Annotated in this window: 118 protein-coding genes (1 of these 118 running past the window's edge); 52 read left to right on the forward strand and 66 right to left on the reverse strand. The window is 67.7% G+C overall.

The window, feature by feature from the left end:
- Positions 1–96: 96 nt before the first annotated feature.
- The 6 genes from mltG to fabD all read right to left on the reverse strand — a co-directional run bounded on the left by mltG (position 97) and on the right by fabD (position 7,233).
- Positions 97–1,458 carry an endolytic transglycosylase MltG gene (mltG, locus tag AC3WLN_RS01145; RefSeq protein WP_492479031.1) on the reverse strand — a complete coding sequence of 454 codons (1,362 nt, stop codon included), beginning with the start codon at positions 1,456–1,458 and terminating at the stop codon, positions 97–99.
- 248 nt (positions 1,459–1,706) lie between these two features.
- On the reverse strand, positions 1,707–3,503 hold the full coding sequence (locus tag AC3WLN_RS01150; RefSeq protein WP_492479032.1) for a GmrSD restriction endonuclease domain-containing protein: 1,797 nt from the start codon (positions 3,501–3,503) through the stop codon (positions 1,707–1,709).
- A 62-nt stretch (positions 3,504–3,565) separates the two neighbouring features.
- Complete coding sequence (fabF, locus tag AC3WLN_RS01155; protein WP_492479034.1) at positions 3,566–4,825, reverse strand: beta-ketoacyl-ACP synthase II; 1,260 nt, start codon at positions 4,823–4,825, stop codon at positions 3,566–3,568.
- An 88-nt stretch (positions 4,826–4,913) separates the two neighbouring features.
- Positions 4,914–5,150 (reverse strand): acyl carrier protein, encoded by a 237-nt coding sequence (locus AC3WLN_RS01160; protein ID WP_018044468.1) that lies wholly within the window; start codon positions 5,148–5,150, stop codon positions 4,914–4,916.
- 385 nt (positions 5,151–5,535) lie between these two features.
- On the reverse strand, positions 5,536–6,276 hold the full coding sequence (fabG, locus tag AC3WLN_RS01165) for a 3-oxoacyl-[acyl-carrier-protein] reductase (RefSeq protein WP_492479036.1): 741 nt from the start codon (positions 6,274–6,276) through the stop codon (positions 5,536–5,538).
- Between the two features lie 15 nt (positions 6,277–6,291).
- Entirely contained in the window at positions 6,292–7,233 is a 942-nt protein-coding gene (gene fabD / locus AC3WLN_RS01170) for an ACP S-malonyltransferase (protein WP_492479037.1), read from the reverse strand.
- Between the two features lie 528 nt (positions 7,234–7,761).
- Here fabD and rpoZ point away from each other — a divergent pair.
- The 3 genes from rpoZ (at position 7,762) to AC3WLN_RS01185 (ending at position 11,685) form a co-directional block, all read left to right on the forward strand.
- Positions 7,762–8,172, forward strand: a complete 411-nt coding sequence (gene rpoZ / locus AC3WLN_RS01175; RefSeq protein ID WP_463769530.1) for a DNA-directed RNA polymerase subunit omega — start codon at positions 7,762–7,764, stop codon at positions 8,170–8,172.
- Between the two features lie 181 nt (positions 8,173–8,353).
- Positions 8,354–10,597 (forward strand): RelA/SpoT family protein, encoded by a 2,244-nt coding sequence (locus AC3WLN_RS01180; RefSeq protein ID WP_492479038.1) that lies wholly within the window; start codon positions 8,354–8,356, stop codon positions 10,595–10,597.
- Positions 10,598–11,010: 413 nt separating this feature from the next.
- A complete protein-coding gene (locus tag AC3WLN_RS01185; RefSeq protein WP_492479039.1) occupies positions 11,011–11,685 on the forward strand; it encodes a LabA-like NYN domain-containing protein in 675 nt (224 codons plus the stop codon).
- 314 nt (positions 11,686–11,999) lie between these two features.
- On the opposite strand, the gene smpB is transcribed toward AC3WLN_RS01185, so the two are convergent.
- Both smpB and dapA read right to left on the reverse strand, forming a co-directional pair.
- Positions 12,000–12,473 (reverse strand): SsrA-binding protein SmpB, encoded by a 474-nt coding sequence (gene smpB, locus AC3WLN_RS01190; protein WP_055957959.1) that lies wholly within the window; start codon positions 12,471–12,473, stop codon positions 12,000–12,002.
- An 82-nt stretch (positions 12,474–12,555) separates the two neighbouring features.
- Positions 12,556–13,455 (reverse strand): 4-hydroxy-tetrahydrodipicolinate synthase, encoded by a 900-nt coding sequence (gene dapA / locus AC3WLN_RS01195; RefSeq protein WP_492479040.1) that lies wholly within the window; start codon positions 13,453–13,455, stop codon positions 12,556–12,558.
- A gap of 187 nt (positions 13,456–13,642) precedes the next feature.
- Here dapA and AC3WLN_RS01200 point away from each other — a divergent pair, with 187 nt between their 5' ends.
- The gene (locus AC3WLN_RS01200; protein ID WP_492479042.1) at positions 13,643–15,913 is read left to right on the forward strand and encodes a lytic transglycosylase domain-containing protein; all 2,271 of its coding nucleotides are present in this window, start codon (positions 13,643–13,645) and stop codon (positions 15,911–15,913) included.
- A 71-nt stretch (positions 15,914–15,984) separates the two neighbouring features.
- Positions 15,985–16,743: a competence/damage-inducible protein A gene (locus AC3WLN_RS01205; protein WP_492479043.1), complete on the forward strand. Its 759-nt coding sequence runs from the start codon at positions 15,985–15,987 to the stop codon at positions 16,741–16,743.
- A 120-nt stretch (positions 16,744–16,863) separates the two neighbouring features.
- Here the strand turns inward: AC3WLN_RS01205 and AC3WLN_RS01210 are convergent, their stop codons facing one another.
- Together AC3WLN_RS01210 and AC3WLN_RS01215 are read right to left on the reverse strand one after the other, a co-directional pair.
- Positions 16,864–17,082 (reverse strand): hypothetical protein, encoded by a 219-nt coding sequence (locus AC3WLN_RS01210; protein ID WP_492479044.1) that lies wholly within the window; start codon positions 17,080–17,082, stop codon positions 16,864–16,866.
- A gap of 131 nt (positions 17,083–17,213) precedes the next feature.
- Entirely contained in the window at positions 17,214–17,393 is a 180-nt protein-coding gene (locus AC3WLN_RS01215; protein ID WP_056189372.1) for a hypothetical protein, read from the reverse strand.
- Positions 17,394–17,625: 232 nt separating this feature from the next.
- Between AC3WLN_RS01215 and AC3WLN_RS01220 the strand changes: the two genes are divergently transcribed.
- Complete coding sequence (locus tag AC3WLN_RS01220) at positions 17,626–18,510, forward strand: outer membrane protein (protein WP_492479045.1); 885 nt, start codon at positions 17,626–17,628, stop codon at positions 18,508–18,510.
- A gap of 107 nt (positions 18,511–18,617) precedes the next feature.
- Here the strand turns inward: AC3WLN_RS01220 and AC3WLN_RS01225 are convergent, their stop codons facing one another.
- From AC3WLN_RS01225 to AC3WLN_RS01265, 9 genes are all read right to left on the reverse strand, one after another.
- Positions 18,618–19,052 (reverse strand): GlcG/HbpS family heme-binding protein, encoded by a 435-nt coding sequence (locus tag AC3WLN_RS01225; protein ID WP_492479046.1) that lies wholly within the window; start codon positions 19,050–19,052, stop codon positions 18,618–18,620.
- Positions 19,053–19,272: 220 nt separating this feature from the next.
- Positions 19,273–20,247, reverse strand: coding sequence for an HpcH/HpaI aldolase/citrate lyase family protein (locus AC3WLN_RS01230; RefSeq protein ID WP_492479047.1), 975 nt, complete (start codon positions 20,245–20,247; stop codon positions 19,273–19,275).
- 130 nt (positions 20,248–20,377) lie between these two features.
- On the reverse strand, positions 20,378–23,137 hold the full coding sequence (locus AC3WLN_RS01235; protein WP_492479048.1) for a phosphoenolpyruvate carboxylase: 2,760 nt from the start codon (positions 23,135–23,137) through the stop codon (positions 20,378–20,380).
- Between the two features lie 224 nt (positions 23,138–23,361).
- A complete protein-coding gene (sucD, locus tag AC3WLN_RS01240; RefSeq protein WP_463769553.1) occupies positions 23,362–24,255 on the reverse strand; it encodes a succinate--CoA ligase subunit alpha in 894 nt (297 codons plus the stop codon).
- Positions 24,256–24,275: 20 nt separating this feature from the next.
- Positions 24,276–25,454, reverse strand: coding sequence for a malate--CoA ligase subunit beta (locus AC3WLN_RS01245; RefSeq protein ID WP_492479049.1), 1,179 nt, complete (start codon positions 25,452–25,454; stop codon positions 24,276–24,278).
- Positions 25,455–25,684: 230 nt separating this feature from the next.
- Complete coding sequence (fchA, locus tag AC3WLN_RS01250; RefSeq protein ID WP_492479050.1) at positions 25,685–26,326, reverse strand: methenyltetrahydrofolate cyclohydrolase; 642 nt, start codon at positions 26,324–26,326, stop codon at positions 25,685–25,687.
- Positions 26,327–26,331: 5 nt separating this feature from the next.
- Positions 26,332–27,192, reverse strand: coding sequence for an NADP-dependent methylenetetrahydromethanopterin/methylenetetrahydrofolate dehydrogenase (locus AC3WLN_RS01255; protein ID WP_492479051.1), 861 nt, complete (start codon positions 27,190–27,192; stop codon positions 26,332–26,334).
- A 114-nt stretch (positions 27,193–27,306) separates the two neighbouring features.
- On the reverse strand, positions 27,307–28,245 hold the full coding sequence (locus tag AC3WLN_RS01260) for a D-2-hydroxyacid dehydrogenase (protein ID WP_492479052.1): 939 nt from the start codon (positions 28,243–28,245) through the stop codon (positions 27,307–27,309).
- A gap of 84 nt (positions 28,246–28,329) precedes the next feature.
- Positions 28,330–29,538, reverse strand: coding sequence for an aminotransferase class V-fold PLP-dependent enzyme (locus tag AC3WLN_RS01265; RefSeq protein WP_492479054.1), 1,209 nt, complete (start codon positions 29,536–29,538; stop codon positions 28,330–28,332).
- 588 nt (positions 29,539–30,126) lie between these two features.
- On the opposite strand from AC3WLN_RS01265, the gene AC3WLN_RS01270 reads away from it, so the two are divergent.
- The 3 genes from AC3WLN_RS01270 (at position 30,127) to rnhB (ending at position 32,720) form a co-directional block, all read left to right on the forward strand.
- Complete coding sequence (locus AC3WLN_RS01270) at positions 30,127–30,948, forward strand: UDP-2,3-diacylglucosamine diphosphatase (protein WP_492479055.1); 822 nt, start codon at positions 30,127–30,129, stop codon at positions 30,946–30,948.
- Complete coding sequence (locus tag AC3WLN_RS01275; RefSeq protein ID WP_492479056.1) at positions 30,945–32,024, forward strand: glycosyltransferase family 4 protein; 1,080 nt, start codon at positions 30,945–30,947, stop codon at positions 32,022–32,024. The genes AC3WLN_RS01270 and AC3WLN_RS01275 overlap by 4 nt, the downstream gene beginning before the upstream one ends.
- 66 nt (positions 32,025–32,090) lie before the next feature.
- Entirely contained in the window at positions 32,091–32,720 is a 630-nt protein-coding gene (rnhB, locus tag AC3WLN_RS01280) for a ribonuclease HII (RefSeq protein ID WP_492479057.1), read from the forward strand.
- Here rnhB and AC3WLN_RS01285 read toward each other — a convergent pair.
- Positions 32,686–33,810: a PA0069 family radical SAM protein gene (locus tag AC3WLN_RS01285; RefSeq protein ID WP_492479058.1), complete on the reverse strand. Its 1,125-nt coding sequence runs from the start codon at positions 33,808–33,810 to the stop codon at positions 32,686–32,688. The two genes, rnhB and AC3WLN_RS01285, sit on opposite strands and share 35 nt — an antisense overlap.
- Positions 33,811–33,978: 168 nt before the next feature.
- On the opposite strand from AC3WLN_RS01285, the gene AC3WLN_RS01290 reads away from it, so the two are divergent.
- Positions 33,979–34,500, forward strand: a complete 522-nt coding sequence (locus tag AC3WLN_RS01290) for a glycosyltransferase family protein (RefSeq protein ID WP_492479059.1) — start codon at positions 33,979–33,981, stop codon at positions 34,498–34,500.
- A 27-nt stretch (positions 34,501–34,527) separates the two neighbouring features.
- Here AC3WLN_RS01290 and moaB read toward each other — a convergent pair whose 3' ends face one another.
- The 3 genes from moaB to AC3WLN_RS01305 all read right to left on the reverse strand — a co-directional run bounded on the left by moaB (position 34,528) and on the right by AC3WLN_RS01305 (position 37,073).
- Positions 34,528–35,085, reverse strand: coding sequence for a molybdenum cofactor biosynthesis protein B (gene moaB, locus AC3WLN_RS01295; RefSeq protein WP_492479060.1), 558 nt, complete (start codon positions 35,083–35,085; stop codon positions 34,528–34,530).
- An 85-nt stretch (positions 35,086–35,170) separates the two neighbouring features.
- Positions 35,171–36,079, reverse strand: a complete 909-nt coding sequence (gene ypfJ, locus AC3WLN_RS01300) for a KPN_02809 family neutral zinc metallopeptidase (protein WP_492479061.1) — start codon at positions 36,077–36,079, stop codon at positions 35,171–35,173.
- Positions 36,080–36,182: 103 nt separating this feature from the next.
- Positions 36,183–37,073 carry a uracil-DNA glycosylase gene (locus AC3WLN_RS01305; protein WP_492479063.1) on the reverse strand — a complete coding sequence of 297 codons (891 nt, stop codon included), beginning with the start codon at positions 37,071–37,073 and terminating at the stop codon, positions 36,183–36,185.
- A 214-nt stretch (positions 37,074–37,287) separates the two neighbouring features.
- Here AC3WLN_RS01305 and AC3WLN_RS01310 point away from each other — a divergent pair, with 214 nt between their 5' ends.
- From AC3WLN_RS01310 to AC3WLN_RS01320, 3 genes are all read left to right on the forward strand, one after another.
- Positions 37,288–38,949 (forward strand): electron transfer flavoprotein-ubiquinone oxidoreductase, encoded by a 1,662-nt coding sequence (locus tag AC3WLN_RS01310; RefSeq protein WP_492479064.1) that lies wholly within the window; start codon positions 37,288–37,290, stop codon positions 38,947–38,949.
- A 155-nt stretch (positions 38,950–39,104) separates the two neighbouring features.
- Complete coding sequence (locus AC3WLN_RS01315) at positions 39,105–40,958, forward strand: tetratricopeptide repeat protein (protein ID WP_492479065.1); 1,854 nt, start codon at positions 39,105–39,107, stop codon at positions 40,956–40,958.
- Between the two features lie 81 nt (positions 40,959–41,039).
- Positions 41,040–41,915 (forward strand): 4-(cytidine 5'-diphospho)-2-C-methyl-D-erythritol kinase, encoded by an 876-nt coding sequence (locus tag AC3WLN_RS01320; RefSeq protein WP_492479066.1) that lies wholly within the window; start codon positions 41,040–41,042, stop codon positions 41,913–41,915.
- A 63-nt stretch (positions 41,916–41,978) separates the two neighbouring features.
- On the opposite strand, the gene AC3WLN_RS01325 is transcribed toward AC3WLN_RS01320, so the two are convergent.
- Positions 41,979–42,458, reverse strand: a complete 480-nt coding sequence (locus AC3WLN_RS01325) for a hypothetical protein (protein WP_492479265.1) — start codon at positions 42,456–42,458, stop codon at positions 41,979–41,981.
- On the opposite strand from AC3WLN_RS01325, the gene AC3WLN_RS01330 reads away from it, so the two are divergent.
- Entirely contained in the window at positions 42,345–43,685 is a 1,341-nt protein-coding gene (locus AC3WLN_RS01330) for a putative bifunctional diguanylate cyclase/phosphodiesterase (protein ID WP_492479257.1), read from the forward strand. The genes AC3WLN_RS01325 and AC3WLN_RS01330 overlap by 114 nt on opposite strands.
- 24 nt (positions 43,686–43,709) lie before the next feature.
- Here AC3WLN_RS01330 and AC3WLN_RS01335 read toward each other — a convergent pair whose 3' ends face one another.
- Positions 43,710–44,729, reverse strand: a complete 1,020-nt coding sequence (locus AC3WLN_RS01335) for a polyprenyl synthetase family protein (RefSeq protein WP_492479067.1) — start codon at positions 44,727–44,729, stop codon at positions 43,710–43,712.
- A 157-nt stretch (positions 44,730–44,886) separates the two neighbouring features.
- Here AC3WLN_RS01335 and AC3WLN_RS01340 point away from each other — a divergent pair, with 157 nt between their 5' ends.
- A complete protein-coding gene (locus tag AC3WLN_RS01340) occupies positions 44,887–45,111 on the forward strand; it encodes a putative signal transducing protein (RefSeq protein ID WP_492479068.1) in 225 nt (74 codons plus the stop codon).
- On the forward strand, positions 45,104–45,874 hold the full coding sequence (locus tag AC3WLN_RS01345) for a tRNA1(Val) (adenine(37)-N6)-methyltransferase (RefSeq protein ID WP_492479070.1): 771 nt from the start codon (positions 45,104–45,106) through the stop codon (positions 45,872–45,874). The genes AC3WLN_RS01340 and AC3WLN_RS01345 overlap by 8 nt, the downstream gene beginning before the upstream one ends.
- An 8-nt stretch (positions 45,875–45,882) precedes the next feature.
- Here AC3WLN_RS01345 and AC3WLN_RS01350 read toward each other — a convergent pair whose 3' ends face one another.
- Positions 45,883–46,191 carry a hypothetical protein gene (locus AC3WLN_RS01350; RefSeq protein WP_492479071.1) on the reverse strand — a complete coding sequence of 103 codons (309 nt, stop codon included), beginning with the start codon at positions 46,189–46,191 and terminating at the stop codon, positions 45,883–45,885.
- Between the two features lie 211 nt (positions 46,192–46,402).
- Here AC3WLN_RS01350 and AC3WLN_RS01355 point away from each other — a divergent pair, with 211 nt between their 5' ends.
- Complete coding sequence (locus AC3WLN_RS01355) at positions 46,403–47,257, forward strand: S49 family peptidase (protein WP_492479072.1); 855 nt, start codon at positions 46,403–46,405, stop codon at positions 47,255–47,257.
- A 4-nt stretch (positions 47,258–47,261) separates the two neighbouring features.
- On the opposite strand, the gene AC3WLN_RS01360 is transcribed toward AC3WLN_RS01355, so the two are convergent.
- Positions 47,262–47,501, reverse strand: coding sequence for a hypothetical protein (locus AC3WLN_RS01360; protein ID WP_463769599.1), 240 nt, complete (start codon positions 47,499–47,501; stop codon positions 47,262–47,264).
- Positions 47,502–47,712: 211 nt separating this feature from the next.
- On the opposite strand from AC3WLN_RS01360, the gene AC3WLN_RS01365 reads away from it, so the two are divergent.
- Both AC3WLN_RS01365 and glyS read left to right on the forward strand, forming a co-directional pair.
- Complete coding sequence (locus AC3WLN_RS01365; protein WP_492479073.1) at positions 47,713–48,642, forward strand: glycine--tRNA ligase subunit alpha; 930 nt, start codon at positions 47,713–47,715, stop codon at positions 48,640–48,642.
- Between the two features lie 60 nt (positions 48,643–48,702).
- Positions 48,703–50,835 carry a glycine--tRNA ligase subunit beta gene (gene glyS / locus AC3WLN_RS01370; protein ID WP_492479074.1) on the forward strand — a complete coding sequence of 711 codons (2,133 nt, stop codon included), beginning with the start codon at positions 48,703–48,705 and terminating at the stop codon, positions 50,833–50,835.
- A gap of 19 nt (positions 50,836–50,854) precedes the next feature.
- Here glyS and AC3WLN_RS01375 read toward each other — a convergent pair whose 3' ends face one another.
- Complete coding sequence (locus AC3WLN_RS01375; RefSeq protein WP_492479076.1) at positions 50,855–51,271, reverse strand: winged helix-turn-helix transcriptional regulator; 417 nt, start codon at positions 51,269–51,271, stop codon at positions 50,855–50,857.
- A 108-nt stretch (positions 51,272–51,379) separates the two neighbouring features.
- Between AC3WLN_RS01375 and AC3WLN_RS01380 the strand changes: the two genes are divergently transcribed.
- Positions 51,380–52,258, forward strand: coding sequence for an SDR family oxidoreductase (locus tag AC3WLN_RS01380; RefSeq protein ID WP_492479077.1), 879 nt, complete (start codon positions 51,380–51,382; stop codon positions 52,256–52,258).
- A gap of 140 nt (positions 52,259–52,398) precedes the next feature.
- Positions 52,399–52,638, forward strand: coding sequence for a hypothetical protein (locus AC3WLN_RS01385; protein ID WP_492479078.1), 240 nt, complete (start codon positions 52,399–52,401; stop codon positions 52,636–52,638).
- A gap of 68 nt (positions 52,639–52,706) precedes the next feature.
- Here the strand turns inward: AC3WLN_RS01385 and AC3WLN_RS01390 are convergent, their stop codons facing one another.
- Positions 52,707–53,201: a GNAT family N-acetyltransferase gene (locus tag AC3WLN_RS01390; RefSeq protein WP_492479079.1), complete on the reverse strand. Its 495-nt coding sequence runs from the start codon at positions 53,199–53,201 to the stop codon at positions 52,707–52,709.
- Positions 53,198–54,772: an OpgD/OpgG family glucan biosynthesis protein gene (locus AC3WLN_RS01395; RefSeq protein ID WP_492479080.1), complete on the reverse strand. Its 1,575-nt coding sequence runs from the start codon at positions 54,770–54,772 to the stop codon at positions 53,198–53,200. Before AC3WLN_RS01395 ends, AC3WLN_RS01390 begins: the two co-directional genes overlap by 4 nt.
- Positions 54,773–55,448: 676 nt before the next feature.
- Between AC3WLN_RS01395 and AC3WLN_RS01400 the strand changes: the two genes are divergently transcribed.
- Together AC3WLN_RS01400 and AC3WLN_RS01405 are read left to right on the forward strand one after the other, a co-directional pair.
- A complete protein-coding gene (locus AC3WLN_RS01400) occupies positions 55,449–56,615 on the forward strand; it encodes a type III PLP-dependent enzyme (RefSeq protein WP_492479082.1) in 1,167 nt (388 codons plus the stop codon).
- A 135-nt stretch (positions 56,616–56,750) separates the two neighbouring features.
- Complete coding sequence (locus tag AC3WLN_RS01405; protein WP_492479084.1) at positions 56,751–57,323, forward strand: GNAT family N-acetyltransferase; 573 nt, start codon at positions 56,751–56,753, stop codon at positions 57,321–57,323.
- Positions 57,324–57,366: 43 nt separating this feature from the next.
- Here the strand turns inward: AC3WLN_RS01405 and AC3WLN_RS01410 are convergent, their stop codons facing one another.
- On the reverse strand, positions 57,367–57,543 hold the full coding sequence (locus tag AC3WLN_RS01410; RefSeq protein WP_292501913.1) for a hypothetical protein: 177 nt from the start codon (positions 57,541–57,543) through the stop codon (positions 57,367–57,369).
- Positions 57,544–57,862: 319 nt separating this feature from the next.
- Between AC3WLN_RS01410 and AC3WLN_RS01415 the strand changes: the two genes are divergently transcribed.
- The 4 genes from AC3WLN_RS01415 to AC3WLN_RS01430 all read left to right on the forward strand — a co-directional run bounded on the left by AC3WLN_RS01415 (position 57,863) and on the right by AC3WLN_RS01430 (position 61,124).
- Positions 57,863–59,308 (forward strand): homospermidine synthase, encoded by a 1,446-nt coding sequence (locus AC3WLN_RS01415; protein WP_492479085.1) that lies wholly within the window; start codon positions 57,863–57,865, stop codon positions 59,306–59,308.
- A gap of 158 nt (positions 59,309–59,466) precedes the next feature.
- Entirely contained in the window at positions 59,467–59,811 is a 345-nt protein-coding gene (locus AC3WLN_RS01420) for a hypothetical protein (RefSeq protein ID WP_103709738.1), read from the forward strand.
- A gap of 24 nt (positions 59,812–59,835) precedes the next feature.
- Positions 59,836–60,678: a DUF1206 domain-containing protein gene (locus AC3WLN_RS01425; protein WP_492479086.1), complete on the forward strand. Its 843-nt coding sequence runs from the start codon at positions 59,836–59,838 to the stop codon at positions 60,676–60,678.
- Between the two features lie 110 nt (positions 60,679–60,788).
- Positions 60,789–61,124, forward strand: coding sequence for a PepSY domain-containing protein (locus AC3WLN_RS01430; RefSeq protein ID WP_492479087.1), 336 nt, complete (start codon positions 60,789–60,791; stop codon positions 61,122–61,124).
- A 61-nt stretch (positions 61,125–61,185) separates the two neighbouring features.
- Here AC3WLN_RS01430 and AC3WLN_RS01435 read toward each other — a convergent pair whose 3' ends face one another.
- The 4 genes from AC3WLN_RS01435 to leuD form a co-directional block, all read right to left on the reverse strand.
- Positions 61,186–62,109, reverse strand: a complete 924-nt coding sequence (locus AC3WLN_RS01435) for an NAD-dependent epimerase/dehydratase family protein (protein WP_492479089.1) — start codon at positions 62,107–62,109, stop codon at positions 61,186–61,188.
- 14 nt (positions 62,110–62,123) lie between these two features.
- Positions 62,124–62,510, reverse strand: a complete 387-nt coding sequence (locus AC3WLN_RS01440; RefSeq protein WP_492479090.1) for a RidA family protein — start codon at positions 62,508–62,510, stop codon at positions 62,124–62,126.
- Complete coding sequence (locus tag AC3WLN_RS01445; RefSeq protein ID WP_492479091.1) at positions 62,507–63,712, reverse strand: lytic murein transglycosylase; 1,206 nt, start codon at positions 63,710–63,712, stop codon at positions 62,507–62,509. Before AC3WLN_RS01445 ends, AC3WLN_RS01440 begins: the two co-directional genes overlap by 4 nt.
- A gap of 174 nt (positions 63,713–63,886) precedes the next feature.
- Entirely contained in the window at positions 63,887–64,489 is a 603-nt protein-coding gene (leuD, locus tag AC3WLN_RS01450) for a 3-isopropylmalate dehydratase small subunit (RefSeq protein ID WP_492479092.1), read from the reverse strand.
- Positions 64,490–64,664: 175 nt separating this feature from the next.
- On the opposite strand from leuD, the gene AC3WLN_RS01455 reads away from it, so the two are divergent.
- Positions 64,665–64,832: a hypothetical protein gene (locus AC3WLN_RS01455; protein WP_181017318.1), complete on the forward strand. Its 168-nt coding sequence runs from the start codon at positions 64,665–64,667 to the stop codon at positions 64,830–64,832.
- A 66-nt stretch (positions 64,833–64,898) separates the two neighbouring features.
- Here the strand turns inward: AC3WLN_RS01455 and ccrA are convergent, their stop codons facing one another.
- Entirely contained in the window at positions 64,899–66,176 is a 1,278-nt protein-coding gene (ccrA, locus tag AC3WLN_RS01460) for a crotonyl-CoA carboxylase/reductase (RefSeq protein ID WP_108034181.1), read from the reverse strand.
- A gap of 594 nt (positions 66,177–66,770) precedes the next feature.
- Here ccrA and AC3WLN_RS01465 point away from each other — a divergent pair.
- Entirely contained in the window at positions 66,771–68,840 is a 2,070-nt protein-coding gene (locus AC3WLN_RS01465; protein WP_492479093.1) for a protein meaA, read from the forward strand.
- A gap of 104 nt (positions 68,841–68,944) precedes the next feature.
- Here AC3WLN_RS01465 and AC3WLN_RS01470 read toward each other — a convergent pair whose 3' ends face one another.
- A complete protein-coding gene (locus AC3WLN_RS01470) occupies positions 68,945–69,388 on the reverse strand; it encodes a PACE efflux transporter (RefSeq protein WP_492479094.1) in 444 nt (147 codons plus the stop codon).
- 89 nt (positions 69,389–69,477) lie between these two features.
- Between AC3WLN_RS01470 and AC3WLN_RS01475 the strand changes: the two genes are divergently transcribed.
- Positions 69,478–70,386: a LysR family transcriptional regulator gene (locus tag AC3WLN_RS01475; protein WP_492479096.1), complete on the forward strand. Its 909-nt coding sequence runs from the start codon at positions 69,478–69,480 to the stop codon at positions 70,384–70,386.
- A gap of 41 nt (positions 70,387–70,427) precedes the next feature.
- Here AC3WLN_RS01475 and AC3WLN_RS01480 read toward each other — a convergent pair whose 3' ends face one another.
- From AC3WLN_RS01480 to AC3WLN_RS01490, 3 genes are all read right to left on the reverse strand, one after another.
- Positions 70,428–72,767: a putative bifunctional diguanylate cyclase/phosphodiesterase gene (locus tag AC3WLN_RS01480; RefSeq protein WP_492479098.1), complete on the reverse strand. Its 2,340-nt coding sequence runs from the start codon at positions 72,765–72,767 to the stop codon at positions 70,428–70,430.
- A 61-nt stretch (positions 72,768–72,828) separates the two neighbouring features.
- A complete protein-coding gene (locus tag AC3WLN_RS01485; protein ID WP_492479099.1) occupies positions 72,829–73,572 on the reverse strand; it encodes an RNA methyltransferase in 744 nt (247 codons plus the stop codon).
- A gap of 118 nt (positions 73,573–73,690) precedes the next feature.
- Positions 73,691–74,239 carry a formaldehyde-activating enzyme gene (locus AC3WLN_RS01490; RefSeq protein WP_447675971.1) on the reverse strand — a complete coding sequence of 183 codons (549 nt, stop codon included), beginning with the start codon at positions 74,237–74,239 and terminating at the stop codon, positions 73,691–73,693.
- A 381-nt stretch (positions 74,240–74,620) separates the two neighbouring features.
- Between AC3WLN_RS01490 and AC3WLN_RS01495 the strand changes: the two genes are divergently transcribed.
- The 4 genes from AC3WLN_RS01495 to AC3WLN_RS01510 all read left to right on the forward strand — a co-directional run bounded on the left by AC3WLN_RS01495 (position 74,621) and on the right by AC3WLN_RS01510 (position 78,572).
- Positions 74,621–75,184 carry a TadE/TadG family type IV pilus assembly protein gene (locus AC3WLN_RS01495; protein WP_492479101.1) on the forward strand — a complete coding sequence of 188 codons (564 nt, stop codon included), beginning with the start codon at positions 74,621–74,623 and terminating at the stop codon, positions 75,182–75,184.
- Between the two features lie 8 nt (positions 75,185–75,192).
- Positions 75,193–75,858, forward strand: coding sequence for a TadE/TadG family type IV pilus assembly protein (locus AC3WLN_RS01500; RefSeq protein ID WP_492479102.1), 666 nt, complete (start codon positions 75,193–75,195; stop codon positions 75,856–75,858).
- A gap of 16 nt (positions 75,859–75,874) precedes the next feature.
- A complete protein-coding gene (locus AC3WLN_RS01505; protein ID WP_492479103.1) occupies positions 75,875–77,224 on the forward strand; it encodes a pilus assembly protein in 1,350 nt (449 codons plus the stop codon).
- A gap of 136 nt (positions 77,225–77,360) precedes the next feature.
- A complete protein-coding gene (locus AC3WLN_RS01510; protein ID WP_492479105.1) occupies positions 77,361–78,572 on the forward strand; it encodes an NADP-dependent isocitrate dehydrogenase in 1,212 nt (403 codons plus the stop codon).
- A 386-nt stretch (positions 78,573–78,958) separates the two neighbouring features.
- On the opposite strand, the gene AC3WLN_RS01515 is transcribed toward AC3WLN_RS01510, so the two are convergent.
- The 3 genes from AC3WLN_RS01515 to glgX form a co-directional block, all read right to left on the reverse strand.
- The gene (locus tag AC3WLN_RS01515) at positions 78,959–79,282 is read right to left on the reverse strand and encodes a plasmid stabilization protein (protein ID WP_492479106.1); all 324 of its coding nucleotides are present in this window, start codon (positions 79,280–79,282) and stop codon (positions 78,959–78,961) included.
- 38 nt (positions 79,283–79,320) lie between these two features.
- Entirely contained in the window at positions 79,321–80,937 is a 1,617-nt protein-coding gene (locus AC3WLN_RS01520; RefSeq protein ID WP_492479107.1) for a histidine kinase famiy protein, read from the reverse strand.
- Between the two features lie 178 nt (positions 80,938–81,115).
- Positions 81,116–83,392 (reverse strand): glycogen debranching protein GlgX, encoded by a 2,277-nt coding sequence (glgX, locus tag AC3WLN_RS01525; protein ID WP_492479108.1) that lies wholly within the window; start codon positions 83,390–83,392, stop codon positions 81,116–81,118.
- 240 nt (positions 83,393–83,632) lie between these two features.
- On the opposite strand from glgX, the gene AC3WLN_RS01530 reads away from it, so the two are divergent.
- The 3 genes from AC3WLN_RS01530 to AC3WLN_RS01540 all read left to right on the forward strand — a co-directional run bounded on the left by AC3WLN_RS01530 (position 83,633) and on the right by AC3WLN_RS01540 (position 87,028).
- A complete protein-coding gene (locus tag AC3WLN_RS01530; RefSeq protein WP_492479109.1) occupies positions 83,633–84,394 on the forward strand; it encodes an SHOCT domain-containing protein in 762 nt (253 codons plus the stop codon).
- A 93-nt stretch (positions 84,395–84,487) separates the two neighbouring features.
- The gene (locus AC3WLN_RS01535) at positions 84,488–85,555 is read left to right on the forward strand and encodes a spore photoproduct lyase family protein (protein WP_492479111.1); all 1,068 of its coding nucleotides are present in this window, start codon (positions 84,488–84,490) and stop codon (positions 85,553–85,555) included.
- A gap of 252 nt (positions 85,556–85,807) precedes the next feature.
- The gene (locus AC3WLN_RS01540) at positions 85,808–87,028 is read left to right on the forward strand and encodes a tyrosine-type recombinase/integrase (RefSeq protein WP_492479112.1); all 1,221 of its coding nucleotides are present in this window, start codon (positions 85,808–85,810) and stop codon (positions 87,026–87,028) included.
- Here AC3WLN_RS01540 and AC3WLN_RS01545 read toward each other — a convergent pair.
- The 3 genes from AC3WLN_RS01545 to AC3WLN_RS01555 are packed head-to-tail and all read right to left on the reverse strand — an operon-like array spanning position 86,950 to position 87,804.
- On the reverse strand, positions 86,950–87,171 hold the full coding sequence (locus tag AC3WLN_RS01545; protein WP_492479113.1) for a helix-turn-helix domain-containing protein: 222 nt from the start codon (positions 87,169–87,171) through the stop codon (positions 86,950–86,952). The two genes, AC3WLN_RS01540 and AC3WLN_RS01545, sit on opposite strands and share 79 nt — an antisense overlap.
- The gene (locus AC3WLN_RS01550) at positions 87,168–87,413 is read right to left on the reverse strand and encodes a hypothetical protein (RefSeq protein ID WP_492479114.1); all 246 of its coding nucleotides are present in this window, start codon (positions 87,411–87,413) and stop codon (positions 87,168–87,170) included. The genes AC3WLN_RS01545 and AC3WLN_RS01550 overlap by 4 nt, the downstream gene beginning before the upstream one ends.
- On the reverse strand, positions 87,406–87,804 hold the full coding sequence (locus AC3WLN_RS01555; protein ID WP_492479115.1) for a hypothetical protein: 399 nt from the start codon (positions 87,802–87,804) through the stop codon (positions 87,406–87,408). The genes AC3WLN_RS01550 and AC3WLN_RS01555 overlap by 8 nt, the downstream gene beginning before the upstream one ends.
- Before the next feature lie 374 nt (positions 87,805–88,178).
- Here AC3WLN_RS01555 and AC3WLN_RS01560 point away from each other — a divergent pair, with 374 nt between their 5' ends.
- A complete protein-coding gene (locus AC3WLN_RS01560; protein ID WP_492479258.1) occupies positions 88,179–89,372 on the forward strand; it encodes an RNA-guided endonuclease InsQ/TnpB family protein in 1,194 nt (397 codons plus the stop codon).
- On the opposite strand, the gene AC3WLN_RS01565 is transcribed toward AC3WLN_RS01560, so the two are convergent.
- The 17 genes from AC3WLN_RS01565 to AC3WLN_RS01645 form a co-directional block, all read right to left on the reverse strand.
- Positions 89,369–90,250 (reverse strand): hypothetical protein, encoded by an 882-nt coding sequence (locus AC3WLN_RS01565; RefSeq protein ID WP_492479116.1) that lies wholly within the window; start codon positions 90,248–90,250, stop codon positions 89,369–89,371. The two genes, AC3WLN_RS01560 and AC3WLN_RS01565, sit on opposite strands and share 4 nt — an antisense overlap.
- A complete protein-coding gene (locus AC3WLN_RS01570; protein ID WP_492479117.1) occupies positions 90,247–90,549 on the reverse strand; it encodes a hypothetical protein in 303 nt (100 codons plus the stop codon). Before AC3WLN_RS01570 ends, AC3WLN_RS01565 begins: the two co-directional genes overlap by 4 nt.
- Positions 90,546–90,971 carry an ASCH domain-containing protein gene (locus AC3WLN_RS01575; RefSeq protein ID WP_492479118.1) on the reverse strand — a complete coding sequence of 142 codons (426 nt, stop codon included), beginning with the start codon at positions 90,969–90,971 and terminating at the stop codon, positions 90,546–90,548. Before AC3WLN_RS01575 ends, AC3WLN_RS01570 begins: the two co-directional genes overlap by 4 nt.
- A complete protein-coding gene (locus AC3WLN_RS01580; RefSeq protein ID WP_492479119.1) occupies positions 90,968–91,252 on the reverse strand; it encodes a hypothetical protein in 285 nt (94 codons plus the stop codon). The genes AC3WLN_RS01575 and AC3WLN_RS01580 overlap by 4 nt, the downstream gene beginning before the upstream one ends.
- Positions 91,252–91,392, reverse strand: coding sequence for a hypothetical protein (locus AC3WLN_RS01585; protein WP_492479120.1), 141 nt, complete (start codon positions 91,390–91,392; stop codon positions 91,252–91,254). Before AC3WLN_RS01585 ends, AC3WLN_RS01580 begins: the two co-directional genes overlap by 1 nt.
- Positions 91,392–91,772 carry a helix-turn-helix domain-containing protein gene (locus AC3WLN_RS01590; RefSeq protein ID WP_492479121.1) on the reverse strand — a complete coding sequence of 127 codons (381 nt, stop codon included), beginning with the start codon at positions 91,770–91,772 and terminating at the stop codon, positions 91,392–91,394. Before AC3WLN_RS01590 ends, AC3WLN_RS01585 begins: the two co-directional genes overlap by 1 nt.
- Positions 91,750–92,595 (reverse strand): hypothetical protein, encoded by an 846-nt coding sequence (locus AC3WLN_RS01595; RefSeq protein WP_492479122.1) that lies wholly within the window; start codon positions 92,593–92,595, stop codon positions 91,750–91,752. Before AC3WLN_RS01595 ends, AC3WLN_RS01590 begins: the two co-directional genes overlap by 23 nt.
- Complete coding sequence (locus AC3WLN_RS01600) at positions 92,589–92,804, reverse strand: hypothetical protein (RefSeq protein ID WP_492479123.1); 216 nt, start codon at positions 92,802–92,804, stop codon at positions 92,589–92,591. The genes AC3WLN_RS01595 and AC3WLN_RS01600 overlap by 7 nt, the downstream gene beginning before the upstream one ends.
- Positions 92,804–93,919 carry a DEAD/DEAH box helicase family protein gene (locus tag AC3WLN_RS01605; protein WP_492479124.1) on the reverse strand — a complete coding sequence of 372 codons (1,116 nt, stop codon included), beginning with the start codon at positions 93,917–93,919 and terminating at the stop codon, positions 92,804–92,806. Before AC3WLN_RS01605 ends, AC3WLN_RS01600 begins: the two co-directional genes overlap by 1 nt.
- Positions 93,916–94,890, reverse strand: a complete 975-nt coding sequence (locus AC3WLN_RS01610; protein WP_492479125.1) for a PD-(D/E)XK nuclease family protein — start codon at positions 94,888–94,890, stop codon at positions 93,916–93,918. The genes AC3WLN_RS01605 and AC3WLN_RS01610 overlap by 4 nt, the downstream gene beginning before the upstream one ends.
- Positions 94,891–94,895: 5 nt before the next feature.
- A complete protein-coding gene (locus AC3WLN_RS01615; protein ID WP_492479126.1) occupies positions 94,896–96,188 on the reverse strand; it encodes an AAA family ATPase in 1,293 nt (430 codons plus the stop codon).
- An 8-nt stretch (positions 96,189–96,196) separates the two neighbouring features.
- A complete protein-coding gene (locus AC3WLN_RS01620) occupies positions 96,197–96,424 on the reverse strand; it encodes a hypothetical protein (protein WP_492479127.1) in 228 nt (75 codons plus the stop codon).
- A complete protein-coding gene (locus AC3WLN_RS01625) occupies positions 96,421–96,651 on the reverse strand; it encodes a hypothetical protein (RefSeq protein ID WP_492479128.1) in 231 nt (76 codons plus the stop codon). Before AC3WLN_RS01625 ends, AC3WLN_RS01620 begins: the two co-directional genes overlap by 4 nt.
- Positions 96,648–96,887: a hypothetical protein gene (locus tag AC3WLN_RS01630; protein WP_492479129.1), complete on the reverse strand. Its 240-nt coding sequence runs from the start codon at positions 96,885–96,887 to the stop codon at positions 96,648–96,650. Before AC3WLN_RS01630 ends, AC3WLN_RS01625 begins: the two co-directional genes overlap by 4 nt.
- Positions 96,888–96,952: 65 nt before the next feature.
- The gene (locus AC3WLN_RS01635) at positions 96,953–97,387 is read right to left on the reverse strand and encodes a hypothetical protein (RefSeq protein WP_492479130.1); all 435 of its coding nucleotides are present in this window, start codon (positions 97,385–97,387) and stop codon (positions 96,953–96,955) included.
- A gap of 55 nt (positions 97,388–97,442) precedes the next feature.
- Positions 97,443–97,682 (reverse strand): hypothetical protein, encoded by a 240-nt coding sequence (locus AC3WLN_RS01640; protein ID WP_492479131.1) that lies wholly within the window; start codon positions 97,680–97,682, stop codon positions 97,443–97,445.
- Complete coding sequence (locus tag AC3WLN_RS01645; RefSeq protein ID WP_492479132.1) at positions 97,682–98,173, reverse strand: hypothetical protein; 492 nt, start codon at positions 98,171–98,173, stop codon at positions 97,682–97,684. Before AC3WLN_RS01645 ends, AC3WLN_RS01640 begins: the two co-directional genes overlap by 1 nt.
- 170 nt (positions 98,174–98,343) lie before the next feature.
- Here AC3WLN_RS01645 and AC3WLN_RS01650 point away from each other — a divergent pair, with 170 nt between their 5' ends.
- On the forward strand, positions 98,344–98,601 hold the full coding sequence (locus AC3WLN_RS01650; RefSeq protein ID WP_492479134.1) for a hypothetical protein: 258 nt from the start codon (positions 98,344–98,346) through the stop codon (positions 98,599–98,601).
- Positions 98,602–98,635: 34 nt separating this feature from the next.
- Here the strand turns inward: AC3WLN_RS01650 and AC3WLN_RS01655 are convergent, their stop codons facing one another.
- The gene (locus AC3WLN_RS01655; protein WP_492479136.1) at positions 98,636–99,025 is read right to left on the reverse strand and encodes a hypothetical protein; all 390 of its coding nucleotides are present in this window, start codon (positions 99,023–99,025) and stop codon (positions 98,636–98,638) included.
- Positions 99,026–99,447: 422 nt separating this feature from the next.
- Positions 99,448–100,203, reverse strand: coding sequence for a LexA family protein (locus AC3WLN_RS01660; RefSeq protein WP_492479137.1), 756 nt, complete (start codon positions 100,201–100,203; stop codon positions 99,448–99,450).
- 159 nt (positions 100,204–100,362) lie between these two features.
- Here AC3WLN_RS01660 and AC3WLN_RS01665 point away from each other — a divergent pair, with 159 nt between their 5' ends.
- Positions 100,363–100,551 (forward strand): hypothetical protein, encoded by a 189-nt coding sequence (locus AC3WLN_RS01665; RefSeq protein WP_492479139.1) that lies wholly within the window; start codon positions 100,363–100,365, stop codon positions 100,549–100,551.
- A gap of 199 nt (positions 100,552–100,750) precedes the next feature.
- Here the strand turns inward: AC3WLN_RS01665 and AC3WLN_RS01670 are convergent, their stop codons facing one another.
- Positions 100,751–100,996 (reverse strand): hypothetical protein, encoded by a 246-nt coding sequence (locus AC3WLN_RS01670; protein ID WP_492479140.1) that lies wholly within the window; start codon positions 100,994–100,996, stop codon positions 100,751–100,753.
- Positions 100,997–101,103: 107 nt separating this feature from the next.
- On the opposite strand from AC3WLN_RS01670, the gene AC3WLN_RS01675 reads away from it, so the two are divergent.
- The 12 genes from AC3WLN_RS01675 to AC3WLN_RS01730 form a co-directional block, all read left to right on the forward strand.
- On the forward strand, positions 101,104–101,289 hold the full coding sequence (locus AC3WLN_RS01675; protein ID WP_492479141.1) for a hypothetical protein: 186 nt from the start codon (positions 101,104–101,106) through the stop codon (positions 101,287–101,289).
- A 418-nt stretch (positions 101,290–101,707) separates the two neighbouring features.
- Positions 101,708–102,193 (forward strand): hypothetical protein, encoded by a 486-nt coding sequence (locus AC3WLN_RS01680; RefSeq protein WP_492479259.1) that lies wholly within the window; start codon positions 101,708–101,710, stop codon positions 102,191–102,193.
- A gap of 3 nt (positions 102,194–102,196) precedes the next feature.
- The gene (locus AC3WLN_RS01685; protein WP_492479142.1) at positions 102,197–102,502 is read left to right on the forward strand and encodes a hypothetical protein; all 306 of its coding nucleotides are present in this window, start codon (positions 102,197–102,199) and stop codon (positions 102,500–102,502) included.
- A gap of 42 nt (positions 102,503–102,544) precedes the next feature.
- A complete protein-coding gene (locus AC3WLN_RS01690; protein WP_492479143.1) occupies positions 102,545–102,751 on the forward strand; it encodes a hypothetical protein in 207 nt (68 codons plus the stop codon).
- Between the two features lie 54 nt (positions 102,752–102,805).
- A complete protein-coding gene (locus AC3WLN_RS01695) occupies positions 102,806–103,456 on the forward strand; it encodes a DUF2829 domain-containing protein (RefSeq protein ID WP_492479144.1) in 651 nt (216 codons plus the stop codon).
- Between the two features lie 52 nt (positions 103,457–103,508).
- On the forward strand, positions 103,509–104,177 hold the full coding sequence (locus AC3WLN_RS01700; protein WP_492479145.1) for a Gp49 family protein: 669 nt from the start codon (positions 103,509–103,511) through the stop codon (positions 104,175–104,177).
- Positions 104,178–104,270: 93 nt separating this feature from the next.
- The gene (locus AC3WLN_RS01705) at positions 104,271–104,891 is read left to right on the forward strand and encodes a hypothetical protein (RefSeq protein ID WP_492479146.1); all 621 of its coding nucleotides are present in this window, start codon (positions 104,271–104,273) and stop codon (positions 104,889–104,891) included.
- 15 nt (positions 104,892–104,906) lie between these two features.
- The gene (locus tag AC3WLN_RS01710; protein ID WP_492479147.1) at positions 104,907–105,368 is read left to right on the forward strand and encodes a RusA family crossover junction endodeoxyribonuclease; all 462 of its coding nucleotides are present in this window, start codon (positions 104,907–104,909) and stop codon (positions 105,366–105,368) included.
- The gene (locus AC3WLN_RS01715) at positions 105,365–106,246 is read left to right on the forward strand and encodes a DNA adenine methylase (protein ID WP_492479148.1); all 882 of its coding nucleotides are present in this window, start codon (positions 105,365–105,367) and stop codon (positions 106,244–106,246) included. The genes AC3WLN_RS01710 and AC3WLN_RS01715 overlap by 4 nt, the downstream gene beginning before the upstream one ends.
- The gene (locus tag AC3WLN_RS01720) at positions 106,243–107,097 is read left to right on the forward strand and encodes an MT-A70 family methyltransferase (protein ID WP_492479149.1); all 855 of its coding nucleotides are present in this window, start codon (positions 106,243–106,245) and stop codon (positions 107,095–107,097) included. Before AC3WLN_RS01715 ends, AC3WLN_RS01720 begins: the two co-directional genes overlap by 4 nt.
- 4 nt (positions 107,098–107,101) lie before the next feature.
- Positions 107,102–107,293, forward strand: coding sequence for a hypothetical protein (locus tag AC3WLN_RS01725; protein ID WP_492479150.1), 192 nt, complete (start codon positions 107,102–107,104; stop codon positions 107,291–107,293).
- On the forward strand, positions 107,290–107,306 hold the 5' end (the start) of the coding sequence (locus AC3WLN_RS01730) for a replicative DNA helicase (RefSeq protein WP_492479152.1). Its footprint extends 1,450 nt past the window's final position; 17 of the gene's 1,467 nt are visible here — the first part of the coding sequence; its start codon is at positions 107,290–107,292; the stop codon falls past the right edge of the window. Before AC3WLN_RS01725 ends, AC3WLN_RS01730 begins: the two co-directional genes overlap by 4 nt.

A 107,306-nucleotide genomic window follows, 5' to 3' on the forward strand; every position in this document is an offset into this window, starting at 1 on the left:
GGTGCAAGGCCTTGCACCCCCTGCGGTTCCGGGTCCCGGGCTCCGCTGCGCGGCCCCGGGATGACGGGGTGGGTCATCCGGTTGCCTGGGCGGACGCTACGGCTGCTTCAGCACCGGCACGGTCTTGGGCGAGTTCAGGTCGAAGGTGCGGTTGCGCAGGGGGTCGAGACGCGTGCCCTCCGAGGCGTCGAAGGCCTTCGGCCGGTTGGCGCCGCCCTCCGGGGTCGCGGCCATGTTGGTGCCCTCGGGGGCGTAGGCCGAGGCGGTGCCGGGGACGGTGGGGGCGCCCGGCGGGTCGGCCTTGTCGACCGCCGCGTCCGGCGTCGGCGTCTGGCGGGCGCGCTCGACCTGGCGCCAGCGGGCGACGTTGCGGGAATGGCCCTCCAGCGTCTCGGCGAAGGCGTGGCCGCCGGTGCCGTCGGCCACGAAGAACAGGTCCTTGGTGCGCGAGGGGTTAGCCACCGCCTCCAGGGCCGCGCGGCCCGGATTGGCGATGGGGCCCGGGGGCAGGCCCTCGATCACGTAGGTGTTGTAGGGGGTGGCCCGGTCGATCTCGGCCCGCTGGATGCCGCGCCCGAGGGTGCCGCGCCCGCCCACCAGCCCGTACACGATGGTCGGGTCCGATTGCAGCTTCATGCGCTTGTTGAGGCGGTTGACGAACACCCCGGCGACGCGGGGCCGCTCGTCGGCCCGGCCGGTCTCCTTCTCCACGATGGAGGCCAGCGTCACCATCTCGGCCGGCGTCTTCACCGGGATCTCGGCCGAGCGCCGCAGCCAGATCTGGTTCAGCACCTCGCGCTGCTTGGCGCGCATCAGGTTGACGATCTGCTGGCGGGTGGCGCCGCGCTCGAACTTGTAGGTGTCGGGCAGGAGCGAGCCCTCGGGCGGGATCTCGTTGACGTCGCCGGTGAGCACATCGTTGTCGTTGAGGCGCATCACGATCTGCTCGGAGGTCAGCCCCTCCGGGAAGGTGATGGCGTGCTGCACCTGCCGGCCGGAGGCCAGGGTGTCGATGGCCTCGCCGATGCTGGCATGGGCCTTGAACGTGTACTCGCCGGCCTTCAGCGCCTTGCCCGAGAAGCGGGCGGCCCACTCGAACAGGGCGGTGTGGGTGATGACGCCCTCGCGGGCGAGCGCCTCGGCGATCTCGGTGGTGCCGCTGCGGGGCGGGATGACCACGACCTTGTCGGCGGGCAGCGGCCCCGGCTCCTTGGTCTGGCGCTCGAACAGGGTCACGCCGATCATCACGGCGATGGCCAGCACCACGGAGGCGGTGAGCAGGCCGGAGATGCGGGCGAGCAGCCCGCCGCGCTCACGGACCGGACGGTTGGGCGGCGGCGGCGCGGCGGTGGGCTTGATCGCCTCGCTGGGGCTTCGCGGCGACAGGCGGTTGGGCAGGGCCGGCTCGTCGGAGGGCGCCGGTGTCGGCGCCGGATCTGGGCGTTTGCGGAAGAACATGGACATCCTGTTCGGGCCTCAGGTCCCCGCCCGGCCGCCGCCGGATTTTTTAGGGGAGTCCGTGCGCCCGAGTCGAGGGGGGCGCACGGGACGGGCAGCTTGGCGCGCGAACTTGGTGGGTTTTGTGGCGAAAGCAGCTCATGTGGCCGCGATTGCTGATCGGCATTGAATCCAAGGAACAGCTACGATTCTTCCACATGAAGCTTTTGCGCTAAACAGTTTTTAGCAATGATATGGCCCTTTGCTATTTAATTAATCCGAGGATAATTTCTGATAAAAGCTATCAAATCCTTCGATTTTACAGTACTCAATGAACTTCCATTCCGTAGATAATAAGTCCCATCAAGATCGACTGGATCGTTTTGACCCTCGACTTCGATGATAAGAAGAACTTTTTCGTAATAATTGATCAGTTTCATGTTGCTTAAGATATAGTTAGATAGATTTCCTTCGATCCTAGACTTGAAAGCAGAGACTATTTTTCTAAAATATGTATCAATATCTATGCCTAAAGCTTTTGCCTCGTGTTCAATACCTGTAATGTAAAAATAGCGATGCTCTATTGGTTTGATTTTGTATAGCTGATTGACTCGATCGGAGTCCGTCTTTGTGTCAGCTACGCCGATTATAATGTATCCTCGCTTTTTTTCGCCAATATTTGCGATGCCTACAGCAGTTTGAATTACCTTTTCCAGGCTTTCTTCGTCAAATTTTGATGAACCGTCTAAACGAAGAAAGCCCTGCTTAAAATCGTATGCAGCTTGTTCGGTAAGCGATTGCGTAAGAATATTTTCAAGTTTGCTGATCCAGTTTGCACGCGCAGGATCGGGCTCATCAGTCTTAGAGAACGCTTTCGCAATCGTTGCGGACGTTCTTTTAACTTCGTCCGCTCGATCATTAGCTCCCCAACTGCCGCCTTCGGGAATGTTGATTTTCTCTCCAATCCCATTCAGAGCGCTAAGAAGCTTGACTCGATCCGTGAGGCGTTTGCGTCTGCGAACGATTTGATCAAATAACGCGAGGAATACGACTTGTAAGTATCGCGGTGCTCGGGTCGGTTTCTTCTTGAAGAGGACTTCTCCCAGGGTCTTGTTGCTACTTTCTAAAGTGAGCCTGAGTTCGTCGAGTACCGTATGGAAGTGCTGAGTTAAGACATCAGCATTGTATTTACGGACGTTGTCTTCGTTCTCTACAAAAGCATCAGCCGAACTGCCGGCGTCCTTGAAACCAAATATTGCATCGAGATACTCGCTGCGGGACGGCGGTGCCGTATCAGCCACCATAAACGCCATCATGTCTGCAACAATTTCTTCATCTCTGCTTTCGCGCACCTGATCTTTCGTCAATATTCCGTGCTTCACCCAGAAAACGGACTCTATATCAATCCCGTAATCGAGATCTCGTGAGGTAATACTAATATCTTTCATATTATTTAGAAATACTAGATCACTGTCAGAAGTATCGCTTCTGATCAGCGTTGAGATCTTTCGCACGGAGTTTGCAAAATCTCCAGTTGCTCCAGCGATGCGAAGTTCCTGACGGGACAATTTACGTCCGCCCGAGTTAATCCGTCGGAATACTTCTTCAATATTGTCTCGTTCGGCCGACTCAAATATTGAAAGAGGCAATTGATAGGATGCTATTTGAACACAGATTTTCCGATCCAAAATCGGAGTTTTTTGTTTCAGCTGGCCGTCATCCAATAGAGACTTAGTGACCGCTAAAGCATTCAAGTCAAAATAAGCATCGTTCCAATTAAATTCATTTTCGATGAACGAAATAACAGCGTTCATTCGCTGCATTCCATCGATAATTTCAACTTGATCGTGACCTTGAACCTTAGGGTCAGCCAACAGAATTATAGGAACAGGAAAATTGCTTGCGACGGAGTCGATAAAATTTCTTTTCTCTTCGAGGGTCCAGACTAGTTTGCGTTGATATCGGCGATTTACAATATACTTTTTCGCGCAAAAACCGGAGTATATTCGCTCAATCGTTTCGCCCTTTACAGTAAGATCAATTTGCCCACGGTGAAAGAGCGACATAATACTACCCGAGCAATAGAATAATAAAATTCACTTCGGAAATTCATTGTTCGCGCTGGCCGCTAGACCCGCCGCATCACCAAGCTCGCATTCGTCCCGCCAAACCCAAAAGAATTCGACAGCACCGTATCCACCCGCTTGCGCTTGGCCTCGTGCGGCACGAGGTCGATCGCGGTCTCGACGGAGGGATTGTCGAGGTTGAGGGTCGGCGGGAGGATGCCGTCGCGGATGGTCAGGATCGAGAAGATCGCCTCCACGGAGCCGGCGGCGCCGAGGAGGTGGCCGATGGAGGACTTGGTGGAGGACATCGAGGCCTTCGCGGCGTGGACGCCCAGCAGGCGCTCCACGGCCTTCAGCTCCAGCTCGTCGCCCATGGGCGTCGAGGTGCCGTGGGCGTTGATGTAGTCGAGGTCGCTGGCCTCAATGCCGGCGCGCTTCACGGCGGCGCTCATGCAGCGGAAGGCGCCGTCGCCGTCCGGGGCCGGCGAGGTGATGTGGTAGGCGTCGCCGGTGAGGCCGTAGCCGATCACCTCGGCGTAGATCCGGGCGCCGCGGGCCTTGGCGTGCTCGTACTCCTCGAGCACGACGACACCGGCACCCTCGCCCATCACGAAGCCGTCGCGGTCGCGGTCGTAGGGACGCGAGGCCTTGGTCGGGTCGTCGTTGAAGCCCGTGGAGAGGGCGCGGCAGGCGGCGAAGCCCGCGAGCGCCAGGCGGTTAACCGGCGATTCGGCGCCGCCCGCCACCATGACGTCGGCATCGCCGAACTGGATCAGCCGGGCCGCGTCGCCGATGGCGTGCGCGCCCGTCGAGCAGGCCGTCACCACCGCGTGGTTCGGGCCCTTCAGGCCGTGCGCGATCGAGATCTGGCCGGAGGCCAGGTTGATTATGCGGCCGGGAATGAAGAAGGGGGAGATCCGGCGCGGGCCCTTGTCGTGCAGGGTCACCGAGGCGTCGTAGATGCCGCCGATGCCGCCGATGCCGGAGCCGACCATGACGCCGGTGGCGCACTGGTCCTCGTAGCTCGTCGGGTGCCAGTCGGCGTCGTTCAGGGCCTCGCCGGCGGCCGCCATCGCGTAGACGATGAACGGATCGACCTTGCGCTGCTCCTTGGCCTCCATGAAGGCGTCGGGATCGAAGCTGCCGTCCGTGCCGTCGCCGAAGGGCACGGAACACGCGATGCGGCAGGCGAGGTCGTCGACGGGGAACGCCGTCACGACCTTGGCCGCCGACTCGCCGGCGATCAACCGGCTCCAGGTGGCTTCGACCCCGCTGGCCAGCGGCGTCACCATCCCCAAGCCCGTCACCACTACCCGACGCATCGCGCTATCCCGAACCGGTCCTGTCATCACAACGAATGGCGCGCGGGGTCCGTTTCAACGGACCCCGCTGGTGCGCGACCCGTGACGTTTAAGCGGAGTTCTTCTCGAGGAACTTCACCGCGTCGCCGACCGTCTGGATGGTCTCGGCGGCGTCGTCCGGGATCTCGACGTTGAACTCTTCCTCGAACGCCATCACGAGCTCGACGGTGTCGAGGCTGTCGGCGCCGAGATCATCGATGAAGTTCGCGCCCTCGACCACCTTCTCCGGCTCAACGCCGAGGTGCTCGACAACGATCTTCTTCACGCGCTCAGCGATATCGCTCATCGGTCTTGGTCCTTAGCTCTTCAAGGTCGTGATGGTGCAAGGATCTTGTGGGTGAAGAGTCTTGCTGGTGGAAGGTCGGTGAAGGTGCCGTGGCCGCCGTCCCGTCCCCGGGATCGACTGTTCGGATTGAGCGGCCGGTGTGTTCGATCGCGCGTTTCGGGCAAGTCACCGGACTTGTCCAGTCAGTGACCCACGTTTTTCAAACCTCCGCAACACGCTGAATCGGCACCCCCCTCGCACGGCAGCCGGGGTGTTAACACAGGGTTCCGACGCTGGCGAGAGGCTGTTCACAACCCGTTCATCGGTGTGGCCTTTTCGAGCCAATCGCCTGTTTTTCGATCAGTGCGCCGCAACGAATCCGCAGCGAAACCGCGGCGCCCGCGCCTCAGTACATCGCCATGCCGCCGTTCACGTGGAGGGTCTGGCCGGTGACGTAGGCGGCCTCGTCGGAGGCGAGGTAGATCGCGGCCGCCGCGATGTCGGCGCCGGTGCCGAGGCGGCCCATGGGGACGCGCCCGAGGATGCCCTCGCGCTGCTTGTCGTTCAGGGCATCGGTCATCGGCGAAGTGATGAAGCCCGGCGCGATGCAGTTGACCGTGAGGTTGCGGGTGGCGACCTCCGCGGCCAGCGCCTTGGTCATGCCCACGAGGCCGGCCTTGGCGGCGGCGTAGTTCACCTGGCCCGGGTTGCCGGTGGCGCCCACCACCGAGCCGATGTTCACGATGCGGCCGTGGCGGCGCTTCATCATGCCCTTCACGGCGGCCCGCGACAGGCGGAAGGCCGCCGAGAGGTTGACGGCGATCACCGCGTCCCACTCGTCGTCCTTCATGCGCAGCACGAGGTTGTCGCGGGTGATACCGGCGTTGTTGACCAGGATGTCGAGGCCGCCGAGCGCGGCCTCCGCCGCCGGCACCAGGGCCTCCACCGAGGCCTTGTCGGAGAGGTCGCCCGGCACGACGTGGACCCGCTCGCCCCCGAGCTCCGCCGCGAAGGCCTCCAGGGCCCCCTGGCGGGTGCCCGAGACGGCTAGGGTCGCCCCTCGCGCGTGCAGGCCCCGCGCGATGGCGCCGCCGAGGCCGCCGGTGGCGCCGGTGACGAGGGCCTTGCGGCCGGTCAGGTCGAACATGGGCTTTCCTGTGGTTCAGCCGAAGGCGGGAAAGGAGGCGATGTCGTCGGGGGTGCCGACCGCGCTCGCCGCGGCGCCCGGCGCAATTCGCTTGACGAGTCCGGTGAGCACCTTGCCGGTGCCGATCTCGCTGAACTGGTCGATTCCGGCGGCGGCCATGGCGGCGACGCATTCGCGCCAGCGCACGGTCCCGGTCACCTGGTCGACCAGCGCCTCGCGGATCGCGGCCGGATCAGTGAGGGGCGCGGCCAGCACGTTGGCGTAGACCGGGACGACGGGGCTGTGCATCGTGACCTCGACGAGTGCTCTCTGCATACGAGCGGCCGCCGGTGCCATCAGCGAGCAGTGGAACGGGGCCGAAACGTTGAGCATCACCGCGCGCTTGATCCCTCGCGCCTGCGCCAGGGCGACCGCCCGCTCGACCGCCGCCCGGTCGCCGGAGAGCACCACCTGGCCGCCGCCATTGTCGTTGGCGACCTCGCAGACCGCGCCCTCGGCGGCCTCCGCTGCGATCGTCCGCGCGGCCTCGGCCTCGGCCCCGATCAGCGCCGCCATGGCGCCGGCACCGGGCGCCACCGCGTCCTGCATGGCGGTGCCGCGGATGCGCAGCAGCCGGGCGGCATCCGCGATCGAGAAGGTGCCGGCGGCCGCCAGCGCCGTATATTCGCCCAGGGAATGGCCGGCGACGCAGGCGACGTCGCGCTTCAGGTCGAGGCCGCGCTCGGCCTCCAGCACCCGCAGGGTCGCGAGGCTCGCCGCCATCAGGGCGGGCTGGGCATTGGCGGTGAGGGTGAGTTCCTCCACCGGCCCCTCGAACATCAGGCGCGAGAGCGGCTGGCCCAGGGCCTCGTCGACCTCCGCGAACACGTCGCGGGCCTGGTGGAAGTGCTCGGCCAGCGCCCGCCCCATGCCGACGGCCTGGCTGCCCTGGCCGGGGAAGATGCAAGCGCGCGCCATGTGGTGTCCTCGTCGTCGGGCCGGGGTTCCCCAGGCTGGAAGGGCGGCGCAGTCGCACCGCCCGCCACCTGTGTCAACATGGCACCGCAGCGAGGCGGAGCGCTTTCATCCCTCGTTGAAGATGTCGACCGTGCCGGATCCAGGCGGTAGGAGGCCCCGACGATCCGCAGCTCACCCGCCTTCAGCGGGTCGAGCAGCGACGGCTCGGACGCGCTGCGCAGGCGCTCCACCACCCGGTCGACGTTGGCCCGCACGCAATTCTCGGTGACGTCGCCCGGCTTGTCGCGCTGGGACAGCACCGCGGGCACGATCGGCTCGCCGCGCAAGACTTTCGCGGCGCTTCGGGCCTACAGCCAGCCGCAATGGCGCGTCGCTGGGGCGTTATGCGGGAGCCTGGCCGCCGAATGCCGAGGGATCGTCGAACGTGGGCAACGGGATGGAGCCGCTGCAGCGCTTGTTGCGCAGCGTCAAGGGGTGTATGGAGCGGGCTCAGCCCAGAAATTCCGTCCGAGGAAGGAGCCGTCCGCCATGGCTCGCGTCACCGTTGAAGACTGCATCGACAAGGTCGAGAACCGCTTCGAGCTGGTTCTGCTGGCCAGCCACCGCGCCCGCCTGCTCGCTGCCGGCGCTCCCCTGACGATCGACCGCGACCGCGACAAGAACCCCGTCTGCGCCCTGCGCGAGATCGGCGACGAGACGATCACCGCGGACGACCTCAAGGAACAGCTCATCCACTCGATGCAGAAGTACGTCGAGGTCGACGAGCCCGAGGCCGAGACCGTGCCGCTGCTGTCGAGTTCTCCCGCCGCCGCCGCCGTCGCCCCGCCTTCGTCGAGCGACGACAGCGCGGTTCAGTTCGACCGCATGAGCGAGGAAGATCTCCTGCGCGGTCTCGAGAACCTCGCCCCCCCGACCGAGACGGACGACGAAGGCGAATAAGCCTTCGCCATCGCGACAATCCTGGAAGAACCCGGCCCCAGCGCCGGGTTTTTTCGTTTCCGGGGCCGGATTCACCGCCCATGCGACGCCGTGGGGCTGGCGTGCCCGCGTGCGATGCGGGACACATCGAGGCAGCGGGTTCGGTATCGGATTCGCGACGCGTGAAAGGGTCTACCGGCGGATGATGCGCCAATACGAACTTGTCGAGCGGGTGAAGCGCTACAACCCCGCCGCGAACGAGGCCCTGCTCAACCGCGCCTACGTCTACGCCATGCGCGCCCACGGCACGCAGAAGCGTGCCTCGGGCGATCCGTTCTTTGCCCATCCGCTCGAAGTCGCCGGCATCCTCACCGATCTCCGTCTCGACGATGCGACCATCGTGGCGGCAGTTCTGCACGACACCGTGGAGGATACGGCCGCCACCCTCGACGAAATTCGCGAACTCTTCAGCCCGGAAATCGGCGCCCTGGTGGATGGCCTGACCAAGCTGAAGCGCCTCGACCTCGTCTCGAAGCGCGCGGCGCAGGGTGAGAATTTCCGCAAGCTGCTCCTGGCGGTGGCGGCCGACGTCCGCGTGCTCCTCGTCAAGCTCGCCGACCGCCTGCACAACATGCGGACTCTCCACCACATGCGGGCGGACAAGCGCGAGCGCATCGCCGAGGAGACCCTCGACATCTACGCGCCGCTCGCCGGTCGCATGGGCATGCAGGAGCTGCGCGAGGAACTGGAGGATCTGGCCCTCCGCAATCTGAAGCCGGAGATCTACGCCACCATCGCGCAGCGCCTCGCCGACCTCTCGGCGAAGTCCGAGCGCCTCGTCGAGAGCATCGAGCACGACCTCACGGCGAAGCTCGCGGCGCAGGGCATCAAGGCCGTCGTCACAGGCCGGCAGAAGCGGCCCTACTCGATCTCGGCCAAGATGGAGCGCAAGTCGGTCGCCTTCGAACAATTGTCGGACATCTTCGGCTTCCGGGTCGTGGTCGAGACCCTGGCCGACTGCTACAGCGCCCTCGGCGTCGTTCACACGAGTTGGCCGATGGTGCCTGGGCGTTACAAGGACTACATCTCGACACCGAAGCAGAACGACTATCGTTCGATCCACACCACCGTGATCGGCCCCAAGAGCCAGCGTGTCGAGTTGCAGATCCGCACCGCCGCGATGGACGAGATCGCCGAGTACGGCATCGCGGCCCATGCTCACTACAAGGAAAGCGGCGGGAAGGACGAGATCGGCGGCGGGCATCCCCGCCTCGCAACGGAAAGCGGCGCCTACCAGTGGCTGCGCCGCACCATCGAACTGCTGGCCGAGGGCGACAGCCCCGAGGAATTTCTGGAGCACACGAAGCTCGAGCTCTTTCAGGATCAGGTGTTCTGTTTCACGCCGAAGGGTCGCCTGATCGCCCTCCCCCGCGGCGCGACCCCGATCGACTTCGCCTACGCCGTCCATACCGATGTCGGGAATACGGCGGTGGGCGCCAAGATCAACGGCCGCATGGCGCCGCTGCTGCACGAACTCGTCAACGGCGACGAGGTCGAGATCGCCCGCTCGGACGGCGCATCGCCGCCGGCGGCTTGGGAATCCCTGGTGGTGACCGGCAAGGCGCGCTCCGCGATCCGTCGGGCGACGCGCTCGGCCGTGCGGCGGCAATACGCCGGCCTCGGGCGGCAGATTCTCGACCGGGCCTTCGAGCGGGCGGCCAAGAGCTTCTCCGAGGACAAGCTGCGCGGTGCCCTGCCGCGCCTCGCCCGCCAGAGCACCGAAGACGTCTTCGCTGCTGTCGGACGCGGCGAGATGTTCTCCGGCGACGTGGTGCGGGCGGTCTATCCGGATCACAAGGACGAGCGCCGCACTGCCCCGGCGCCTCTTCCACAGCCGGCCTCCACGGACGGCGCCGGTCGCCTCAGCCTCGCCAAGGACCAGACCATGCGTCTGACCTTCCCGGACGGGCGGGGCGCGGAGCATGGTCGCTCGGACGGCATTCCGATCCGTGGGCTCGACAGCGACCTGCCGGTGAGCTTCGCCCCCGATGGCGGTGCGGTGCCCGGCGACCGGATCGTCGGCATCCTGACCCCCGGGGTCGGCGTCACGATCTACCCGATACAGTCGGCAGCCCTGGCGGCCTTCGACAACGAGCCCGATCGCTGGCTCGACGTCCGTTGGGACGTGGAGGCCGGGACCAGCGAACGCTTTCCGGCACGCCTCGCCCTGCAATCGATCAATGAGCCCGGCGTTCTCGCTCAGATCGCCCAGGTCATCGCGGATCATGACGGCAACATCGACAATGTCTCGATGAAGCGGAAGACGCAGGATTTCACACAGATCGTCATCGACCTCTCGGTCTGGGACCTGAAGCATCTGAACGCCATCGTCTCCGAACTTCGCGGCAAGCGGACGGTGAACAAGGTCGAGCGGGTGAACGGGTAGGCACGTTCGCCACGTCCGCGCACCCGGCGCCGGCTTGACGACGGTCTCCCATCAGCCAAGCCGTCCGACGTCATACACTGGTCATCCACCGTGTCCGGTCGCTACATCCGCAGCGCGCATGAGGGAAAGTGATACGATTTTTCGGTTGTATATTTCCCTTCGAGGGGACGATTGCTGCCTCATATTTCCCCTATCCGGCAAAATTTGACTTTTTATCGATCCCGGCATTAAATAAACAGAAGGTTTTTCTGTCGACACATTGTCGATGAGCGCTTTCTCCGACCGTTCTTGTTTCGCGCGGCTTTCGCGAGCCTGCGAAGAGGATGCGAATTGACCGGAGAAATACTCAATAAGCCCTGTATTTATTTCTGAGAATATTCGTTTTTCATTCTTCCTCTTAAGTGGATCAACGCATGAGCGCCCAACAGCGCAGCGCCTTGTTTATCGATGGCGCCAATCTCTACGCAGCAACCAAGGCCCTCGGCTTCGACATCGATTACCGGCGACTTCTGCGAGAGTTTCAGTCGAGAGACTCGCTTCTTCGAGCCTTCTATTACACGGCGATCGTCGAGGATCAGGAATATTCCTCCATCCGCCCGCTGATCGACTGGCTCGACTATAATGGATTCCGAGTCGTCACCAAGCCTGCTAAGGAATTCGTCGACTCGATGGGTCGACGCAAGGTGAAGGGCAACATGGACATCGAGCTCGCGATCGATGCGCTCGAGCTCGCTGCCCATATCGATCACATGGTTCTGTTCTCCGGCGATGGCGATTTCCGCTCCCTCGTGGAGGCGATGCAGCGCCGCGGTGTCCGGGTCACCGTCGTCAGCACGATCCAGACCCAGCCCGCGATGATCGCGGACGACCTGCGCCGCCAGGCGGACGAGTTCGTGGATCTGGCGCACCTGATCTCGCGGATCGGTCGCGATCCCGGCGAACGTGCCTCGCGCGGTCCGGACAACCGGAACAACGGGGATACCGGAACCCGTTCTCGCGGCGAGACGCCGGAACGTTCGGCGCGCCCGAGCCCGGCCCTCGAAAGCCGTTACGGCATCCGCCAGGACGACGAGCCGGTCGGCTCATAGTCGGTCGTGGGATGCGAATGAGTCTCGTACGTAAATCGGTTGCCCGGGCCATCGCATAGCCCGGGCAACACCCTGATGGTCGACGACTCGGGTGATTTCGACACCCGCGGCCCGTCCCTGTGACTCAGGGGTACATTTCGGGATTTGAGCCTCCGACAGGCACGAACTCGTCCTGCCGCGGGACCGTCCACGAATTGGCGATAATGGTCTGATCAGCCCGCTGGCGGACCTGGATGGCGACCGCGCCGCCGCGGAACGTCTGATCCCGGTGCGGCGACCAGGGCGCAGCCCCAATCCCTGTCCAGTTCCCGACATCAACCCTTGTCGCGCATGATGCGGGCGCGGTCGCGCTGCCAGTCACGTTCCTTCGAGGCTTCGCGCTTGTCGTGCAGCTTCTTGCCCCGGCCGAGCCCGAGCTCGATCTTGGCCCGTCCGCGCTCGTTGAAGTAGATTTTCAGAGGCACGACCGTGAACCCCTCGCGCTGGGTGGCACCGATCAGCTTGTTGATCTGCTTGCGATGGAGCAGCAATCGGCGCGGGCGCTTGGTCTCGTGGTTGAAGCGGTTCGCCTCGACGTATTCCGGGATATAGGCGTTGAACAGCATCAGGTCGGTGCCGGACGGACCGGCATAGGCCTCTCCGATGGTCGCCTTGCCCTTGCGCAGGGATTTGACCTCGGTCCCCGTCAGGGCGAGCCCGGCCTCCAGCGTATCGGTGATTTCATAGTGGTAGCGGGCGGCGCGGTTGTCGGCGACGACGCGGCGGTTCGATTCAGGTTTGGGAGCCATCACAACGTCGGGTCAGGCCGGTCGCGCCATCGCGACCGGGCCGAGGGATATGGTTCTGCGCGGGCGGCTTTGCCAGTCGGGCTCAGGCGTCGAGCAGGCCCGCGTGGCGCAGGGCGGCGTCGACCAGGGCCTTTGTCTCGGCGCTCACCGTGAGGAGCGGCAGGCGCACCTCGTCGGTCATCAGGCCGAGGCGCGCGAGGGCGTATTTCACCGGCGACGGATTCGGCTCAACGAACATGCTGGCATGGAGGGGCATCAGCCGGTCCTGGATCTGGAGCGCCTTGGCGTAGTCACCGCCGAGGGTTGCCTCCTGAAGGTCGGCACAGAGCCGTGGCGCGACGTTCGACACCACCGAGATGCAGCCTTGGCCGCCATGGGCGTTGAAGCCGAGCGCGGTCGCATCTTCGCCCGAAAGCTGGATGAAGTCTTCGCCCATGGCCTGGCGTTGCAGGCTCACCCGGTCGAGCTTAGCCGTGGCGTCCTTCACGCCGGCGATGTTCTTCAGCTCGTAAAGGCGCGCCATCGTCTCGACGCTCATGTCGACGATGGAGCGCCCTGGAATGTTGTAGAGGATGATCGGAATGCCGATGGCGTCGTTCACGGCCTTGAAATGCGCGTAGAGGCCGGCCTGGGTCGGCTTGTTGTAATACGGCGTGACGACGAGCACGGCGTCCGCTCCCGCCTTCTCGGCATGTCGGGCGCGCTCCACCGCCTCGGCGGTGGAATTGGAGCCGGCGCCGGCGATCACGGGCACCCGGCCGGCGGCTTCCTCGATGCAGATCTCGACCACGCGGTCGTGCTCGGCGTGGCTCAGGGTCGGGCTCTCGCCGGTGGTGCCGGTGGGAACGAGTCCGTGGATGCCCTGTCCGATCTGCCAGTTGACGAATTTGCGGAAGGCCGCCTCGTCGAAGGCACCGTCCTTGAACGGAGTCACGAGGGCGGACATCGCGCCCCTGAGGCGTCGTGTGGAGGTCTCGGTCATCCTGGCGTTCCCAGCCGTCGGTCTCGTCGTGCGCCGGTTGTCCGGCAGCGGCACCGCTTCGCGCGGACGGGCAGACATAGGCCCTCGCCTGCACCGGCGCAAACGCTGCTTTCATGGGGTTAATGCCTTCTTAATGCCCTTCGGGTGAGCTTGAAGGTCTGTCCACGGTGATGGGACTGGAAGAACCATGGTGTTCTCGACGCAACGCGCAGCCCTGATGCTGGCCTTGAGCCTGGTTTCGGCCGGCGCCCTCGCAGCTCCCTCCGGCCTGGAGGGGGACGCACCGAGCCTGCGCCCGGCCAGCGATGCGGTCGCCCCCTCCGCAGCCCTGCCCGAAGCCAAGGTCGCCGATCCGATTGCGGCGGATGCCTTAAAGATCGAGGCGAAGACGCCGGAAGCCGCTCCGAGCCAGGGTCTGCCAGCCGCTGCCAAAGCCTACGCTTCCGCCGATCCCGAGGCGGGCATCGCCTTCCCGATGCCCGACGCGACCCTTTCCCCGGCGGCGCCCGTTCCGGAGGTACCCGACCTGAGCCGCGCGGCGCAGGTGGCCCCCGATGTCGACCTGCCGGCCCTGCGCCAGGCGATCGATGCCTATCGCAAGGGGCGCGTCACCGACGGCGACCGACTGCGGGACGGCTTCAAGGATCCGGCCGCCCGCGCTCTCCTCGAATGGGTCGCGATCCGGGCTGGCGCTGGCATCGGGTTCGAGCGCACCGTTTCCTTCACCCGCAGCAATCCCGACTGGCCGGCGGGCCCCCTCCTCCGGCGCCGGGCCGAGGAGGCCTTGCTTACCGAACGCCGCAACTCCGCGACGGTCCGGGCCTTCTTCGCCGCTTCGCGGCCGGCGAGCGCCCCGGGCAAGTTCGCCCTGGCGCTCGCCTTCAAGGCCGACGGCCTGGACGAGGACGCCGCCGCTCTGGTGCGCGACCTGTGGCGCTCCGAGACCTTCGGGCGGAACCTCGAGACGAAGGTTCTGGACGCCTTTCCGACGGTCCTGTCCCGCATCGACCACCGCTATCGGATGGAGCGCGCGCTGCTGAAGGAGGATTACGACACCGCCGGGCGGGCGGCGAGCCTGGCCGGCGGCAGTTACGCGACGCTGGTGCGTGCGCGGCGGGCGGTCGAGGATAAGAGCTCGTCCGCGCCTGCGGCCCTCAACGCCGTGCCGCCTTCCCTGCGCAGCGATTCCTCCTACATCCTGTCGCGGGCGCAGTACCTGCGCCGGAACGACAAGTTCGCGGAAGCCGCCGCGTTGCTCGCCACCGCGCCTTCGAACCCCGAAGTGCTGGTCGACGGCGACGAGTGGTGGGTCGAGCGCCGGATCGTCGCCCGTAAGCTGATCGATTCGAATGATCCGGGCGCGGCCTACGCGGTGGCGCGCGCACCCTGCGCCCGCACCGTCGAGAAGCGGATCGAGGCCGAATTCCACGCCGGCTGGATCGCGCTGCGCTTCCAGGACGATGCCGCCAAGGCCGCGCAGCACTTCGCGGAGGCCGCCCGGATCGCCGAGACACCGATTTCGCTCGCCCGTACCGCCTACTGGCAGGGCCGTGCCGCCGAAGCGCTGGGTCAGGCCGATGCCGCCAAGGGCTTCTATGAACGCGCCGCTCTCCAGCCCATCGCCTATTACGGCCAGCTGGCGCGAACGAAGCTCGGACGCTCGAGCCTGTCGCTGCGCAGCATCCCCGGCCTCGACACCGCCCAGCAGGCGGCCTTCGATCAGCGCCTCTACGTCCGGGCCCTGAAGATGCTGGAGGCCGCCGCAATCCGCGATCTGGCGCTACCGCTCTACATCGACACCGCGAACCGCCTCACCGACGCGGCGGAGCTCGAAGCACTCGGAAACGTCGCCTCCGAGGTGCGAAATTCGCGCGCCCTGGTGGCCATCGGCAAGATCGCCGTCCAGCGCGGTCTGCCCCTCGACGCCCATGCCTACCCGACCATCGGTATCCCGAACTACGAGGCCTCTTCAGCAGTGCCCCTGGTCGAGAAGGCCATGGTCTTCGCCATCGCCCGGCAGGAGAGTCAGTTCGACCCGCAGGCCCAATCCAGCGTCGGCGCCCGCGGATTGATGCAGATGATGCCGGCCACCGCCCAGCGCACGGCGCGGCGGGTGAGCGCGAGCTTCGACCAGGACCGCCTGACCAGCGACCCCGCCTACAATGCCCGGCTCGGACAGGCCCATCTCGGCGAACTCATGGAGGATTGGCGCGGCTCGTACATCCTCGCCTTCGCCTCCTATAATGCCGGTGGCGGCAACGTGAAGAAATGGATCGATGCCTACGGCGATCCGCGCAAGGTCGGGGTCGATCCGATCGATTGGGTCGAGCGCATCCCCTTCACCGAGACCCGCAACTACGTTCAGCGGGTGATGGAGAACCTGCAGGTCTACCGAAACCGCCTGGATGGCAAAAGCGCCCTCCTCATCGATGGCGACCTCCAGCGCGGCGCCCGCTGAGAGCGCGTGGTCAGGCGGTTCCGGCCGCGCTACTTGGCGGGGGCTATTCCCCCCCCTGCCCCGGATCCGCCGTGCCCGAAAATCCCGAAGCCGCCGCCATCACCGCCGCCGTCCTGGTCATCGGGGATGAAATCCTGTCCGGACGGACCAAGGACAAGAATATCGGCACGATCGCCGATTACTGCTCCGCCATCGGTATCGACCTGAAGGAGGTGCGCATCGTACCCGACGAGGCCGACCGCATCGTCGCCGCCGTCAACGCGCTGCGCGCCGCCTACACCTACCTCTTCACCACCGGCGGAATCGGCCCGACCCACGACGACATCACCGCCGACTGCATCGCCGCCGCCTTCGGCGTGTCGATCGACGTCGATCCGCGCGCGAAGGCGATGCTGCTGGAGCGCCACAAACCCGAGGACCTGAACGAGGCGCGGCTTCGCATGGCGCGCATCCCGGCGGGGGCCGACCTCATCGCGAACCCGATCTCCAAGGCGCCGGGCTTCCGCATCGGCAACGTCATCGTCATGGCTGGCGTGCCGGGGATCATGCAGGCCATGCTCGACAATGTCGGGCCGACCCTGGTGACGGGCGCCAAGGTCCTGTCGGAGACGATCGAGGCCGGCAACCTGCCCGAGGGCACCTATGCGGGCGGCCTCGCCACCATCGCAAAGGCTCACGCCACGGTATCGATCGGTTCCTATCCGTCGATGACTCCGAACGGTATTGCCAATCGCATCGTCGTGCGCGGCCGCGACGCAACGGCACTGGCCGCCGCCCGAGCGGATATCGATACGCTCCTCGACGGATTGCGCGGCGGCACGCCTGCGTGAACCACCCCGACGGGTCGTCCTTTCCGGCGGACGCTCGTCGGCAAGCCCTTCGGCAAGGCTGTTCCGGTGGGATGCCGATCTCCCGGCTGGTCGCGGCGGAGGTCGGGTTATGAGCCGACTTTAATCGTCTCGGTCCGGCCGACCCCGAACGTAGCCGTGCGAGATGAGGCGGTCCCGGCGCAGGGTCCGTCGTTCTGCCTCGCACAGGTCCGTCAGGGCATCGGCCACCGCGCGGTGCAGCGCCAGGATCGCATCACCGCCGGCCTCTTCCAGGTAGGCGGCAGCGATGGTCTCCGCCGGCGCGGTCCAGGCGGGCGCTGGGATGGGACGGGGCTGCATCGGCGATCCTGATCGAGAACATATCAGGAACATGTGGCCGACAGGCTGAAATGGTCAACCGGGTTACGGAGCTTTTCCCCGATCGCGTGACAGCGATGGTACCGGCACACGAAGATGTGCCGGAAACGATATCAGGCCCGAACGAGTCCCTTGCCCTTCACGGCCGCGGCGAGAGCTTTCAAGTTACGGTTGAGGTCTGCGATTTCGTTCAGGGCAATCGTCTTGTGCCCATCCTTGACCGCGCGCTCGATGTCGCTGACCTGATCGGTCGCGATGCGCTTCAGTTCGGCGGCGAGTTGGTCCCTTGTCATCGGCGCTCCCGTCACGGCTGGAGGTTTGCCCAGTCTCGATAGCGTGACGTGCTTAACCGGCCGTTGTCGATCTTCGCACCGCACTACCCGATAGGCGGCGGACCTGCGCTCCGACGAAATTCGGTACGCCGCGTGACGCTTCCGGGAGGGGTGTGTCTTGCGGGGCATAGTGTGGGCGGACAACGGCGGGTAGCTTGAGGGCAATTCTTTGACCCTGGGACACAACACCCCGATGATCACAAAATTCTTCCTGGCCGGCGTCGCTTCGCTTGTCGCCCTCGGCGCGGCCCACGCCGCCGACCTTCCGCGCCGTCAGGCGCCGCCGCCGGTCTTCGTGCCGGTGCCGGTCTTCACCTGGACCGGCTTCTACCTGGGCACGCACAGCTCCTACACCTTCAGCGACAACCAGACCATTCGCACGGTCGGCAACAACAACGGCGCCGGTGGCATCACCAACACGCAAGGCAACGTTGCGTTGGGCCGTCGCCCTGCCAGCTTCAAGGCTGAGCAGGACGGCATCGGCAACATCGGCGGCGGCATCGGCTACAACTATCAGTTCACGCCCGGCTCCGGATTCGTCGTCGGCGCCGAGGCTGATGTGACCTGGACGGATATCGGCAAGCGCCGCGATTACTTCGGTCCGGCCCTCGCCGCCAACAACTTCATTCCGGACCCGAGCAGCTTCCGGAACCGTCTGAACTACCTCGGCACCGTGCAGGGCCGCCTCGGCTACGCCTTCGACCGGTTCCTGGTCTATGGAACCGGCGGCTTCGCCTACGGTGAAGTCAAGTATCAGGCCGACTTCTTCAATGGCGCCAACCAGCTCGCTTATCTCGGCCGCTTCAAGGGCATGGAGACGGGCTACGTCTACGGCGGTGGCATTGAGTACGCGATCCCCACCGACAGCTTCTTGAACCGGTTCAACTTCATTGGCGGACTTCTCGGTGCCAGCGCCATCACGCTGAAGGCCGAGTACCTGCGCTACGACCTCGGCAGCCGCAACGTTCTCGTGAACACGACTGGCCTCACCCCTGCGACCGGCTCGTACACCTCGCGTTTCAACACCGAGGGCAACCTGATCAAGGCCGGCTTCAACTACAAGTTCGGCACCCTGTAAGGTTCGGTTCGGCGGCCTTTCAAGGTCGCCGCCCTCGGGCCTTCACGGAAAAAGCCCCGCTCGCGAGAGCGGGGCTTTCTTTCGTTCGGTACCGGGATGCGCGTGGCTCAGGTCCGCCAGGGATGCGCCGGCAACTCGGTCGCGCCGATGCAGCTGGCGCCGGCGAGCGCAACCGCGTGGTCGTTCTCCACCGTCGAGCCGCTGACGCCGATGGCGCCGGACATCTCGCCGTCCTTGTCCACAATCGGGATGCCGCCCGGGAAGGTGATGAGGCCGTCATTGGAATGCTCGATGCCGTAGAGCGGGCCGCCGGGCTGCGAGAGCTGGCCGATCTGCCCCGTCATCATGCCGAAGAACACCGAGGTCTTGGCCTTCTTGTGCGAGATGTCGATGGAGCCGACCCAGGCCCCGTCCATCCGGTAGAAAGCCTTCAGGTTACCGCCGGAATCCACGACGGCGATGCACATCTGCGTGCCGAGCTCCACGGCCTTGGCACGGGCGGCCTCGATGGCCTTGTGCGCGTCTTCGATGGTCACATGCATGATGGGATCTCCCTGAATACCGTGTGAGGGCTTTGTATACGGCGAAAGCCAGCCAGCTTGATCTGATGGTTTTCCGACACTGGAGCCCACCGGGCGCCATCCTCAAACGGATGACCGCCGTCTTTGGTGCCGCGTGATCGGAACGACGGCCCCCAAACAAAAGGGCCGCCCCGAAGGGGCGGCCGAGTTGCGGGTTCTGGTCTCTCGGTGCGTCCGCCCTTCAGCGGCCGGACATGGCGTTGGCCTTCTCGATCAGCGCCTCGGCCATGCGGATCGAGGCGATATCGATGAGGCGGCCGTCGAGAGAGACGGCACCGCGACCGGCCTTCGCGGCTTCTTCCATGGCCTCGAGGATGCGGCGGGCCTTGGTGACCTCGGCCTCGGAGGGGGTGAACACCTCGTTGGCGAGGTCGATCTGCGAGGGGTGGATCGCCCACTTGCCCTCGAAGCCGAGGGCGGCGCAGCGGCGGGCGGCGGAGGTGTAGCCGTCCGGATCGGAGAAGTCGCCGAAGGGGCCGTCGATCGGGCGCAGGCCATAGGCGCGGCAGGCGATCAGCATGCGGTTCTGCGCGAACAGCCACGGGTCCTGCCAATGCGTCTCGCGGTTGCCGGCCTCGTCCTTGTCGGTCAGCACCGAGAAGTCCTTGTTCACGCCGCCGATCACGGTCGAGCGGGCGCGGGTCGAGGCGGCGTAGTCGGCGACGCCGAACGACATGGCTTCCAAGCGCTTCGAGGAGGTCGCGATGGCCTCGACGTTGGCCATGCCGAGCGCCGTCTCGATCAGCACCTCGAAGCCGATCTTCTTCTCGCGCTTCTTGGCCTGCTCGATCTGGGTCGTCAGCACGTCGATGGCGTAGACGTCCGCCGGCACGCCGACCTTGGGGATGAGGATCATGTCGAGACGCGGACAGGCTTCAACGATGTCGACCACGTCGCGGTACATGTAGTGGGTGTCGAGACCGTTGATGCGGATCATCATGGTCTTGTTGCCCCAATCCAGGTCGTTGAGCGCCTGAATGATGTTCTTGCGGGCCTGTTCCTTGTCGTCGGGGGCCACCGCATCCTCGAGGTCGAGGAAGATGACGTCGGCGTTGGAGGACGCCGACTTCTCCATGAAGGTCGGGTTGGAGCCCGGGACGGCGAGTTCCGAGCGGTGGAGGCGCGGCGTCGCCTGCTGGATCAGGGTGAAGCTCATTGGTTATCCTTCCTGTTCGACGTGTTCTGGACGTTCATGAGACCCGAAAGTCGGGCCAGCATACCGGGCGAGACGCGTTCGCGCGCTAGGCCGAAGGCCATGGCGCGCCCGCGGGATCCTGACAAAATCGTTAACCCGTCGCGCCGAAGCCGACGGCGATGCAGTTGATCGATAGCAGAAGGGCAGATTTCACCGCCTCGCGCTGATCCTCGTCCTCCTCCGAGCGGAAGCGGCGCAGCAACTCGACCTGCTCACGACTGACCTGATTGATGGTCGGCAGCCGGCCGTTCAGGCGGTCGCGGAAGAGAGGAAAGCGTTCGGCGAGTTCGCTGCCGCCGCTGACCCGCAGGGCCATCTCGCGGGTGAGCGCATACTCGGCCTCGATCAGCGGAAAGATGCTGTTGCGGGCGCCCTCGTCGGGGACGAGGCTCGCATAGTCGCGGGCGATCTCGAGATCGACCATCAGCAGCGTCTTCTCGACCTCGTCGAGGATGAGGCGGAACGGCTTCGATTCCGCGAAGAGCCGCTGCAGCTGCGCCTCGCCCTGCTGGCCCCGCACATCGAGGAAGCTCTTCAACCCCGATCCCACGCCATACCAGCCGGTGATGACGTGGCGATTCTGCGACCAGGCGAAGACCCAGGGGATCGCGCGCAGGTCGGAAAGAGAACGCGCACCGAAGCGACGGGCGGGCCGCGATCCGATATTGAGGAGCGCGATCTCGTCCAGGGGACTCGCCGCCCCGAAATAGGTGACGAGGTCCGGGTGCTGGATCAAGTTGACGTAGGCCGCCCGCGAGGCGCCCGACAGGGCCTCCAGGCAATCGTCGAACTCGCTGCGCGGCGTCCGGGACGCTTCGCGCTCCGATTTCAGGGCGTGCTGGAAGACCGAGGAGGCGAGAAGCTCCATCTGATAGGCGGCCGTCCCCCGGTTGGCGTACTTGAACGAGACGACCTCGCCCTGCTCCGTGGTGCGGAAACGACCGTTGATCGACCCGGGGGGCTGGGCCGCGATGGCGCGTGCCGTCGGAGCGCCGCCCCGGCTCACCGAGCCGCCCCGGCCGTGGAAGAACGCGATCGGCACGCCGGATTCTTTGCCGAGCCGGGTCAGCTTGTCCTGCGCCTTGTAGAGTTCCCAGTTCGACGCGACGAAGCCGCCGTCCTTGTTGGAATCCGAGTAGCCGATCATGACCTCCTGCACGCCGCCCTGCCAGCGCGTGGAGCGGCGGACGAGAGGGATCGAGAACAGCTCCTTCATGATCGCCGGCGCGGCGCGCAGGTCGTCGATGGTCTCGAACAGCGGCACGATCGGCAGGCAGCAGATCTCGGTGCCGGCGGCATCGAGGAAGTTGCCCGCTTCCTTGGCGAGCAGGTAGGCCCCGAGGATGTCCTGCACCGAACGGGTCATCGACAGGATGAACGAGCCGAACGCCTCCCGGTCGAGCTGCTCGCGCATCTCGCCGACCAGGGCGAAGGTCTCCAGGGTCTCCCGGGCGTCGTCCGGCAAATCCTCGAAGCTGCGTTCGCCGCTGCGCGGCCGGGCCAGCTCGTCGACGAGCCACTTCTTCCAATCGAGCGAGTCGACGTCCGGCGGGGTGCGGTTCTGCCCGTTGGTCTGGGTCCAGAGGGCCTGCAGGGTCTTCGTGGTACGGGTGGTGTTCTCGCGCAGGTCGAGGCGCACGGTCGAGAAGCGGAAGATCTCGACCATGCGGCGGACCGGGCGCACGAGGTCGATAGCCAAGGACGGGCATTTCGCGTCGGCGAGCCCCTGCTCCAGGGTGCGCAGGTCGCTGATCAGGCCGTCCGCGCTCGGATAGTCCGGCCCGGTCGAGCGCTGGCCCTTGTTGCGCAGGATGGTCGCCTCGAGCTTGCGCAGCACGCAGGTGAGGAACTGCCGGTAGGCCTCACCCGGATTGCGGTTGGCGATGGCGCGGCCGTCGCCGCTCTCCGTCAGCATCTGCGCCAGAGCGGCCTTGAACGTCTCCGGCACCGGCAGCGAGCGCTCGGTCAGGGAGAGCGTCCGGCCAAGGGCGGTGACGCCGTCGCGGTAGCGTCGCAGTGAGGCCAGCGCGTTGCGCTGCAGGGTCGCGCGGGTCACGGACGAGGTGACGTAGGGGTTTCCGTCGCGGTCGCCGCCGATCCAGGAACCAAACTGGAAGAATGGCGGCACCTCGAACTTCTCGTCCGGATAATACTGCGCCAGGCTTTCTTCCAGCGAGTAGAGCACCTCGGGCAGCATCTCGAACAGCGTCTCGTCGAAGAAATGCAGGCCCCAGGCGACCTCACGCTCGACGGTGGCCTTCTCCAGGTGCAACTCGCCCGTCATCCAGACGAGCTCGATCTGGTCGCGCAGCTCGTTCATCAGGCCGTTGCGCTCGCGCTCAGTCCAGCGCGGCAGTTCCAGCTCGCGCAGCACCAGATAGATGCGACGGAACTTCTCCAGCACGGTCACGCGCTTGCCCTCGGTGGGGTGAGCCGTGATCGTCGGACGAATCCGCAGGTCCTTGAGCAGGGCGTGGATCTCTGGGGCCTTGATGCCGCTCGCCGCCGCATCCGCCAGGACGGCGCTGAAGCTGCCGCTCAGTGCCTCGCGGCCCTTGGTACGCTCGACCTGCCGGCGCCGACGCATGGCTGCGTTCTGCTCGGCGATGGAAAGCAGCTGAAACCAGATCCCCTGGACCTGGAGGGCGCGCGCCAGGAGCTCGGGCGAGAATTCAGAGATGTTGGCCCGCCCGTGCAGCACGTCTTCGAGCTCGGGCTCGTGACGGCGCGCCACGGCGAGCAGGGCGTGGAACAGGATGTCGAGGGCTTCCTTCGAGGAGGTCCCCGTGATGACGGGGGGCGCGAAGGTGTGGTCGACGGCTCCGACCGGGGCGTGAAGAGTATCCGTCATCGAAGGCCACCTTGAAAAAGTTCTTCGCCGATGGACCGCGACGGAAGCGGTCTACGGATGGGTCCCGTGTGATGCGTCTTCCCACCGTGGAAGAGGCTGGCCCGTAAAGCGGGGCGGGCCGAAACAGCGTCCTTGCGGCGACGAGCACCGGCTCCGGAGCGTTCGCTCCCTCTCGGTCGCCCCGCGAGCCGCCCTCCCCCGCCGCCGGGGGAGGGTTTCGATGGTCAGGCCGCGAGCTTGCGCATCACCTGCGCCACGGTCGAGCCGAACTCACCGGGGCTCGGCGCCACGGTCAGGCCGTAAGAGCGCATGATCTCGGCCTTCTCGGCGGCCGAGTCGCCGGTGGCCGAGATGATCGCGCCGGCATGGCCCATCCGCCGCCCCTTCGGAGCGGTGAGGCCGGCGACGAAGCCGACCACGGGCTTCGACATGTTCTCCTTGATCCAGGCCGAGGCCTCGGCCTCCTGAGGACCGCCGATCTCGCCGATCATCAGCACGGCCCGGGTCTCCGGGTCCTGCTCGAAGAGTGCGAGGTGATCCAGGAAGGAAGAGCCGTTGATCGGATCGCCGCCGATGCCGACCGACGTCGAGATCCCGATGCCCTCGGCCTTCATCTGCGCGGCGGCCTCGTAGCCGAGGGTGCCCGAGCGCGAGATCACGCCGACATTGCCCTGAAGGTAGATGTGGCCGGGCATGATCCCGAGCATCGACTTGCCGGGCGAGATGATGCCGGCGCAGTTGGGGCCGACCACCATGGTCCGGCGCTCCTTGGGGTAGCGGCGCAGGTAGCGCTTCACCCGCATCATGTCCTGGGCCGGGATACCGTCCGTGATCGAACAGATCAGGCTCAATCCGGCGTCGGCCCCCTCCATGATGGCGTCGGCCGCGAAGGGGGGCGCCACGAAGGTGATCGAGGTGGTGGCGCCGGTGGCCTCGACGGCCTCCTTGACGGTGTTGAAGACCGGCACGCCGAGATGGGTCTTGCCGCCCTTCCCGGGCGTGACGCCGCCGACGACGTTGGAGCCGTACTCCATCATCTCCTTAGCGTGGAAGGTACCTTTGTCGCCCGTGATGCCCTGGACCAGGATCGGGGTCTTCTCGTCGATCAGAATGCTCATGACGTATCCTCCCCCGCGGCTCAGTGGCTTTTCTTGGCGGCTTCGCAGGCCTGGACCGCCTTGGCGGCCGCGTCCGACAGGCTGTCGGCGGTGATGAGGTCGAGACCGCTCTCGGCCAGGATCTTCTGACCCTCCTCCACATTCGTGCCGGCGAGCCGGACGACGAGCGGCACGTCGATCTTCACCTCGCGCGCGGCCTGGACGACGCCCTGAGCGACCCAGTCGCAGCGGTTGATGCCGGCGAAGATGTTGACGAGGATCGCCTTCACGTTGCGGTCGGAGAGGACGAGCCGGAAGGCCGTCGCGACCCGGTCCGGCGAGGCTCCGCCGCCGACGTCGAGGAAGTTCGCGGGCTCGCCGCCGGCATGCTTGATCATGTCCATGGTGGCCATGGCCAGGCCGGCGCCGTTGACGATGCAGCCGATCTCGCCCTCGAGACCGATATAGGAGAGGTTGTGCTCGGCGGCCTGGGCCTCGCGCGGATCGCCCTGCGAGGGATCATGCATGTCGGCGATGTTGCGCCGGCGGAACATGGCGTTGTCGTCGAAGGACATCTTGGCGTCCAGCGCCAGCACCCGGTCGTCCTTCGTCACGACGAGGGGGTTGATCTCCAGCATGGTGCCGTCGCAGTCGCGGAACGCCCGGTAGGCGTTCATGATCGTCTTCACGGCGGCCGCGACCTGCTTGATGTTCAGGCCGAGTTGGAAGGCGATCTCGCGGGCCTGGAACTGCTGAAGGCCCACCGCCGGCTCGACGACCACCTGAATGAGGGCGTCCGGCTCGTTGGCGGCGATCTCCTCGATGTCCATGCCGCCGCGCTGGGAGGCGATGACCCGAACCCGCTCGGCCTTCCGGTCGAGGACGTAGCCCAGGTAGAGTTCACGCTCGAAGGGGTCCGCGGTCTCAATATAGACGCGCTGGACGGGCTTGCCCTCGGGTCCGGTCTGGAGGGTCACCAATCGCTTGCCGAGAAGGTCCTTCGCGGCGTCGCGGACTTCGTTGTAGGTCCGGCACAGCTTGATGCCACCGGCCTTGCCGCGGGCGCCCGCATGGATCTGAGCCTTCACTGCCCAGAAGGAGCCGCCGAGCTCGGTCGCCGCATAGACCGCTTGATCGGCGCTGAAGGCGACGGCTCCCTTCGGAACGGCGACGCCGAAACCGGCAAGCAGTTCCTTGGCCTGGTACTCGTGCACGTCCATGGGCGTTCTCCTCGGCGTTTCTTCCTTGCCGCGACTGTCTCGTAAATTTCACTTCACGGAAAGTGCTTTGCGACTTATATTTTTTTACAGCCTCTTTCACTCTGCCTTGAAGGCAGCTCGACTGTATTCACTTTGCACAAGAGCTGCCCCGATGGCGTCGGGAGCAGCTCTTGGTATATCAGATCACGCGATTTGACTTCGCGTGAGGTGCCGGTGCCCGAGGCGGATGCTCAGTTCACCTTCGCCTTGACGATCTCGTAGATCGACTCGTTGAGGGGACCAGCCGATCCCATGAGGGTTTCGAGTTCGCGCAGGCGCTCCTCCGCGAACGCGCGGTCTTCCAGGCCCTTCGCGTTCACGTAGACGTTGAGAGCGGCACTGCGCAGGCCTGCATGGGCCGAGAGCACCGCGACGCCAGCATCAGAAATCACGTTGAGGTTGCCCTTGTCGGCGACGGTCTGGGCGAGGTCGATGACCTTGCGGCAGGCGCGGCAACAGGCGAGCGGTACGTCGGTGGCGACCTTGAGGGCGGCCTGGATCTTGTCCTGACGCGCCGCCTTCTCCTCGTCCGTCACCTTGGGAAGGCCGTATGCGCCCATCACCGCGTCGAACGCCTCGACGTCGTCGGCGATCATGCCGGTGAGTTCGGTGCGCAGGGCCTCGGACCGGCCGAGGATCTGCTTCAGCTCCTCCTCCACCTCGACGTACTTCTTCTTCCCGATGGTGAGATTGCACACCATGCTCAGGAGCGCGGCGCCCATGGCACCGGAGATGGCGGCGGCGCCGCCGCCGCCGGGCGTCGGGGCCGAGCTCGCCAGACCGTCGAGGAAGGTCTGGATGGTCTCGTTCGCGGCGTTCTCTTTCTCGGCCATGGCGGTCAGGCCATCTTCTTGGCGAGCGCGTAGATCGCTTCGGCGTCGAGAACCTGCTCGGTGTTGTCGAAGAGCTGGCCGACGCAGGCGCGATGCAGCTTGAGCTTGAGCCCGCCGATGCCGAGCGCACCGAAGACCTTCTTGCCGTGGCGGTCCTTGCCCTTGTCCATGGCCTCGATGCCGCCGAAACCGAGGGGCGGTTGAGCGTTGTAGTCGGCCACGAACTCGATGCTCGCCTCGTCCTTCCAGGCATCCTCGGGCAGCAGCTCGAGGCCGATCGCGCCGGCCGAGAACACCAGGTTCTGGCCCTTGACGATCTTGGCGCGCGAGGCGGCATCGGGCGTCTCGGCGGCCTTGATGTTGACCTTGAAGCGCGTGTTGATCTGGTTCGCGGCGGCCTGAGCCTTGTCGAGGGAGCGTCCGCAGAGGATCACCTCAGCGCCTTCCTGGGCGAGCAGGGCGGCCGAGCGCATGCCGACCGGACCGGTGCCGGCGAGGACGACGGCCTTCTTGCCCTCGAGCGACCCGGCGGCCTTCTGAACCAGGGCTACGCCGGCAGCGGCGGTGGTATTCGAGCCGTTGGAATCCAGCATGATCGAGACGCGGAACGGACCGAAGAAGCGCTTCTTGACCGCCTCGAACACCGCCTCGCCGGCCGCCATGCTGCCGCCGCCGACGAAGATCGCGGTCGACTTCTTCTCCGAGCCGCCGCGGGTGTAGATCGTGCCGTCGACCAGTGCGCCGACGTTGTCCGGGGTGACGTTGCCGTAGCCGGTGATGTGATCCGCGCCGCCATCGTAACCGACGACCACGTCGAACACGCTCGGGACGGCGTCGGTGTCGAATTGGAACAGCAGCTTCTTCATTTTCTTATGATCCCTGTGGGTCCCGCGCTCGGCGCGGCTGGCGTTTGATCTCGATGTGGTCGATCGCTTCGGCGATCACGATGCGCCCCGGCCTTTGGGGAGCGCGGACCCGCGTTACACCACGTTCTGCGGCTTGCCGGCGACGAAGGCCTCGACATTGTCGACGAGCTGGTCGGCCAGGATCTGCATCGCCTCCTTGCTCGCCCAGGCCACGTGGGGCGTGACGATGAGGTTGGGCAGGTCGAGTTCGCAGAGGATGTTGCCGTTCTTCGGGGGTTCGGTCATCACGACATCGAAGCCCGCTCCGCCGATGGTGCCGGCCTTGAGCGCTTCGGCGAGGGCTTCCTCGTCCACCAGGCCACCGCGGGCCGTGTTGATGAGGAGCGCGTGCTTCTTCATCTTCGCCAGTTGCTCGCGCCCGATCATGTTGCGGGTCTCGGGCGTCAGCGGCGCGTGCAGCGTGATGACGTCGGATTCGGTCAGGATCGTCTCGAAATCGACGAGCCCATCCTGGGGAAACACGTCGTAGGCGATGACCTTCATGCCGAGGGCTTCCGCGCGCTTGGCGATCGACTTGCCCAGCGCTCCGTAGCCGACGATGCCGAGGGTCGAACCGGCGATGTCGTGGATCGGGTAGTCGAAGTAGCAGAACTGTGTCGATTTCGCCCAATCGCCCCGACGCACCGAATTGGCATAGGGCACGATGGCCCGGCGCAGGGCGAACATCAGGCCGATCACGTGTTCGGGCACGGTGTTGAAGGCGTAGTTGCGGATGTTGACGACCGTGATGCCCTGGGCCTTGGCGGCCTCCTTGTCGACCACGTCGGTCCCGGTGGCGGCCACCGCGATCAGCTTCAGATCGGGCAGTCGCTTCAGAGTCTCGGCCCGCATCGGGACCTTGTTGATCAGCGCGATCTCGGCGCCCTCCAGGCGCTCGACGATCTCTTCCGGCGTCCAGGTCGACTCGTACTCGACGTATTCGTGCGGAAAGTTGAACTCACGGACCTTGGCGTCCAGGGACTCGCGGTCGAGGAACACGATCTTCTTCGTCATGGAATCCTCTGGCCGATCCGGCCGGGTCACGGATAGGGTGTTCGAGGGCGCCGGAGCAGGCGGACCCGCTCCGGCGCCGAGGGCTCAGGACTTCGACAGCGGGTTCTCGCGCAGGTAGCTCGATGCGGCGGCGACGCCGGAACCGGGCTGGACCTTCACGCCGTGGTCGAGCATCGCCATCTCGGCGCCCGCGATGGCGCCCAGGAGCGACAGCTCGTTCATGTCACCGACGTGACCGATGCGGAAGACCTTGCCGGCGACCTGGCTGAGGCCGGCGCCCAGCGCCAGGTTGTAGCGCACGTAGGCGTGCTTGATGATCGCGGCGGCATCGACGCCCTCCGGCACGAGGATCGCCGTGACGGTGTCCGAGTTCCACTTGGGCTCCTGGGCGCAGGTCTTGAGGCCCCAGGCGGCCACGGCCTGGCGGGTCGCCTCGCCGAGCACGTGGTGCCGGTGGTAGACGTTCTCCAAGCCCTCCTCGTTGAGGCAGGCGAGCGCCTCGCGCAGGCCGTAGAGCAGCGGCAGCGGCGGGGTGTAGGGGAAGTAGCCGGCCGGGTTCTGCTTCTGGTGGTCGGCCCAATCGAAATAGACATGCGCCAGGCGGTCGTTCTGGCCCGACGAGGTCTCGGCGGCCTTGAGCGCCTTCTGGCTGACGCAGATCACGCCGAGGCCGGCCGGGAGCATCAGACCCTTCTGCGAACCAGCGATGGCGCAGTCGACCTTCCACTCGTCCATCTTGAAGGGCAGCGAGCCGATGGACGAGACGCCGTCCACGAACAGCAGGGCCGGATGGCCCGCAGCGTCGATGGCCTTGCGCACGGCACCGACATCGCTGGTGACGCCGGTGGCGGTCTCGTTGTGGACCACCATGACGGCCTTGATCTCATGGTTCTTGTCGGCGCGCAGGGCCTCGCCGATCCGCTCCGGGTTCGCACCCGTACCCCAGGCCTCGTCCTGCACGACGACCTCGAGACCGAGGCGCTGGGCCATGTCGATCCAGAGATGGCTGAACTGGCCGAAGCGGGCAGCCAGCACCTTGTCGCCGCGCGACAGGGTGTTCGACAGAGCGGACTCCCAGATGCCCGTGCCCGAGGCCGGGAACAGGAAGATGGTGCCGTCCTTCGAGCCGTAGACGGCCTTGGTGTCCTCGAAGAGGGGCTTGGTCAGCGCCGGGAAATCCACCGAGCGGTGGTCCTCGGACTGCACCATCATCGCGCGCATCACGCGATCCGGGATGTTCGTCGGGCCCGGGACGAACAGGTGGTTCCGGCCGGGACGTCGCGTTGCCGCCATGGGATTTTCTCCGTTTCTTACGTTGCGCCGACACGCGCTCCGCGTGCGGCGACACAGATGCGCCGAGGGTTGAAGCGGACCGCGTCGGAGCGCCCGGGTCGAACCCGGACGTTCCTGGCAGCCGCTGGTTAGATGAATCGCGGGACGAACTCGTTCGCGCGCAACGTCCGCGTGGATGCCGGACCGATGTCCGTCGCCGCCGAAGGCTGACCTTCGACGCCCGTCGCCGCGCGCGCCACCGAATACCTCAAGCCTCTTCTCCATGGGCCGGGTCGCGCTCGAAACGCGTTCACCGCTGGGCCGTTGTCAGCGTCGTCGTCCCCGGGGACGGCACCCTTAGTTCGCCTCGATGGGCTCCGGTCATGCGTCCTCGGACGCGGCCCGGTGGGGCACCTTGAGCGGGACTATGCCCCGCTTCCCGCAGAAAGGAAAACCCGAAATACTTGGTCCCAAATCAAAATTTTTTTTGTGGAAGAAGAGCTTACGTCGCGGCGCAGAAGACGCGCCCTCCCCGACCCGCGACGTCATCAAACTGATACGGGAATCCGGTTTGGCTCCTGGCAACGGAAGGCAGTCCCGGAGGCGAGCGTGGGCGAAGACACCGAGACGACCCGCGTCCGGACATTGTTCCTGTCCGACATGCATCTCGGCACCAAGGGATGCCAAGCCGACCTTTTGCTGGAATTTCTGCGCGATTACGATGCGGACGAGATCTATCTCGTCGGCGACATCATCGACGGCTGGCAACTCAAATCCGGCTGGTACTGGCCCCAGAGCCACAACGACGTCGTGCAGAAGCTGATGCGCAAGGTGCGCAAGGGCTCGACGCTGGTCTATGTCCCGGGCAACCACGACGAATTCCTGCGCGACTATATCGGCATGACCTTCGGCGGCATCGAGATCGCCGACCAGCGCCTGCACGAGGCCGCCGACGGCAAGCGCTACCTCGTCATCCACGGCGACCAGTTCGACATGGTGGTGCGCCATGCCAAGTGGCTCGCCTTCCTGGGCGACGGCGCCTACGCCTTCGCGCTGTTCATCAACACCTACGTCAACACGGCGCGCCGTCGCCTCGGGCTCGCCTACTGGTCCCTCTCGGCCTGGGCCAAGCTCAAGGTGAAGAACGCGGTCAACTTCATCGGCAAGTTCGAGGAACTGCTGAGCGCCGAAGCCAAGCGCGTCGGCGCCGACGGGGTGATCTGCGGTCACATCCACCATGCGGCCAATCGCCAGATCAACGGGCTGACCTACCTCAACACCGGCGACTGGGTGGAATCCTGCACCGCCATCGTCGAGCATTACGACGGTACCATGGAGGTGCTGCACTATCCGAGCCTGGTGCGGGCACGCACCGCGCGGGCCGACCTCGTCGGACGCCAGCGTCCCGACGGAGCCCGGGCGGTCGCGTGAGGCTCCTCATCGCCACGGATGCCTGGCACCCGCAGGTGAACGGCGTCGTCCGCTCCCTGGAGAACATGGCGGCGGCCGGGGCCGCCTACGGCTTCGATCCGGTGTTCCTGACGCACCAGGACTTCGCGTCCGTGCCGCTGCCGGGCTACCCGGAGATCCGGCTGGCCTACGCGACCAAGCGGCACGTGTCGCAGCTCTGGAACGACCTTCGTCCGACCCACGTCCACATCTCGACGGAGGGAACGGTCGGCTACGCCACCCGGCGCTACTGCCTGGCCCATCGCCGGCCCTTCACGACGAGCTACCACACCCGGTTTCCGGAATACCTCTCGGCCCGGGCGCCGGTGCCGGAAGCCTGGAGCTACGCCTGGCTCCGCCGCTTCCACGGCGCGGCGAACGGCACGATGGTGTCGACACCCTCCCTGGAGCGCGACCTCGAAGCACGCGGCTTCACCAACCTGATGCGCTGGACCCGCGGGGTCGACACCGACCTGTTCCGGCCGCGCTCGCCGGTGATGCCGGAGCCGGCCGATCTCGCCGGCCTGCCCCGCCCGATCTTCCTGTCGGTGGGGCGGCTCGCGGTGGAGAAGAATCTCGAAGCGTTCCTGCGTCTCGACCTGCCCGGTACCAAGGTGGTCGTCGGAGACGGGCCGGACCGGGCCCGCCTCGCAGCGATCGCGCCCGAGGCGCATTTCCTCGGCACCCGGACCGGCGCCGACCTCGCCGCACTCTATGCCGGCGCCGACGCCTTCGTATTTCCGAGCCTGACCGATACCTTCGGGATCGTGCTCCTCGAAGCCCTCGCCTGCGGGGTGCCCGTGGCCGCCTATCCCGTCACCGGCCCCCTCGACGTGATCGGCCGGACGGGTGCCGGCGTGCTCGACCATGACCTGCGTACGGCCGCCCTCGGCGCCCTCGCGATCCCGCGCGCCCGCTGCCGGAGCGAAGCCCTGCGCTACACCTGGGCGGAGAGCGCGCGCCAGTTCTATGACAACATCGCCCGCGCCCACGGCACGGCACCGATGCGGCTCCGGGCCTCGGACGACGCTCCGCGCGGTGTCGTCGAACTCCGCTGAGGCGTGGACCGGCCGCGCGCTCCGCGTTAGGGGGGCGGGCCAGTCCCCCGCCCAGGAACATGCCCGATGCCGCCGTTCGACCCGCGCCTGGCAGAGACCTTCCCGGCCGTCATCGGCTGCGACGAGGTCGGACGCGGTGCCCTCTGCGGACCCGTGATCGTCGCGGCGGTCTGGTTCGACCCGGCCGCTCTCGCGCCCGCTCTGTTCGCCCGCCTCGACGACAGCAAGCGCCTGAAGGCAGCCGAGCGCGAGGCGCTGACCCCGCTGATCCGCGCGCAAGCCCGCGTCGCAATGGCGGCCGGCTCGCGCGCCCTGGTCGATCGGATCAACGTCCGTGCCGCCACCCTCGATGCCATGCGGCGGGCGGTGCTGGCCCTGGGGCTCGAAGCGCCCGTCTGGGTGGACGGTCGCGACCCCGTTCCCGGTCTTGCTTTGCCCGGCCGGGCCGTGATCGGCGGCGACCGGCTGGTGCCGCAAATCGCGGCCGCCTCCATCGTCGCCAAGACCCTGCGCGATGCGTTGATGCGGCGGCTCGCCCACCGCTATCCGGATTACGGTTGGGCGAGCAATGTCGGCTACGGCACGCGTACCCACCTCGCCGGGCTCGCACTCCGCGGCCGCTCTCCCCACCACCGCCTCAGTTTCACCCGTGCCTACGACCTCAGAACAGGCTCAACTGGTCCGTCGGGACTCTGAACAGGTCGGTGCGCAGACGCCGCCGCACCTCGGGATAGCCGAGACGCTGACGGGCGAGGCGCATGCGCTGGCGGATGAGGTCGGCATAGGCGCCGGTGCCCGTCATCCGCGTTCCGAAGGTCGCGTCGTAGGCGCGTCCGCCGCGGGCCGCGCGGACCAGCGACATGACGTGCCGCTGTCGGCCCGGGTAGTGCTCGGCAAACCAGTCGTTCACCAGGGCGTCGAGTTCGAGCGGCAGGCGCAGGAGCACGTGGCTCGCCTCCACGGCGCCGAGGTCGCGGGCCCGGGCCAGGATCGCCTCGACCTCGTGGTCGTTCAGCGACGGAATGATCGGCGCGGCGATGACCATCACGGGGATGCCAGCCGCACTCAACCGTCCGATCGCTTCCAGGCGCTTCGTCGGATGGGGTGCCCGCGGCTCCAGCCGGCGCGCCAGTTCCGGATCGAGGGTGGTCACCGAGACCGCCACCTTCACGAGCCCGTCCCGGGCGAGATCGGTCAGCAGGTCGATGTCGCGTACGACGAGATTCGATTTGGTCACGATCCCGACCGGGTGGCGGAAGCGTGCCAGAACTTCCAACACCGCGCGCGTGACGCGGTGCTCCCGCTCGATCGGCTGGTAGGGATCGGTGGCGGTGCCGAGTGCGATGGTGGCGGGGCTGTAGCCCGGTGCCGACAATTCCCGTTCGAGCAGGGCGCCGGCATCCACCTTCCGGAACAGCTTGGTCTCGAAATCGAGGCCCGGCGAGAGACCGACATAGGCGTGGTTCGGTCGGGCGAAGCAGTAGACGCAGCCATGCTCGCAGCCGCGGTAGGGATTGATCGACCGATCGAACGAGATGTCCGGCGAGGTGTTGCGGGTGATGAGCGTGCGGGCGTGCTCCGGCCTCACCTCGGTCCGCAGGGGCGCCCCCTCCCCGATGCCGTGCCAGCCGTCGTCGAAGGCTTCCCGCCGCGCCGCCTCGTAGCGTCCGCTCGGGTTGGCTGTCGCACCCCGTCCGCGCCGTCCCGCCGGCTGCGGCGTCGTATCGCCGAGGCGCCGTAAGGGCTCCAGGTCGGCCGTTGAAGAACGAGGCGCGTCTGGAGGCATCGGCACTGATCATCCGTCGGATCGACCAGGAACATAACACGAACACGCGCGGGGGAAACTGCCGATATTTCAGGCAGATCCCGTCTGCCTCGGCATTTCTACCCGCCTGTCGGCGATGCGTTTCCGTGGAATGGCTTTGCTCCACGCAAAAATGCGGTATGCGCGCGCATGCTCTCGGCTCTCATCTCAGTGACCCGGCCCAACGACCCCGATGCCGTCGATCAACTCGCCGATACGCTCGGCGCGCTGGTGGCGGGCGTCGCAGCGGGGCTCGTGGGCGATGCGGTGATCATCGTGTCCGCGGCGAACCCGGCGATCGAGACGGTGGCCGAGGCGACCGGCGCCAAGGTCGTGCTGCGCGGACGCGGGTCGTCGCCCTGGTCGGCGGGGGCGAAGGCGGCGCGGCGGGACTGGGTGCTCTGCCTCGAGGCCGGCGACGTTCCGGTGGAGGGCTGGATCCGCCTCGTCGACCGCTTCATCGGCACGGCCCGGCCGGAGGTCGCGTTGGCCCGTCTCCGGCGCTCGCATACCGGTCTGCCGGCACGCCTGGCTGCCCGTGGCGAGAGCGTCATCGGCGTCAACGCTCCGCGACCGGGTGATCTCGTCCGGCGTGAACGTCTCCTGGCCGGTCCGACCTTCGGCCGCCGCCTGAAGGTCCGTGCACTCTCGGCCCGTCTCGATCGAGCCTGATTCGAACGGCCGGTTTCCGGCAGAGCCTCAGACCGTGATCGAAGCGCCCCGCCGCAGGTGCTCGTCGAGCCGAGGCATGATCTCGACGAAGTTGCAGGGGCGGTGGCGATAATCGAGCTGCGCCGCCAGAATACCGTCCCAGGCGTCGCGACAGGCGCCGGGCGATCCGGGCAGGACGAAGATGTAGGTGGCATTGGCGACGCCGGCCGTGGCCCGCGACTGCAGGGTCGAGGTCCCGATCTTGTCGTAGGAGATCCGGTGGAAGACGGCCGAGAAGCCGTCCATCCGCTTCTCGAAGAGTGGCTCGATCGCTTCGGGGGTGACGTCGCGCCCGGTGAACCCGGTTCCGCCCGTGGTGATGACGACGTCGACCGCCGGGTCGCTGCTCCAGGCCTCCACCTGCCCGCGGATCGCCTCGACCTCGTCGGGGACGATGGCGCGGGCCGCCAGGGTGTGGCCCGCCGTTTTCAGGCGCTCCACGAGGGTGTCGCCGGAGCGGTCATCCTCCTCGACGCGGGTGTCCGAGACCGTGAGCACCGCGATGGCCAGCGGGATGAAGCTGCGGGTCTTGTCCGATGCGACCATCACGAAATGCCTTCAACCGAACCCGGGGGGTACCGGCACGATGGTATCCCAAAGCACGGGAGCCGGACAGCGCGTCCCCTGCACCTCAGTTGCGCGCTGCCCGGAACGTGTCGCAGGACTTGGTCTGCCCGCTGCGGTAGCCGGTCATGAACCAGCGCATCCGCTGCTCGGACGAACCGTGCGTGAACGAATCCGGCACGGCGTAGCCCTGGGACTGCTTCTGGAGCTTGTCGTCGCCGATGGCGCTCGCCGCCTGCATGGCCTCCTCGATGTCGCCCTGCTCAAGGGAATTGTACTTGTCGTTGGAGTTCTTGGCCCAGACGCCGGCGAGGCAATCGGCCATCAGCTCGATGCGCACGGAGAGCTGGTTCGCCTCCGTCTTGCTGGATGCGTTCTGCTGGCGGCTCTGGACCTTGCCCAGGATGCCGAGTTCGTCCTGGACGTGGTGGCCCACCTCGTGGGCGATGACGTAGGCGTAGGCGAAGTCACCCTTCACACCGAACTTCTGCTCCATCTCCTTGAAGAAGGAGGTGTCGAGATAGACCTTCTTGTCCAGCGGGCAGTAGAACGGCCCCATCGCAGCCTGGGCCGAGCCGCAGCCGCTGCGGGTGCCGCCGGTGTAGAGCACCATCGCGGTCGGTCGGTACTGGCGTCCCGTCTGGTTCGGCAGGACCTCTTTCCAGACATCCTCGGTGTTGCCGAGGATCGCCGCGGCGAAGCGTCCGCTCTCGTCGGTGGGCTTGGTCTTGCGCTGGGCCTGGGTCTGCGGGTCGACCTGCTCCTGGCGCGGTCGCCCGCCGCCGGACATCTGCTCGGCGCCCCCGATGAGGATCGCCGGGTTGATGCCCGTGACCCACCCGATGATGCACAGGATCACGATGGTGCCGATGCCGAGGCCGCCGGCACCGCCGCCGGGGAAGCCGAAACCGCCGCCGCCGCCCTCGCCGCGCCGATCCTCGACATTGTCCGAAGAGCGGAAGTCTTCCCAGCGCATGATCTCGTTACACCCTGTCCGGACACGCGAGCCCATACACGGCCGCGTAAAGTAAGTCGCGGGCGCGGGATACGGTTCCGCTTGCCCGCCGGGCCTACCCGGCTCAGGCCTTCCCGTCGAGGGCCGCGCGCAGGGTCCGGAAATCCCGCCAGGCGAGGCGTTTCTGCAGCGGCTGGCGCAGCAGGTAGGCTGGATGCAGCGTCGCCAGGGTGCGGATCTCGCGGGTCCCGACCCGGTACGGGTAGAAGCGGCCGCGCGCTTTCAGAATACCGTCCTTGGTACCGGTAATCGCCTGGGTGGCCGGGCTGCCAAGGCAGACGATGAGGTCGGGGTCGGCGAGTTCGATCTGCCGCTCGATGAAGGGCCTGCAGATCGAGACTTCCTGCGGGGTCGGGTTGCGATTGCCCGGCGGCCGCCACGGCACGATGTTGGTGACGTAGGCGTTGCTTCTGTCGAGGCCGATCGCCGCCATCATACGGTCGAGCAGCTTGCCCGAACGACCCATGAAGGGCTTGCCGATTCGATCCTCATCGGCGCCCGGCGCCTCGCCGATGAACATCAGCTTGGCGGTGGGATTGCCGTCGGCGAAGACGAGGTTCTTGGCGGTGAATTTCAGCGGGCAGCCGTCGAAGCCCGCCAGCAGCGCTTCCAACTCCTCGAGGGTCTGAACGTCCTTAGCGCGCGCGCGGGCGTCGCCGGCGGCATCGCCGGGCTTGGCCGAGGCCGATTGCCCGTAGGTCCGGGCCGGTGCGGGCGCGGGAACGTCGCGCGGGGGCAGTTCGGTGCGGAAGGTGTCGTCGAGGGGCGCGCGCGTCCGTTCGGGAGCCCGCCGCTCCGCCGCCGGCCGATCACGGGTGGGCCGCGACGGCTCCGGCGCGTCGGCTTCCGCGAAGCGATCATGCGGCGCCTCGTCCAGGAACAGGTCGAGGCCCGCCTCGACATGGAAGTCGAGGTTGGCGATCAGATCCCTATGTCGGTCTTCACCGTGACTCATGCCCGCTGATGTGGCGCCTGAAGGGGTTGTGGACAACTGGGCGTGCGACGTCACGCACCACCTTTTACCCCGTGCAACATCGTCACCACCCAGGGTGCCGCGCCGGCGGGACGCTTGCGTTCCCAGGTTGGAATGGGTTGAGAGTGAACCTCAAACATGGGATCGCACGACGAACGCGCCCGCGGAAAGCGGATGCACCACAGGAGGATGACGGATGGCGCTGCCCGAACGCGAGGCGATGGAGTTCGACGTGGTGATCGTGGGCGCCGGTCCGGCCGGGCTCGCGACCGCCATTCGCCTCAAGCAACTGGCGCCGGATGTGAGCATCGTGGTGGTGGAGAAGGGCTCCGAGGTCGGCGCGCACATCCTGTCGGGTGCGGTGATCGACCCGTCCGGGCTCGACGGCCTGCTTCCCGGCTGGCGCGAGGACGCCGCTCGGCCGCTGAAGACGGCGGTCGAGCGCGACGAGTTCATGTTCCTGACCAAGAACAGCGGCGTCACCATGCCGAACCTGTTCTTCCCCAAGCTGATGTCCAACCACGGCAATTTCGTCGGCTCGCTCTCCAACGTCACGAAGTATCTCGGCGCCAGGGCCGAGGAACTCGGCGTCGAGATCTACCCGGGCTTCCCGGCCTCCGAGGTACTTTATGACGAGGCCGGCATCGTCGTGGGCGTCGCCACGGGCGATCTCGGCATCGGCAAGTCCGGTGAGCCGCGCGACGACTACACCCGTGGCATGGAGCTTCGGGCCAAGTACACGGTCTTCGGCGAAGGCGCGCGCGGCTCGCTGACCAAGACGGTGATCGACCGGTTCAAGCTCAACGCCCACAGCGACCACCAGAAGTACGGCCTCGGCGTCAAGGAGCTCTGGCAGCTGGCGCCCGACCGTTTCCAGGCCGGGCTCGTGCAGCACACGATGGGCTGGCCCCTGCCGAACAAGGCCGGCGGCGGCTCCTGGCTCTACCATTTCGACGACGGCCTGCTCTCGGTCGGCTTCGTCACGCACCTGAACTACGAGAACCCGACCCTGTCGCCGTTCGAGGAGTTCCAGCGCTTCAAGACCCACCCGATGATCCGCGAGACCTTCGAGGGGGCCAAGCGCATCGGCTACGGCGCCCGCGCGATCATGGAGGGCGGCTGGCAGTCCGTGCCGAAGCTCGTCTTTCCGGGCGGCTGCCTCGTCGGCGATTCCGCCGGCTTCGTGAACGTGCCGCGCATCAAGGGCTCGCACAATGCGGTCCTCTCCGGCATGCAGGCGGCCGAGGCCCTGGCCCAGGCGCTTGAATCCGGTCGCCAGGGCGACGAGCTCGCGACCTATGAGAACGGATGGCGCGACAGCCCCATCGGGCAGGACCTGAAGCGGGTCCGCAACGTCAAGCCGCTCTGGTCGAAATACGGAACCCTCGTCGGCGTCGGGCTGGGCGGCCTCGACATGTGGTCGAACACGATTCTGGAGGCCTCGCCCTTCGGGACGCTCAAGCACGGCAAGCCGGATCATGAGACGCTGAAGCCGCTCAAGGACGTGAAGCCGATCGTCTATCCGAAGCCCGACGGCAAACTGACCTTCGACCGGCTCTCCTCGGTCTATCTCTCGAACACCAACCACGAGGAGGACCAGCCGGCCCACCTCAAGGTCCGGAACATGGAGCTGCAGAAGGCCTCGGAGCACGACGTCTACGGCGGACCGTCGGCACGTTACTGCCCGGCCGGCGTCTACGAGTGGGTGGAGGATGCCGGCGCCAGCGAGGGCGTGCGCTACCAGATCAACGCCCAGAACTGCGTCCACTGCAAGACGTGCGACATCAAGGATCCGAACCAGAACATCAACTGGGAGACCCCGGAAGGACCGGGCGGACCGAACTATCCGAACATGTGAGGGCAGGCTGCTTCACGGATGAGAGAGACGGGATGGCGGGCGACGCGCGCCGCCATCCTTACGCCTTGCGAGGATGGCGGTAAGAGTCCAGTGTCCCGCCCCAATCGAGCCCGGCCATCGAGATGGCCGGTGCGCAGGAGCCGCGATCGGTGCCCATGAACGGAAACGCCAAAACCCGCCGGACCGGACGCCGGGTCTTCTCGGCCCTCGCCGTCTGCCTCGCGGCCTCCCCGGCGGCCTACGCCGCCCAACCGCGGGAATCCGCGCCGGTCTCCGAGTACGAACCGGCGGAATCCCTCGAAGGCAACTTCCTCTCCGCCTATATCGCCGGCGCCTCGAAGGACACCGCGGCCGCCGCGAGCTTCTATCGCGAGGCGGTGAAGGCCGACCCGCGCAACGCCGAACTGCTGGAGCGCGCCTTCGTGTCGCTGCTCGCCGACGGCTCCCTGCCCGATGCCTTCCGGGCCGCCGAGCGGCTGACGAGCCGCGACGGCTCCAACGGTCTCGCCCAGCTCGCCCTCGGCGTACGCCAGATCAAGGCCGGCCAGTTCGCGCAGGCCCGCCAGAATTTCGCCCGCAGCGGCCGGGGTGCCGCCGCCGACCTCACCGGTACGCTGCTCACGGCCTGGGCCTTCGCCGGGGCCAACGACGGCAAGCGTGCGCTCGAGACCATCAACAAGCTGAAGGGCGAGCGTTACTACAACACCTTCCGCGACTTCCATGCCGGCCTGATCGCCAGCCTGGTGGGCGACCAGGCGGAAGCCGAGCGGCGCCTCAAGGCCGCCTACGATGCCGACCGCAACACCCTGCGCATCGTCGATGCCTATGCCCGTTTCGAGGCCCAGGCCGGACGCACCGACCTCGCGATCCAGGCCTACACCGAATTCGACAAGCTGCTGCCGCGCCATCCCATCGTGCGCGACGCCCTGACCAAGCTGAAGGAGGGCAAGCCCCTCAGCCGCCTGGTCAACTCGGCCCAGGAGGGTGCCGGCGAGGTGTTGTACGGGCTCGGCTCGGCCGGCTCGACGCAGGGTGACGAGCTGCCGGCGGTGGTCTACCTGCGCCTCGCCCTCTACCTCGCGCCCGAGCATGCCCTGGCGCGGCTGACCCTGGCCGACCTCCTCGACCGGATGAAGCAGACCGAGCGGGCCAACGAAGCCTATTCGCAGATCCCGACCACCTCCCCCCTGCGCCTGAACGCCGATGTCCAGGTCGGGCTGAACCTCGAGCAGATGGGCAAGGGCGACGAGGCCATCGCTCATCTGGACGCCGCCATGAAGGCGCATCCGGACGATATCGACGTCGTCACGGCGCTCGGCAACGTCCAGCGCTCGCGCAAGAAGTACGAGGAGGCGGCCGAGACCTACAGCCGCGCCATCGCGCTGATCGGCGACCGGCCGGCATCGAATTATTGGACCACGTTCTACTTCCGCGGGACGGCCTACGAGCGCGCCAAGCAGTGGCCCAAGGCCGAGGCCGACCTGAAGAGGGCCCTGGAACTGGTGCCCGCGAGCCAGCCCGGCGCCCGGGCTCAGGTGCTGAACTACCTGGCCTATTCCTGGGTCGACCAGAACATGAACATCGACGAAGCCTTCACGATGCTGAAGCAGGCCGTCGATGCGGCGCCCCGCGACGGCATGATCATCGACAGCCTCGGCTGGGCCTATTTCCGCCTCGGGCGCTGGGACGACGCTGTGCGCGAGCTGGAAAAGGCGATCGAGTTGAAGCCCGGCGACCCGACCATCAACGACCACCTCGGCGACGCCTACTGGCGAGCCGGCCGTCGCCTGGAGGGCAAGTTCCAGTGGCAGCACGCCAAGGACCTGAACCCTGAGCCGGACGATCTCGAGAAGATCAACGCCAAGCTGAAGGACGGCCTGCCGGAACTCGACAAGCCTGCGGCCACCGCCGAGAACCCGCCCGAGAGCAAGGTCAACCCGGAACTGCCGAAGGGGGCTCCGGCCCCGAACGAGCCTCCGGGGGCGGCCGACAAGAAGAGCGGCGGCTGATCGCACCGGAGGCTTGACGGGACGCGCATCGCGGGGTCAGACCGGCCTCGCGATTGCCCGACCCTTCAGCTCCGAGTGTCCGTGTCCCCCCTCGTCACCCGCGCTCCGGCGAAGATCAACCTCACCCTCCACGTCCTGGGCCGCCGGGCAGGCGACGGCTACCACGAGCTCGAAAGCCTCGTGGTCTTCACCGGGGCGGGCGACACGCTCACGCTCTCGCCGGGACACGAGCTGGCGCTCACCGTCTCCGGCCCGACGGCCGGCCCGGCCGGCCCCCTCGGCGACAATCTCGTCATCCGCACGGCGCGGCACCTCGCGCGCCTGCGGCCGGGCCTGCGCCACGGCGCCTTCCATCTGGTGAAGCGGCTTCCGGTGGCCGCGGGGATCGGCGGCGGCTCCTCCGACGCCGCAGCGGCCCTGCGCCTCCTCGGCCGCCTGAACGATCTGCCACCGGACCACCCGGACCTCGTGACGGCGGCGCGGGCCACGGGAGCCGATGTCCCGGTCTGCCTCGTGCCCCGCGCCCGCATGATGCGGGGGGCGGGCGAGGCCGTGGGACCCGCCCTGGAATTGGCCGCGCTGCCGGCGGTCCTCATCAATCCGGGCGTCCCGGTCGAGACCGCGCCGGTGTTCCGGGCCCTCGGTCTCGCGGTCGGCGATCGCCATGGCACAGGCGCCCATCCCGTCATCGCCGCCGGCCTCGGGGCGGATGCGCTCCTGCGCACGATCACCCCCGCGCGCAACGACTTGGAAGCTCCGGCGCGAAGCATCGCCCCGGTGATCGATGTGGCACTCGAGGCCCTGCGGGCCGCCCCCGGCTGCCGCCTGGCACGGATGTCGGGGTCCGGTGCGACGGTGTTCGGAATCTTCGAGCATCGATCCGAGGCGGCCCGCGCCGCGCGCAGCATCGGGCGGGCTTACCCTGGTTGGTGGGTCAGCGCGGCGATGCTGCGCTAAGCATTCGGCATCCCGGTCGGATAGCAACTTTTCCTGCATCCACGCCGACTTGCGGCGTCAGCTTTACGCTCGCTCAAGATTTGAGTCTGCAGGGTCGGCCCGCGCAAGGAGCGGTGCATGCCCGATCACAAAAACAACTCTTGGGGAGAGGGCGAACTCAGAGAACTCCTCTGCCTGATGATGATCGGCTGCTGCATCTGGATCGTCGGCACCCAGCTCGGATTCTTCACGATTCTCCTCGACGCGACCCGGACGCATCAGCTTCACGATCTCCTGATGCTGTCCCTTTGCATGAGCCTGGGCGTGGTCGTTGCGGCGATTCGCAAGTCGTTCAAACTGCGCAAGGTAATGCTGGATCGGGACGGGGCTGAGGCCCGTGCCGAGGCCGTCGCACGCCACGATGCGATGACGGGTCTCGCCAATCGCCGGCTGTTCCGGGAAACCCTCGAAGCGCGCATCCGCGCGGCCTCTGATCTTCCACGGGTTGCCGTGATGCTGATCGACCTCGACCGCTTCAAGCCGATCAACGACGTGCATGGTCATGCCGCGGGTGATGCGGTCCTCTGCGTCATCGCCGACCGCCTGCGGGCTCTTGCCCCGGCCCAGAGCCTCGTCACGCGTCTCGGGGGCGATGAGTTCGCTCTGCTCCTCGACGGCGGCAGCGATCCGGAAGTCCTCGCTCGCCTCGCACAAGGCGTCATCGACTCGCTCTCACAGCCGATCGCCTGGACCCAGAGCCGTCTCGAAATCGGCGCCACCATCGGCATCGCGACGGCGACGGAGGAAAGCCGGACCGCCGAGGCGCTGCTGCACGCCGCCGATGTCGCCATGTACCAGGGTAAGCGGGATGGGCGCGGGACCTACCGGTTCTTCCATCTCGACATGAGTCAGGCCCTGAAGGCGCGGGCCCGGCTTGAGGGCGAGTTGCGGGTCGGCATCGAGCAGGGCGAGATCGAGCCGTTCTACCAGCCGGTGGTGTCCCTGCCCGGCCGCGATCTGATCGGGTTCGAGGTGCTGGCCCGCTGGAATCATCCCCGGTTGGGCGTCCTCACCCCTGCCGATTTCATCAGCCTCGCTGAGGAGACCGGCCTGATCGCCGAGCTCACCTGGTCGCTGATGCGCCGAGCCTGCCGGGACGCTCGGCTCTGGCCGGCCCATCTCCAACTGGCGATCAACATCTCGCCGCTGCAACTGCGCGATCCGCACCTGCCCAAGCACATCCTCGGCATCCTGACGGAGACCGGATTCGCGCCGGGCCGCCTGGAGATCGAGATCACCGAGACGGCGCTCGTCAACGATCTCGAAGCGGCGCGGATCGCCTTGAAGTCGCTTCAGAATTTCGGCGTCCGCATCGCCCTCGACGATTTCGGGACGGGCTATTCCAGCCTGTACCATCTGCGCGAGCTGCAATTCGACAAGCTCAAGATCGATCGCAGCTACGTGGAATCGATGCGCGAGAGCAGCGATCGGGCCAAGCTCGTGGATGCGATCATCGCCCTGGGCTCCAGCCTCGGCCTTCTCACCACCGCCGAGGGCATCGAGAGCGGGACCAGCGTCGACTGGCTGGCTGGTCAGGGGTGCACCTACGGCCAGGGCTACCTCTTCGGGCGACCCATGGACAAGGCCACGACCGACGGGCTCCTCACGCAATGGTCCGATGCGGACGGCAGAATCGTGATCGCGCCGTCTGAAGCCGAAACGTCCGAGGGCTCCGATTGCGGCCTCGCCGCTATCGCGCCGACGCCGGCGATGCGCCAGGCGGCAGCCTGACGGACCGCCGCAGCGCCGGGACGCTCAGTGTGCCCGGGCGATGCAGAAGTCGACGACCTGCAGCAGGGCGTGCTTCATCGGGCTGGCCGGGAACGCCTTGAGAGCGTCCCGGGCGCGATCGCCGTAGAGTCGAGCCCGGGCCATCGTCTCCTCGAGCGCCCCATGCTTCCGCAGGATCGCGCGCGCAGTGTCGAGGTCGGCATCCGTGACCTCGCCGAGTTCGAGGGTACGTTTCCAGAAGGCCCGCTCGCCGCCCGTGGCGCGCCGCACCGCCAGGACGATGGGGAGCGTGATCTTGCCCTCGCGGAAATCGTCGCCGACGTTCTTGCCCAGGGTGTCGCTGGTGCCGCCGTAATCGAGCACGTCGTCGATGAGCTGGAAGGCGATGCCGAGATTCATGCCGTAGGCCCGGCAGGCCGCCTGCTCGGCCTCGCCGCGCTCCGCCAGAACGGGTCCGACCTCGCAGGCGGCGGCGAACAGCTCGGCGGTCTTGGCGCTGATCACCGCGAGGTACTCGTCCTCGCTCGTCCCGGTGTTCTTGGCCGCGGTGAGCTGCATCACCTCGCCCTCGGCGATGATCGTGGCCGCCGCGGACAGGATGTCGAGGGCCTTCAGGGACCCGACCTCGACCATCATGCGGAAGGCCTGGCCGAGGAGGAAATCGCCGACGAGGACGCTGGCCTCGTTGCCCCACTTGATCCGGGCCGCGACCTTGCCGCGTCGCATGTCGCTGCCGTCGACGACGTCGTCGTGCAGCAGCGTCGCCGTGTGCATGAACTCGACGCTGGCGGCGAGCTTCACCGCGCCGTCGCCGGCGTAGTGGCAGAGGTCGGCGGTCGCCAGGGTGAGGATCGGACGCAGGCGCTTCCCGCCGGAGGAGATGAGGTGGTTGGCGACCTCCGGGATCATCTGGACGTCGGAGCCGGTCCGGGACAGGATCGTCGCGTTGACGCGCTCCATCCCCCCGGACACCAGGGCGACGAGGTCGGCCAGGCTCGCCTCCGGATCGGGGCTTCTCTCATCGATCGGAACTACGACGCCCAAGACCTTGAGGCCTCCCGCTTCCCTACGCCAACGTGGCGCAGCCTGATCGGCCGCGTCCGTGACACCCCATCGCATGCGCCCGGGGGCGCTGCAACACGCACCATGCCGCAAGGTATTGCCGACGGCGGCATCCGGATCGATGCCCGGGAGAGGTTGTATGACCGAACTGATCCGCAGCAACGATGTCGTCCTGATCGGCTTCGCGCAGTCGATTCTCGAAGCCGCCGCCATTCCGGCCCTGGTGGCCGACCAGCACATGAGCCTGCTCGAAGGTTCGATCGGCGCCTTCGCAAGACGACTTCTGGTGCCGCACGACCAGGCGATGCAGGCGCGCAGGCTCCTCATCGACGCCGGCCTCGCCCATGAGTTGCGCGATGCCTGAGTGCATCCCCGACCTCTGGCTCGGAGGGCGGCTGCGCCTGCATCAACCCCCGCGCGGCGCCCATCGGGCGGGAACGGACGCGGTGCTGCTGGCGGGCCTCATCGCGCCTGAGCCCGGCGAGGTGGTCTGCGACGTCGGTGCGGCGAGTGGAGCGGTCGGCCTCGCGGTGGCGCTCCGCAGCCCCGGCTGCCGCGCGGTGCTGGTGGAGCGCGATCCCGCGCTGGCCGATTTCGCCCGGCGCAATGCCGAGGAGAACGGCCTCGCCGCCCGCACGACGATCATCGAGGCGGACGTGCTGGCCCCAGGCACGCGACGGCATGCCGCCGGGCTGGCGCCCGGGCTGGCCGACTGCGTCCTAACCAACCCGCCCTTCTTCGAGCCGGGCCAGCACCGATCCTCGCCGGTCGTCGGCAAGGCGAGCGCCCACGACTTCGCGGAAGGCGGCCTGGATGCCTGGCTGCGCACCTGCGTCGACCTGCTGCGTCCGCACGGACGGCTGGGCCTGATTCATCGGGCGGATCATCTGCCCGCCTGTCTCGAAGCCCTGGCCGGACGCTTCGGGGCGGTCTCGGTGCGTCCGGTCCACGCGGACGCGAACCGGCCGGCGATCCGCATCCTGGTCACCGCCGTGAAGGGAAGCCGGGCCCCGTTCGCGCTGCTGCCCCCGCTGGACCTTCACGACGAGGGTGGTCGCTTCACGCCGATCCTGGCGGACCTCAGCGCGGGCCGAGGCTGGATCGGCGCAAAGGCCGATCCAGCCTGAGCACTCCGTCAGTAGAAGGTCCGCACCCGATAGGGACGATGCCAGCCGTAGTGGCGGTGGCCCCAGCCATGATGCCGGCGCCAGTGGTGCCGATGGTGCCAGTGATGGCGGCGATGCCAGTGGCGGCGGTGGTGCCAGTGATGACGATGGTGCCAATGGCGGCGGTGATGCCAGTGGCGCCGGTAGCCGTGCCAACGCGCCTGCGCCAGCAAGGGCGCCTCGGCCTGGGTCGCGGCGGCTGCGACCGGTAGGGGCGCGGCGTTCGCCGTCGCTCCGAAGCCCATCGCACCGGCCAGCATTCCCAGTGCGATAACCATCCAACGCATCACGCGCATGGTCATGTCTCCCTTGCTGCTGCGTGGGCATCCCGAACGCCCACAGCCGCCAAGGTTCGGCGGCGTGAGGCGACAACGACGACGCTGGCAAAATGGTTCGTCCCGCCCCACCTCAGCGCTCGGAACGGCCGGCCCGGCCGTCTCGGCTGGCGCGTGGTGCCGCCCCCTCCCCTCGAACCCGAGTCGCGACAGCATGCCAGTTTCCCTGCCGGGTCCCCTGCGCGCGCTTCTGCCCCGGCGCTGGCGCCGGGAGGTTCCGCGCGTCGCCGTCCTGCGTCTCAGCGGCGCGATCGGCGCGGTGTCGCCCTTCCGGGCGGGCCTCTCGATCGGTGGTCTGGCGAGCAGCCTGGAGCGGGCCTTCGCGACGCCCGGCATCTCGGCGGTGGCGCTGGTCATCAATTCGCCCGGCGGCGCCCCCGCCCAGTCGCACCTGATCCACCAGCGCATCCGCGCGCTGGCAAGCGAGAAGAAGCTACCCGTCCTCGCCTTCGTGGAGGATGTGGCGGCCTCGGGCGGCTACATGATCGCCTGCGCGGCGGACGAGATCATCGCCGATCCCATGTCCCTCGTCGGATCGATCGGAGTCGTCTCGGCAGGCTTCGGCTTCGATCGGCTGATCGAGCGCATCGGCATCGACCGCCGGGTTCATACCCAGGGCGAGGCGAAGGGGATGCTCGATCCCTTCCGGCCGGAGGACCCCGCCGATGTGGAGCGTCTGAAGGCCATCCAGGCCGATGTGCAGAAACTGTTCACGGCCCTCGTCGGGTCGCGCCGTCCGAAGCTCGCGCCGAACGGCGAGAATCTCTTCACCGGAGCGGTCTGGACGGGGCAGCAGGCACTGCCGCTCGGGCTGGTGGATGCGCTGGGCGACGCCCGCTCGACCCTGCGGGCGCGCTACGGCGAGAAGGTGGACCTCGTCTTCATCGCCGAGAAGAAGGGTTCGCTCGTGGCTCGCCTGCTCCGGCGCTCCGCGCCGGGCAGCAGCGTCGTGGGCGAAGTCATGGCGGCGATCGAGGATCGCGCCGCTTTCGCCCGTTACGGGTTGTAGGGCCTCAGCGCTTGCAGGCCTCGGTGCCGTAACCGGCATAGACCACCCGGACCTTCCGGGTGCAGGTCTCCGCTGCGACGGGCGCCGGCACGGCCGAGACCTCGATCGGTGTAACGGCGGCCGGCATCGTCACGGCATCGGAATATTCGGCCGTAGCGAGGGCGTTCGAGGCCGAGATCACCATCGGCGTGGCGACCAGGGACGTTGCGACGAGGGCGGCGAAGACTGCAAAAGACGAGCGCATGGCGCGATGATCCAATTGTCGACCGCCCTGGAGGGCGGCGAGAACCCCTTGATTGCCCGATAAACTTGGCAGCAAGCGAGACCGTTCCATCGCTATGACGGATCGTGGCAGAATTGTGTGCGTCGGCGCACGCCTATCGTCCCGTCCCGTCGCTTGACACGGGGGAGCCGCCTCTTAAACGCTGGCCGCCCCTCCACGGACCGGAAATTCCATGTCGAGCGCCGTCGATCTCGCGCCCAAAACGTCGTTCCAGGGCCTGATCCTGACCCTGCAGCGCTTCTGGGCGGCGCAGGGCTGCGTCATCCTGCAGCCCTACGACATGGAAGTCGGCGCCGGCACCTTTCATCCGGCCACCACCCTGCGAGCCCTCGGTCCGAAGCCCTGGAAGGCCGCCTATGTCCAGCCGTCGCGCCGCCCGAAGGACGGCCGCTACGGCGAGAATCCGAACCGGCTACAGCACTATTACCAGTTCCAGGTGATCCTGAAGCCGAACCCGCCCAACCTTCAGGAGCTCTACCTCGCCTCCCTCGACGCCATCGGCGTCGACCTGAAGCTGCACGACATCCGCTTCGTCGAGGACGACTGGGAGAGCCCGACGCTCGGCGCCTGGGGCCTCGGCTGGGAATGCTGGTGCGACGGCATGGAAGTGAGCCAGTTCACCTACTTCCAGCAGGTCGCCGGCTTCGAGTGCGCCCCGGTCGCGGGCGAACTGACCTACGGGCTCGAGCGGCTGGCGATGTATGTCCAGGGCGTCGAGAACGTCTACGACCTGAACTTCAACGGCGGCACCGGCGAGGACCGCGTCTCCTACGGCGACGTCTTCCTGCAGTCCGAGCAGGAATATTCGCGGCACAACTTCGAGGCGGCCGACACCGCGATGCTGTTCCGCCAATTCACCGACGCGGAGAAGGCCTGCCGGACCTACCTCGACGCGGGCGCGCCCGTGGACGAGGCCGGCCGGCACCGGATGGCGCAGCCGGCCTACGACCAGTGCATCAAGGCGAGCCACGTCTTCAACCTGCTCGACGCCCGCGGCGTCATCTCGGTGACCGAGCGCCAGAGCTACATCCTGCGGGTGCGCGAACTCGCGAAGGCCTGCGGGGCGGCGTACCTGCGCACGGCGGGGGGCGGCGCGGCCTGATCCGCCTCGCCGACCGCGCCTCGCCAACCCGAACACCCTTTCTGGACGCCGCCTGATCCCATGCCCGACCTCCTCCTCGAACTCCGCTCCGAAGAGATTCCCGCCCGCATGCAGCGGCGCGCGGCCGACGACCTGAAGAAGCTCGTCACCGACGCCCTGGTCGAGCGCGGCTTCCTCTACGAGGGCGCCAAGGCCTTCGCGACACCGCGCCGCCTGGCCCTGCACGTGGCCGGACTGCCGCCGCGCGGCAAGGACGTGCGCGAGGAGCGGAAGGGTCCGCGCGTCGGAGCGCCGGAGGGCGCGGTCCAGGGCTTCCTGAAGAGCGCCGGGTTGGCGAGCCTCGATCAGGCTACCATCGTCACGGACCCGAAGAAGGGCGAGTTCTACGTGGCGGTGATCGAGCGGCCGGGCCGCGAGACCCTCGAGGTCCTGGCGGAGATCCTGCCGCAGATCATCCGCAGTTTCCCGTGGCCGAAATCCATGCGCTGGGGCAAGGCCTCGGCGCAGCCGGGCGCCCTGCGCTGGGTGCGCCCGCTGCAATCCATCGTGGCCACCTTCGGGCCTGAGACCGAGACGCCGGACGTGGTCCCGTTCGCGGTGGACGGGATCGCGGCCGGGACCGCCACCTACGGCCACCGCTTCCTGGCGCCCGAGGCCATCGAGGTCCGGCGCTTCGACGATTATGTCCAGGCCCTGGAGCGCGCGAAGGTCGTGCTCGACGTGGAGCGGCGCAAGGACATCATCCTGCACGACGCCCGCGACCTCGCCTTCGCGCGCGGCCTCGAACTCGTCGAGGACGACGGCCTGCTGGAGGAGGTTGCCGGCCTCGTCGAATGGCCCGTGGTGCTGCTGGGCTCCTTCGACGAAGCCTTCCTCGACATCCCGGCCGAAGCGATCCGCGCCACCATCCGGGCCAACCAGAAGTGCTTCGTCCTGCGCCAGGCGGGTACCGACGCCCTGGCGCCGGCCTTCGTCCTCACGTCGAATCTCATCGCCAGCGACGGCGGCCTCGCCATCACCGCCGGCAACGAGCGCGTGGTCCGCGCACGGCTGTCGGACGCCAAGTTCTTCTGGGAGACCGACAAGGCGATCCGCCTGGAGGACCGGCTGCCGAAGCTCGACAGCATCGTGTTTCATGAAAAGCTCGGCACGCAGGGCGCGCGGGTGCAACGCATCGCGGCCCTGGCCCGCGAGCTCGCGCCCCTGGTCGGCGCCGACCCGGATCTGGCCGAGCGTGCGGCGACGCTCGCCAAGGCCGACCTCGTCACCGAAATGGTCGGCGAGTTTCCAGAACTCCAGGGCCTGATGGGGCGCAAATACGCGGCGCTTCAGGGCGAGACTTCGAGCGTCGCGGCGGCGGTCGAGGACCATTACAAGCCGGTTGGTCCCTCCGACCGGGTGCCCACCGATCCCGTCGCCGTCGCCGTGGCGCTCGCCGACAAGTTCGACACCCTCGTGGGGTTCTGGTCCATCGACGAGAAGCCGACCGGCAGCAAGGACCCCTACGCCCTGCGCCGCGCAGCCCTCGGGGTGATCCGGCTGCTGATCGAGAACACCGTCAAGCTGTCGCTGCTTCGCGACGGCTATCAGGCGGCCGCCGACGGCCATGCGAATTACGGCGGTACGGCGAGCGCCGACGGGAGCACCGGGGACGTGGATGCCGCGAGCCTCCTCGCCTTCTTCGCCGACCGGCTGAAGGTCTACCTGCGCGACAAGGGCGCCCGGCACGACCTCATCGACGCCGTCTTCGCCCTGCCCGGCCAGGACGACCTGCTGATGGTGGTGCGCCGCGTGGAGGCCCTGGGCACCTTCCTCGAGACGGACGACGGCAAGAATCTGCTGGCGGGCTACAAGCGTGCCGCCAACATCCTGCGCATCGAGGAGAAGAAGGACGGCCGCGCCTACGACGCCGCGCCGGACGCGGACCTAGCCGCCCGCGGCGAGCCCGAGGAGCGGGCGCTCGCCGAGGCCCTGGCAGCGGCGCGCCAGACCGCGTCGGCCGCGGTGGCGGCGGAGGATTTCGCCGGCGCCATGCAGGCCCTCTCGACGCTGCGCGCGCCGGTGGATGCGTTCTTCGAGCGGGTCACCGTGAACGCCGACGACCCGGCCCTGCGCCAGAACCGCCTCGCCCTGCTCAACGCCCTGCGGGCGGCGACCCGTGAGGTCGCGGACTTCTCGCGCATCGAGGGCTGAGCGGGGCGCCCGCCGGGGCTCATGCCTCGGCCAGGAACCGCGTCCGGGCGGCGCGGATCGCGGGATGGTTTCGTTCCGCCCAGGCGACCAGCGTCGCCAGGGGGCCGAGCAGCGACCCGCCCAGCGGCGTGAGGCCGTATTCCACGCTCGGCGGGCTCGTCGGATAGACGCGGCGGGTCACCAGTCCGTCGCGCTCGAGGTCGCGCAGGGATTGCGTCAGCATCCGCTTCGAGATGTCGGGGATCGCCCGGTGAATCGCCCCGAACCGGCGGGTGCCGCCGGACAGCAGGACGATGATCAGCGTGGTCCACTTGTCCCCGAGGTGATCCAACACGTCGCGGACCGGACAGTGATGCGGTTCGAGGCCGGACTCCTGCCAAGCCGCGAACCGATCGGAAAGGTCCCCGGCCGCCGCGAGGTGGGCGTCTTCGGTCATGGCGGGTTCCCTTCGGGTAACCTGGGATCGAAAACCTGCCGCCTTACGGGGCATTCCAGTCTCTTTTATAGACCTCGTCTGGGTTTAGAACCACAGGAAGGTCGAGACATGTCCGAGATCACGTCCGCAAAGCTCTTCGTCACCGGCGCGAGCGGTCAGCTCGGGCGCCTCGTCGTCGCGGCGCTCCTCCGCCGGGTGCCGGCGGCGCAGATCGTGGCCGGGGTTCGCGACACCGAGGCCTCCGCGGCGCGGGATCTGCGCGCCCAGGGCGTCGCGGTCCGCCGTGCCGACTACGCACGCCCCGAGACCCTGGCGGAGGCCTTCGCGGGCATCGACCGACTGCTGCTGATCTCCTCCAGCGAGGTCGGCCAGCGCGTGCCTCAGCATCGCAACGTCATCGAAGCGGCCGGCCGCGCCGGTATCGGGCTGATCGCCTACACGAGCCTGCTGCACGCCGACACCTCGCCCCTCGGCCTCGCCGAGGAGCATCGCGCCACGGAGGCGATCCTGGCTCAATCCGGTCTGCCGACCGTGATCCTCCGCAACGGCTGGTACACCGAGAACTACACGGCTTCCCTGCCCCAGGCCCTCGCCCACGGAGTGATGCTGGGCAGCGCGGGCGAGGGCCGGATCGCCGGCGCCGCCCGCGCCGATTACGCGGAAGCCGCGGCGGCCGTGCTCGCCGCCGAGGCGCCGGTCTGGCGCATCCACGAACTGGCGGGAGACGAGGCCTATACCCTCGCGGACTTCGCTAGCGAAGCCGCCCGCGCCTCCAGCCGGCCCATCCACTATCAGGACCTGCCGCCCGCGGAGTACCGGGCGGCGCTCCTCGGCGCGGGCCTGCCGGAGGGCGTGGCGAGCCTCCTGGCGGATTCTGATGCGGGAGCCGCCCGCGGTGCCCTGTTCGATGACGGCCGCGCCCTGCGCACCCTGATCGGCCGGCCGACGACGCCACTGGCGGCCGTCATCGCCGATGCCCTGAGGTGAGGTCTTCGCGGACCCGGTGCGAGACTTCCGCAGATGAAATCCGAGCAGCGGGTGAATTCGCGAGTTTCGAGCAGGATCAAGCGGAACGGTTTCGCTCGGGTCGCCGTTGGGGCAGCAGATTTTCCTCAAGGGAGATGTTCATGCGCAACCCCATCATCGCCGCGTTGACTCTGGCAACGCTGTTCGGCGCTTCGGCCGTCCAGGCCGAGACCACGATCATTCGCCGCGATGCGCCCGACACCGTCGTCGTCGACCGCCCGTCCACCGAGAGCCGCACGGTCGAGCGCCGCGAGTCCAGCGACGGTTGCTCCTCCAAGACGGTGACCAAGGAGAACGACCTCGGCGACCGCAAGACGGTGACCAAGGAGAGCTGCGACTGACGCCAGCCGTCCGACCTACGGAGGTTAACCGTGCCCGCTCCGGTCCCACCGGGGCGGGCTTTCGCGTCTCAGAGGGCCTTTACGTAGCGCCAGGCTTCCATGCCGTCCTCGTAATAGTCGGGGATGACGGCGAAGCGCGTGTAGCCGCGCCGCTCGTAGAGCCGGATGCCGGCGCCGTTATCGGCGCGGACTTCGAGCCGGAGGCGGGTGCAGCCATGGGCCCGCGCATCGGCTTCGGCCGCATCCAGCACGAGGCTGCCGAGGCCGAGGCCGGCGCGGGCCGGAGACACCGCGATGGAGGACAGCCGCGCGCTGCGGCTGCCGCGTCGGCGCTCCAGCGTTGCGGAGCCGACGAGGGTCGCCTGCCCCGCCTCGTCGCCGATGATCGCCACCAGGAGCGACATGCTCGGAGACCGGATCGCGTGGCGGATCGCCCGTCGCTCGGCGCGGTCGCTGACGAAGGCGGCATGTTCGAGGGCCACCAGCGCATCGAGATCCTCCGGCGTCGCGGGTCGGATCTCTACCAGCGGCGCCGAAGCGGTCTTGATCGAGGGCGCGCTCACTGGGCGGTCCAGGGATAGGTCCAGGTCTCCGAGAGGGTGCGGCCGGACGCGCGCAGGAAGAGGCGCAGGTCGGCGGACTGACCCGGAACCTCGAGGGTGACGTCGAAAGCCGCCCGGAGACCCTCGATGTGCGCGTTGGGCGCCACCGAGGTCGCGCCGATGCGCCCGACCGAGGTGCTCGCCACCACCTCCACCCGGCTCGGATCGGCCAGGTAGTAGCCGAGGTCGCCGCCGGTGAAATCCACCAGGAAGCGCCGGGTCAGGCCACCCTTGGCCTCCTCGGCCTTGGCGGTGCCGCTCGCCACCGGGGCGACGCTGAAGGTGTTCACCACCCGTCCGCCGGGATGCAGCGCCGCGCCGCCGACCGCGCGCACGCGGTAGGACAGGTTCACCGGAGTCCCCGCCGGGTAGGCCCGCGCCGGCCGCCAGCAGGCCACGATGTTGTCGTTGGTCTCGGTGTCGGTGGGCAATTCCATCAGCATCACCGCGCCCTCGCCCCAGGCGCCGTCCGGCTCGACGAAGTAGCCGGGCCGGCGGTCGTAGGACGCTTCGAGATCCTGGTAGCTCTCGAAGTGCCGGTCGCGCTGCATCAGGCCGAAGCCCTTCGGGTCGCGGTCGGCGAAGGACGAGATGCGTCGGTCGCGCGGGTTGTGCAGGGGGCGCCACAGCCATTCGCCGCTGCCGGCCGCCATCTGGAGCCCGTCGGTATCGTGCAGTTCGGGCCGGTAGTCGTCGGCGTGCCGACGGTCGTTCTCGCCGATGAAGTACATCGAGGTCAGGGGCGCGAGCCCCACCGTCGCGAGGTCCACCCGCGGGATCAGGGTCGCGCGCACCGCCACGCCGGTCTCGTCGCCCGGCGTCACGGTGAACTGGTAGGCGCCGGTGAGCGAGGGGCCGTCGAGCAGCGCGTAGATCGTGAGGGGGGCGTCCGCCTGCTCCGGCACGCCGACCCAGAACTCGCGGAAGACCGGGAACTCCTCCGGGCCGCGCTGCCCCTCGACGTCGACGGCGATGCCCCGCGCCGAGAGGCCGTAGAGCTGGTCGCGCCCGAGGAAGCGATAGTAGCTGGCGCCCAGGAAGACGATCAGTTCGTCGAGGAGGTTCGGCTTGTTGAGCGGGGCGTGGATGCGCAGGCCTGCGAATCCGAGATCGACGGGCAGCGCCCTGTCGAGTTTCGTCCGCCCCATGTCGTAGAGGCTCGACTGGTAGGCGATCGGGGTCGCTACGCCGCCGCGCACGAGGTTCACCGTCACCGGGCGGGTATAGAGGAAGCCGAGGTGGAAGAGCTGGAGCCGGAACGGGCTTCCCTCGCCGAGGAAGGCCTTGTCGGGCTTGAAGCGGATGTCGCGCCAGGCATCGTAATCGAGCTTGGCGATCGGCGCCGGCAGCGCCGGAACGCGCGGATCGTACGCGACCTTCGCCAGATCCTGCGCCCGGCGCTCCACGTCGGCGAAGCCGAACGGGGTGTCCGGCCGGCCGTCGCGACGCTGCCCCCGGGCCGCGCCGGTCGACGCCAGGATCGTCGTGACGGCAAGTCCCTGGACGATTCTGCGCCGGTTGGGTTCTGACATCGTCCTGCGATCCGGTGCGGCTGGAAGGAAAACCGTGCGCTTGATGACCGGTCCGCACCCGCTTGGGAAGGGCCCATTACAGACCGGGACACCGCCTGCGAGGCCTTTGCGCAACAGTGCCGGTGATGACGGGGAAATCGAGGGAAACATCACGGTTTTCCCTTGTCGCCAGAACAGCCTGAACGTATATGCGCCTTGCCCAATTTCGCACGTGCCTGTGGCCGCGTGTCGGTTGGTGGGCATCCGGCCAACTGCCGGACAGCCGCCAGGGGTCTTAAAGGATCGATGGTCGCCAGGGTGGATTCCCTCCGGCCGGCATCCAGGTGGCGACACCGGACCCCGACAACAACCGGCAGCCGGAGGCGAAACCGGCGAACCCCGCTCTCCACGGGGGACGCAGCTTAAAGCAACGACGAACGGGCTTTTTTGGTCTCGTCGGCCCTCCAAAGGCCGGCACCGAAGAGGCTTGTTTCTCTTTGCCCGGCGTGCGGTGGGGTTCCCCTTCCAATCCAAGGCAGGTTCCGGGTGCTCTCGCGCCTGCGATGCCCTCGCGTGTCTCCAAAGCACGCGGCGCGTCGCGTCGCAGCGCCCCCAGACGCCGGACGGCATCCTGTCGTCCTGACATTCGACAGCGCGCCCCGTGAGGGCGCTCGCGAACCTGTGGGTTGGAACGACCATGACCGATCGTATCCGCGATTTCCTGCGCGCACGCCGCGACATGGGCCAGGACGAGGGCCCGGTGATGGTGCTCGACCTCGAGGTCGTGCGGGACAACTACACGGCCTTCGCCCGTGCCCTCCCCGATACCCGCGTGTTCTATGCCGTGAAGGCGAACCCGGCTCCGGAGGTGCTGCGCCTCCTCGCCGAGATGGGCTCCTGCTTCGACACCGCCTCGGTGGTCGAGGTCGAAATGGCGCTCGCCGCCGGTGCCACCGCCGACCGCGTCTCCTTCGGCAACACCATCAAGAAGGAGCGCTGCATCGGCCGCGCCCTCAAGCTCGGCGTGCGCCTGTTCGCCGTCGACTGCGAGGCCGAGGTCGAGAAGATCGCCCGCGCGGCCGAGGCCGCCGGGGTCGAGGCGACCGACGTGCAGGTGTTCTGCCGCATCCTCTGCGACGGGGCCGGCGCCGAGTGGCCGCTCTCCCGCAAGTTCGGCTGCGTGCCGGAGATGGCCGTCGACGTGCTGGAGCACGCCTACCGCCACGGCCTGACCGCCTACGGCGTCTCGTTCCACGTCGGTTCGCAGCAGGGCAACACCGGTGCCTGGGACGGCGCGCTCGCCTCCGCGGCGATGATCTTCGCGGAATGCGCCCAGCGCGGCATCAGCCTGCAGATGGTCAATCTCGGCGGCGGTTTTCCGACCAAGTACCTCAAGGCGGTGCCGGGCGTGGAATCCTACGGCGACGCGATCTTCCGCGCACTGACCAAGCACTTCGGCAACCGCATGCCGGAGACCATCATCGAGCCGGGCCGCGGCATGGTCGGCAATGCCGGCGTGATCGAGGCCGAGGTGGTGCTGGTCTCGCGCAAGTCCGACGCGGAGGACGAGGTGCGCTGGGTCTATCTCGACATCGGAAAGTTCGGCGGCCTCGCCGAGACCATGGACGAGTCGATCCGCTACGCGATCCGCACCGAGCACGACGAGGACCGCATGGCCCCCTGCGTGCTCGCCGGCCCGACCTGCGATTCGGCCGACGTGCTCTACGAGAAGGTGCCCTACCCGCTGCCGGTGTCCCTCTCCATCGGCGACAAGGTGATGATCGAGGGCGCCGGCGCCTACACCACCACCTACGCGGCGGTGGCGTTCAACGGCTTCCCGCCCCTTCAGCAATACGTCATCTAAACCTCTTCAAGGTCATGACGCGAAGGCTGGGCACTCCGATCGGGGGCGTCCGGCATCGCAAGCCCCCATCGCCCCGTGCAGCCCGCCTGCACGGATCGTCTCGTCGCCTGCCCAACGTTCGGGAAGGGTGCGGCCTTGGTCCAGATCCGTGATGAAGTCACCGGCGACGTCGTCGCCCGCGAGCATCTCCTCGATGCCTGCCTCGGCGAGGCACGCCGCCTGAAGACGTCCGAGCGCCTGCGCGAGGGCCGGCTTCCGGCCGAGGGCCTGGCCCTCACCGCCGAGCAGGACGGCCGGATCGTCGGCACCTGCCGCCTGTGGCACGTGGAGGCCGGTCCGCGTCGTCCCGCTCTGCTGCTGGGGCCGCTGGCGGTCGACCCTGCGATCCAGGGGCTCGGACTCGGCTCGATCCTGATGCGGGCGGCCCTGCGCCGGGCGGGAATTCTCGGCCACGGCGCGGTGCTGCTGATGGGGGATGCGCCCTATTACGCGCGCTTCGGCTTTTCGGCCGGACTCGCGGAGGGGCTGTTCATGCCCGGCCCCTTCGAGCGGGAGCGTTTTCTGGGACTCGAGCTGCGCCAGGGAACGCTCGCCGGCGCACGCGGCATCCTGCGGGCCACGGGCGCCTGGGACCAGACGGCAGCCCTTGTCGTGGAACCGGCCGTGGCTGCCGAGGCCGATGCGGCGTCCCGACGACGGGTCGCCTGACGATCAGCCCGCCTCAGCGCCTGCGGCCCGGCATGGCCCCTGGTCAGACGTTGGTGTGATGGTCCGCCTTGGCGGCGAGATCGCAGCGGCGCTGGAAGGCGGCATCGTGGCGGCGGGTGACGGCGCGCAGCAGCGAGGCGGCCAAGGTGATGATGCCGGGATCGCGATCGACGGGCTCGTCGACGGGAGCGGCCAAGCGTGAGGTGATGAGGGCGAGCATGGCAAAGGTCCGTGGCGTAGGGTGACGGACGCTTCCTCTCGAAGATCGCTCTTGTCTTGTTCTGTTGCACTGCAATATTGCGATCCCGGGCAGGCCCCGCAACGCTTCGGAATGGGATGATGCCCTGCGTGTAGGGCATGCGCAGGTTCAATCTTCCGTAAGCATTGGTCGCCTGCGCCTATGCGGGACGAGAGGCTGCGGTTGACCGCCGGGTCTGCAAACGTCACTGACCCCGTCGCTTGTTCGTCATTTCCGGCGCCTAAGGCATGCGGTCGCCGTACGACGACAGCAAGACGCGTTTGAGAAGGATTTCCTGCCTATGACCGAAGCCGCTTCCTCCTGGCCCGTCCATGGCCGCATCACCGGCCCCATCGTGATGATCGGCTTCGGCTCCATCGGGCGCGGCACGCTTCCGCTGATCGAGCGTCACTTCGAGTACGACAAGGCGCGCTTCACGGTCATCGAGCCCTCCGACGCGTACAAGTCTCTGGCTGACCAGCACGGCCTGCGCTTCGAGCAGGTGGCGCTGACGAAGGAGAACTATCGCGACGTGCTGACGCCGCTGCTCACCGAGGGCGGCGGACAGGGCTTCTGCGTCAACCTCTCGGTCGACACCTCGTCGCGGGCGATCATGGAACTCTGCCGCGAGCTGGGCGCCTTCTACATCGACACCGTCGCGGAGCCGTGGCCGGGCTTCTACTTCGACAAGAACAAGAGCCAGGGCGACCGCACCAACTACGCGCTGCGTCAGGAGATCCTGGACGCCCGCACTGCCTCGCCCGGCGGCACCACCGCCGTCTCCTGCTGCGGCGCCAATCCCGGCATGGTCTCGTGGTTCGTCAAGCAGGCCCTCCTGAACATCGCCGGTGACCTCGGTCTGAAGACGCCCGAGCCGAAGGACCGCGCCGGCTGGGCCGCGCTCATGCGCCAGGTCGGCGTCAAGGGCGTCCACATCGCCGAGCGCGACACGCAGCGCGCCAAGTCGGCCAAGCCCATGGGCGTGTTCGTGAACACCTGGTCGGTGGAAGGCTTCGTCTCCGAGGGCAACCAGCCGGCCGAACTCGGCTGGGGCACCCACGAGACCTGGATGCCGGAGAACGGCCGCCAGCAGGAGAAGGGCTCGCGCTGCGCGATCTACCTGCTCCAACCCGGCGCCGACACCCGCGTCCGCTCCTGGACGCCCACCGCCCAGTCGCAGTTCGGCTTCCTCGTGACCCACAACGAGGCGGTGTCGATCTCCGACTACTACACGGTGCTGGAGGGCGAGCGCGCTGCCTACCGGCCGACCTGCCACTACGCCTATCATCCGGCCAACGATGCGGTGCTGTCGCTGCACGAGATGTTCGGCAACGGCGGCAAGGTGCAGGAGCAGCACCACATCCTCGATGAGACCGAGATCGTGGACGGCATCGATGAGCTCGGCGTCCTGCTCTACGGGCACGCCAAGAACGCCTACTGGTACGGCTCGCAGCTCTCCATCGAGGAGACCCGCCGGATCGCCCCCTACCAGAACGCCACCGGTCTGCAGGTGACCTCCGCCGTGCTCGCCGGCATGGTCTGGGCGCTCGAGAACCCGGAGGCCGGCATCGTCGAGGCGGACGAGATGGATTTCCGCCGCTGCCTCGAGGTGCAGACCCCCTATCTCGGCCCCGTCATCGGCGTCTACACCGACTGGACCCCGCTGACCGGCCGCCCGGGCCTGTTCCCCGAGGATATCGACGCCAGCGATCCCTGGCAGTTCCGGAACGTGCTCGTGCACGGCTGAGCCAGCGCCCTTCCGCCCTCCCGGCACGGCGGCCCGTGGCGGGGAGGATGCGTGAGGCATCGGAAGGCCGTTGTGCCTGGGACTGACGGACGTCTACGATGGCGGGACGCTGCAAAGCGTCTCGCCGTCTTCGTCTCCAGCCAGGACTGAGTTGCCCGGTGCCCCACTTCGAAGATTTCTATGCCAACAAGCTGCGCGGCTCGCTCGGGGTGACCGACGCGGAATCCGTCCTCGACCTGCGCGAGACCAATCGCCCGACGGCGGAGGCCTCGCTCGCCGACATGCTGGAACGCAGCCGCTTCGGGAAGGGCAAGACGGTGGCGATCCGCCTGGCCCCGCCCCCCGAGGGCGGCGGCGAGACCCTGTTCCAGCCGATCGGGCGCCTGCTCCTCGACGCCAAGCGCAAGGGGCTCGTCGATCGACTCCAGACCCTGCCGGCCGGCGACGGCCTCGGATTCTACGTGGCACTATCCGGGAAGGCTGCGCGTTCCTCGGACGGATGACGTCACGGGATACCGGGAAACGCCTTGCTGAACCTCGGACACAACACCATCGAGCGCGTCGCTCGGTTCGGCTACGGCGCCCGCGGCATCGTCTATTGCATCATCGGGGGGCTGGCGGTGTTGGCCGCCATCGGCCAGGGCGGTCGCGCCGGCGACAGCGAGAGCGCGCTCCGCTGGGTCCTGGCCGGTCCGTTCGGCGTCGTCCTCGTCGGCCTGATCGCGCTGGGCCTTCTGGGCTTCGCTGTCTGGCGTTTCATCGAGAGCATCACCGATGCCGACCGGCGCGGGACCTCCCTCAAGGGCGTGGTCGTCCGCCTCGCCCACCTGCTGAGTGCCGCGATCTATACCGGCCTCGCCGTCACCGCGGCGAGCCTCGCCCTGGGGCTCGGGCGCAAGGGCGGCGACGCCGCGCAGGACTGGACGGCCTGGCTGCTGGCCAAGCCCTTCGGTCTCTGGCTCGTCGGCCTGATCGGCCTCGGCGTGATGGGCGGCGGCGTCGCCTTCCTGGTCAAGGCGTTCAAGGGCGACGTGACCGATCGCCTGAAGCTCGATGCCGACCATTGCCGATGGGCCAAACCGGTCGGACAGTTCGGCTACGCCGCCCGCGGCGTCGCCTTCCTGATCATCGGCGGGTTCTTCATCGCGGCGGCCTGGTATCAGGCCTCCTCCGAGGTGAAGGGCCTCGCCGGCGCCTTCGCGGCCCTGCGGGCGCAGCCCTACGGCTGGGTCCTGCTCGCCATCGTGGCGGCGGGCCACTTCGCCTTCGGGGCCTTCGGACTGATCCAGGCGCGCTTCCGGCACATCGATGCGCCGGATATCGACCAGACCGACGCCGCCGTCGCGGCCGCCCTGCGATCCGTGCGCTGACGCGGAAAAGGAACAAAAGCGGATATCGGTCGATTGAGGCCCTGATCTCGGGTCCTGGGGCGGTGGAGGCTGTCCACCGGAGCCGGACCCGCAAGAGGGGGGAAGACATCATGCCTATTCGCACGCACATCTTGGCCGGCGGCCTCGTCGCCGTGAGCCTCGGCCTCGCCGCGGCGCCCGCTGTCGCTCAAGGGATCTCGATCGGACCCGGCGGCGTTCAGGTCGACCCCGGCTATCGCCGCGGCTTCGACGATCGCGGCCCGCCGCGCAGCGAATTGACCCGGGGCGAAGCGGCGCGCATCGCCCGCCGCGAGGGCCTCGTCGACGTCGACGGCGTCGACCGGCGTGGACCGCGCCTCATCGTCCGGGGCTCGGACCGTCGCGGCGACGACATCACCGTCGTGCTCGACAGCCGCTCGGGCGACGTCCTCGACGTCCGTCGCTGACACCGTATACGACGGGAAATACCGTGTGTCTGGAGGCCCGGCGCTCTGCACCGGGCCTTCGTCATGCCTGACCGCGGGCGAAGCGTGCGAGTCCGTCCCGCGCCGTACGGTCGGGCGCCCAGCCGAGCGCCGACAGGGCATCGGCGCGGGCGACGAGGCTGGTGGACAGCCGGGCGAAGACCGCTTCCCGTCCCGTCAGCCGACATGCGAGCCCCAGCAGAGAGGCGGGCGCCGGCAGCAGCCCGGCGCGCCGGCCGAGGCCGGCCCGCAGCGCCGCCACCATCTCGCCCGGCGTCAGCGGATCGGGCTCGGCCACGATCAACGGACGACGCAGCGGACCCGGCGCCGCCAGCGCGACGGCGACCGCCCCGGCCAGCGACTCCACCGAGACGAGGGAGCGCCGGGCGTCGAGGCGCGCGAAGGGGAGCGGCGCGGCCGAGCGCGCCAGCTGCAGCAACGTCGCGACATTGCCCTTCACACCGGCGCCGTAGACCAGCACCGGCCGCAGGGCGACCCAGTCCAGCTCCGTGCCAGCCAGGGCCGCCTCGGCGGCGAGCTTCGAGCGGCCATAGGCCTCGGTGGGAGCCGGGGCATCGGCCTCCGTGACGATGTCGGGCGCCGAGATCCCGGTCATGGCCCGGATCGAGGACAGGAAGACGAAGCGCTGGACCCGGGCCCGGACGGCCGCCTCGGCGAGACGCAGGGTCGCCTCAGTGTTCGACGCGCGGAAATCGTCCTCCGGCGTCCCCGACATCGTCAGGGATAGGCCGGCGGAATGCACCACCGCGTCGACCCCCGCGAGGGCCGCCGCCATGTTCATCGGACGGGCCAGATCGCCGACGACGGCGCTGCTCGCGCCGTCCGGAACCTCCACCGGCCGCCGGAGCAGCACGCGGACACGGAAGCCGCGTCCCGTCAGGCTCTGCAGCAGGTGGCGCCCGATGAAGCCGGTGGCGCCGGTGAGTGCGATCAGCGGTCCGCCCAATCGTCGAGCCCTCCCTATGGCCGCAGCGCGGTGACCTCGATCTCGACCTTCATCTCCGGACGCAACAGCCCGGCCACCACGACGATCGTGGCGGCGGGCCGGATCTCGGCCAGGACCCGGCCGCAGACCTCGAGCATCGCCTCGGCCTCCGCCCGGTCGGTGACGTAGTAGGTCGCCCGCACGAGATCAGGGAGGCCGGCGCCCGCCTCGGCCAGCGCGCTCGCGATGGTGCGCCAGCAGGCCTCGGCCTGATCGGCGGCCGCCTCGGGCATCGTCATCGTGGCGTAGTCGTAGCCGGTGGTGCCGGCCACGAAGACGAAGCCGCCCTGCACCACGGCGCGGGAATAGCCGTAGGCCGCCTCGAAGGGCGAGCCGGACCCGATCAGGCGCCGTGCGCTCATCCGCGCCGGAGCGCTTCCAGAACCTTGGCGCCGGGCCGCCCCGTCGCCGGCATGCCGAGGCTGCGCTCGACCTCCTTGATGGCGTCGCGGGTCTTGGACCCGACCTTGCCGTCCGGCTCGCCGACGTCGAAGCCGCGCTTGGTCAGCCGGGCCTGCAGGTCGCGGCGCTCGGCCCGGGACAGGGGCGGATCGTCGGTGGGCCAGTCGGCCTGGATGCCGCCGCGCCCGCGCAGGCGGTCGGACAGCACCGCGATGGCGAGGCCGTAGGATTCGGCGGCGTTGTAGGAATAGAGCGCGTCGAAGTTCCTGGTGACCAGGAAGGCCGGGCCGTCGGGGCCGGCCGGCAGCAGGATGCCGGCCGGGCCCTCGCCGGAGAGCGGGCGGCCGTCGATGCGGGTCACCCCGAGGGAGGCCCAATGGGCGATCGCCTTCTTGTTCTTGCGGCCGGCGGCACCGGCATTGAAGCCGCGCGGCACCTTCACCTCGTAGCCCCAGGGCTGGCCGTTGTTCCACTTGGCCACGCGCAGGAAGTTCGCCGTGGAGGCGACGGCGTCGGGCACCGAATCGACGAGGTCGCGACGGCCGTCCCCGTCTCCGTCCACGGCGAGGCGCTGGTAGGTGGTCGGCATGAACTGGGTCTGGCCGAAGGCGCCCGCCCAGGAGCCGTTCAAGCGGGACGGATCGATGTCGCCGCGCTCGATGATCTTCAGGGTGGCCATCAGCTCGCCCTTGAAGAACTCCTTCCGGCGATGGTTCGCGCAGATCAGGGTGGCGAAGGACTGCACCAGCGGCATCTTGCCGAGGTTCTTGCCGAAGTTCGACTCGACGCCCCAGACCGCCGCGATGGTGTGCCGGTCGACCCCATAGCGGGCTTCCGCATTGGTCAAGGCCTGCGCGTGCTGGCGCATGGCGGCCTTGCCGTCGTCGACGCGCTCCTCGTCCACCAGGGCGGCCATGTAGTCCCAGATCGGCGTCTTGAACTCGGGCTGGGCCTGGCTCAGCTCGATCACCTTCTCGTCGTAGCTGATGCCGGCCGTCGCCGCCCGGAAGGTCTGCGCCGAGATGCCCTGGGCGGCGGCCTGCGCCTGAAGGCTCCCGAGGCAATCCTGGAAATCGGCCCGAACCGGTGCGCAGATCGCCAGGAGCGCCGCGGCGGCTCCGAGGGAGAGGGTCGCCGTTTGACCCGATCGGCCGAATGCCATCGTGTTCTCCGCCAATGCGTTCGTCGAGACTGTGATCGCCGATTCAGGCGATACCAGGGTTAACGAACGGTTGAAGCTCGGGCGGAATGATCGGAATGGTCGACACCCACGCCCGGCCGCCGTGAGTCCGGCCGCCGGCTGAGCGGGCGAGCGAGCGAGCCGGCGCGAACGGCCTCAGGCGAATCCGCGCGCGGCGAGCTTCTCCTCGTAGACGTCGATCTTCGGGGCCCGCTTCAGGGTCAGGCCGATCTCGTCGAGGCCGTTGAGGAGGCTCTCCTTGCGGCCGGGGTCGATGCCGAAGTGCAGGGTGCCGCCGTCCGGCCCCTTGATGGTCTGGGCTTCCAGATCCACCGACAGGGTCGCGTTGGAGCCGCGCTCGGCATCCTCGAACAGCTTCTCCAGATCCTCCGGCGAGACCGTGATCGCCAGGATGCCGTTCTTGGCGCAGTTGTTGAAGAAGATGTCGGCGAAGCTCGTGGAGATCACGCAGCGGATGCCGAAATCGGTCAGGGCCCAGGGCGCGTGCTCGCGCGACGAACCGCAGCCGAAATTGTCGCCGACGACGAGAATCCGGGCGTTTCGGTAGGCCGGCTTGTTGAGCACGAAATCCGGGTTCTCCGAGCCGTCGTCGCGGTAGCGCATCTCGGAGAACAGGCCCTTGCCGAGGCCGGTGCGCTTGATGGTCTTGAGATACTGCTTCGGGATGATCCGGTCGGTGTCGACGTTGATGATCCGCATGGGCGCCGCGACGCCCTCCAGGGTGGTGAACTTTTCCATGATGCCGGTCGCCGTGGTCTCGCGATGCGCGGTGCCTCTCCCGGGAACGGTCGGGGCGTCGCGCTTGGGCGACATCTAACAGCCGGGGCGCGCGCCTGAAAGACGGGGCCCGCGCGTCTCGCGATCGTCGCGCATCGCGCCTATGCTCGCGGTCCAGTCAAGACGGGGGGCAGCGATGGCCGAGACCACGAACCAGTTCAAGAAGGCGCCCAAGCGCAAGAAGGAGAAGGCCCGCTCGGTGACGGTGTCGCCCGAGATGCGTCAGGCCTATGCGGACCTCATCAAGCAGAAAGAGGAGCGTGAAGAGTATGCCAAGCACCTGCCCTCCGAGAAGGGCAGGTGAGGGTCGGTTCGAGCCCGCCCGCCGAGGCGGGAGGGCCATGTCGGGTTCGGCGCAGCGGCGGAGCGCCTAGCGCTTGCCGGCTTCGATCACGTCCTCGACCGTGCGCAGACCGGCACGGGGGGCATTGACGAGACAGGCCATGTTGCCCGGGGCGTGCTGGTTCTTCCACATCTTGGTGTGGGCCTGGGGGATCTTCTCCCAGGGGAAGACCTCGCTCATGCAGGGGTCGATGCGCTGGTCGAGCACGAACTGGTTCGCGGCCGAGGCCTGCTTGAGGTGCGCGAAGTGCGAGCCCTGGATACGCTTCTGGCGCATCCAGACGTAGCGGGCATCGAAGGTGATGTTGAAGCCGGTGGTGCCGGCGCAGAACACGATCATGCCGCCGCGCTTGGCCACCAGGGTCGAGACCGGGAAGGTCGACTCGCCCGGGTGCTCGAAGACGATGTCGACGTCGTTGCCCTTGCCGGTGATGTCCCAGATCGCCTTGCCGAACTTCCGGGCCTCCTTGAGCCAGGTGTTGTACTCGGGCGAGTTCACCTTGGGCAGCTGGCCCCAGCAGTCGAACTCCTTGCGGTTGATCACGCCCTTGGCGCCCAGGCTCATGACGTAGTCGCGCTTGGTGTCGTCGGAGATCACCGCGATGGCGTTGGCTCCGCTCGCCGCACAGAGCTGCACCGCGAACACGCCGAGACCGCCCGACGCGCCCCAGACCAGCACGTTCTGGCCCGGCCGCACGGTGTGGGGCGCGTGGCCGAACAGCATGCGGTAGGCCGTGGCGAGGGTGAGCGTGTAGCAGGCCGCCTCCTCCCAGGTCAGGTGCTTGGGGCGCACCATCAGCTGGCGCGACTGCACCCGGCAGAACTGGGCGAAGGAGCCGTCGCCCGTCTCGTAGCCCCAGATGCGCTGCGAGGGCGAGAACATCGGGTCGCCGCCGTTGCACTCCTCGTCGTCGCCGTCGTCGCGGTTGCAGTGGACGATGACCTCGTCGCCGACCTTCCAGCGCTTCACCTTGGCGCCGACCTTCCAGACGATGCCCGAAGCGTCCGAGCCGGCGATGTGGTACTCGCCCTTGTGGACGTCGAAGGGCGAGATCGGCTCGCCGAGGCCGGCCCAGACGCCGTTGTAGTTCACGCCGGCGGCCATGACGTAGACCAGCACCTCGTCGTCGCCGATCTCCCAGACGGGCAGCACCTCGAGCTGGTGCGACTGCTCCGGCGGTCCATGGCGCTCGCGCCGGATCGCCCAGGCGTACATCTTGGCCGGCACATGACCGAGGGGCGGAACCTCGCCCATCTCGTACAGGTCCTTCAGTTCCGTCGTGCTCGACGCAGCGCTCGCGGCCATCTCGGCTCTCCCCATGACTTCTTGTGCTGCCCGCTATATCGGCGAACCGGGAGCCGTCCAAGAGCCCGAACGGGCAAGAATCTTTTCGATTGGGGCCAAGAAACCTTCACGCCGTCAAGATGAAGCCGCGCCCTGGGGGGACGCCATCCTGTATTCAATATTATTGTGGTGTGCCGGGCCCTTAGCGCCTGTCATACACAGGCTTATTCAGCCGGGTCCGAAGAGTTTCGATCTTCGGACGGCCGGCGCAGGGCGGTCCAACCAGGCCCCCGGCTTGTACCAATGTCCAACTCGCCACAGTGTCCGGACGGTGGCCGATCCTCAGAGGCACGCAGATCTTGTCCACAGGGCCGTGGGCCACGCCCGGAGGAAGAGGCCGGTGGCGGGTGCGTCGGAACGAGCGGACGCCGGCGCGCGGCACGTTTTCGTGAGTTCGAGGCATCAGCGAGAGACCGACGTGCCGGGCTGCTCGGGATGTTCTTCGGTGCTGATGACGCGGCGAACGCGCTTCGCTAGGGTGCGCGGCAAGTGGTCGACAGCAGTCAAATGCAATTTGAGATCACATCAAATTCAGTCTTGAGGGAGTGTTCCGGGATGAGCGGACAGGCAGCGGTCGCCGAGACGACGAAGCGCGACAAGCCGTGGATCATCCGCACCTATGCGGGCCATTCCAACGCCAAGGAGTCGAACGCACTCTACCGCGGAAACCTGGCCAAGGGGCAGACGGGCCTCTCGGTGGCCTTCGACCTGCCGACCCAGACCGGCTATGATCCCGACCACGAGCTCGCTCGGGGCGAGGTCGGCAAGGTCGGCGTCTCGATCGCGCATCTGGGCGACATGCGGACCCTGTTCGACCAGATTCCGCTGCAGCAGATGAACACCTCGATGACGATCAACGCCACGGCGCCGTGGCTGCTCTCGCTCTATCTCGCGGTGGCCGAGGAGCAGGGCGCGCCGTTCGCGGGGCTGCAGGGCACCACCCAGAACGACATCATCAAGGAATACCTGTCGCGCGGCACCTACGTGTTCCCGCCCGCGCCCTCCCTTCGGCTGACCAAGGACGTGATCCTGTTCACGACCAAGGAAGTGCCGAAGTGGAACCCGATGAACGTCTGCTCCTACCACCTGCAGGAGGCCGGAGCGACGCCGGTGCAGGAGCTGTCCTACGCGCTGGCCATCGCCATCGCGGTTCTCGACACGGTGCGCGACGATCCGGATTTCGACGAGGCGAGCTTCGCCGACGTGTTCAGCCGGATCTCGTTCTTCGTGAATGCCGGCATGCGGTTCGTCACCGAGATCTGCAAGATGCGGGCGTTCTCCGAGCTCTGGGACGAGATCGCCCAGGAGCGCTACGGCATCACCGACCCGAAGAAGCGCATCTTCCGCTACGGCGTCCAGGTGAACTCCCTCGGGCTCACGGAGCAGCAGCCCGAGAACAACGTCCACCGCATCCTCATCGAGATGCTGGCCGTCACCCTGTCGAAGCGCGCCCGCGCCCGCGCCGTGCAGCTGCCGGCCTGGAACGAGGCGCTCGGCCTGCCGCGCCCCTGGGACCAGCAATGGTCCATGCGCATGCAGCAGATCCTCGCCTTCGAGACGGATCTCCTGGAATACGACGACATCTTCGACGGCTCGAAGGTCATCGACGCCAAGGTCGAGGCCTTGAAGGCCGAGACCCGCAAGGCCCTGGAGGAGATCGGCGGCATCGGCGGCGCCGTGGCGGCGGTGGAGACCGGTGCCCTGAAACGCGCCCTGGTGGAATCCAACGCCAAGCGCATCTCGGCGATCGAAACCGGCGACCAGGTCGTGGTCGGCGTGAACAAGTTCCAGGCCGGCGAGCCTTCGCCCCTCACCGCCGGCGAGGGCGCGATCTTCACGGTCTCGGAGACGGTGGAGATGGAGGCCGAGCAGCGCATCCGCGAGTGGCGTTCCAAGCGCGACGGCAAGGCCGTGGAGAAGGCCCTCGACGATCTCGAGGCCGCCGCGCGTTCGGGGGCCAACATCATGCCGGTCTCGATCGCGGCGGCGAAGGCCGGGGTGACGACGGGCGAGTGGGGCGGCCGCCTGCGCCAGGTCTTCGGCGAGTACCGCGCGCCCACCGGCGTCACCCTGGAGACCATCTCCTCGGGGGCGGCCCAGGACGCCAAGCTCCTCATCGCGGATCTCGGCGAGCGCCTGGGCGAGACCCCGAAGCTCGTGGTCGGCAAGCCCGGCCTCGACGGCCACTCCAACGGCGCCGAGCAGATCGCACTGCGCGCCCGCGACGTCGGCTTCGACGTGACCTATGACGGCATCCGCCAGACGCCCGCCGAGATCGTCGCCAAGGCCAAGTCCACCGGCGCCCACGTGGTCGGCCTGTCGATCCTGTCGGGCAGCCATGTGCCGCTGGTGCGCGACGTCCGGGCGAAGATGCGCGAGGCCGGCCTCGATCACATTCCGCTCGTGGTCGGCGGCATCATCTCGCCGGACGACGAGCTGGTGCTCAAGAACATGGGCGTCACGGCGGTCTACACCCCGAAGGACTACGTCCTCGACACCATCATGGTGGGCATCGCCAAAGTGGTGGAGCGGGCCCTCGACAAGCGTGCCGCCGAACAGGCCGATGCCAGGGCCGGCATCGCCGGGGCGGCCCCCCGCAGCGACACCGCCGAGAAGGTGTTCTGAGAGCGTAGCGGGCGCCCCCTGTCCGCGGGCGGCGCCCGCCGTTGAGAAAATCGAACCCTCTCACGCGAATGCGCGCGGGCGGAGCCGGGCGGCGAGGCCGCGTCTCAGCGCGCCGGTCCCGTCGCGACCACGCCCCAGTCCCGCAGGGGAAAGGCCCGATCGTAGGCCAGGTTGAAGACGAAGGCGTAGGCCACGTAGAACGCCGCGATCGCGAGATCCATGTAGAACGCCTCGACGAGCCCGATGCCGAGATACCAGGCGATCGGCGGCAGCAGGATCACGAGCAGGCCGGCCTCGAACAGCACGGCGTGCATCACCCGCAGCCAGAGCCTCTTCCGCGTATGCCCGGCCAGGCGCTGCATCGTCCGGTCGAAGCCGAGATTGTAGACGTAGTTCCAGGCCGTCGCCGCCAGGGCGCTGCCCATGCCGATCACGCCCATGGCGGAGGCGTGCAGGCCGAACAGCACCGTCCCAAGCGGGATCATGAGGCTGAGCCCGACGAGCTCGAAGAGGATGGCGTGGCGGATACGGTCTCGGGTACTGCGCATGGGGTTGCCTGGAACTGCTGGGTTGAGGCGCCGGGTTCTATCTGGCAGAGCCCGCCCGACAAGTTAGGACGTATCCGGAAATCAGATAGATGACGGTGTCGCTCGACCAGCTCCAGGCGTTCGTGGCTTCGGCGGAGGCCGGGTCCTTCTCGGGCGCGGCCCGCCTGCTGCGCAAGGCCCAGTCCGCGGTGAGCACGCAGGTGGCCAATCTCGAGGCGGATCTCGGGATCACCCTGTTCAGCCGGGCAGGCCGCAACCCCGTCCTCACCCCGGCGGGCGAGCGGCTGCTCCTAGAGGCACGGGTGGTGCTCGAGCGCCGGGAGCACCTCGTCGGCGTGGCCCGCAGCCTGGAGCAGCGGATCGAGAACCGGCTCGTGGTCGCGATCGACGAGCTCTATCCCGAGCACGCCCTCGGCGCCCTGTTCGCCGATTTCGCCCGGCGCTTTCCCTTCGTCGAACTGGAACTGCTCTTTCCGCTGATGGAGGACGTCAGCCGGATGGTGCAGTCCGGGGCGGCCGATCTCGGCGTGATGTGGCGCCAGGAGGTGCTGCCCACCGAACTCGGTTTCCAGACCATCGGCTGGGTGCCGCTCAAGCTCGTCTGCGGGCGCGACCATCCGTTGGCGAAGGCGCGGGTGGAATGGGAGGAGCTGAAGCGCCACCGCCAGATCCTCGTCGCCGCGCGCAGCGACGGGCCGGAGAAGCGCCGCCTGCGGGTGGCCGCCGAGGTCTGGTGGGTCGAGAGCCACTGGGTGATCCTCGAGCTGGTGAAGCACGGGATCGGCTGGGCCTTCGTCACCGATCACGTCATCGCCGCGTCCCAGACTGCCCCGGACCTCGTGACGCCCGACCTCCAGTTCGATGAGGGCGACTGGCCCATCGCCCTGGAACTGGTCTGGCACAAGCAGCGTCCCTGTGGCCCCGCCGCGGCCTGGCTGCGCGCGCGCTTCGCGGCCGAGCGGGTCGGCGCCCTGTCGGGAACCGTCCGAGCGGGGTGAGGCCGCGTCCGGGCGGCCGGAGCGCGATGTCGGGTGCCGCCTCAGGCGGTCCGGAGCATCGGCGCGGTCTGGGAGGCGCCGAGTCGGTCGGCGTGCTCGCGCAGGAACCAGGGCACCCGGCCCTCGGCCATCGGCTTCCCGTAGAGGTAGCCCTGGACATGGGTGCAGCCATGCGTGCGCAGGAAGGCGGCCTGCTCGGGCGTCTCCACGCCCTCGGCGGTGACGTCGAGGCCGAGGCTGCGCCCGAGCTGGAGCACCGCCGTGACGATCGCGGCGTCGTTGGCGTCGCGTTCCAGGTCCCGGATGAAGCTCCGGTCCACCTTGATCTCGTCCACCGGGAACTGCTTGAGATGGGTGAGCGAGGCGTAACCGGTGCCGAAATCGTCCAGCGCCACGCGGATGCCGCCGCCGTGCAGGGACGCGAGCACGTCGCTGACCCGGTCCACATGGCTGCCGAGCAGCACGGTCTCGGTCACCTCGACCCCGATCCGGCTGCGCGGCAACCCAGCCGCGTCGACGTCGTCCAGGAAGGTGCGGGCGAGGTCGCCCTGGGCGAATTGGGCCGAGGAAAGGTTCAGGAAGACGCGGCCCGGATCGAGTCCGAGGCCGGTCCAGTGGAGGATGTCGGCGATGATCCGCCGGCGCAGGGCGTCGCCCACGGCGCTGCCGATTTCCGGATCGTCGAACACCGCCGAGAACGCACCGGGCATCAGCAGGCCGCGCGTGGGATGCTGCCAGCGGGCCAGGGCCTCGAACCCGATCACCGCACCGGAGCCGAGATGGATCTTGGGCTGATAGTGCGGCACCAGCCCGGTACCCGCCTCCAGGGTCGCGCGCATCTCGCGCGTCACGGTCACCCGCTCCTCGATGCTGGCCCGCAGCGCCGGCATGAAGAGGGTCGCCCGGTTCCGCCCGGAGGCCTTGGCGGCGTAGAGGGCGAGGTCCGCATTGGTGAACAGGTCGACCGCGTTGCGGGCATGCTCGGGATAGAGCGCGAGGCCGAGGCTGGCCCGGGGGGCCACCACGCGGCCGCTGATCGGCATCGGCGGGTGAAGGGCATCGAGGATGCGCGCCGCCAGGGCATGGATGCTCGAAGCGCCCGACGGTTCGCGGCCGGTGGTGATGACGACGAACTCGTCGCCGCCGAGGCGGGCCACGAGATCGTCGGGCCCGATCACCGCGCAGAGGCGCTGGGCGACCTCCTTCAGCAGGGCGTCCCCCGAATCGTGCCCGAGGGTGTCGTTGATCTCCTTGAAGGCGTCGAGATCGAGCAGGATGAGTCCGACCGGCGCGGAGTCGGGCTCGGCGCGCGCCAGGGCCGCGTCCAGTGTCGATTGGAACAGAGCCCGGTTCGGCAGCCCGGTGAGCACGTCGTGATGGGCGGCCGTGCGGATCTGCGTCTCGGCGGCCTTGCGGCTCGTGATGTCGACCAGACTCGAGACGTGGCAGGCCACCCCGTCGATCTGGACGCACTCGATCGAGAGAAGCACGTCGCGGCGCGCGCCCGAGTGCACGACGATTCCGGTCTCGCGGTCGTGGATCGCCTCGCGCCGATCGAGGATCGCCTGCATCGCGCGTCGGTCCTTGCCCTGGATGAAGTCGCGGGTGGCGTAGTTCGAGAGGACGTCGCCGGAATCGAGTTCGAAGAATTTCACCCCGGCATCGTTGGTGCTGATGATCTGCCCGCTGGCCGCCAGGGAGACGACGATCGGCACCGGCACGGCCCGGAACAGGGTCTCTGACAGCTCCCGGCTCTCCGCCAACTCGTCGCTGGCCCTGCGCTCGGCCTCGGTCGCCATCCACTCGAGCCGGCGCAGGCGGTTCCACCGGGTGACGAACAGCACGATCGTGAGGTTCGCCAGGAAGACCTCGACCGTCAGGCCGAGCACCATCGCCGAGAGTGGCCGCGGCATCAGGTATCCGGTGAGCAGCGCGATCACGGAGATGCTGCTGGCCGCCACCGTCCAGGCGAAGCTGAGGGGCAGGACCAGCATCACGGCCGCAGGCACCATCAGGGTGGCCACGAGGGCGATGTCGGATTGCGACGCGCACAGGTAGGCGCCGGCCAGGCTCAGGATGAAGTGCCAGGCCATCAGCACGGCCTGGAGGCGCTGGAACCGCCGGATGCGCGGGAGCGCCCACAGGCCGGCCAGGGTCGCGCCGACGATGCCGAGGCGGGCCGTCAGGATCGGCCAGAGGACATCATGGTTCTCGCTCAGGCTGCCGTCGCTGGCGAGCAGCAGCATGTTGACCGCGATGCAGACGAGAAAGATCAGTTGCGTGTCGCGCACGGTCTCGGGCAGGCGCTCGGCCTGAAACGCGGCTTCCCGGGGGCGCGAGGCGAATTCGCCCCCGAAAGTCATGAGACGATCGTTCTTCATGGCGCGGGACCGTGCCACTCAAATCTAGCGGCGCGGTTAAGAGTGCAGATGGTCGGCTATATTAATTTCCGCGCGGGCGCCGAACGGTCAGGGCGCGCAGCGCGCCCCGCATCGTGCGCACATCCTGCTCGGTCATGGCCATGCGGTGGAGCATGTCGCGCATGTTGCGGGCGATGATGTCCCGCTTCTCCGGGGGATAGAACCCGGCCGCGGCCAAGCTATCCTCCAGGGTTCCGAACAGCGAGGCCATGGCCTCGCGGGTGGCGGGCGGGGACAGCATCTCGCCGCTGAAGGGCAGCGTCGAGAGGCCGGCCGCCCGGCGCCACTCGTAGCCCATCAGCAACACGCCCTGGGCGAGGTTGAGCGAGGAGAAGCGCGGATCGACCGGGAAGGTGACGATGGCGTCGGCCAGCGAGACCTCGTCGTTGTCGAGCCCCGAGCGTTCGCGCCCGAACAGGATTCCGACCCGCTGGCCCGTCCGCGCGGCGACGTCGCGCATCGCCTCGTCCGGGGGAAAGACCCGCTTCATCTGCCCGCGCTCGCGGGCGGTGGTGGCCAGCACGTAGTGCAGGTCGGCGATCGCCGCGCCCAGGGTGTCGAAAACCGCGGCGCCGTCGAGGATGTGGGTGGCGCCCGAGGCCGCCTCGCGCACGCCCTTCTTGGGCCAGCCGTTCTTCGGCGCCACGAGTCGCAGCTCTGTCAGGCCGAAATTCGCCATCGCCCGCGCCGTCATGCCGATGTTCTCGGCGAGCTGCGGCTGGACCAGGATGACGACGGGGCCGTCGGGGGAGTCGGGCGGATTCATAAGGGCGGTCGGGTTGGGTGCAGCGGAAGGGGGTTCGGGCGACGGTGAGGGCATTCGCGCCCTCTCGCATGGCGGGGGCGCGACGGCAAAGGACCGCCGGCCCCGCTCCGGCGCGTCGTCAGATCTTACCGTCGAGGCCCATCTGGTAATATTTGTGGACGATCTTGTCCTGGTTCTCCAGCAGCCAGTCGATGGACGGCTCGTTGGTCATCGCCTTGCGGATCGCCTCGGTCATGCCCCGGCGCTGGATGTCGAACAGCGCCTTGTGGTCGACGCTCTGCGCCTCGATCACGCCCGGGCTGAGCCAGACCGAGCAGATGATGCCGAGATCGTTGGCCTTCTCCTTGGGGATGTAGCCGGCCCGCACCGCGTCGAGGACGCCGTTGGCGATGGCGAACTGCACCGTGCCCATCAGGATCGAGGTGTACTTGCTCTCGGTGACGCTGACCTTCGAGACGCAGAGCGTCACCGGTCGCACCATGATGTCGGTGTTGAGGAGCGCGAAGACCCGGCTGTGGCCGACGACCTGGTCGCCCGTCAGGGTGGCGAGCGCGGTGCCGACCGGCCCGTCGAGCTCGCCGATGATCACCTCGGGCTCGGACGCGGTGTTCGGCGGGCCTCCGGCCACCAGGGCCTCGCCGGCTCGGAGGATGATGCGTTCGCTCATGGGGGATCTCTCAGGACGTGGGGCGGGATGGACGGGGGCGGAACGTGCCGGATCGGGGCGTCGATCCCTCCGGTCGGCGTTGCACGGTCGGCAGATTCCGGGTGTGGCCCGGAATGTCCACCCCCGGGCGCCGCATGGCCCCCGCCCCGCGCCTTTCCACAGCGCGATCCAATTGCGCGCGACCTTGGTGAACCTGGGTAAGTCGACCTTAAGGCTTGGCGTGCATCGCTGATCGATACGGGACACGGGCACCGGCATTCCGCGGCGACACCAGAGGAACCTTCGGGTCGGAACGGGATGGCAAGGCCAAGCGACCCCCGTCAGCGGAACTCGATCGATCCCGGCACCGTCATGTCTCGCCCCGTGCAGAAGAGAGGCTGGTTGCGAGGTTTTCGCCCCGCGTCGGACGGCGCGACGGCGGTCGAGTTCGCCCTCGTGATGCCGCTCTTCATCCTGGTCTTCGTGGAGATCCTCCAGGGTGGCCTGTACGTCTTCTGCTACGCGGCGCTGGAGAAAGCGACCGCCGACGCCACGCGCACGATCATGGTCGGTGCGCTGCCCAATTCGGCCTCGACCGCCGTCGGCTTCCGAAACTCGGTGGTCTGCCCCAAGCTGATCGCCGGCCTGACCTGCGACAACATCATCACCAGCCTGCAGACCACCACGCTCTCCGGCTCGGGCGGCGGCTATTCGGTCTTCGTCAGCCCGGACGAGAAGAGCCTCGTCCCGGTGACGATGGACAATGACCGGACCCCCTATTGCACGGGCGCGCCCGGGACCTACGGCTACATCCAGGTCTTCTATGCGGTCCCGGTGTTCAGCCCGCTCTGGAACGCCCTGAACCTCAGCACGAACTGGAAGGCTCGCTCGGTCGCGTTCGCCCGCGCGGCGGTGGCGTTCCGCAACGAGCCCTACGTCACGACCGGCGTGACGACCGGATGCTGACGTTTTCCATGGCACGCGCGATGCTCCGCCCCTCCCTCGGACGCTTCGGACGCGACAGGCGCGGCATCGCCATCGTCGAGTTCGCCCTGATCATGCCGCTGCTGATCACGCTGTCGGCCGTGACCTTCGACCTCGTCCGCTACGTCGTCTACCTGCGCAAGATCGAACTCGCCGCCAGCACGCTCGCCGACCTCGTGGCCCGCAACGACACGGGAAAGATCTCCCAGACCGACATCCTGGCGATCTCGCGCTCCCAGCTGGTGATGTTCCCGGAGGCGATGTCCGCCGCCAAGGACGCCAACGTCTCGGTCTGGACCCTGCTGAGGTGGTCGCTCTCGGGCATCAAGTTCACGCAGACCGTGGCGAGCTGCACGGCCAACTGCACCTACGCGCCGAAGGTGGTCTGGACCTCGGGACAGAAGCGATCCTGCACGACCCCCCCGGTGGCCGCCCCCAATACCGCGGGCCCGAGCCCGGCGACGCTGCCGAGCGACACCTTCGGACCCGGCTTCCTCGTCGTGGCCGACGTGGTGTTCAGCTACAAGCCCCTCATCCTCCAATCCGTCGTCGGCTCGATCGACATCGCGAAGTCCTTCTACTTCGCGCCCCGCTACGTCGCGGCGATCAGCTTCGATTCGAGTGGTGGAACGAGTTCCGCCAATGCCTGCCCCTGACCCCGAGAACTCACCCATGCGTGCCCCCGCCGCCTCCCGTCGTTCCCGGATCGGACGCCAGCTGCGGCGCCTGCGCGACGAGCGCGACGGCAACGTCCTCATGGTCTTCGCCCTCGCGCTCGTCCCCCTCATCGGACTGACCGGACTCGGCGTCGACTACGTGCGCGGCATCAACTACCGCACCCATTTCGACCGGGCCGCCGATGCCGCGACGATCACGGCGATCGCCACGGCGCGCGACTACATCTCCAACAATCCCAACAACGAGGCCAATCCGACTCCGGCGGCCTTGGCGCTGGGCAAGACGCGGGGCCTCGCGGCCTTCCGGGTCAATGCCGGGCCGATGCTCAACAGCATGCCCCTGGAGCCGAACCTCTCGGTGACCCGGAGCGCCGGTGTCGTGTCGGCGACGCTGAGCTACGCGTCGAACTACGAGTCTCCCTTCAGCCGGGTCCTCGGCAACCTGACCTCGATCGCGGTCGCCGGCACCTCGAACTCAAGCCTGACGCTGGGCAATTTCGCCGATTTCTACCTGCTTCTCGACACCTCTGGCTCAATGGGCTTCCCCACCTCGAGCGCCGCGCAGGTCTCCTTCGCCAAGATGAACCCCGACATGGCGGATTCGAAGGGCAACAACTGCGCCTTCGCCTGCCACTTCTCCGGCTGGAAAGGCTTCAATCTCGCCAAGTCGAACAACATCGAGCTGCGCATCGCCACGGTGAGCAACGCCGTCCAGCAGTTGATCACGAAGGCCCAGACGAACCAGACCTTGACCAATCAGTACAGTATCGGCCTCTATCCCTTCGTGAGCTATCTCGAGACGGCGGCCGACATCACCACGAACCTCGGTTCGCTGACGTCGGTGAACCTCGAGAACTACATGGATATCGGCGACTCTACCGTTCCGCGCGGAAGCGGCGGGACTCACTACGAGAACGTGTTCTCAACCATCAATACCAAGATCAGGGCGATCGGAGACGGGTCGAGCGCGGCGAAGCCCGTGCCCTTCGTGTTCCTCATCACCGACGGGGTCGGCAATAACCAGTACTGGTACAACAAGACCGGCTGGACCGGTTCACAGGCCAAGCTGCTCGATCCGGCCCTGTGCAAGCCGCTCAAGGACAAGGGCGTCACGGTCTCGGTGCTCTACATCCCCTACGTCCCGCTCGCGGTCCCGTTCAATTCGAATGTCGGCTACGAGAACGTCGTGGTGAACGGGCTGATCCCCACCGTGCCGAGCACCCTGCAGAACTGCGCTTCCCCCGGCTATTTCCGCACCGCCAGTTCCGCCAGCGAGATTCAGGAAGCGCTGAACGCGATGTTCGACCAGGCGACCAAGAAGGCGCGTCTCGTCGCCGGTCCCTGACAGGCCAAAACTTTTGTCATGGTCCCGGGGCGGCCAGCCTGCTTCCGCCCCGGGAGCGCGCGGGCTAAGAGCGGCGCGGGTTCGGCATCCGCCTTGCGTGGCGCCGGACAACCTGGCTCAGGAAGGCGTGCTGCAGATGGACAAGATCAAGGTTGCGAACCCGGTCGTCGAACTCGACGGCGACGAGATGACCCGGATCATCTGGAGCGAGATCAAGAACAAGCTGATCCACCCCTACCTCGACCTGAACCTCGAATATTACGATCTCGGCGTCGAGCACCGCGACGCCACCAACGATCAGGTCACCGTCCAGGCCGCCGAGGCGATCAAGCGCCACGGCGTCGGCGTGAAGTGCGCCACCATCACCCCCGACGAGGCGCGGGTGAAGGAGTTCAACCTCAAGGAGATGTGGAAGTCGCCCAACGGCACGATCCGCAACATCCTCGGCGGCGTGATCTTCCGCGAGCCGATCATCTGCAAGAACGTGCCCCGCCTGGTTCCGGGCTGGACCCAGCCGATCGTCGTCGGCCGCCACGCCTACGGCGACCAGTACAAGGCCACCGACTTCAAGGTGCCGGGCAAGGGCCGCCTGACGATTAAGTTCGAGGGCGAGGACGGCACGGTCATCGAGAAGGAAGTCTTCAAGTTCCCGAGCCCCGGCGTCGCCCAGGCGATGTACAACCTCGACGACTCGATCCGCGACTTCGCCCGCGCTTCGATGAACTACGGCCTGAACCGCAAGTACCCGGTCTACCTCTCGACCAAGAACACCATCCTCAAGGCCTATGACGGTCGCTTCAAGGACCTGTTCGAGGAAGTCTTCCAGAACGAGTTCAAGGCCAAGTTCGACGCCGCCGGCATCACCTACGAGCACCGCCTGATCGACGACATGGTGGCCTCGGCCCTCAAGTGGTCGGGCGGCTACGTCTGGGCCTGCAAGAACTACGACGGCGACGTGCAATCCGACACCGTGGCGCAGGGCTTCGGCTCGCTCGGGCTGATGACCTCCGTGCTGCTCACCCCCGACGGCCGGACCGTCGAGGCCGAGGCCGCGCACGGCACGGTGACCCGGCACTACCGCGAGCATCAGAAGGGCAAGGAGACCTCGACCAACTCCATCGCGTCGATCTTCGCCTGGAGCCGTGGCCTCGCCCACCGCGCCAAGCTCGACGACAACGCGGCGCTCGCCACGTTCGCCACCACCCTGGAGACCGTCTGCGTCGACACCGTCGAGGCCGGCTTCATGACCAAGGACCTGGCTCTCCTCGTCGGCCCCGACCAGCGCTGGCTCTCGACCACGGGCTTCCTCGACAAGGTCGACCAGCACCTGAAGGCCGCGATGGCCTGACGGGGCTCGGGGCAGCCGGTCTGTTCGCGTGTTCGCGGGGGGGCACCGGTCCCCCGCATTCGGTCGTCCGGGCGTCTGCCCGGACGCGTCATTCGGTGAATGCCCGCGCGCAGCGCCGCGTCATCCCGGGGCCGCGCAGCGGAATCCGGGATCCAGAAACACAGGCGGCGCCGAACTCGACGCTGCTGGCGGCTCTGGATTGCACGCCTCCGGCGCGCCCCTGCGGGTCCGGGCTCGCCTGCGGCGCCCCGGAATGACGTGGAGGCACCATCGGCAATTGCCCGGAACCTCATTGGACTTCGCGTCTGGATACCCGCCGGTTCGACACCCGAGAGCGATTGAATCGGCCGGCCTTCCGCGCCCAGCCCCCCAGAGCGAGACAACCCTCAGGAGGCGTGGCGTCCGGCCTCCGCGTTGCGCTTGCGCGTGGCGGCCGCCTTCTTGGCGGAGGCGGAGCGCTCTTCCGCCGTGCGGCCAGCCGAGGCCTTGCCGCCGACCGCGCCGCCGCGATGGGCGGCCGGGTGGCTGCTCGCCTTGCCCCGGCCCGAGCCGCCGGGCTTCTTGCCGCCGCCGTCGTCCTTGTTGACCGTCGCCCAGGCTCGCGCCTCGGCGTCCTTCTCGGGCACCCCGCGCGCCGCGTAGGATTCGGCGATGTGCTCGGCCTTCCGGATCTGCTTGTCGGTGTATTTCGACTTGTCGCCCTGGGCCATCCCTGCGCACTCCGGTGGGCGGACCCGCGGGCGGAGGTTCAGCCGGCCGCGGCGGGTCCGTCGAGGATCGCCCGAACCCGGCGGATCAGGTCCGTCCGGCGATAGGGCTTGTTCAGGAGATCGAACTCCGAACCCCCGGCATCGGTTCGTTCCAGACTCGCCTCGGCATAGCCGGTGGTGAGCAGGACCTTGAGCTCGGGCCGCCGGCGCCTGGCTTCGCGGCCCAGGGCGATGCCGTTCATGCCGCCGGGCATGATCAGGTCCGTGAAGAGCAGGTCGATGGTGCTGCCGCTGTCCACCAGGTCGAGGGCTTCGCGACCGTTCTGCGCCATCAGGGTGGTGTAGCCGAAATCGCGCAGGATGGTCCGCGCAAGCTCCGCCACGTCCTCGCGGTCATCGACGATGAGGATGGTCTCCGTGCCCGATCCCTCCTGTGCGCCGACCGCGGCCGGGGCCGCCTGCACCACCGCGCTCTCGGTCGCCGGAAAGGACAGGCGCACCACGGTCCCCTCCCCCAGGACGGATTCGATGCGGGCGGCGCCGCCGGACTGCTTGGCGAATCCGTAGACCATCGAGAGGCCGAGGCCAGTGCCCTTGCCCTCCTCCTTGGTGGTGAAGAAGGGGTCCATCACCCGGGCCAGGACATGGGGGGGAATACCGCTGCCGGTGTCGCTGACGCTGATCGTGACGTAGCGGCCCGGCGCCAGCGGGCCGGCGACCTCGCCGGTGATGACGTGGTTCTCGGTGTGGACCGTGAGGCGACCGCCGTTCGGCATCGCGTCGCGGGCGTTGATGAAGACGTTGAGGAGCGCGACCTCGGCCTGGTTCGGGTCGACCCGGCAGTTCCAGAGGTCGTGGCTGAGATCGAAGCCGAGGGAGACCGTCTCGCCGAGCGTCCGTCCCGCCATGTCGGCCATGCCCTGGACCAGGGCGTTGAGATTCACCGAGCGGCCCTCGAGGCGCTGCTTGCGCGCGAAGGCCAGAAGCTGCTGCGTCAGCGTGGTGGCGCGCTCGGCGGCGGTGCGGATGTTGTCGGTGGCCCGGCGCAGGCGGTTGCGGTCCGCCGCCGGATCGTCGAGGCCGGCCCCGAGGATGTCGACGTAGCCGACGATCACCTGCAGCAGGTTATTGAAATCGTGGGCGATCCCGCCGGTGAGCTGGCCGAGCGCCTCCATCTTCTGGGCCTGGCCCAGAGCCTCCTCGGCATCGCGCCGACGGGAGACGTCGAGCTGCGAGGCGAAGAAGTACACCAGCGTCCCGTTCGCGTCGTAGATCGGCGAGACGAACAGCGCGTTCCAGAACGGCGTGCCGTCCTTGCGGTAGTTGATGATCTCGGTGGCGACGTTCTCGCGGGCGGCGATCGCCCGGGCGAGCTCGCGCACGGCCGCGCGGTCGGTCTCCGGACCCTGCAGGAAGCGGCAGTTGCGGTCCACCACCTCGTCGCGGCGGTAGCCGGTCATCTCCAGGAAGGCGTCGTTGGTGAAGATGATCGGATTGTCGAACAGGCGCGGGTCGCTCACCACCATGGGCATGCGGGAGGCGGCCACGGACGCGAAGAAGAAGGCCGCTTCGGGGCTGACGGGGGACGGGCCCGACGAAACGGTCGGGTCCTGCGCGCGCGCGCCGGCCAGCGGCATCTGGGGGGTGTCGATCATCGTCGCGCAATCACATCGGCGGGGCTTCGGAGGCCGGGTCTGACAGTCCGCCCCTAACACGGGTCAAACACCCTGCACCATCATCGTTCCCGGCAGAACGCCCCGTCAGTCCCGCCACGGTATGACGATCCGGCGAGGACCGCCGCGCGCCCGGGGCGAGCGCGCAGCATTTCGTGCGTCAGCGCTGCTCGGTCTCGAAGCGCACGCTGTTGACGTTGGCGCGCTCGAAGGCCTGCATCACGTGCTGGTAGGAGCGCTCCATGTCGCTGGCCTCGACGCCGTCGACCTCCTCGGGCTTGAGGACGAACATCAGCATCGAACGCCCCGTGACCTCGTAGGTCGCCCCGATGGGCTTGCTGACCACGTCCTGGCTGTCGGGCAGGTTGGTGTCGAGGAGACGGGTCCAGCCGACACCGCCCACCGATTCCGGCAGCGTGAAGGTCACGAGGTCGTGGTAGGCGTTGTAGAGCAGTAGCAGGGTGGCGTCGCCGCCGCGCTGGTGGATGCCGGACGCCTGGGCCCGGCCGTCGAGGAGGACCGCGATGGCGCGGGCATCCCCCTGGCCCCAGTTCTCGGGCGACATCTCCCCGCCGTCGGGGCGCAGCCAGGTCACGTCCTTGACGCCGAACTCCTCGTCGTAGGCGCCCGTCAGGAAGCGGCCGCGGGTCAGGATCGGCAGGGCCTCGCGCAGCAGGGTCAGGCGCTGTGTGAACTCGGCGAGATCCCGCTCTTCCGGACCGACGGCTTCCCAGTCGAGCCAGGAGATCTCGTTGTCCTGGCAGTAGGCGTTATTGTTGCCGTTCTGGGTGCGGGCGAACTCGTCGCCGGCCAGCAGCATCGGGGTCCCGCGGGAGAGGAACAGCGTTGCCAGCATATTGCGCATCTGGCGCAGGCGCACGGCGCGGATCTCCGGATCGTCCGTCGGTCCCTCGGCGCCGTAATTGTTCGAGAGGTTGTGCGAGTGGCCGTCGCGGTTGTCCTCGCCGTTGGCCATGTTGTGCTTCTCATTGTACGACACGGTGTCGTTCAGCGTGAAGCCGTCATGGGCGGTCAGGAAGTTCACCGAGGCCCAGGGCTTGCGCCCGCGCTTGTTGAACTTGTCGGCCGAGCCGGTGAGGCGGGCGGCGAGATCGGGCAGCATGCCCTCGTCGCCGCGCCAGTAGCCGCGCACGTCGTCCCGGAAGCGGTCGTTCCACTCGGCCCAGCCCGGCGGGAAGCCGCCGACCTGGTAGCCGCCCGGACCGCAATCCCACGGCTCGGCGATCAGCTTGACGCTGTTCAGCACCGGGTCCTGCCGGCAGGTGTCAAGGAAGCCGCCGCCCTCGTCGAAGCCGTGCGGCTCGCGCCCCAGGATGGTGGCGAGGTCGAAGCGGAAGCCGTCGACCCGCATCTCGGTGGCCCAGTAGCGCAGGGAGTCGGTCACGAGCTGCAGCACCCGGGGGTGCGACAGGTTGAAGGTGTTCCCGGTGCCGGTGTCGTTGATGTAGTAGCGCGGCTCCTTGGGCATGAGCCGATAGTAGGAGGCGTTGTCGACGCCCTTGAACGACAGGGTCGGACCCTTCTCGTTGCCCTCGGCGGTGTGGTTGTAGACCACGTCGAGGATCACCTCGAGGCCGGCGCCGTGCATGCGCGCGACCATCTCCTTGAACTCGGAGAAGGCGAAGTCCGGCACCGCCGAGTAGCGCCGGGCGGGCGTGAAGAACGAGATGGTGTTGTAGCCCCAGTAGTTCACCAGCCCCTTTTCCTGCAGGTAGTCGTCCTGCACGAAGGCGTGGACCGGCAGGAGTTCCACCGAGGTGACGCCGAGGCTCTTGATGTAGTCGAGCACCGCCGGGGTGCCGAGGCCCGCATAGGTCCCGCGCAGCTTCTCCGGCACGGCCGGGTGCAGCTTGGTGAAGCCCTTCACGTGGGTCTCGTAGAAGATGGTCTTCTCCCACGGCACGTGGGGCTTGCGGTCACGGCCCCAGGTGAAGGCCGGGTCGATGACGCGGCTGCGCCGGGTGAAGGGCGCCGAGTCGCGCTCGTCGAAGGTCAGGTCGTCGCCCGTCTCCATCTGGTAGCCGAACAGCGCGGGGTTCCAGGTGATCGAGCCGACGAGGCCCTTGGCATAGGGGTCGATGAGCAGCTTGTTGTGATTGAAGCGGTGGCCGGCCTTCGGTTCGTAGGGGCCGTGCACCCGGTAGCCGTAGATGGTCCCCGGGCGTGCGTCGGGCAGGTAGCCGTGCCAGATCTCGTCCGTGTACTCGGGCAGCTCGATGCGCTCGATCTCGTTGACGCCGTCATCGTCGAACAGGCAGAGCTCGACCTTGGTGGCGTTGGCCGAGAACAGGGCGAAGTTGACGCCCAGGCCATCCCAGTTCGCGCCGAGCGGATAGGGCGAGCCCTCCTTGATGCGCGAACGTTTGGCGCGGCCCTGCGGGCTCGAGCGGTCCGCGGGTTTCGTCGTATCGGCCATGTTCGCTCCGGGCGGTATCACAGGGTGCGTCGAGACAGGGCGCTGCGCGAAGCCCTGTCCGGAAAACCTCGACAGGAACGCTCACGCTTCGCCGGAAGGTCCCCTGCCGGAGAAATCTTTTTGCATCGCACGCCGCGACCGGCCGCGGCGGCTTCCACCCCGGCTGCGCTTGCGGCAAGACTGCGAGCGACAAGACGACGGGCGGCGCGGCCGTGACCGCGTGGACGAGGAGACCGGCGCATGACAGATCAGCCCAACGGCCTGCAGGCGATCGCCGACCGCTACCGGGTCAGTCTCGACGCCGTGCGCCACCTCGTCCACGCCCTCGAGGCCGGCAACGGGCGGATGGCGCAGTTCAACCATCCCGACCTCGGCGGCTTCGGCCAGTGGTCGGGCTCGGGCATGACCATGATCGGCGACATGTTCAACACCGACCTGAAGGCGCGGGTCGACGCCCTCTGCAGCACCCTCGCCGCGGCCCTGCCCGCCGGCGCCTGGTCCGACCCGTCCTCGGCCGGCCGGACCGAGGCGCCGCGCGCCGGCGGCGGATCGGCCTGGCCCGCCGAATGGGGCTCGCCGGCGACCTCCGGGGCGCAGAACGGCATGCGCTACGCCTATTTCCCGGCCCACCGGCGCCTCGTCGTCGAATCGGACGGGCGGGCCGTGATCTACGACACCGGCGAGCATGCGATCAGCGGCGTCTCGCAGCAGCAGGGCGGGAGCAGCGGCCTGCGCTTCTCCGGCCCCGGAGGCCCCGTGGATCTGACGAGCCTGAAGCGCCTCGACGAGGCCGAGCGCAACGAGGCGCGCCCCTTCGCGCCCGAGCCGTTTGAGGCCGGGCCCCCGGGGGCCGAGACGCCGGCCCCGGCCGCGTCCGCGTCCGCCGCGCCCGGCGGCGACGTCCTGACGACGATCGAGCGCCTGTCGGAGATGCGCCGCAAGGGCATCCTCACCGAGGGCGAGTTCACCGCGAAGAAGGCGGAGCTCCTCGCCCGGCTCTGATCGCCGCAGCGCGGATCGCACGGCGATCCGGGGCGTTGGCCCCGGGTCGGATGCGCACCGGACGCGGACCGCAATCAGCTCCCCGCGAGGCAGATGGCCCGATCCCGCGACCTCCTCGACATCTCGACCATCTACCATGAGCCCGCCGTGCCGGATTACCCGCGCGGACAGGCGATCCTCGACCGCTTTCCGCAGGCCGAGCGCATCGTCGTGCCTTCGCACTGGAACATCCCGAGCCTGCACGGCAATGCCGGCTCGGTGGAGGACTGGGTGCGGATCAAGCGCTCCACCCTGGTGCTCGGGGTGAAGAAGGGGCTCGCCATGCGGCCGAACGGGCGCAGCGCCCACTTCATCGCGCCCTCGACCTCGAACGGCTGCGCCATGGCCTGCGCCTATTGCTACGTGCCCCGGCGCAAGGGCTTCGCCAACCCAATCTCGCTGTTCGTCAACGTCGAGGCCGTGGCGGCCGCCATCGCGCGCCACGCCGCCCGCCAGGGCCCGCTGACCGAGCCCGACACCATCGACCCCGCCCTCTGGGTCTACGACCTCGGCGAGAACGGCGACCTCTCGGTGGACGCCCTGGTGAGCGACACGGTGCGGGACCTGGTGGCCCTGTTCCGCGACATCCCCAACGCCAAGGCCTCCTTCGCCACCAAGGCGGTGAACCGCGACCTCCTCGCCTACGATCCGCAGGGCAAGACCCGCATCCGCTTCTCGCTGATGCCCGAGCGCATCGCCCGCATCGTCGACGTGCGGACCGCGCCGATTCCCGAGCGCATCGCCGCGATCGACGACTTCGTCGCCGCCGGCTACGAGGTCCACGTCAACTTCTCGCCGGTGATCCTCTACGAGGGCTGGGAGGCGGACTGGGCGGCACTGTTCGAGGCCATCGACGGCGCGATCGGCCCCGCGGCCCGGGCGCAGCTCAAGGCGGAGATCATTCTCCTCACCCACAACGCAGACCTGCACGCGGTCAATCTCGGCTGGCACCCCAAGGCCGAGGACCTTCTCTGGCGCCCGGACATCCAGGAGGCGAAGGTCTCGCAAGGCGGCGGCGCCAACCTGCGCTACCGCACCGGCTGGAAGGGGCAATGGCTGGCACGCTTCAAGGCGCTGCTCGCGGAGCGGATGCCGTATTGCACGGTCCGCTACGCGTTCTGAGCGTCACCGCCCGGCGGCGTTCGCTCGATCGGGTGGGCGAGGTCCGGCTGGGGTCAAAGCTCGGCTTTGGCGGAGGGAGCGTCCTTCGAATGCCAGTCTCCCCGCATCTACAGCCGTCCACAGGCGACATACTTCCCCCTTGCGGATCAGTCGCCTAGTCCGTCACACGTCTACCGGTATCTACCGGCCGCTACCAGAAGCGACGCCCCGTGGTGGGGTAGCCGGTGGGGTGCTGGTGGGGCGACCGGTGGGATGGCGAACGCAGTCAATCGGCTGACGGCGCGCAAGGTGCAGACCTTGGCGACGCCCGGGCGGCACGCGGATGGCGGCGGCCTCTACCTCGTGGTCGACGCCAGCGGCGCGAAGCGATGGGTCATGCTCTACCGGCTCGGCGGCCGACGGCGGGAGATGGGGCTGGGCTCGGCCCTGTCGGTGTCGCTGGCGCGGGCCCGCGAGTTGGCAGCGGAGGCCCGGGCGAAGATCGCGGACGGGACCGATCCGCTGATCGAGAAGCACCTGCCGGCGGAACCGGTGGCGCCGCCCCCGCAGGTCGTGACGTTCGGCGACGTGGCCGATACCTACATGGACGACCGGGAGGAGACCTGGCGCAACGCCGCGCACCGGAAGCAGTGGCGCCAGACGTTGGAGGTCCAGGCCGCCGACCTATGGCGGATGCCGGTGGCCGAGATCGGCACGGACCACGTCCTCGGCGTGCTGCGTCCGATGTGGCACAAGAAGCCCGAGACGGCCCGACGAATCCGCGGGCGGATCGAGCGCATCCTCGACGCGGCCCGGGTCGGGGGGCATCGCACCGCGGAGAACCCGGCGCGGTGGCGGGGCCATCTCGACGTGCTGCTGCCGCGCTCGGCGAAACTGAGCCGCGGGCACCATGCCGCCCTGCCCTATGCTGATCTGCCCGAGTTCTACGGCGACCTGGTCCGGCGGCATGCGCCGGCTGCGCTCGCGCTACGGTTCATCATTTTGACGGCGGCACGCTCCGGCGAGGTCCGGGGCATGGTCTGGGAAGAGATTGATCTAGCCGGAGCGCTCTGGACCGTGCCGGCCGAGCGGATGAAGGCCGGACGGGAGCACCGGGTGCCGCTCCAGGCCGAGGCGATCGCCATCCTGACGCGCGCACGCGACGAGGGGCGTGATAATCCGCTCGTCTTCCCGGCCCAGCGCGGCGGCAAGATGAGCGACATGGTCTTCGCCATGTTGCTGCGTCGCGCCAGGCAGCCCGACATCACCACGCACGGATTCCGCTCGACCTTCCGCGACTGGGTGGACGAGCAGACCGACTTCGCGGGCGACCTCGCCGAGGCGGCGCTGGCCCATCTCGTGGGCGACGAGACCGAGCGCGCCTATCGACGGGGTGACGCCCTGGCGAAGCGACGTCACCTCATGGACGTCTGGGCGGCTTTCGTGCTCGGCGACGGCTCGGCCTCGTCGAGCAGCTTGGCCAAGTCCTCATGACGGATCAGGGTGGCCGTGCCGAGCTTGTAGGATTTCAGGTCGCCGGCAGCGATCATCTTGTAGAGCTTGGCCCGGCTCACACCGAGTACGCTGGCGGCGACGTCCGGTCGGTAGGATAGGGGCGTCGGGGCGGAGCGGGTCACGGGAGCACCTCGGCGTTGCTGATATTGAGGTCAGGGCGCAGCCAGTCCGCGGCCCGGTCGGTGTAGGCGTCGAGGTCGGCGCGCGAGAGGTCGAGCAGCGCCCAACCTGCGTCCGGGGCGAGCGCCTCGATCGCGATGCGGGCGAGCCCTCGCATCTGCCGGATGCGCCAGTTCACGCCCTGGAAGGTGAGCGTGCAGTGGTCATCGTGATCGGCGGTGTGCCGGCGGAGGCGCTCACCCATGGCGCATCTCCGGCATGCCGTTGTGCTCGACGGCGTCGAGGAGCCGGTCGGCTTGCAGGCGAGACAGGGCGGCGTCTGAGGCCCTGAGGGCTGTTTGAAGACGCTCGACGTGTTGCAGGTGTTTGCGCTCACGTTCCTTGGCCGTCGTGCAGCGTTGGCCTGGACAGGCCGCCGCGTCCCGCTCTCCCGTGCGGCGGGCGATCTCCGAGACGAGGTCGACCGCTGCGTCGATAGCCTGAACCGCATCAACTTCACGGCCAGAGAAGATGTGACCGCGCTCGGGAGACCATACGCCATACTTTTCCGCGATCATTTCCCGAGCGATGAGCAGTCCGCGCGCCACCGCCTCGCGCATCGCCTCCGAGACGGCCGGGGGTGTGGGGTCAGACATTGGCTGCCTCCATGCTCATCTTAGGCGCGCTTCCGCCCCACTCCTTCATTCGCTCGCGCTTCAGACGCTGTTGTGAAAGCCAGCCTTGACCAGCCTCTTTGAAGCCGGTTGGATTGATGCCGGACCCTTCGCAGATCGGGCATGCGCTCAGCCTGTATCCGTCAGCGATAAACCAAGATCGGTCGAGCACTACGGTCCCGTGGCCGTCGCAATTCTGACAGACCATGGCTACCGACCTCCCTCCGAACGATCCGCAGGGGCAGGGGCGAGACCTCGGTGACGCGGCGAGCGGTGACCTCTTGATTGGTGAGGTTGGCGATCTGTGGTAGCGTAGCGGCATGATTTCGCGCGGCTTCCGCTACAAGCTGGAACCGATGCCCGAGCAGGAAGACCTGTTCCGGCAGTTCGCTGGCGTATGCCGTCTCGTCTATAATCTCTCCCTCGAACAGAGAGAGACTTGGGGCCGGAGACACCGACTTGGCTACGTCAGTCAGGCTGCGGAACTGACAAAGCTGCGTGCTGAGTTCGACTGGGTGCGTGCAGTATACGTATCTTGTCAGCAGCAGGCGATGCGCGATCTGGATAGAGCCTTCCAGAATTTCTTCGCTGGCCGATCTGCCTTCCCCCGCCCACGCCGCCGTGGTGTGGACGATACGTTTCGCTTCCCTGGTCGCGAGATCGCAACGAGGCGGCTCAATGCAGACTGGTCGGCGGTTCGTCTGCCAAAAATCGGTTGGGTCAAATACCGTGATAGCCGTCCTATCCGAGGCGTGGTTAGAAACGCCGCAATATCCCTCGACCCGCTCGGCTGGCACATCTCCTTCGCATGCGAGATTGCCCACGAAGCTCCTGCGCCGTGCATGGACGTTGTCGGCATCGACCGCGGCGTAGCGACAACCCTCGCCCTTTCCTCGGGTGAGGTCATGAGTATGCCCGAAAGCTTGGAGCGGATCGAAATCCGTAAGCGTAGGGCTCAGAGGGTCGTCGCCCGACGCAAGCGAGGGTCTAATCGCCGCCGCCGAGCATTGGCCCGCGTCGCCCGCCTTCAGGCTCGCCAAGCTCGCATCCGGCGCGAGTTCCACCATCGTGCCGCCATTGATATTGCAAGGCACTTTGGTGTTGCCGTTCTCGAAGATCTCAACACGCGGGCTATGACGAGCACTGCGCGAGGCACAGTTGAGGAGCCGGGCAAGAAGGTTCGTCAGAAGGCTGGTCTGAACCGAGCCATCCTGAGCGCGGGATGGTACCAGTTTGCTGCCATTCTCACGTACAAGATGGAGGAACGTGGCGGGCAAGTCGTCACTGTGCCGGCTCGCTTTACGAGCCAAACCTGTGCCGCGTGCGGCGTCGTTGATGCAAGAAGCCGCGAAAGCCAAGCGCGCTTCGTCTGCGTCTCCTGTGGTCATGCTGACCACGCCGACATCAATGCTTCGGTCAATATCAAACGGCGGTGGAGCACACCGTTGCTGGACGTGGAGGGTTTGCATAGGCTGCCCTTTGAAGCGTCAACTGGAGGAGATCTTGTGATCTCTGAAAATCCTCGGCTTAGCAGTCGGGGAGGATGTTAACGTCCGCCCTCCTGGGTCTGAGCGTCCCCCTGCCCCGCGCTGTCGGGCGAGGTCCGGCTTCGGGACCTCTTGGCCGCCATCAGCGCGGGACCGATCTCGCCGATGATGACCATCGGCTTCCGGTCGCCGCCGATGTCTTCCGCTCCGTTGTCCAGCGACGCGCAAAGCTCATCGACAAGCGTGATCAGCGCACCCACGGCATCCGTGTCCGCAGGCCCCGTGCTGTCGGGCGTGGGCTCGTCCAGGGCGTACAGGTCGTCTTGCTCTGCGGCCTGGATCGCCTCACGGGCATCGTCTCGCGCGTCCATCAGCCGAACCGTGGCGTCATCGTGCCAATGCGGCGGCAGGCTGTTGAGCATGTCGTCAGCCGCCTCGATCAACTCCTTGTAGGTGACGCGGAGTCTCGTCGTGCTGTCGGGCGAGGGCGAGACTGGCGGCGTGGTGGCGAATTCAGCGGCCATCGCGGCGAAGTCAGCTTCGGTGTCGTGCTCCCACCGGACGCCGAGGCCGCCGCACTCGCTGCACCCCGAGCCGACATGGCACCGGAAGATCCTGCTGTAGGAGTAGTGGCCGGTCTCGTGACCTTCGTTCGTCTCGTGACAGCCGGTGCACGACTTCCACCAGCCGCCGGTTTCCTTCACCGTCTCGGCCACGGATGCGGCCAGTTCAGCCTCCGCACCCACGCCCCGCCCCGCCTCGGTCCCGGTGGGCCGCCCCGCGGAGTAAACCTCGGCATAGACGGCCTTCGCGAACCGCTGGTTGGCCGCCACGAAGTCGGACCCGAACTCGTCGCAGAGGTTGAAAGCGATCCGCTCCTGCGTGGCGGCCGTCATCTCGGCCGGAATCAGGCGGTCTCCCTTTGCTTGGGTCTGTTTCACGCGGAGGCTCCTTCGATGCTGCGGCGGATGGCGCGGGCGGTCTTCACCATGGCGATGCCCTTGAGGCGGCCGATGGGGATGGTGCGCAGCGGCGAGGGTCGGCCGCCCAGGACGCCGATCGCGTCGTCGCGGTAGGCGTAGGCCTCGGCCTCGGTGAAGCCGGCCGCCTGGAGGTCCTCGACGGTGCAGCCCTCGGACAGGCCGTTGATCCGCTCGCGCATAGTCTCGGCCATGCGGAGGATGCGCTCGCGCCGGTCGGGCGCCTTGCGGGCGGCGAGGAGCAGGGACGGGGCGGTCATGCCGCAGCTCCGATGTCGAGGGCGTCTCCCGGCACGTTGAAGAACCCGAGCTGCCCTCGAAGCGGGCTGAACTTGAGAGGTCGCGCATTGCGGAGCACGAAGCCGTAGGGGCCGAAGAACCACGGCGAGGAGCTGGCGCTCACGCAATCGACAATCTCGGCCACGCCGACGATACCGCCGCGGGGCGCATCGTTATGTGCACGGGCCCTCCGACGAAGCCGCATCTCCGCGTCGAGCGGGAAGGCGCTGTCGACGAAGTCCATGGCGTCATCCCATTCGGAGCGGGTCATTCCCTTGCCGGCATGGATGAGCACCGGTCCTCGGAAGCGGGTCGGCCAAGACCTGTTCTCGATGTCCTTCCCCTCGGTGAGGATCAGGTGCGCCCAGGGCTGGCGGATGGAGATTGCGGGCAGCGTCTTCACTCGGGCTTCTCCCATTTGCTGCAGGCGGGGTCGCGGACGCGGACGTCCGTGGCGGGCCCGTGGGTCCAGCCGGCCCGATTGAGGCCGCACTTCGGGTAGGTCTTCGACATCTGCCGTCGAACCAGGTGCCGGCAGGATCCGCAGGTTTCGCCCTCGAGCCCGGTGTTGGGCCGGGCGGCGTGGCCACGGGGACGTTCGGTTGCCCGGCGCGCCTGGCGCTTGCGCTCGAGCTTCGAGAGGACCGGCCGCTCGAAGCCGAAGAGGTCAAGCTCGGGCGGCATCACGCGGCCTCGGTCGTCGCTTGGGTCGGGCGCTCGCCACGCTCGGCGAGGGCCTCGAGGTCGGGCCGGTGCGGGTAGATCTCGGCGCCGTCGGTGAGACGCGCGGCGGTCCCGCAGGCCGGGCAGATGGGGGCGGCCATCAGGCGGCCCTCGTGGTAGAACGCCGGTAGAGAGCCCTGGTGTCGGCATCGAGCGCGTAGCCCTGCCCCCAGACGGTCGTGATGCCGACCTTGAACGGCTTGAGCTTCTTCCGGATCTTGCAGACGAACACGTCGACGATCTTCGGTTCGGCCTCCTCCTCCGCGGTGACCCGATCGGCATAGAGCGCAGCCATGATCGCGTCCTTGGTCGCGAGCTCGCGGTTCACCAACACGCCGAAGACGCGGGCCTCCTGCCCCGTCAGACCCCATTCGATGGGCGGCTGCACGCACTCCATCAGGATGCTTTCCAGAGCCGACACCCGTTCGCGCAGGAGCAAGTTCTCCTGCTCGACCACCTCAAGCCGCCGCGCGACGTCCATTGGACCGACCCTTCTTGGTGTTGCGGAACAGGATGGTTGCGAGGGCACGCCAGCGCTGGACGCCGAACTGAGCGGCGAAGAGCGCGGCCTCTCGATCTGCGCGCGCGCCGAGCTCGCGGATGGTCGTGGCGACATCGTCGGGGTGGACTTGGCCAGCGAACTCGGGGGCGTAGAGGATGTGCTCGACGGCTTTCAGCGCCGCGGCCGAGACGGGTGCCATGCGCCCATCCACGCAGACCTGCAGGACCTCCCGGGCACCTTTCGCGTGCCGGCGATGGACGAGCGAGCGCAGGACCTCGATCGCCATCGTGTCTCCGATCTGCCAGCGGTCGTTTCCCGGGGCGAAGCGCAGCACCCGGGCTCCGGCCCGGTCGCAGACCTGCTGGATGGTCACGGCGTTCTCGTCGCCGGCAGCCACGAGTGCGTGGTGCAGCTGCATGCCGGTGACCGTGAGGCGATCGCGGTTGTGCCTCACGAACGAGTCGGCGCGGCTCTGCTGATCGTCCGCTTGAACGATCAGCACGGGGATCTCGGTAACATCGGGATGGGTCGCCGCCGCGATCGCCGTGTGCTGCCCATCGATGACGTGGCAGCCAGCGTCGGTGGTCACCACCACCGGCGGCTTGAAGGCGCGCCAGGACCATTCCGCAACGATCCTGCGGATGAGGCGCATGGAGCGCTGCGAGAGATCACGCTGGTAGGACTCGTCGATCAGGAGATCGGTCGGCGACATCATCGCCAAGCGAGGCATCGCCTCGGTCTCGCCGCCAGGTGTCGTGTCCGGGAAGTTAAGGGCCCGGATGGGCCGGAGCTTGGTCAGCACGGGCGGATCTCCTCACAGCGGAAGCGGGCGGGCGCCGGAGCGCAGGGACAGGCGGCGAGCCGGTATTCCTCGTCGTCCGGGATGCCTGCCTCGTCGGTCCCGTCGAGGTCCTCGGGCTCGTCCCAGCAATCCGGCTCGTGGCAATGGTCGCAGCCGCAGCGCTCGAACTCGTCCGAGGCGCAGCATTGGAAGGCGCAGGCGTTGCACATCACGCGGCCTCGCTGTGCTGGCCGGGCTCGCCGTCGCCGCGCGAGTCCGCGTTGAGCGGCGCGAAGCCGGGGAAGTCGTCGTCCCGGTCGTCCGCGACGGCCGCGGAGCGGTCGAGTTCGGCGGTGATCTCGTTCAGGGCCTGATCGGCCGCACTGGCGAGGCTCTGCCGGAAGGTGCGAAGCGCCTGGCTGCCCTTCGCCGCCTCGGCCCGGGCGGCGGTGAACAGGCGGTCACGGCTGGACCCCGGCCTCGGAGCGTCGCCGCCGGGAACTGGGAGACGCTTCTCCTCGGGCCTGTCCTGATCCTTCGGCGCTGTCTTCTGCGGGGCAGCGCCACCCTTTGCCCACGCGGCGAGCCGTCGCCCGCAATCCTCGTCGATCGCGCGACCCTCGGGGAAAAAGGACCGGTGCTGCTGCTGGAGCTTGTGCGGCAGATCGAACCGAGGGATGCCGGGCGAGTCCGGTGACAGCGTGAAGCTCGCCGTCATGTCGTACATGAACCGCTTCTCGCAGATCGGCATCCATCCAAGCTGCTCGACCACGGTCTTGCCGCGGGCGTCCTTCGCGATCCTGATCTTCTCGTCGGCGCGCAGGCAGAAGATCAGCGTCGCCCGGCACTGCAGGATCGCGTTCATCATCCGCTTGTGGGCGATCTTCGGGGCCTTCCAGTTGCCCGGGCTGTCGACCGGCTTCTCGGCCCAATCCTTCCACCAGTCCTGGTGGTCGCCCTTCTTGCGGGGATGCTCGATGCCGGGCTTCGGGGTGCCCTCGGCCAGACGGTCGGCCCAGTCGACGATTCCGCCCTCGCCGTCGTATTCGTGGCTGAAGCTGTCGAGGATCACGACTTCGGCGCCGGTCGCCTCCGCAGCCCGAATGCCATTGATCCAGCGATCCGGCCCGAAGGGGGGCCGCATGTCGGCATGCTGGAACCGGTGGCTGTCGGCGTAGTGAAGCCCGCGCCGGGCCTCGCTGTCGATGAAGGCGATCCGCCCGGCCGGGGAAATCCCCTCGGCGAGGCGCAGCGCGCTCTTGGTCTTGCCGCTGCCGCTGGCGCCGGCGAGGCCGATGAGGAGCGAGACCTGCTCGCGAACGGCTGGGACGAAGGAGAAGCTCACGCTGCATTCCCCCAATCCAGAGGACGCCACGGGCTGCTGTTGAGGTCGAAGTTCTGGACCTCCTGCGCGAGTTCGAGCTCCTCGCGCTCCAGCCACTTCTTCTGGGCCCACTCCGGGTACTCGACGCGGACGATCTGCGTCGGGTAGCCGGCCCAGACCCCACTCTTCAGCGCCTTGTTCCAGCGGGTGAGCGCGAGCACGACCTTGTGGGCACCGACGTGCAGGCCGGCGGCATCGGCCTCGGCGACGCACACCCCGTGGGGCGCGTCGTTCTCGATGAAGATCCAGCGGAACGCGATCCGGCCCTGCAGGTGCGGGAACAGCAGCCCCAGGACGTGGGTGTAGAACGCCCCCTGGACCTCCATACCCATCTGCTCGACGCGGCGGCCGAGCGTCTGGGGCGCGGCGGACGTGTCGCCCGTCTTCACGTCCCAGATGATCGCGTGGTCGTCGTGGATCTCGACGCGGTCCATCATGATGCGGAGCCAGGCGCCGGACACGTCGCGGGCGATGGCGACGACCTCGGCCGGTGCAGACTGGAAGCCCTCGCAGCCGGGGATGCGGGCGAGCCGGATCTTGACCTGCTCGGCGAGCGTCTCGGCCTTCTCGCAGTCCGGGAGCAGGATCGGCGCGTCGCCGGCGGCGTAGGCTGCGGCCCGGGCGGTCTTCGCGGCCCCACCCTTGTAGTCCGCCGCGTCAATGATCACGAGGTCGGCGCCGTGCCCCAGGATCAGCTTGTGGGCCGCGGTGCCGATCTCCATCGGCCGGGTCGGATCGCGATCGGCGTCGGGCGCCTTGCCCAGACGCGGGTGCTCGGCCCAGGCGTGCTCCTGGCTCTGGTTGATGAGCACCTTCGCGATCGACGAGGACAGCGACGGCTCGGGGGCCGGATCGGCGTGATAGACCTTCGCCGGCATGTGGTAGAGGCCGGGCGCCGCGACGCGCCCCTCTTCGTGGTCGAGGATCTGCATGGCGTTCACTCCGCTGCTTCGGTAGCGACGACCATCGAGCCGGCGACGGCGCCGTCCTCGATGACGATGGCGGCGGATCGGCCGGACTGAACGACCTCGATCCACACCTGGTAGTCGGCGGCCTGCGCCATCTCGGCGAGGATGCGCATGGCCTCCTCGTCGAGGAGCGAGCCGTCCTGGACGCGGATCACCCGGAGCTTCGGGTTGGCCGCGATGGCGATGGCGACGGACGTGCGCAGCTGCTCGGCGCTCGACGCCTGGTCGAACGGGACCTCGTTGAGCAGGATCTCGTCGTCGCCGAACCCGATACCGGGCACGGGCAGCTCGGCCTTGGCGATGGCAGCGCGCTTCTCGGCGGCGCGGTCCTCGATCGCTTTGGTGAGCGCGGCCGCCTCGGCCTCGGCTTCCTTCACCTGCGCCTCGATCCGGTCGCGCTGCTCGCGCTGGGCGACGGCGGCGTTGATCCGGCCCGCGTCGGCTATGCGCTGGCGGAGTTCGTGGGTCTCGATGGGCTCGGGGAGCGGTTCGGCGTCGGCGAGCTGCTGGCGCTTGCTGGCGGCGCTGGCCTGGATCTCGCGGACCTCGTCGAGGAGGGCCTGCGCCTGCTTCGCGAGCTCGATGCCGCGATCCTCCAGCCGCTCGGTCTCCGCGATGAAGGTCTCGCGGTTCGCCCGGCGCCGCTCGACCAGCGTGTTGTGCTCGCCGGCCTCCTGGATCTTCGCCACCAGGGCCGCGTCATCGATGCGCTCGGCCGGGGTGTCGGCCGGGACCTCGATGCTGACGGCCTGCGAGCGCAGGCTGCGGATCGTCCGGTTCACCTCGGTGCGCCGGTCGAAATCGGCCTTGCTGGCCTTCTCGATCGCGGCGAAGTCGACGCCGGGCACGAAGCGCTTCAGGGTTTCGAGCTGGGCCTTGCCGTCCATGCGGGTGAAGGCGAGCGGGTCGAACGTCAGCGCGCCGAGGAGGCCGTCGAGCATCTTCTGCGGGGACTGATACCGGGCGCCCTCCCCGTTCTCGACGTAGACTTTCGTGGTGTAGCTGCCGTCCTCGCGCTGGCTGAAAGTGCGGATCACCTTCAACTCGCCGAGGTCGACGCTGATGCGCGCCTCTTCCTGACCCTTCCGGATCGGCTTGGCCTGGATGTTCGAGGTCCCGGACAGCGCCCACCAGATGGCATCGAGCACGCTGCTCTTGCCCTGGCCATTCCGGCCGCTGATCTCGACGATGTTGCCCTCGGGCATGATCGTGACGGCGCGGAGCCGCTTCACGTTCTCGGCCTGCAGTTCAATGATCTTCATGACGGCGGTCACTCGGCGGCTTGAGGAAGGGGAGAGGCGAAGCGGGCGCGCTCGTTGAGATCGGCGGCCATCTTCTCGGCGAGCCAGAGCCGGTCCGCCGGACTCAGCGTCGGGAGCGGCATCGAGACCGGATGGTCGTCGCGATCGACGACGATCGGCTCGGACGCGGAGCGGACCCGGAACGGGCCGGCGAGGCCGGCGGCCAGGAGGCGGGCGCGGAAAGCGGCGGGCTTCATGCCTGCCCCCGGCTCGGCATCGGGAACGAGGCGCGGACCATCGCGTCGGCCGCCTCGACGGTCCGGAATCCGGGACAGGGATCGTCGAGGCGCGCGGTGCAGGCGGTGTTGTAGGTCCCGGCCGTCGCGCCGCAGCGCGCGCAGATAATCTGACCGGCAAGATGCGCCTGGACGCGCCGGGCCTTTTCCTCGAGCCACTCGCCGATGCGCTGGCGACGGGTCTTCATGGCCGGACCCTCCGGGCGAGGCCGAGGGCCAGGGCCAGAGCGCCGGTGGAGAGCGCCGGCACCAGGAAGGCGATGCGCAGCGCGTGGCCGGCGATGGCGTGCAGCGCCTCGTCGATCTCAGCCGGGGTGGCGAGGCCGCCGACCGCGCGTTCGATGAGATCGGCGGCGGCGAAGATCGCGGCGACGCCGAGGGCGGCGCAGGCGGGGAGCAGGCAGGCGAGTTGAGCGTCCGACACGGTTGGGCTCGCAGGGATGGGAGAGATGGGCCGGGCCGCCCGGCGTGAGCGGCCCGGTGGGCGGCTCAGGCGGCGGCGCTCTCCGCGACCGGCTCGACGAACGGCTCGAACATCCAGCTCTCTTCCCAGTAGGGCCGGATCTCGCCGTGGTCGCACCCGCAGACGGAGGCGACGCGGATGTCGAGCTTGGCGCCGTAGCGCTCGCTGTCGACGTGCTTCGGGTCCGTCGCGACGAACTCGCGGCTCGGGTACTCCGGCGCCTCCAGCACGATGAACGGGCGGCCGGCGTTAGCGAGCGGGCTGTCCGCGCGCGGGGTGACGAGATCGCCGGGTTTGAAGGGGTCCGTCAGAGCGTACCGTGCGGCGGCCGCCTTCAGAGCAGCGATGTCTTGCGCCACGGGCCGCTTCGGGCTCGGCTTCTCGCCACCACCGATACGGCTCGCGGCCAGGGCACCAAGGAAGGCGCCAAGGTCAGCTTCGATGACTCGGGTGTTCGACATGGTGCTCTCGTGTTGGAGCGCGGTGCGCTCGGGGGTGAAGGCGGGAGGGCGACGCTCAGGCGGCGTCGCGGAGGTCCTGGGCGGGACGCGCCAGGGTCGGGTCCACGGCGCCGTGGCGCTCCAGGATGGCGAGGACCTGTTCGAGCAGGTTGTTGCGGGCGGCGGCCTCGCGGTCCTTTGGATCGAACCAGCCGCCGAGGGCGTCGATCTCGCGGAAGGCGCGGTCGATCGGACGGCCCGCGGCGGGGACGAGCTCGGCGCGGATGCCGGTGTCGGCGACGGTGCGTGCGGCCATCAGGCGGCCCGCCCGTAGCGGCCGGAAAGCGCGAGCTGACCCTTGATCGCGAGGCGTTCGGCGGTCTCTTTCTGGGTGGCGACATACCGGGCGGCCGCGTTTTTAGCGGCGGCCTCGCCCTCGGCGAGTATCGGCTCGATGTTCGGCCAGGCCGGGTCGGCCATCTTGACCGCCATGCGCTCGAAGTAGGCCGCATCCATCACGGGGCAGAGCGGATCGTAGGCCTGGGCCTGCTGCTGCTGGCACGGCTGCGGGACCATGTATGCCGGCGCCGGGGCGACCCGGGCCTGGAGCGCCTCAAGCGCGAAGACCTTCTCCGCCGTGCCGAGCCGCTGGAACGACGCCAGGACATGATCGGCCAGCTCGGCGTGGGAGCACATGCCGGCGATCGACATGATGTCCTGGTGCGCGAAGGTCGGGCCGTTCTGGATCGTCGTCAGGACGCCGAGGAGCGCCGAGCGAGAGAGGGGGATGTTCGGGAGGGTGGTCACCGGGGCGGCTCCATCGCGGTGGGGCGATGGCGGGAGTATGCGCGCTAATTTTATCGCGTCAATCCCATTGCGCTAAATATCTCGCATTTGGCGCAGACAGAGGCAGAAGATCGTTCTTGATATGTTCTATTTCCTGACCGAGCATCACCCAACATGGCTTGGAGCAGACGATGGCAGGCAGGGATCTCTACGGCGTGCAGGCGTTCATCACCGACCGCCTGGGCAAGCTCATCCAGGGGCGGTTCTGGACCTGCAAGAACGCGGACGAGGCACGCAAGATGGCGGAGGGGCGCGTGAATGGCGGCCACGCAGTGGGCGCCGCGGCATTCTATCGGACAGGAGTCGGCGAGTTCGATGAGGGTGAGGCCGTAACGATCGCTACATACGGGCGGGTGCCAGTGGGCGTTGTGGATGCGCTCCCTTTCTAGCCGTTGGTGATGGTTGCTCGCTTATCTAAACGCCCTATTGCATCGGTCGGCCTCTAATTTCATTGATATCCTTCTTTGCCTTTCCGATTGCGCGAGCAGCAAATATGCCTGTTGTTATTGAAATTGATAAGCAAACAAAAGCTATGATAGACAATACTACATCAGGGCCGTCGATCTGTTTTGGCTGATAGAGAGACTTGATTAATGAGGCTACTGATGGAAGTAGTCCTAAAAATGCTCCAGCCGAAGTTGTGGATACGCCCAATGTTACTGGAGAGGCTAGACCGACTATTTTTTCTAAATCTTTATCTTCGATTATATGTGTCTTGATACTATCTGGCCTGCTTTGCAGGACTCGGATTCCAAGGCGGCCGGAAGAGACCTCATTCTCTGAAGCCGGTGGGGCTTCATGCGTGATATCCAAGGGCGAGGAAGATCTGGCGGATTTAGACACGGCCGGTGTTGCCAATATCGACTTTAGGGGAGCTAACGTTGCTAGGTTTCTCCGATTTGATTTGCTCCACCATGAGATCAAAGCTACCTTGACCCCAGCTTCCGAAGCCGTGATAAATAGCCCTCAAGTACTGCATGGTCGCGGCAGCAGGACCAGCCAACCCAAGAGAACATCTAGTAAAGTGACATTGTCTGAATGATGGCATTGGGCCGCCTGAGTACTCAATGTAGCAATCAGTAAATTCGCATTTGTGATACTGATTGCCATCAACGGCTACTGTGCCCTCAGTAAATTTGGCGCCCTCGACTAAAGCCATTTTTTATACCCCTTTAGCGACATTCAGTGATGCTTCCCTTGTTAAATCATAATTGCTCGTGCCAGAGGCGAACCATTCACGGGCGTCGTCTTCGCTGAATGGGTCGGTGTACCCAGGTGACGAGCGCGATAATCGACACCTCGATCCTCCCGTCCTCGTCCTCAATCATGGATTCGAGGGCAGTCGGTCCCTGCGGGATGATGATCGGCTTCTGCCAGCGCGGATCATCCGAATCAGGCCATAGCTCCACGTGGTTACCCTGTTTCATGTAGCGCTTGGCTGTACGCTGCCGCAGCAGGCCGGAATTTCGACGCATCTCCACGATGACCAGATCGTCTTCGGCGGGCCTGTAACGGGCGGCGATGGCATCGACGCACGCAAGGATGTCGCCGTCGATCGCGACGCGGTTCAGGGATGAGCCGCGAACGACCAGCCCAAACTGATCCTCTGCGCGCCAGCGCTCATCGGGACGGACAGGCACCGGGTCGAACTCCGGCACGTCGACATGGTCGTCGGCTTCAAGCCAACGACCAGCCGCCACCTCGCCTATAACCTTGAGTGATGGATCGTGCGCCAAGGCTGCGGTTGCTTCCTGCGCCTTGGCGATATCCTCATCGACGCCGAATGCGAGCCACTCTGGCGATACCTTCAGGATTGGTGCCAACTTGCGCATGGTGTCGAGCCGAGGCGACTGCGACTTGCCCTCCCGGATGTTTCTGATGGCTGAGGCGCTGAGACCTGCAGCTTCTGCCGCGCCGCGCTCACTCAAACCAAGCGAGTCGATCCGACTTTGAATGCGCGTAAGGACCGCCTGATCGTCGTCTGATGCCATGCGCGAAATCTATCGCGCAAAGCTGTGGATACGGAGCGATAGGTTTATCGTTGACCACGCGATAAACTTAGCGCATCGTCCCCTCCCATGAGACTTCGAGACCAGCTCCTCACTGTTTCGGAAGCCTACGCGAACCTCGTGGGGCGGTCCGAAGCGCGCGTGTCCACTATCGTCTACGGTTCGGGCAACGCCATTCTGCGCTTGCGCGACGGTGCCGACATGGGCTCCGAGCGCATCCACAACGGTCTGCAATGGTTCTCCGATCATTGGCCGGACCAGGCCGACTGGCCAATTGACGTCCCGCGTCCCGCGAAGACGGTCGTGCCGTCCGAAGCGAGCGCCGCGTGATGCGCCGGCTCCTCGCTCCCCTGACGCGCTGGCTCGACCGGCGGATCGACGCGCGGATCGCTGCGGCTGGGGCTCGTCGGCAAAGTCTGGAGTGCTTCGCCAACGAGGTCTCCAACGACCTGCGGTTGTCCAGCTGCGTCGGTGATACTCGGATCGCGCCGGAACAGGCCGCAGGTCGTGACGACACTTTGGTGGTGTCTTAGATGAGCGGCTTTCCTAGAACTGATTGCGCGGCGGATTTCATCACCTCGATGAACTCTTCCTCGCCTGTGTTCGAGGGTTCCAGAGTTGCAAGTTCGGCATTCACCGCTGCGACTACTTCTTCCGTAAGACCAGCGTGCCGCTTTTCTAGCGCCTGGAATAGGTTGCGCAGGATCACCTCCGTGGCGACGGAGCGATGCGGTGCATCTGCCTGCACTGCGCTGCGATCGGTTCCTGATGACATTCTTGGCTCCTTGGTTCGGTTGGCACTGACCAAGGTAGCGGACCGGACGGGACATGCCATCTCGGCGTGCATCCCGTCCGCGTCTGCGCTCTGCGGGGCGCGCTGACATGGCGCCGGTCCCCGCCCTCTTCTGCCTCCTGGCGATCCTGTGCGCCTTCGATGCGGCGCTCGTGGCGACGCTCGCGGGCGGGCGCGGCTCGGGCGGCCCGGAATCGCGCGACGTCGCGGCGTTCTGCGGACTGATCCTCGCCTGCGGGGCGGTCTGCCTCGTCGCGGCACGGGTGGCGTCGTGAGCGCCGCCCTCCCCCTTTCCCATCGCGCCGGGCTGAACCGGCCGATCGTCGGACTCGCGACTGCCCCCCTCGTTTCGACACGCGGGCCCGACGTCCCTTTCCGAGATCGCGCCCGTCGAGCTCTTGCTGCTCCGGTGCGTGAGTGCGCCGCCCGGCCCGGCCTTCCCCGGCGCCAGGGCAGCGCATCCCCTCCCCTTACCGCGGCGGACTCCTCCCACGCCGCCAACTCGCGACCGCTCGGCACCGCCGGCGGTCGCCCCTTCTGCTCGCGTGATCGTCGACGCCGCCAAGCTGTCGATCCCGCGTCTGTACTGCGTCTCTGGTCCACCTCCCCGCACCCATCAGCCTCCGTTGCTTCGATCTTCTTGAAGCACGGAGGGCTGACCGAATGCGGTCAAAGTCGGGAGACGGTCGCGTGATGATCACGGCCGAACAGGCACTCGAACGCGCACGCTCGCCGCTGGCCGCCCTGGTGGCCGAACGGGAGCGCAGCGCTGGATCACGGATGCGGGCCTACGGGCTCGTCGGCGCGCCACTCGGACGCTCGGCGACCTGGGTCCGCAAGGTTCTCGGACGGGCGCCGGACGTCACGGTCGGCCTGCACGACGCCCTCAACATCGCGACGCTCTACGCCCGCGTCTGCGCAACGATCGAGGCCCGGGCCGACAAGGTCGAGGCCGGCAACAACGCTCTTCGGGAGGAACTCCATGCGGCTCTTTCGGGCGCTGCGGCGCCTCCTGCGCGAACACCAGGATCGGCGGTCGCTCAAGCAGCAGCTCCGCGCCGTCCAGGACGTCCGACCGTACCGGCACTGGCCCCTGCGCATGCTCGATCGCGTGCGCCGCGGGTGCCGGTGGATCTGACCGACCTGCCGCTGTGGCAGGCGGCCCACGAGGAGAAGTGACCCATGGAATCCGCCTACGCCAACAAGAGCATGAGTGGTCCGCAATCTGCCGAATTGCCGCCGAACACGATCTCCGAGGCCGTCAAAAGCCTGGAGCATCAGCACAGCGAAATGTGCGCTCTCGCCGAAGAAGCCGAGCGGATCGCCAGCATCCTGTGCGGGCCCGAGCCTCGTCCCGAGGGCACCTCCGCAAAGGACCATGCTCCCGAGTGCATGGTCGACCACCTGCACCGGCGCATCGGCGCCCTTCGCAGCCCTGCCCGCCGCATCGACGAAGCCCTCGCGCGCATCAACCGCCGCGTCGGCTGACCCCTGCTCGCCCCCTAAGGCGTGAAACCGGAGAGAACCACCATGACCACCCAAGTGACCGTGAAGGTGCCCGAGGGCGCAAGCTACGTCGGCCGCGTCACGACGTTCGACACCGCCTCGACGACCACGACCGACGTGCAGCCGGGCGCTGAGCAGAGCTTCTACGTCCACTCGACGCGCTCGATCCAGGTCATCGAAGCCCCGATCGCGGCCGTCGAGGTCGAGACCGCAGGCGCATCCGCGGTCTGACCCGCCCTCGCCGGGCGGCGCGGTGCCGCTCGGCTCCACCTCCAGGAGCACACCATGGTCGATGGGACAGAGCAGGCGCTGGCGTTCGCGGACAGCAAGGCGCGCCCCTTCACGCCCACGCACGTCAGCCACAAGCAGGTCGAGGCGTACCCGCTCGTCCGGCTCGATCTCGACCCGAACGACGAGCGCGGTCTGATCGCGGTCGTCGACGATGGCGGGGCCAACATCCCGGTCAAGGTCCCGGCGGACATCACCGCGCGCGGTACGCCCCAGGCCGGCAGCATGCTGGTCCGGTACGCGCCCGACGAGGCGCATCCGGACGGCTACCTCTCGTTCTCGCCGCGCGCCGCCTTCGACGATGGCTATTCCGCGATCCGCCCGGCCGAGCACCGCAAGTCCTACGAGGGCGGCGGCCGGGGGCTCACCTTCGGCCAGGCCATTGAGGCGCTGAAGGACGGCAATCGGATCGCCCGGGACGGCTGGAACGGCAAGTCGATGTGGCTCGCCCTGAGCGGCCCGCTGAAGGGGCGCACCATCTCGGCCGAGCAGTTCTGGTCGAGCAACAACCGCGAATACGCCGAGGCGAGCGGCGGCTCCGCGACTGTCCTGCCCTGCATCACCATGAAGACCGCCACCGGCGAGATCCTCATGGGCTGGCTCGCATCCCAGACGGACATGCTCGCCGAGGACTGGTGCGTCGTCTGACGCCCGCCTGAGCGCTCCCCCTTCACACCCTGCTTCACACTGGAGACCGCCCGTGTCCGCTTTCACGAAGAAGCCCGTCACCGTCGAAGCCGTCCGTCTGCGGGCTGGCGAGATCCCTGGCGACACCTTCATCCACGAGGGTATCGTCGCCGGCACGCTGGCTTTCCGCGAGGACAGCTCGTGCGTCGTTCAGACGAACCATGGAGCCGTCGTCGCTCAGCCGGGCGAGTGGATCATCCGGCAGGTCACTGGTGAGCTCTACCCGTGCAACGATGAGATCTTCCAGGCGACCTACACCGTCGCCTCACGTTCGGCCGACAGCAGCGGTGATCCGGCGCTGAGCCGCAACGAGGCCGACGCGATCGTCGAGAAGTCGACGGCCCCGCGCGTCACCCTCGACGCGATCAAGGCCAAGATCGGCGAGGCCGAGTACTTCCGCTCCGGCGTGCTGACGATCTGCATCATCACCATGCGGAACGGCTTCACCTTTGTCGGGAAGTCGGCCTGCGTCTCTCCCGAGAACTACGACCAGGCCGCCGGCGAGCGCTACGCCTACGACGATGCGGTCCGGCAGATCTGGGCTTTCGAGGCGTACCTGCTGCGAGAGACGCTTTCGGCCGCCGCCTCCTCGCTGCGCGATCAGGGCGGAGCCATCGAAGCCCCCCACACGTCCCAGGACCTGCGCTCCCGCGGCGAGCCCCGCCTGAAGCCGGTCGCCTAACCCCCGAAACAACACCGCCCGGAACCCTGCGAGGCAAGCGGGGTCCGGGCGGCATCGAGATCGGGCGAGGTGCCCGTGCTGTGGAGAGAGACGATGGAAGCCACAAATACAGTCGAGATGCAAGCCGAGACCCTGTCCGGCGACATCCGCGACCAGTTCCTCGATGTGCTTCGAGGCTTAGAAGAGCCCTGGACCAAGCTTACCGAAACACAGCAGAAGCGGACCATCGCGACGGTCGAGAAAATCTCGCGCGACGTGGTCCGTGGGTCCGTCGATATGGTCGCCCACGCTGGGTTTGAGCACATGCTCGTGACCACGGGTGAGTGGACCGTGAAGGACGGCATCAAGCTCAAGGTGAGTGCGTCCGGTACGGTCGAGGACATCACCCGGCTCGCCGAGCACGGTGGCGGCTCCGCCATCCTAGTGTTCGCAGACGCCCAGGTCTTCTTCGGCGAGCGGGCCGCGGCCAAAGCCGACAAGGATCAGCCCGACCTCCCGATCGACGAGGACGGCGTCTTCCAGCAGGAGACCGAGCTCAAGCTGAAGGAGCTCGACCCCACCCCCGACGAGGGGGAAGAGGACGGCAACGAAGGCGATCAGGCCGAGACCGCTGGCGGCAAGCCTCGCCGGCGCCGTCGTACCGCTGCCGGTGGCGACGCCCCGCCCGCGCCGGAGATGCCGGCCGACACGACCCGCACCGCTGTCGACGCCTGAGCCGGAGCGCGAGCGGTGCCAGAACCCATCATCATCCGCCTGGCCGGTCCCCCGCGCGGGAAGGGCCGGCATCGCTCGCGCGTCGTGACCGTCCCCGGCCGCGCGCCGCGGTCGCAGCAGTACTCCGACGCTGCGACCCGCGCCTACGAGGCCGAGCTGCGCAAGGCAGCGACCGCGACCATGGCAGGGGCGCCGAAGATCACGGGCCCGCTCTGCGTGAGCGTGTACGCCTATTTCCCTATCCCGAAGAGCTTCTCGAAGCGAAAGCGCGCGGAGGCCCTGGCCGGCCTCGTCCGGCCCGAGGTCAAGCCGGACTGGGACAACATCGCCAAGTGCTCCGACGCCTTCAACGGCATCGTCTGGGGCGATGACGCCTCCGTGGTCGATGGCTTCGTCCGCAAGGCCTACGCGGAGACCCCTGCCCTGGTGTTCCGCATCGAGCCGGCCGCGCCGCTCGTCCAGGACCTCGTGTCATGAAGGCGACCCGCCCCCTCCTTCGCTGGCACGGCGGCAAGTGGCTGCTCGCCCCATGGGTGCTGAAGCACCTCCCGACGCACCGTCTCTACACTGAGGTGTTCGGAGGGGCGGGCAGCGTGCTTCTGCGCAAGCCCCGGTCTCACGCCGAGATCTATAACGACCTCGACGACCTCGTCGTGAACCTGTTCCGCGTGCTGCGCTCGGCGGACGCTCCGCGGCTTATCGCTGATCTGCGCGCGACGCCGTTCGCACGGGCGGAGTTCGAGCAGGCCTACGAGATCGCTACCGATCCCGTCGAAGAAGCCCGCCGCCTCGTCGTCCGGTCGTTCATGGGCTTCGGCTCCGACGGCTTCAATCGAGCGGTCACCACCGGATTCCGGGCGAACGCGAACCGCAACGGCACCACACCGGCGCAGGACTGGGCGAATTTCCCCGACGCCCTGGTGATCCTGATCGAGCGTCTGCGTGGGGTGGTGATCGAATGCCGGGATGCTTTCGAGGTCTTAGCCCAGCACGACGGCCCTGAGGCGCTCCACTACCTCGATCCTCCCTACCTGCCGGAGACGCGCTCGCAGAAGTCGCGGCGCGCGGGGGGCCGGTATCACGTCTATCGGCACGAACTCACGAGCGAGGACCACGCGCGCCTGCTCGACACCGTGCATGGCCTGGAAGGCATGGTCGTCCTCTCTGGCTACCCGGCGCCAGCCTACGAGGCCTCGCTGTCCTCTTGGCGCCGCGTTGAGCGTGCCGCGCTGGCCGATGGCGCCCGGGCACGCACCGAAGTGCTCTGGATCAACCCGCGCGCCGCCGCCCGATTGGAGGCTTTCGGCTCAGTCTTCGCTCAGGCCCACCTCTTCGACATTGCAGGTGCCGCATGAAGCCCGGCCCGACGTTCCGCCCGAGCGAGCTGCACGCGATGGGGCAGGCCCTGCTCGAACGCGAGCGGGCCGAGGCTCGCGACCGCATGGCCCACGGCCGTAAGGGTCGGAAAATTTCCGGACCTTCCGAGGTCCGCGACCGGATCGGCGCCCGGTTCGGGATCTCCGGCCGGCAGGTCGACAAGATCGGCGATATCTGCCGGGCGGCCGAGGCCGACCCGGCGCGCTTCGGCGCCCTCCTCGAGGAGATGGACCGCACCGGCAAGGTCAACGGTCCCCACACCAAGCTGCTGCGCGCCCAGGACGAGGCGCGAGTACTCGGCCTGCAGCCCGTCGCGGGCCGGCACCGCACCCTGGTGGTCGATCCCCCGTGGGCCGAGGACAACATCTCGGACGCGGCCGGCCACGACTATGCGCTGATGTCGCTCGACGAGATCCAGGCCATGCCGGTGGCGGACTGGGCCGAGGACGACGCGCACCTCTACCTCTGGGTCACCAACAACACGATCCTGCTGGCGCCCAGGCTGCTCGCCGCTTGGGGCTTCGAGCACAAGACCGTGCTGACCTGGACCAAGCCCGATATCGGATTCGGGCGCTACTTCCGGAACAGCACCGAGCACGTGATCTTCGCGGTGCGCGGTACGCTACGGACCCGTCCTGCGGCCCGCTCCGCCCGCACCGATTACGATTGGCCAGTCGGTGCCAACTCCGAGAAGCCCGAGGCCTTCTACGACCTCGTCCGCGCCTGCAGCTTCCCGCCCTATGGCGAGGCCTTCCAGCGCACGCCCCGGCCCGACTTTGTGAACCTCTACCAGCCGGCGCCCGCGCCCGCCCTCCTGGCGGCGGAGTAGCACGATGCCGAAGGTTGATCCCAAACCGACCCGGGACGAGCGCGCACAGGAGGCCTTCGAGGCCTACACCATCGCGAAGGCGAAGGCCGACCGGTCCCTGCTGCTGCGCGACATGGCGGCGGCGGTCCACGCATGGAATGCGTTCGTCGACCTAGGCTTCGAGACCGGCACGGCACGCGAGGACCTCCTCGTATGACCGAGCACTTCGA

It is taken from the genome of Methylobacterium sp. FW306-05-D (assembly GCF_058782155.1).

What these genes read in the sequence shown, in the direction of transcription:
- AC3WLN_RS01325 (WP_492479265.1), bottom strand. Translation starts at nt 42,458, where the DNA reads ATGACCATGCACGTCGTTGATCGGCTTGAAGCGGTCGAGGTCGATCAG.
- AC3WLN_RS01515 (WP_492479106.1), bottom strand. Translation starts at nt 79,282, where the DNA reads ATGGCCCAGGGCGACAAGTCGAAATACACCGACAAGCAGATCCGGAAG.
- AC3WLN_RS01635 (WP_492479130.1), bottom strand. Translation starts at nt 97,387, where the DNA reads ATGTCGAACACCCGAGTCATCGAAGCTGACCTTGGCGCCTTCCTTGGT.
- AC3WLN_RS01365 (WP_492479073.1), top strand. Translation starts at nt 47,713, where the DNA reads ATGTCGAGCGCCGTCGATCTCGCGCCCAAAACGTCGTTCCAGGGCCTG.
- AC3WLN_RS01455 (WP_181017318.1), top strand. Translation starts at nt 64,665, where the DNA reads ATGGCCGAGACCACGAACCAGTTCAAGAAGGCGCCCAAGCGCAAGAAG.
- AC3WLN_RS01215 (WP_056189372.1), bottom strand. Translation starts at nt 17,393, where the DNA reads ATGACAAGGGACCAACTCGCCGCCGAACTGAAGCGCATCGCGACCGAT.
- rnhB (WP_492479057.1), top strand. Translation starts at nt 32,091, where the DNA reads ATGCCGCCGTTCGACCCGCGCCTGGCAGAGACCTTCCCGGCCGTCATC.
- fabG (WP_492479036.1), bottom strand. Translation starts at nt 6,276, where the DNA reads ATGTTCGACCTGACCGGCCGCAAGGCCCTCGTCACCGGCGCCACCGGC.
- AC3WLN_RS01285 (WP_492479058.1), bottom strand. Translation starts at nt 33,810, where the DNA reads ATGCCTCCAGACGCGCCTCGTTCTTCAACGGCCGACCTGGAGCCCTTA.
- AC3WLN_RS01535 (WP_492479111.1), top strand. Translation starts at nt 84,488, where the DNA reads ATGGCCCGATCCCGCGACCTCCTCGACATCTCGACCATCTACCATGAG.
- AC3WLN_RS01430 (WP_492479087.1), top strand. Translation starts at nt 60,789, where the DNA reads ATGCCTATTCGCACGCACATCTTGGCCGGCGGCCTCGTCGCCGTGAGC.
- leuD (WP_492479092.1), bottom strand. Translation starts at nt 64,489, where the DNA reads ATGGAAAAGTTCACCACCCTGGAGGGCGTCGCGGCGCCCATGCGGATC.
- AC3WLN_RS01470 (WP_492479094.1), bottom strand. Translation starts at nt 69,388, where the DNA reads ATGCGCAGTACCCGAGACCGTATCCGCCACGCCATCCTCTTCGAGCTC.
- AC3WLN_RS01615 (WP_492479126.1), bottom strand. Translation starts at nt 96,188, where the DNA reads ATGAAGATCATTGAACTGCAGGCCGAGAACGTGAAGCGGCTCCGCGCC.
- AC3WLN_RS01520 (WP_492479107.1), bottom strand. Translation starts at nt 80,937, where the DNA reads ATGATCGACACCCCCCAGATGCCGCTGGCCGGCGCGCGCGCGCAGGAC.
- AC3WLN_RS01305 (WP_492479063.1), bottom strand. Translation starts at nt 37,073, where the DNA reads ATGAGTCACGGTGAAGACCGACATAGGGATCTGATCGCCAACCTCGAC.
- rpoZ (WP_463769530.1), top strand. Translation starts at nt 7,762, where the DNA reads ATGGCTCGCGTCACCGTTGAAGACTGCATCGACAAGGTCGAGAACCGC.
- AC3WLN_RS01210 (WP_492479044.1), bottom strand. Translation starts at nt 17,082, where the DNA reads ATGCAGCCCCGTCCCATCCCAGCGCCCGCCTGGACCGCGCCGGCGGAG.
- AC3WLN_RS01720 (WP_492479149.1), top strand. Translation starts at nt 106,243, where the DNA reads ATGAAGCCCGGCCCGACGTTCCGCCCGAGCGAGCTGCACGCGATGGGG.
- AC3WLN_RS01555 (WP_492479115.1), bottom strand. Translation starts at nt 87,804, where the DNA reads ATGTCTGACCCCACACCCCCGGCCGTCTCGGAGGCGATGCGCGAGGCG.
- AC3WLN_RS01315 (WP_492479065.1), top strand. Translation starts at nt 39,105, where the DNA reads ATGAACGGAAACGCCAAAACCCGCCGGACCGGACGCCGGGTCTTCTCG.
- AC3WLN_RS01225 (WP_492479046.1), bottom strand. Translation starts at nt 19,052, where the DNA reads ATGCATGTGACCATCGAAGACGCGCACAAGGCCATCGAGGCCGCCCGT.
- AC3WLN_RS01355 (WP_492479072.1), top strand. Translation starts at nt 46,403, where the DNA reads ATGCCAGTTTCCCTGCCGGGTCCCCTGCGCGCGCTTCTGCCCCGGCGC.
- AC3WLN_RS01485 (WP_492479099.1), bottom strand. Translation starts at nt 73,572, where the DNA reads ATGAATCCGCCCGACTCCCCCGACGGCCCCGTCGTCATCCTGGTCCAG.
- AC3WLN_RS01150 (WP_492479032.1), bottom strand. Translation starts at nt 3,503, where the DNA reads ATGTCGCTCTTTCACCGTGGGCAAATTGATCTTACTGTAAAGGGCGAA.
- AC3WLN_RS01235 (WP_492479048.1), bottom strand. Translation starts at nt 23,137, where the DNA reads ATGACGGATACTCTTCACGCCCCGGTCGGAGCCGTCGACCACACCTTC.
- AC3WLN_RS01490 (WP_447675971.1), bottom strand. Translation starts at nt 74,239, where the DNA reads ATGAGCGAACGCATCATCCTCCGAGCCGGCGAGGCCCTGGTGGCCGGA.
- glgX (WP_492479108.1), bottom strand. Translation starts at nt 83,392, where the DNA reads ATGGCCGATACGACGAAACCCGCGGACCGCTCGAGCCCGCAGGGCCGC.
- AC3WLN_RS01265 (WP_492479054.1), bottom strand. Translation starts at nt 29,538, where the DNA reads ATGGCGGCAACGCGACGTCCCGGCCGGAACCACCTGTTCGTCCCGGGC.
- AC3WLN_RS01550 (WP_492479114.1), bottom strand. Translation starts at nt 87,413, where the DNA reads ATGGGTGAGCGCCTCCGCCGGCACACCGCCGATCACGATGACCACTGC.
- AC3WLN_RS01540 (WP_492479112.1), top strand. Translation starts at nt 85,808, where the DNA reads ATGGCGAACGCAGTCAATCGGCTGACGGCGCGCAAGGTGCAGACCTTG.
- AC3WLN_RS01290 (WP_492479059.1), top strand. Translation starts at nt 33,979, where the DNA reads ATGCTCTCGGCTCTCATCTCAGTGACCCGGCCCAACGACCCCGATGCC.
- AC3WLN_RS01345 (WP_492479070.1), top strand. Translation starts at nt 45,104, where the DNA reads ATGCCTGAGTGCATCCCCGACCTCTGGCTCGGAGGGCGGCTGCGCCTG.
- fabF (WP_492479034.1), bottom strand. Translation starts at nt 4,825, where the DNA reads ATGCGTCGGGTAGTGGTGACGGGCTTGGGGATGGTGACGCCGCTGGCC.
- AC3WLN_RS01480 (WP_492479098.1), bottom strand. Translation starts at nt 72,767, where the DNA reads ATGAAGAACGATCGTCTCATGACTTTCGGGGGCGAATTCGCCTCGCGC.
- AC3WLN_RS01385 (WP_492479078.1), top strand. Translation starts at nt 52,399, where the DNA reads ATGCGCAACCCCATCATCGCCGCGTTGACTCTGGCAACGCTGTTCGGC.
- AC3WLN_RS01185 (WP_492479039.1), top strand. Translation starts at nt 11,011, where the DNA reads ATGAGCGCCCAACAGCGCAGCGCCTTGTTTATCGATGGCGCCAATCTC.
- AC3WLN_RS01560 (WP_492479258.1), top strand. Translation starts at nt 88,179, where the DNA reads ATGCCCGAGCAGGAAGACCTGTTCCGGCAGTTCGCTGGCGTATGCCGT.
- mltG (WP_492479031.1), bottom strand. Translation starts at nt 1,458, where the DNA reads ATGTTCTTCCGCAAACGCCCAGATCCGGCGCCGACACCGGCGCCCTCC.
- sucD (WP_463769553.1), bottom strand. Translation starts at nt 24,255, where the DNA reads ATGAGCATTCTGATCGACGAGAAGACCCCGATCCTGGTCCAGGGCATC.
- AC3WLN_RS01445 (WP_492479091.1), bottom strand. Translation starts at nt 63,712, where the DNA reads ATGGCATTCGGCCGATCGGGTCAAACGGCGACCCTCTCCCTCGGAGCC.
- AC3WLN_RS01570 (WP_492479117.1), bottom strand. Translation starts at nt 90,549, where the DNA reads ATGACCGCCCCGTCCCTGCTCCTCGCCGCCCGCAAGGCGCCCGACCGG.
- AC3WLN_RS01725 (WP_492479150.1), top strand. Translation starts at nt 107,102, where the DNA reads ATGCCGAAGGTTGATCCCAAACCGACCCGGGACGAGCGCGCACAGGAG.
- AC3WLN_RS01180 (WP_492479038.1), top strand. Translation starts at nt 8,354, where the DNA reads ATGATGCGCCAATACGAACTTGTCGAGCGGGTGAAGCGCTACAACCCC.
- AC3WLN_RS01690 (WP_492479143.1), top strand. Translation starts at nt 102,545, where the DNA reads ATGACCACCCAAGTGACCGTGAAGGTGCCCGAGGGCGCAAGCTACGTC.
- AC3WLN_RS01610 (WP_492479125.1), bottom strand. Translation starts at nt 94,890, where the DNA reads ATGCAGATCCTCGACCACGAAGAGGGGCGCGTCGCGGCGCCCGGCCTC.
- AC3WLN_RS01395 (WP_492479080.1), bottom strand. Translation starts at nt 54,772, where the DNA reads ATGTCAGAACCCAACCGGCGCAGAATCGTCCAGGGACTTGCCGTCACG.
- AC3WLN_RS01685 (WP_492479142.1), top strand. Translation starts at nt 102,197, where the DNA reads ATGGAATCCGCCTACGCCAACAAGAGCATGAGTGGTCCGCAATCTGCC.
- dapA (WP_492479040.1), bottom strand. Translation starts at nt 13,455, where the DNA reads ATGACCGAGACCTCCACACGACGCCTCAGGGGCGCGATGTCCGCCCTC.
- AC3WLN_RS01530 (WP_492479109.1), top strand. Translation starts at nt 83,633, where the DNA reads ATGACAGATCAGCCCAACGGCCTGCAGGCGATCGCCGACCGCTACCGG.
- AC3WLN_RS01600 (WP_492479123.1), bottom strand. Translation starts at nt 92,804, where the DNA reads ATGTGCAACGCCTGCGCCTTCCAATGCTGCGCCTCGGACGAGTTCGAG.
- fchA (WP_492479050.1), bottom strand. Translation starts at nt 26,326, where the DNA reads ATGGCCGAGAAAGAGAACGCCGCGAACGAGACCATCCAGACCTTCCTC.
- AC3WLN_RS01640 (WP_492479131.1), bottom strand. Translation starts at nt 97,682, where the DNA reads ATGGCCGCACGCACCGTCGCCGACACCGGCATCCGCGCCGAGCTCGTC.
- AC3WLN_RS01585 (WP_492479120.1), bottom strand. Translation starts at nt 91,392, where the DNA reads ATGGCCGCCCCCATCTGCCCGGCCTGCGGGACCGCCGCGCGTCTCACC.
- moaB (WP_492479060.1), bottom strand. Translation starts at nt 35,085, where the DNA reads ATGGTCGCATCGGACAAGACCCGCAGCTTCATCCCGCTGGCCATCGCG.
- AC3WLN_RS01580 (WP_492479119.1), bottom strand. Translation starts at nt 91,252, where the DNA reads ATGCCGCCCGAGCTTGACCTCTTCGGCTTCGAGCGGCCGGTCCTCTCG.
- AC3WLN_RS01160 (WP_018044468.1), bottom strand. Translation starts at nt 5,150, where the DNA reads ATGAGCGATATCGCTGAGCGCGTGAAGAAGATCGTTGTCGAGCACCTC.
- AC3WLN_RS01695 (WP_492479144.1), top strand. Translation starts at nt 102,806, where the DNA reads ATGGTCGATGGGACAGAGCAGGCGCTGGCGTTCGCGGACAGCAAGGCG.
- AC3WLN_RS01200 (WP_492479042.1), top strand. Translation starts at nt 13,643, where the DNA reads ATGGTGTTCTCGACGCAACGCGCAGCCCTGATGCTGGCCTTGAGCCTG.
- ccrA (WP_108034181.1), bottom strand. Translation starts at nt 66,176, where the DNA reads ATGGCCGCGAGCGCTGCGTCGAGCACGACGGAACTGAAGGACCTGTAC.
- ypfJ (WP_492479061.1), bottom strand. Translation starts at nt 36,079, where the DNA reads ATGCGCTGGGAAGACTTCCGCTCTTCGGACAATGTCGAGGATCGGCGC.
- AC3WLN_RS01400 (WP_492479082.1), top strand. Translation starts at nt 55,449, where the DNA reads ATGACCGATCGTATCCGCGATTTCCTGCGCGCACGCCGCGACATGGGC.
- fabD (WP_492479037.1), bottom strand. Translation starts at nt 7,233, where the DNA reads ATGGCGCGCGCTTGCATCTTCCCCGGCCAGGGCAGCCAGGCCGTCGGC.
- AC3WLN_RS01230 (WP_492479047.1), bottom strand. Translation starts at nt 20,247, where the DNA reads ATGAGCTTCACCCTGATCCAGCAGGCGACGCCGCGCCTCCACCGCTCG.
- AC3WLN_RS01340 (WP_492479068.1), top strand. Translation starts at nt 44,887, where the DNA reads ATGACCGAACTGATCCGCAGCAACGATGTCGTCCTGATCGGCTTCGCG.
- AC3WLN_RS01360 (WP_463769599.1), bottom strand. Translation starts at nt 47,501, where the DNA reads ATGCGCTCGTCTTTTGCAGTCTTCGCCGCCCTCGTCGCAACGTCCCTG.
- glyS (WP_492479074.1), top strand. Translation starts at nt 48,703, where the DNA reads ATGCCCGACCTCCTCCTCGAACTCCGCTCCGAAGAGATTCCCGCCCGC.
- AC3WLN_RS01500 (WP_492479102.1), top strand. Translation starts at nt 75,193, where the DNA reads ATGGCACGCGCGATGCTCCGCCCCTCCCTCGGACGCTTCGGACGCGAC.
- AC3WLN_RS01505 (WP_492479103.1), top strand. Translation starts at nt 75,875, where the DNA reads ATGCGTGCCCCCGCCGCCTCCCGTCGTTCCCGGATCGGACGCCAGCTG.
- AC3WLN_RS01705 (WP_492479146.1), top strand. Translation starts at nt 104,271, where the DNA reads ATGGAAGCCACAAATACAGTCGAGATGCAAGCCGAGACCCTGTCCGGC.
- AC3WLN_RS01675 (WP_492479141.1), top strand. Translation starts at nt 101,104, where the DNA reads ATGGCGCCGGTCCCCGCCCTCTTCTGCCTCCTGGCGATCCTGTGCGCC.
- AC3WLN_RS01625 (WP_492479128.1), bottom strand. Translation starts at nt 96,651, where the DNA reads ATGAAGACCCGTCGCCAGCGCATCGGCGAGTGGCTCGAGGAAAAGGCC.
- AC3WLN_RS01715 (WP_492479148.1), top strand. Translation starts at nt 105,365, where the DNA reads ATGAAGGCGACCCGCCCCCTCCTTCGCTGGCACGGCGGCAAGTGGCTG.
- AC3WLN_RS01380 (WP_492479077.1), top strand. Translation starts at nt 51,380, where the DNA reads ATGTCCGAGATCACGTCCGCAAAGCTCTTCGTCACCGGCGCGAGCGGT.
- AC3WLN_RS01245 (WP_492479049.1), bottom strand. Translation starts at nt 25,454, where the DNA reads ATGGACGTGCACGAGTACCAGGCCAAGGAACTGCTTGCCGGTTTCGGC.
- AC3WLN_RS01410 (WP_292501913.1), bottom strand. Translation starts at nt 57,543, where the DNA reads ATGCTCGCCCTCATCACCTCACGCTTGGCCGCTCCCGTCGACGAGCCC.
- AC3WLN_RS01415 (WP_492479085.1), top strand. Translation starts at nt 57,863, where the DNA reads ATGACCGAAGCCGCTTCCTCCTGGCCCGTCCATGGCCGCATCACCGGC.
- AC3WLN_RS01590 (WP_492479121.1), bottom strand. Translation starts at nt 91,772, where the DNA reads ATGGACGTCGCGCGGCGGCTTGAGGTGGTCGAGCAGGAGAACTTGCTC.
- AC3WLN_RS01350 (WP_492479071.1), bottom strand. Translation starts at nt 46,191, where the DNA reads ATGGTTATCGCACTGGGAATGCTGGCCGGTGCGATGGGCTTCGGAGCG.
- AC3WLN_RS01465 (WP_492479093.1), top strand. Translation starts at nt 66,771, where the DNA reads ATGAGCGGACAGGCAGCGGTCGCCGAGACGACGAAGCGCGACAAGCCG.
- smpB (WP_055957959.1), bottom strand. Translation starts at nt 12,473, where the DNA reads ATGGCTCCCAAACCTGAATCGAACCGCCGCGTCGTCGCCGACAACCGC.
- AC3WLN_RS01310 (WP_492479064.1), top strand. Translation starts at nt 37,288, where the DNA reads ATGGCGCTGCCCGAACGCGAGGCGATGGAGTTCGACGTGGTGATCGTG.
- AC3WLN_RS01510 (WP_492479105.1), top strand. Translation starts at nt 77,361, where the DNA reads ATGGACAAGATCAAGGTTGCGAACCCGGTCGTCGAACTCGACGGCGAC.
- AC3WLN_RS01620 (WP_492479127.1), bottom strand. Translation starts at nt 96,424, where the DNA reads ATGAAGCCCGCCGCTTTCCGCGCCCGCCTCCTGGCCGCCGGCCTCGCC.
- AC3WLN_RS01475 (WP_492479096.1), top strand. Translation starts at nt 69,478, where the DNA reads ATGACGGTGTCGCTCGACCAGCTCCAGGCGTTCGTGGCTTCGGCGGAG.
- AC3WLN_RS01440 (WP_492479090.1), bottom strand. Translation starts at nt 62,510, where the DNA reads ATGAGCGCACGGCGCCTGATCGGGTCCGGCTCGCCCTTCGAGGCGGCC.
- AC3WLN_RS01650 (WP_492479134.1), top strand. Translation starts at nt 98,344, where the DNA reads ATGGCAGGCAGGGATCTCTACGGCGTGCAGGCGTTCATCACCGACCGC.
- AC3WLN_RS01670 (WP_492479140.1), bottom strand. Translation starts at nt 100,996, where the DNA reads ATGTCATCAGGAACCGATCGCAGCGCAGTGCAGGCAGATGCACCGCAT.
- AC3WLN_RS01660 (WP_492479137.1), bottom strand. Translation starts at nt 100,203, where the DNA reads ATGGCATCAGACGACGATCAGGCGGTCCTTACGCGCATTCAAAGTCGG.
- AC3WLN_RS01255 (WP_492479051.1), bottom strand. Translation starts at nt 27,192, where the DNA reads ATGAAGAAGCTGCTGTTCCAATTCGACACCGACGCCGTCCCGAGCGTG.
- AC3WLN_RS01680 (WP_492479259.1), top strand. Translation starts at nt 101,708, where the DNA reads ATGATCACGGCCGAACAGGCACTCGAACGCGCACGCTCGCCGCTGGCC.
- AC3WLN_RS01375 (WP_492479076.1), bottom strand. Translation starts at nt 51,271, where the DNA reads ATGACCGAAGACGCCCACCTCGCGGCGGCCGGGGACCTTTCCGATCGG.
- AC3WLN_RS01220 (WP_492479045.1), top strand. Translation starts at nt 17,626, where the DNA reads ATGATCACAAAATTCTTCCTGGCCGGCGTCGCTTCGCTTGTCGCCCTC.
- AC3WLN_RS01260 (WP_492479052.1), bottom strand. Translation starts at nt 28,245, where the DNA reads ATGACGAAGAAGATCGTGTTCCTCGACCGCGAGTCCCTGGACGCCAAG.